The organism is Tessaracoccus coleopterorum (genome assembly GCF_011174705.1).
In the GTDB taxonomy this organism is placed as follows: Bacteria; Actinomycetota; Actinomycetes; order Propionibacteriales; family Propionibacteriaceae; genus Arachnia; species Arachnia coleopterorum.
The window spans coordinates 3,218,356-3,328,610 of sequence record NZ_JAANIJ010000001.1; the positions used below are offsets into that span (position 1 = coordinate 3,218,356).

The 110,255-nt window shown below is 69.1% G+C and carries 108 protein-coding genes, 2 tRNA genes and 54 pseudogenes (2 of these 164 only partly in view); 84 read left to right on the forward strand and 80 right to left on the reverse strand.

What is annotated here, in order from left to right; all coding sequences use genetic code 11:
- The 6 genes and pseudogenes from G7085_RS20615 to G7085_RS31405 form a co-directional block, all read left to right on the forward strand.
- Positions 1 to 614, forward strand: partial view of a YlbL family protein gene (locus tag G7085_RS20615; RefSeq protein WP_197512289.1) — the 3' portion only. Its footprint begins 412 nt before the window's first position; 614 of the gene's 1,026 nt are visible here — the last part of the coding sequence; its start codon lies beyond the left edge, outside the window; it ends in the stop codon at positions 612 to 614.
- A gap of 25 nt (positions 615 to 639) precedes the next feature.
- A pseudogene (locus G7085_RS20620) lies at positions 640 to 1,019 on the forward strand (PPA1309 family protein); the annotation flags it as partial.
- A 103-nt stretch (positions 1,020 to 1,122) separates the two neighbouring features.
- Positions 1,123 to 2,064 (forward strand): UPF0182 family protein, encoded by a 942-nt coding sequence (locus G7085_RS31390; protein ID WP_269451937.1) that lies wholly within the window; start codon positions 1,123 to 1,125, stop codon positions 2,062 to 2,064.
- Between the two features lie 34 nt (positions 2,065 to 2,098).
- Positions 2,099 to 2,520 (forward strand): annotated as a pseudogene (locus G7085_RS33475) (UPF0182 family protein); the annotation flags it as partial.
- 74 nt (positions 2,521 to 2,594) lie between these two features.
- The gene (locus G7085_RS31400) at positions 2,595 to 3,305 is read left to right on the forward strand and encodes a UPF0182 family protein (protein ID WP_331715857.1); all 711 of its coding nucleotides are present in this window, start codon (positions 2,595 to 2,597) and stop codon (positions 3,303 to 3,305) included.
- Positions 3,306 to 3,307: 2 nt separating this feature from the next.
- Complete coding sequence (locus G7085_RS31405; protein ID WP_331716041.1) at positions 3,308 to 3,985, forward strand: UPF0182 family protein; 678 nt, start codon at positions 3,308 to 3,310, stop codon at positions 3,983 to 3,985.
- A 354-nt stretch (positions 3,986 to 4,339) separates the two neighbouring features.
- Here G7085_RS31405 and G7085_RS35790 read toward each other — a convergent pair.
- The 4 pseudogenes from G7085_RS35790 to G7085_RS33485 form a co-directional block, all read right to left on the reverse strand.
- Positions 4,340 to 4,612, reverse strand: a pseudogene (locus tag G7085_RS35790) (insulinase family protein); the annotation flags it as partial.
- 323 nt (positions 4,613 to 4,935) lie between these two features.
- Positions 4,936 to 5,328, reverse strand: a pseudogene (locus G7085_RS35795) (insulinase family protein); the annotation flags it as partial.
- A gap of 272 nt (positions 5,329 to 5,600) precedes the next feature.
- Positions 5,601 to 6,005, reverse strand: a pseudogene (locus G7085_RS33480) (hypothetical protein); the annotation flags it as partial.
- Positions 5,894 to 6,598: pseudogene (locus G7085_RS33485) on the reverse strand (M16 family metallopeptidase); the annotation flags it as partial. The pseudogenes G7085_RS33480 and G7085_RS33485, both read right to left, overlap by 112 nt.
- A gap of 62 nt (positions 6,599 to 6,660) precedes the next feature.
- Here G7085_RS33485 and G7085_RS31410 point away from each other — a divergent pair.
- The 4 genes and pseudogenes from G7085_RS31410 to G7085_RS20650 all read left to right on the forward strand — a co-directional run.
- A pseudogene (locus G7085_RS31410) lies at positions 6,661 to 6,816 on the forward strand (aldo/keto reductase); the annotation flags it as partial.
- Between the two features lie 142 nt (positions 6,817 to 6,958).
- Complete coding sequence (locus G7085_RS20640) at positions 6,959 to 7,660, forward strand: aldo/keto reductase (protein ID WP_269451938.1); 702 nt, start codon at positions 6,959 to 6,961, stop codon at positions 7,658 to 7,660.
- A gap of 71 nt (positions 7,661 to 7,731) precedes the next feature.
- Positions 7,732 to 7,805: transfer RNA gene (locus G7085_RS20645), tRNA-Met, on the forward strand.
- A 377-nt stretch (positions 7,806 to 8,182) separates the two neighbouring features.
- Positions 8,183 to 8,635 carry a sensor histidine kinase gene (locus tag G7085_RS20650; protein WP_197512295.1) on the forward strand — a complete coding sequence of 151 codons (453 nt, stop codon included), beginning with the start codon at positions 8,183 to 8,185 and terminating at the stop codon, positions 8,633 to 8,635.
- 90 nt (positions 8,636 to 8,725) lie between these two features.
- On the opposite strand, the gene G7085_RS20655 is transcribed toward G7085_RS20650, so the two are convergent.
- The 6 genes from G7085_RS20655 to G7085_RS20680 form a co-directional block, all read right to left on the reverse strand.
- Entirely contained in the window at positions 8,726 to 8,887 is a 162-nt protein-coding gene (locus G7085_RS20655) for a helix-turn-helix domain-containing protein (RefSeq protein WP_197512297.1), read from the reverse strand.
- Positions 8,884 to 9,060, reverse strand: a complete 177-nt coding sequence (locus tag G7085_RS20660) for a hypothetical protein (RefSeq protein ID WP_197512298.1) — start codon at positions 9,058 to 9,060, stop codon at positions 8,884 to 8,886. Before G7085_RS20660 ends, G7085_RS20655 begins: the two co-directional genes overlap by 4 nt.
- Positions 9,054 to 9,206, reverse strand: coding sequence for a hypothetical protein (locus G7085_RS20665; RefSeq protein WP_197512300.1), 153 nt, complete (start codon positions 9,204 to 9,206; stop codon positions 9,054 to 9,056). Before G7085_RS20665 ends, G7085_RS20660 begins: the two co-directional genes overlap by 7 nt.
- Positions 9,203 to 11,497, reverse strand: coding sequence for an ATP-binding protein (locus tag G7085_RS20670; protein ID WP_197512302.1), 2,295 nt, complete (start codon positions 11,495 to 11,497; stop codon positions 9,203 to 9,205). Before G7085_RS20670 ends, G7085_RS20665 begins: the two co-directional genes overlap by 4 nt.
- 407 nt (positions 11,498 to 11,904) lie before the next feature.
- Entirely contained in the window at positions 11,905 to 12,168 is a 264-nt protein-coding gene (locus G7085_RS20675) for a VOC family protein (protein WP_231979769.1), read from the reverse strand.
- A gap of 130 nt (positions 12,169 to 12,298) precedes the next feature.
- Entirely contained in the window at positions 12,299 to 12,940 is a 642-nt protein-coding gene (locus tag G7085_RS20680) for a hypothetical protein (RefSeq protein ID WP_197512311.1), read from the reverse strand.
- Positions 12,941 to 13,197: 257 nt separating this feature from the next.
- Between G7085_RS20680 and G7085_RS20685 the strand changes: the two genes are divergently transcribed.
- The gene (locus G7085_RS20685) at positions 13,198 to 13,500 is read left to right on the forward strand and encodes a hypothetical protein (RefSeq protein WP_197512313.1); all 303 of its coding nucleotides are present in this window, start codon (positions 13,198 to 13,200) and stop codon (positions 13,498 to 13,500) included.
- A 798-nt stretch (positions 13,501 to 14,298) separates the two neighbouring features.
- Here the strand turns inward: G7085_RS20685 and G7085_RS35800 are convergent.
- The 9 genes and pseudogenes from G7085_RS35800 to G7085_RS20730 form a co-directional block, all read right to left on the reverse strand.
- A pseudogene (locus tag G7085_RS35800) lies at positions 14,299 to 15,251 on the reverse strand (dihydroxyacetone kinase subunit DhaK).
- A gap of 81 nt (positions 15,252 to 15,332) precedes the next feature.
- A complete protein-coding gene (gene dhaL / locus G7085_RS20695) occupies positions 15,333 to 15,968 on the reverse strand; it encodes a dihydroxyacetone kinase subunit DhaL (RefSeq protein WP_197512315.1) in 636 nt (211 codons plus the stop codon).
- Positions 15,965 to 16,507: an HAD-IA family hydrolase gene (locus G7085_RS20700; RefSeq protein WP_197512317.1), complete on the reverse strand. Its 543-nt coding sequence runs from the start codon at positions 16,505 to 16,507 to the stop codon at positions 15,965 to 15,967. Before G7085_RS20700 ends, dhaL begins: the two co-directional genes overlap by 4 nt.
- A gap of 16 nt (positions 16,508 to 16,523) precedes the next feature.
- Entirely contained in the window at positions 16,524 to 16,736 is a 213-nt protein-coding gene (locus G7085_RS20705; protein ID WP_197512319.1) for an HAD family hydrolase, read from the reverse strand.
- Positions 16,737 to 16,821: 85 nt separating this feature from the next.
- Entirely contained in the window at positions 16,822 to 17,589 is a 768-nt protein-coding gene (locus tag G7085_RS20710) for a class II fructose-bisphosphate aldolase (RefSeq protein WP_197512320.1), read from the reverse strand.
- Positions 17,590 to 17,689: 100 nt separating this feature from the next.
- Positions 17,690 to 18,022: a helix-turn-helix domain-containing protein gene (locus G7085_RS20715; RefSeq protein WP_197512322.1), complete on the reverse strand. Its 333-nt coding sequence runs from the start codon at positions 18,020 to 18,022 to the stop codon at positions 17,690 to 17,692.
- A gap of 68 nt (positions 18,023 to 18,090) precedes the next feature.
- Positions 18,091 to 18,300, reverse strand: coding sequence for a helix-turn-helix domain-containing protein (locus tag G7085_RS20720; RefSeq protein WP_197512324.1), 210 nt, complete (start codon positions 18,298 to 18,300; stop codon positions 18,091 to 18,093).
- On the reverse strand, positions 18,300 to 19,010 hold the full coding sequence (locus G7085_RS20725) for a sensor histidine kinase (RefSeq protein WP_197512325.1): 711 nt from the start codon (positions 19,008 to 19,010) through the stop codon (positions 18,300 to 18,302). The genes G7085_RS20720 and G7085_RS20725 overlap by 1 nt, the downstream gene beginning before the upstream one ends.
- Positions 18,998 to 19,453 (reverse strand): GAF domain-containing protein, encoded by a 456-nt coding sequence (locus tag G7085_RS20730; protein WP_197512327.1) that lies wholly within the window; start codon positions 19,451 to 19,453, stop codon positions 18,998 to 19,000. The genes G7085_RS20725 and G7085_RS20730 overlap by 13 nt, the downstream gene beginning before the upstream one ends.
- 168 nt (positions 19,454 to 19,621) lie before the next feature.
- On the opposite strand from G7085_RS20730, the gene G7085_RS20735 reads away from it, so the two are divergent.
- The 5 genes and pseudogenes from G7085_RS20735 (at position 19,622) to G7085_RS20750 (ending at position 22,108) form a co-directional block, all read left to right on the forward strand.
- On the forward strand, positions 19,622 to 20,092 hold the full coding sequence (locus G7085_RS20735; RefSeq protein WP_197512329.1) for a LacI family DNA-binding transcriptional regulator: 471 nt from the start codon (positions 19,622 to 19,624) through the stop codon (positions 20,090 to 20,092).
- A 9-nt stretch (positions 20,093 to 20,101) separates the two neighbouring features.
- Positions 20,102 to 20,620 (forward strand): substrate-binding domain-containing protein, encoded by a 519-nt coding sequence (locus G7085_RS20740; protein WP_231979772.1) that lies wholly within the window; start codon positions 20,102 to 20,104, stop codon positions 20,618 to 20,620.
- A 126-nt stretch (positions 20,621 to 20,746) separates the two neighbouring features.
- A pseudogene (locus G7085_RS35805) lies at positions 20,747 to 20,992 on the forward strand (hypothetical protein); the annotation flags it as partial.
- A complete protein-coding gene (locus G7085_RS31415; RefSeq protein ID WP_331715858.1) occupies positions 20,892 to 21,542 on the forward strand; it encodes a sigma-70 family RNA polymerase sigma factor in 651 nt (216 codons plus the stop codon). The pseudogene G7085_RS35805 and the gene G7085_RS31415, both read left to right, overlap by 101 nt.
- Before the next feature lie 65 nt (positions 21,543 to 21,607).
- Positions 21,608 to 22,108 (forward strand): YciE/YciF ferroxidase family protein, encoded by a 501-nt coding sequence (locus tag G7085_RS20750; protein WP_197512335.1) that lies wholly within the window; start codon positions 21,608 to 21,610, stop codon positions 22,106 to 22,108.
- Between the two features lie 23 nt (positions 22,109 to 22,131).
- Here the strand turns inward: G7085_RS20750 and G7085_RS35810 are convergent, their stop codons facing one another.
- The 4 genes from G7085_RS35810 to G7085_RS35815 form a co-directional block, all read right to left on the reverse strand.
- Positions 22,132 to 22,566 carry an ANTAR domain-containing protein gene (locus G7085_RS35810; RefSeq protein ID WP_408647148.1) on the reverse strand — a complete coding sequence of 145 codons (435 nt, stop codon included), beginning with the start codon at positions 22,564 to 22,566 and terminating at the stop codon, positions 22,132 to 22,134.
- Positions 22,563 to 23,240, reverse strand: coding sequence for a PAS domain S-box protein (locus G7085_RS20760; protein ID WP_197512339.1), 678 nt, complete (start codon positions 23,238 to 23,240; stop codon positions 22,563 to 22,565). The genes G7085_RS35810 and G7085_RS20760 overlap by 4 nt, the downstream gene beginning before the upstream one ends.
- A 100-nt stretch (positions 23,241 to 23,340) precedes the next feature.
- Positions 23,341 to 24,051 (reverse strand): YihY/virulence factor BrkB family protein, encoded by a 711-nt coding sequence (locus G7085_RS20765; protein ID WP_197512341.1) that lies wholly within the window; start codon positions 24,049 to 24,051, stop codon positions 23,341 to 23,343.
- The gene (locus G7085_RS35815) at positions 23,979 to 24,209 is read right to left on the reverse strand and encodes a hypothetical protein (RefSeq protein ID WP_197512343.1); all 231 of its coding nucleotides are present in this window, start codon (positions 24,207 to 24,209) and stop codon (positions 23,979 to 23,981) included. Before G7085_RS35815 ends, G7085_RS20765 begins: the two co-directional genes overlap by 73 nt.
- Before the next feature lie 463 nt (positions 24,210 to 24,672).
- Here G7085_RS35815 and G7085_RS20775 point away from each other — a divergent pair, with 463 nt between their 5' ends.
- The 4 genes and pseudogenes from G7085_RS20775 (at position 24,673) to G7085_RS20785 (ending at position 25,677) form a co-directional block, all read left to right on the forward strand.
- Positions 24,673 to 24,996 (forward strand): hypothetical protein, encoded by a 324-nt coding sequence (locus G7085_RS20775; RefSeq protein WP_197512345.1) that lies wholly within the window; start codon positions 24,673 to 24,675, stop codon positions 24,994 to 24,996.
- Positions 24,924 to 25,073 (forward strand): annotated as a pseudogene (locus G7085_RS35820) (hypothetical protein); the annotation flags it as partial. The gene G7085_RS20775 and the pseudogene G7085_RS35820, both read left to right, overlap by 73 nt.
- 218 nt (positions 25,074 to 25,291) lie before the next feature.
- A pseudogene (locus G7085_RS35825) lies at positions 25,292 to 25,387 on the forward strand (hypothetical protein); the annotation flags it as partial.
- Positions 25,388 to 25,440: 53 nt separating this feature from the next.
- On the forward strand, positions 25,441 to 25,677 hold the full coding sequence (locus G7085_RS20785) for a hypothetical protein (protein ID WP_197512349.1): 237 nt from the start codon (positions 25,441 to 25,443) through the stop codon (positions 25,675 to 25,677).
- Between the two features lie 51 nt (positions 25,678 to 25,728).
- On the opposite strand, the gene G7085_RS20790 is transcribed toward G7085_RS20785, so the two are convergent.
- The 5 genes from G7085_RS20790 to G7085_RS20805 form a co-directional block, all read right to left on the reverse strand.
- Positions 25,729 to 25,947: a CsbD family protein gene (locus G7085_RS20790; protein WP_197512351.1), complete on the reverse strand. Its 219-nt coding sequence runs from the start codon at positions 25,945 to 25,947 to the stop codon at positions 25,729 to 25,731.
- Positions 25,948 to 26,064: 117 nt separating this feature from the next.
- Positions 26,065 to 26,484 carry an SDR family oxidoreductase gene (locus G7085_RS31420; protein WP_331715859.1) on the reverse strand — a complete coding sequence of 140 codons (420 nt, stop codon included), beginning with the start codon at positions 26,482 to 26,484 and terminating at the stop codon, positions 26,065 to 26,067.
- A 40-nt stretch (positions 26,485 to 26,524) separates the two neighbouring features.
- The gene (locus G7085_RS31425) at positions 26,525 to 26,857 is read right to left on the reverse strand and encodes an SDR family NAD(P)-dependent oxidoreductase (RefSeq protein WP_331715860.1); all 333 of its coding nucleotides are present in this window, start codon (positions 26,855 to 26,857) and stop codon (positions 26,525 to 26,527) included.
- A gap of 233 nt (positions 26,858 to 27,090) precedes the next feature.
- Complete coding sequence (locus G7085_RS20800) at positions 27,091 to 27,243, reverse strand: YHS domain-containing protein (protein WP_197512353.1); 153 nt, start codon at positions 27,241 to 27,243, stop codon at positions 27,091 to 27,093.
- 96 nt (positions 27,244 to 27,339) lie between these two features.
- A complete protein-coding gene (locus tag G7085_RS20805; RefSeq protein WP_197512355.1) occupies positions 27,340 to 27,759 on the reverse strand; it encodes a low affinity iron permease family protein in 420 nt (139 codons plus the stop codon).
- A 573-nt stretch (positions 27,760 to 28,332) separates the two neighbouring features.
- Between G7085_RS20805 and G7085_RS20810 the strand changes: the two genes are divergently transcribed.
- The 9 genes and pseudogenes from G7085_RS20810 (at position 28,333) to serA (ending at position 34,217) form a co-directional block, all read left to right on the forward strand.
- A complete protein-coding gene (locus G7085_RS20810; RefSeq protein ID WP_197512357.1) occupies positions 28,333 to 29,502 on the forward strand; it encodes an ABC transporter substrate-binding protein in 1,170 nt (389 codons plus the stop codon).
- On the forward strand, positions 29,451 to 29,630 hold the full coding sequence (locus G7085_RS20815) for a hypothetical protein (RefSeq protein ID WP_197512359.1): 180 nt from the start codon (positions 29,451 to 29,453) through the stop codon (positions 29,628 to 29,630). The genes G7085_RS20810 and G7085_RS20815 overlap by 52 nt, the downstream gene beginning before the upstream one ends.
- Positions 29,631 to 29,659: 29 nt before the next feature.
- Positions 29,660 to 30,631, forward strand: a pseudogene (locus G7085_RS20820) (ABC transporter permease); the annotation flags it as partial.
- A pseudogene (locus G7085_RS20825) lies at positions 30,615 to 31,407 on the forward strand (ABC transporter permease). The pseudogenes G7085_RS20820 and G7085_RS20825, both read left to right, overlap by 17 nt.
- Positions 31,408 to 31,417: 10 nt before the next feature.
- Positions 31,418 to 32,190 (forward strand): annotated as a pseudogene (locus G7085_RS20830) (ABC transporter ATP-binding protein).
- Positions 32,191 to 32,201: 11 nt separating this feature from the next.
- Positions 32,202 to 32,342 (forward strand): hypothetical protein, encoded by a 141-nt coding sequence (locus G7085_RS20835; protein ID WP_197512361.1) that lies wholly within the window; start codon positions 32,202 to 32,204, stop codon positions 32,340 to 32,342.
- Positions 32,339 to 32,476: a hypothetical protein gene (locus G7085_RS35830; RefSeq protein WP_408647234.1), complete on the forward strand. Its 138-nt coding sequence runs from the start codon at positions 32,339 to 32,341 to the stop codon at positions 32,474 to 32,476. The genes G7085_RS20835 and G7085_RS35830 overlap by 4 nt, the downstream gene beginning before the upstream one ends.
- Complete coding sequence (locus G7085_RS20845; RefSeq protein ID WP_197512363.1) at positions 32,428 to 32,958, forward strand: ABC transporter ATP-binding protein; 531 nt, start codon at positions 32,428 to 32,430, stop codon at positions 32,956 to 32,958. The genes G7085_RS35830 and G7085_RS20845 overlap by 49 nt, the downstream gene beginning before the upstream one ends.
- A gap of 67 nt (positions 32,959 to 33,025) precedes the next feature.
- A pseudogene (serA, locus tag G7085_RS20850) lies at positions 33,026 to 34,217 on the forward strand (phosphoglycerate dehydrogenase).
- 103 nt (positions 34,218 to 34,320) lie between these two features.
- On the opposite strand, the pseudogene G7085_RS20855 reads toward serA, so the two are convergent.
- A pseudogene (locus tag G7085_RS20855) lies at positions 34,321 to 35,108 on the reverse strand (inositol monophosphatase family protein).
- 227 nt (positions 35,109 to 35,335) lie between these two features.
- Entirely contained in the window at positions 35,336 to 35,587 is a 252-nt protein-coding gene (locus G7085_RS20860) for a hypothetical protein (protein ID WP_197512365.1), read from the reverse strand.
- An 83-nt stretch (positions 35,588 to 35,670) separates the two neighbouring features.
- Between G7085_RS20860 and G7085_RS20865 the strand changes: the two genes are divergently transcribed.
- Together G7085_RS20865 and G7085_RS20870 are read left to right on the forward strand one after the other, a co-directional pair.
- Positions 35,671 to 36,024, forward strand: coding sequence for a hypothetical protein (locus G7085_RS20865; RefSeq protein ID WP_197512367.1), 354 nt, complete (start codon positions 35,671 to 35,673; stop codon positions 36,022 to 36,024).
- Entirely contained in the window at positions 36,024 to 36,215 is a 192-nt protein-coding gene (locus G7085_RS20870; protein ID WP_197512369.1) for a hypothetical protein, read from the forward strand. The genes G7085_RS20865 and G7085_RS20870 overlap by 1 nt, the downstream gene beginning before the upstream one ends.
- A 57-nt stretch (positions 36,216 to 36,272) precedes the next feature.
- Here the strand turns inward: G7085_RS20870 and rsgA are convergent.
- From rsgA to G7085_RS28360, 4 pseudogenes are all read right to left on the reverse strand, one after another.
- Positions 36,273 to 37,239 (reverse strand): annotated as a pseudogene (gene rsgA / locus G7085_RS20875) (ribosome small subunit-dependent GTPase A).
- 82 nt (positions 37,240 to 37,321) lie between these two features.
- Positions 37,322 to 38,322, reverse strand: a pseudogene (locus G7085_RS20880) (3-phosphoshikimate 1-carboxyvinyltransferase); the annotation flags it as partial.
- A gap of 1 nt (position 38,323) precedes the next feature.
- Positions 38,324 to 38,932: pseudogene (locus G7085_RS35835) on the reverse strand (hypothetical protein); the annotation flags it as partial.
- Positions 38,829 to 39,098 (reverse strand): annotated as a pseudogene (locus tag G7085_RS28360) (DoxX family membrane protein); the annotation flags it as partial. The pseudogenes G7085_RS28360 and G7085_RS35835, both read right to left, overlap by 104 nt.
- A gap of 25 nt (positions 39,099 to 39,123) precedes the next feature.
- Here G7085_RS28360 and G7085_RS20885 point away from each other — a divergent pair.
- Both G7085_RS20885 and G7085_RS20890 read left to right on the forward strand, forming a co-directional pair.
- Positions 39,124 to 39,816, forward strand: coding sequence for an SOS response-associated peptidase (locus G7085_RS20885; RefSeq protein WP_197512371.1), 693 nt, complete (start codon positions 39,124 to 39,126; stop codon positions 39,814 to 39,816).
- Positions 39,817 to 39,931: 115 nt separating this feature from the next.
- Positions 39,932 to 40,594 (forward strand): annotated as a pseudogene (locus tag G7085_RS20890) (sigma-70 family RNA polymerase sigma factor); the annotation flags it as partial.
- Positions 40,595 to 40,879: 285 nt separating this feature from the next.
- Here G7085_RS20890 and G7085_RS35840 read toward each other — a convergent pair.
- A complete protein-coding gene (locus G7085_RS35840) occupies positions 40,880 to 40,954 on the reverse strand; it encodes a 50S ribosomal protein bL37 (RefSeq protein ID WP_390620223.1) in 75 nt (24 codons plus the stop codon).
- A 111-nt stretch (positions 40,955 to 41,065) separates the two neighbouring features.
- On the opposite strand from G7085_RS35840, the pseudogene G7085_RS20895 reads away from it, so the two are divergent.
- Positions 41,066 to 42,494 (forward strand): annotated as a pseudogene (locus tag G7085_RS20895) (sensor histidine kinase).
- Between the two features lie 6 nt (positions 42,495 to 42,500).
- Here the strand turns inward: G7085_RS20895 and G7085_RS20900 are convergent.
- On the reverse strand, positions 42,501 to 42,752 hold the full coding sequence (locus tag G7085_RS20900) for a WhiB family transcriptional regulator (protein WP_077351911.1): 252 nt from the start codon (positions 42,750 to 42,752) through the stop codon (positions 42,501 to 42,503).
- A 371-nt stretch (positions 42,753 to 43,123) separates the two neighbouring features.
- Between G7085_RS20900 and G7085_RS28365 the strand changes: the two genes are divergently transcribed.
- Positions 43,124 to 43,315 (forward strand): hypothetical protein, encoded by a 192-nt coding sequence (locus G7085_RS28365; protein WP_231980837.1) that lies wholly within the window; start codon positions 43,124 to 43,126, stop codon positions 43,313 to 43,315.
- 126 nt (positions 43,316 to 43,441) lie between these two features.
- On the opposite strand, the pseudogene G7085_RS28370 reads toward G7085_RS28365, so the two are convergent.
- The 11 genes and pseudogenes from G7085_RS28370 to G7085_RS20935 all read right to left on the reverse strand — a co-directional run.
- Positions 43,442 to 43,555, reverse strand: a pseudogene (locus G7085_RS28370) (galactokinase); the annotation flags it as partial.
- 204 nt (positions 43,556 to 43,759) lie between these two features.
- Positions 43,760 to 44,158, reverse strand: a complete 399-nt coding sequence (locus tag G7085_RS28375) for a GHMP family kinase ATP-binding protein (RefSeq protein WP_231979776.1) — start codon at positions 44,156 to 44,158, stop codon at positions 43,760 to 43,762.
- A complete protein-coding gene (locus tag G7085_RS28380; protein ID WP_331716059.1) occupies positions 44,106 to 44,321 on the reverse strand; it encodes a hypothetical protein in 216 nt (71 codons plus the stop codon). Before G7085_RS28380 ends, G7085_RS28375 begins: the two co-directional genes overlap by 53 nt.
- A 12-nt stretch (positions 44,322 to 44,333) precedes the next feature.
- Positions 44,334 to 44,446, reverse strand: a pseudogene (locus G7085_RS35845) (galactokinase family protein); the annotation flags it as partial.
- Positions 44,447 to 44,623 (reverse strand): DUF6104 family protein, encoded by a 177-nt coding sequence (locus tag G7085_RS20910; RefSeq protein WP_197512374.1) that lies wholly within the window; start codon positions 44,621 to 44,623, stop codon positions 44,447 to 44,449.
- 5 nt (positions 44,624 to 44,628) lie between these two features.
- The gene (locus tag G7085_RS35850; protein WP_408647235.1) at positions 44,629 to 45,939 is read right to left on the reverse strand and encodes a 2-oxoglutarate dehydrogenase component E1 family protein; all 1,311 of its coding nucleotides are present in this window, start codon (positions 45,937 to 45,939) and stop codon (positions 44,629 to 44,631) included.
- Positions 45,925 to 48,302 (reverse strand): annotated as a pseudogene (locus G7085_RS35855) (multifunctional oxoglutarate decarboxylase/oxoglutarate dehydrogenase thiamine pyrophosphate-binding subunit/dihydrolipoyllysine-residue succinyltransferase subunit); the annotation flags it as partial. The gene G7085_RS35850 and the pseudogene G7085_RS35855, both read right to left, overlap by 15 nt.
- Before the next feature lie 131 nt (positions 48,303 to 48,433).
- On the reverse strand, positions 48,434 to 48,916 hold the full coding sequence (locus tag G7085_RS20920; protein ID WP_197512375.1) for a hypothetical protein: 483 nt from the start codon (positions 48,914 to 48,916) through the stop codon (positions 48,434 to 48,436).
- A 387-nt stretch (positions 48,917 to 49,303) separates the two neighbouring features.
- Positions 49,304 to 49,522, reverse strand: coding sequence for a hypothetical protein (locus tag G7085_RS20925; protein WP_197512376.1), 219 nt, complete (start codon positions 49,520 to 49,522; stop codon positions 49,304 to 49,306).
- Complete coding sequence (locus G7085_RS20930) at positions 49,519 to 49,656, reverse strand: hypothetical protein (RefSeq protein ID WP_197512378.1); 138 nt, start codon at positions 49,654 to 49,656, stop codon at positions 49,519 to 49,521. The genes G7085_RS20925 and G7085_RS20930 overlap by 4 nt, the downstream gene beginning before the upstream one ends.
- 117 nt (positions 49,657 to 49,773) lie before the next feature.
- Positions 49,774 to 49,844: transfer RNA gene (locus G7085_RS20935), tRNA-Arg, on the reverse strand.
- Between the two features lie 132 nt (positions 49,845 to 49,976).
- Here G7085_RS20935 and lysA point away from each other — a divergent pair.
- From lysA to thrB, 3 pseudogenes are all read left to right on the forward strand, one after another.
- A pseudogene (gene lysA / locus G7085_RS20940) lies at positions 49,977 to 51,375 on the forward strand (diaminopimelate decarboxylase).
- Positions 51,357 to 52,672, forward strand: a pseudogene (locus tag G7085_RS20945) (homoserine dehydrogenase). Before lysA ends, G7085_RS20945 begins: the two co-directional pseudogenes overlap by 19 nt.
- A 1-nt stretch (position 52,673) precedes the next feature.
- A pseudogene (thrB, locus tag G7085_RS35860) lies at positions 52,674 to 53,542 on the forward strand (homoserine kinase); the annotation flags it as partial.
- Between the two features lie 67 nt (positions 53,543 to 53,609).
- Here the strand turns inward: thrB and G7085_RS20965 are convergent.
- Complete coding sequence (locus tag G7085_RS20965; RefSeq protein ID WP_197512384.1) at positions 53,610 to 54,092, reverse strand: type 1 periplasmic-binding domain-containing protein; 483 nt, start codon at positions 54,090 to 54,092, stop codon at positions 53,610 to 53,612.
- 125 nt (positions 54,093 to 54,217) lie between these two features.
- On the opposite strand from G7085_RS20965, the gene G7085_RS20970 reads away from it, so the two are divergent.
- From G7085_RS20970 to G7085_RS21060, 19 genes and pseudogenes are all read left to right on the forward strand, one after another.
- Complete coding sequence (locus tag G7085_RS20970) at positions 54,218 to 54,925, forward strand: Rho termination factor N-terminal domain-containing protein (protein WP_331715861.1); 708 nt, start codon at positions 54,218 to 54,220, stop codon at positions 54,923 to 54,925.
- Positions 54,922 to 56,064 (forward strand): annotated as a pseudogene (rho, locus tag G7085_RS20975) (transcription termination factor Rho). The gene G7085_RS20970 and the pseudogene rho overlap by 4 nt, the downstream one beginning before the upstream one ends.
- Before the next feature lie 115 nt (positions 56,065 to 56,179).
- Entirely contained in the window at positions 56,180 to 56,386 is a 207-nt protein-coding gene (gene rpmE / locus G7085_RS20980; RefSeq protein WP_197512386.1) for a 50S ribosomal protein L31, read from the forward strand.
- 87 nt (positions 56,387 to 56,473) lie between these two features.
- Positions 56,474 to 57,539: pseudogene (gene prfA / locus G7085_RS20985) on the forward strand (peptide chain release factor 1).
- Positions 57,540 to 57,734: pseudogene (locus G7085_RS35865) on the forward strand (peptide chain release factor N(5)-glutamine methyltransferase); the annotation flags it as partial.
- A gap of 82 nt (positions 57,735 to 57,816) precedes the next feature.
- The gene (locus tag G7085_RS20995) at positions 57,817 to 58,362 is read left to right on the forward strand and encodes a methyltransferase (RefSeq protein ID WP_197512387.1); all 546 of its coding nucleotides are present in this window, start codon (positions 57,817 to 57,819) and stop codon (positions 58,360 to 58,362) included.
- Between the two features lie 46 nt (positions 58,363 to 58,408).
- Positions 58,409 to 58,997, forward strand: a pseudogene (locus G7085_RS21000) (L-threonylcarbamoyladenylate synthase); the annotation flags it as partial.
- Positions 58,998 to 59,119: 122 nt separating this feature from the next.
- Positions 59,120 to 60,221: pseudogene (locus G7085_RS21005) on the forward strand (MraY family glycosyltransferase); the annotation flags it as partial.
- Between the two features lie 200 nt (positions 60,222 to 60,421).
- Positions 60,422 to 60,622 (forward strand): hypothetical protein, encoded by a 201-nt coding sequence (locus tag G7085_RS21010; protein WP_197512389.1) that lies wholly within the window; start codon positions 60,422 to 60,424, stop codon positions 60,620 to 60,622.
- 159 nt (positions 60,623 to 60,781) lie between these two features.
- Complete coding sequence (locus G7085_RS21015) at positions 60,782 to 60,949, forward strand: hypothetical protein (protein WP_197513131.1); 168 nt, start codon at positions 60,782 to 60,784, stop codon at positions 60,947 to 60,949.
- A 76-nt stretch (positions 60,950 to 61,025) separates the two neighbouring features.
- Positions 61,026 to 61,807, forward strand: a pseudogene (gene atpB / locus G7085_RS21020) (F0F1 ATP synthase subunit A).
- Positions 61,808 to 61,864: 57 nt separating this feature from the next.
- Positions 61,865 to 62,083: an ATP synthase F0 subunit C gene (gene atpE / locus G7085_RS21025; RefSeq protein ID WP_187721774.1), complete on the forward strand. Its 219-nt coding sequence runs from the start codon at positions 61,865 to 61,867 to the stop codon at positions 62,081 to 62,083.
- Between the two features lie 8 nt (positions 62,084 to 62,091).
- A complete protein-coding gene (locus G7085_RS21030; protein ID WP_197512391.1) occupies positions 62,092 to 62,637 on the forward strand; it encodes a F0F1 ATP synthase subunit B in 546 nt (181 codons plus the stop codon).
- On the forward strand, positions 62,634 to 63,431 hold the full coding sequence (locus tag G7085_RS21035; RefSeq protein ID WP_231979777.1) for a F0F1 ATP synthase subunit delta: 798 nt from the start codon (positions 62,634 to 62,636) through the stop codon (positions 63,429 to 63,431). Before G7085_RS21030 ends, G7085_RS21035 begins: the two co-directional genes overlap by 4 nt.
- Before the next feature lie 20 nt (positions 63,432 to 63,451).
- Positions 63,452 to 65,088, forward strand: a pseudogene (gene atpA, locus G7085_RS21040) (F0F1 ATP synthase subunit alpha).
- 5 nt (positions 65,089 to 65,093) lie between these two features.
- Positions 65,094 to 66,011, forward strand: coding sequence for a F0F1 ATP synthase subunit gamma (locus G7085_RS21045; RefSeq protein WP_197512394.1), 918 nt, complete (start codon positions 65,094 to 65,096; stop codon positions 66,009 to 66,011).
- 8 nt (positions 66,012 to 66,019) lie between these two features.
- Positions 66,020 to 67,469, forward strand: a pseudogene (gene atpD, locus G7085_RS21050) (F0F1 ATP synthase subunit beta).
- A 3-nt stretch (positions 67,470 to 67,472) separates the two neighbouring features.
- A complete protein-coding gene (locus G7085_RS21055) occupies positions 67,473 to 67,883 on the forward strand; it encodes a F0F1 ATP synthase subunit epsilon (RefSeq protein ID WP_197512395.1) in 411 nt (136 codons plus the stop codon).
- A 72-nt stretch (positions 67,884 to 67,955) separates the two neighbouring features.
- Positions 67,956 to 68,294: a DUF2550 family protein gene (locus G7085_RS21060; RefSeq protein WP_197512396.1), complete on the forward strand. Its 339-nt coding sequence runs from the start codon at positions 67,956 to 67,958 to the stop codon at positions 68,292 to 68,294.
- 119 nt (positions 68,295 to 68,413) lie between these two features.
- Here G7085_RS21060 and G7085_RS21070 read toward each other — a convergent pair whose 3' ends face one another.
- Positions 68,414 to 69,013, reverse strand: a complete 600-nt coding sequence (locus G7085_RS21070) for a cob(I)yrinic acid a,c-diamide adenosyltransferase (protein WP_197512397.1) — start codon at positions 69,011 to 69,013, stop codon at positions 68,414 to 68,416.
- Positions 69,014 to 69,194: 181 nt separating this feature from the next.
- On the opposite strand from G7085_RS21070, the gene G7085_RS28385 reads away from it, so the two are divergent.
- Positions 69,195 to 69,758, forward strand: coding sequence for a peptidylprolyl isomerase (locus G7085_RS28385; protein WP_331715862.1), 564 nt, complete (start codon positions 69,195 to 69,197; stop codon positions 69,756 to 69,758).
- Positions 69,759 to 69,793: 35 nt separating this feature from the next.
- On the opposite strand, the gene G7085_RS21080 is transcribed toward G7085_RS28385, so the two are convergent.
- The 7 genes and pseudogenes from G7085_RS21080 to mce all read right to left on the reverse strand — a co-directional run bounded on the left by G7085_RS21080 (position 69,794) and on the right by mce (position 74,386).
- Positions 69,794 to 70,054 (reverse strand): hypothetical protein, encoded by a 261-nt coding sequence (locus G7085_RS21080; RefSeq protein ID WP_197512398.1) that lies wholly within the window; start codon positions 70,052 to 70,054, stop codon positions 69,794 to 69,796.
- Positions 70,055 to 70,077: 23 nt separating this feature from the next.
- Entirely contained in the window at positions 70,078 to 70,515 is a 438-nt protein-coding gene (locus G7085_RS21085; RefSeq protein WP_197512399.1) for an alpha/beta fold hydrolase, read from the reverse strand.
- A gap of 270 nt (positions 70,516 to 70,785) precedes the next feature.
- On the reverse strand, positions 70,786 to 71,481 hold the full coding sequence (gene nucS, locus G7085_RS21090; RefSeq protein ID WP_197512400.1) for an endonuclease NucS: 696 nt from the start codon (positions 71,479 to 71,481) through the stop codon (positions 70,786 to 70,788).
- Between the two features lie 20 nt (positions 71,482 to 71,501).
- A pseudogene (locus tag G7085_RS35870) lies at positions 71,502 to 72,781 on the reverse strand (AI-2E family transporter).
- Positions 72,741 to 73,694 (reverse strand): hypothetical protein, encoded by a 954-nt coding sequence (locus G7085_RS21100; RefSeq protein WP_197512402.1) that lies wholly within the window; start codon positions 73,692 to 73,694, stop codon positions 72,741 to 72,743. Before G7085_RS21100 ends, G7085_RS35870 begins: the two are co-directional and overlap by 41 nt.
- Positions 73,658 to 73,810 carry a hypothetical protein gene (locus G7085_RS21105; protein ID WP_197512404.1) on the reverse strand — a complete coding sequence of 51 codons (153 nt, stop codon included), beginning with the start codon at positions 73,808 to 73,810 and terminating at the stop codon, positions 73,658 to 73,660. The genes G7085_RS21100 and G7085_RS21105 overlap by 37 nt, the downstream gene beginning before the upstream one ends.
- Before the next feature lie 126 nt (positions 73,811 to 73,936).
- Positions 73,937 to 74,386 (reverse strand): methylmalonyl-CoA epimerase, encoded by a 450-nt coding sequence (mce, locus tag G7085_RS21110; protein WP_197512405.1) that lies wholly within the window; start codon positions 74,384 to 74,386, stop codon positions 73,937 to 73,939.
- Between the two features lie 89 nt (positions 74,387 to 74,475).
- Between mce and G7085_RS21115 the strand changes: the two genes are divergently transcribed.
- The 3 genes from G7085_RS21115 to G7085_RS28405 are packed head-to-tail and all read left to right on the forward strand — an operon-like array spanning position 74,476 to position 75,198.
- Positions 74,476 to 74,631: a hypothetical protein gene (locus G7085_RS21115; protein ID WP_197512407.1), complete on the forward strand. Its 156-nt coding sequence runs from the start codon at positions 74,476 to 74,478 to the stop codon at positions 74,629 to 74,631.
- A 16-nt stretch (positions 74,632 to 74,647) separates the two neighbouring features.
- On the forward strand, positions 74,648 to 74,896 hold the full coding sequence (locus G7085_RS28400) for a hypothetical protein (protein ID WP_231979779.1): 249 nt from the start codon (positions 74,648 to 74,650) through the stop codon (positions 74,894 to 74,896).
- A complete protein-coding gene (locus G7085_RS28405; RefSeq protein WP_231979780.1) occupies positions 74,881 to 75,198 on the forward strand; it encodes a PH domain-containing protein in 318 nt (105 codons plus the stop codon). Before G7085_RS28400 ends, G7085_RS28405 begins: the two co-directional genes overlap by 16 nt.
- Here the strand turns inward: G7085_RS28405 and pgm are convergent, their stop codons facing one another.
- Complete coding sequence (gene pgm / locus G7085_RS21125; RefSeq protein WP_197512409.1) at positions 75,199 to 76,824, reverse strand: phosphoglucomutase (alpha-D-glucose-1,6-bisphosphate-dependent); 1,626 nt, start codon at positions 76,822 to 76,824, stop codon at positions 75,199 to 75,201. It abuts the gene before it with no gap.
- Between the two features lie 60 nt (positions 76,825 to 76,884).
- Here pgm and G7085_RS21130 point away from each other — a divergent pair, with 60 nt between their 5' ends.
- Entirely contained in the window at positions 76,885 to 77,421 is a 537-nt protein-coding gene (locus G7085_RS21130; RefSeq protein WP_197512411.1) for a thioredoxin domain-containing protein, read from the forward strand.
- Positions 77,422 to 77,578: 157 nt separating this feature from the next.
- Positions 77,579 to 77,788 carry a tetratricopeptide repeat protein gene (locus tag G7085_RS21135; protein WP_331715863.1) on the forward strand — a complete coding sequence of 70 codons (210 nt, stop codon included), beginning with the start codon at positions 77,579 to 77,581 and terminating at the stop codon, positions 77,786 to 77,788.
- Between the two features lie 14 nt (positions 77,789 to 77,802).
- Here G7085_RS21135 and G7085_RS21140 read toward each other — a convergent pair.
- The 15 genes and pseudogenes from G7085_RS21140 to G7085_RS21205 form a co-directional block, all read right to left on the reverse strand.
- Positions 77,803 to 78,894 (reverse strand): annotated as a pseudogene (locus G7085_RS21140) (sugar kinase).
- Positions 78,891 to 79,265 (reverse strand): beta/alpha barrel domain-containing protein, encoded by a 375-nt coding sequence (locus G7085_RS31430; RefSeq protein WP_269451941.1) that lies wholly within the window; start codon positions 79,263 to 79,265, stop codon positions 78,891 to 78,893. Before G7085_RS31430 ends, G7085_RS21140 begins: the two are co-directional and overlap by 4 nt.
- Positions 79,174 to 80,049, reverse strand: a complete 876-nt coding sequence (locus G7085_RS31435; RefSeq protein ID WP_331715864.1) for a beta-propeller fold lactonase family protein — start codon at positions 80,047 to 80,049, stop codon at positions 79,174 to 79,176. Before G7085_RS31435 ends, G7085_RS31430 begins: the two co-directional genes overlap by 92 nt.
- Positions 80,050 to 80,143: 94 nt before the next feature.
- Positions 80,144 to 80,437 (reverse strand): annotated as a pseudogene (locus G7085_RS35875) (beta-propeller fold lactonase family protein); the annotation flags it as partial.
- The gene (locus tag G7085_RS21155; protein ID WP_197513132.1) at positions 80,341 to 80,565 is read right to left on the reverse strand and encodes a hypothetical protein; all 225 of its coding nucleotides are present in this window, start codon (positions 80,563 to 80,565) and stop codon (positions 80,341 to 80,343) included. The gene G7085_RS21155 and the pseudogene G7085_RS35875, both read right to left, overlap by 97 nt.
- Positions 80,562 to 81,092, reverse strand: coding sequence for a mannonate dehydratase (locus G7085_RS21165; protein ID WP_331715865.1), 531 nt, complete (start codon positions 81,090 to 81,092; stop codon positions 80,562 to 80,564). The genes G7085_RS21155 and G7085_RS21165 overlap by 4 nt, the downstream gene beginning before the upstream one ends.
- A gap of 83 nt (positions 81,093 to 81,175) precedes the next feature.
- Positions 81,176 to 81,595 (reverse strand): annotated as a pseudogene (locus G7085_RS31440) (mannonate dehydratase); the annotation flags it as partial.
- Positions 81,596 to 81,901, reverse strand: a pseudogene (locus tag G7085_RS31445) (SDR family NAD(P)-dependent oxidoreductase); the annotation flags it as partial. It abuts the pseudogene before it with no gap.
- On the reverse strand, positions 81,814 to 83,568 hold the full coding sequence (locus tag G7085_RS21175) for an SDR family NAD(P)-dependent oxidoreductase (RefSeq protein ID WP_197512417.1): 1,755 nt from the start codon (positions 83,566 to 83,568) through the stop codon (positions 81,814 to 81,816). The pseudogene G7085_RS31445 and the gene G7085_RS21175, both read right to left, overlap by 88 nt.
- A 61-nt stretch (positions 83,569 to 83,629) precedes the next feature.
- The gene (locus G7085_RS21180) at positions 83,630 to 84,265 is read right to left on the reverse strand and encodes a polysaccharide deacetylase family protein (RefSeq protein ID WP_197512419.1); all 636 of its coding nucleotides are present in this window, start codon (positions 84,263 to 84,265) and stop codon (positions 83,630 to 83,632) included.
- A 44-nt stretch (positions 84,266 to 84,309) separates the two neighbouring features.
- A complete protein-coding gene (locus G7085_RS21185) occupies positions 84,310 to 84,522 on the reverse strand; it encodes a hypothetical protein (RefSeq protein ID WP_197512421.1) in 213 nt (70 codons plus the stop codon).
- A 116-nt stretch (positions 84,523 to 84,638) separates the two neighbouring features.
- Entirely contained in the window at positions 84,639 to 85,313 is a 675-nt protein-coding gene (locus G7085_RS21190; RefSeq protein ID WP_197512423.1) for an RraA family protein, read from the reverse strand.
- Positions 85,314 to 85,334: 21 nt separating this feature from the next.
- On the reverse strand, positions 85,335 to 86,177 hold the full coding sequence (locus tag G7085_RS21195; protein WP_197512424.1) for a carbohydrate ABC transporter permease: 843 nt from the start codon (positions 86,175 to 86,177) through the stop codon (positions 85,335 to 85,337).
- Complete coding sequence (locus tag G7085_RS21200; protein WP_197512426.1) at positions 86,174 to 87,088, reverse strand: carbohydrate ABC transporter permease; 915 nt, start codon at positions 87,086 to 87,088, stop codon at positions 86,174 to 86,176. Before G7085_RS21200 ends, G7085_RS21195 begins: the two co-directional genes overlap by 4 nt.
- 46 nt (positions 87,089 to 87,134) lie before the next feature.
- Entirely contained in the window at positions 87,135 to 88,358 is a 1,224-nt protein-coding gene (locus G7085_RS21205) for an ABC transporter substrate-binding protein (protein ID WP_197512428.1), read from the reverse strand.
- Positions 88,359 to 88,471: 113 nt separating this feature from the next.
- Between G7085_RS21205 and G7085_RS35880 the strand changes: the two genes are divergently transcribed.
- Genes G7085_RS35880 through G7085_RS35890 form a run of 3 tightly spaced genes read left to right on the forward strand, consistent with a single transcriptional unit; the run spans position 88,472 to position 89,165 of the window.
- Complete coding sequence (locus G7085_RS35880) at positions 88,472 to 88,786, forward strand: GntR family transcriptional regulator (RefSeq protein WP_197512430.1); 315 nt, start codon at positions 88,472 to 88,474, stop codon at positions 88,784 to 88,786.
- Positions 88,783 to 88,989 carry an FCD domain-containing protein gene (locus G7085_RS35885; RefSeq protein WP_197512431.1) on the forward strand — a complete coding sequence of 69 codons (207 nt, stop codon included), beginning with the start codon at positions 88,783 to 88,785 and terminating at the stop codon, positions 88,987 to 88,989. Before G7085_RS35880 ends, G7085_RS35885 begins: the two co-directional genes overlap by 4 nt.
- A complete protein-coding gene (locus G7085_RS35890) occupies positions 88,953 to 89,165 on the forward strand; it encodes a hypothetical protein (protein ID WP_408647149.1) in 213 nt (70 codons plus the stop codon). Before G7085_RS35885 ends, G7085_RS35890 begins: the two co-directional genes overlap by 37 nt.
- A gap of 148 nt (positions 89,166 to 89,313) precedes the next feature.
- Here the strand turns inward: G7085_RS35890 and G7085_RS35895 are convergent.
- The 6 genes and pseudogenes from G7085_RS35895 to glgX form a co-directional block, all read right to left on the reverse strand.
- Positions 89,314 to 89,772: pseudogene (locus G7085_RS35895) on the reverse strand (hypothetical protein); the annotation flags it as partial.
- A gap of 160 nt (positions 89,773 to 89,932) precedes the next feature.
- Positions 89,933 to 91,826 (reverse strand): annotated as a pseudogene (gene glgB / locus G7085_RS21230) (1,4-alpha-glucan branching protein GlgB).
- Positions 91,827 to 91,860: 34 nt separating this feature from the next.
- A complete protein-coding gene (locus G7085_RS21235; protein WP_197512434.1) occupies positions 91,861 to 92,700 on the reverse strand; it encodes a phosphotransferase in 840 nt (279 codons plus the stop codon).
- 83 nt (positions 92,701 to 92,783) lie between these two features.
- Positions 92,784 to 92,999, reverse strand: a pseudogene (locus tag G7085_RS35900) (maltokinase N-terminal cap-like domain-containing protein); the annotation flags it as partial.
- Positions 92,996 to 94,997, reverse strand: a pseudogene (locus tag G7085_RS21245) (alpha-1,4-glucan--maltose-1-phosphate maltosyltransferase). The pseudogenes G7085_RS21245 and G7085_RS35900, both read right to left, overlap by 4 nt.
- Before the next feature lie 51 nt (positions 94,998 to 95,048).
- A pseudogene (gene glgX, locus G7085_RS21250) lies at positions 95,049 to 97,190 on the reverse strand (glycogen debranching protein GlgX).
- Positions 97,191 to 97,289: 99 nt separating this feature from the next.
- On the opposite strand from glgX, the gene G7085_RS21255 reads away from it, so the two are divergent.
- The 8 genes and pseudogenes from G7085_RS21255 to gatB all read left to right on the forward strand — a co-directional run bounded on the left by G7085_RS21255 (position 97,290) and on the right by gatB (position 104,081).
- Positions 97,290 to 98,402 carry a cysteine desulfurase family protein gene (locus G7085_RS21255; protein ID WP_197512435.1) on the forward strand — a complete coding sequence of 371 codons (1,113 nt, stop codon included), beginning with the start codon at positions 97,290 to 97,292 and terminating at the stop codon, positions 98,400 to 98,402.
- Between the two features lie 54 nt (positions 98,403 to 98,456).
- Positions 98,457 to 99,511: pseudogene (gene mnmA / locus G7085_RS21260) on the forward strand (tRNA 2-thiouridine(34) synthase MnmA).
- 124 nt (positions 99,512 to 99,635) lie between these two features.
- Positions 99,636 to 99,944, forward strand: a complete 309-nt coding sequence (locus G7085_RS21265) for a hypothetical protein (RefSeq protein WP_197512436.1) — start codon at positions 99,636 to 99,638, stop codon at positions 99,942 to 99,944.
- Positions 99,945 to 100,210: 266 nt separating this feature from the next.
- Positions 100,211 to 100,459 (forward strand): hypothetical protein, encoded by a 249-nt coding sequence (locus G7085_RS21270; protein ID WP_197512437.1) that lies wholly within the window; start codon positions 100,211 to 100,213, stop codon positions 100,457 to 100,459.
- Positions 100,460 to 100,501: 42 nt separating this feature from the next.
- Positions 100,502 to 100,705: a hypothetical protein gene (locus G7085_RS21275; protein WP_197512438.1), complete on the forward strand. Its 204-nt coding sequence runs from the start codon at positions 100,502 to 100,504 to the stop codon at positions 100,703 to 100,705.
- Positions 100,706 to 100,797: 92 nt separating this feature from the next.
- Positions 100,798 to 101,077 (forward strand): annotated as a pseudogene (gene gatC / locus G7085_RS36520) (Asp-tRNA(Asn)/Glu-tRNA(Gln) amidotransferase subunit GatC).
- A gap of 17 nt (positions 101,078 to 101,094) precedes the next feature.
- Positions 101,095 to 102,600 (forward strand): annotated as a pseudogene (gene gatA / locus G7085_RS21285) (Asp-tRNA(Asn)/Glu-tRNA(Gln) amidotransferase subunit GatA).
- Positions 102,597 to 104,081 (forward strand): annotated as a pseudogene (gene gatB / locus G7085_RS21290) (Asp-tRNA(Asn)/Glu-tRNA(Gln) amidotransferase subunit GatB). Before gatA ends, gatB begins: the two co-directional pseudogenes overlap by 4 nt.
- A gap of 70 nt (positions 104,082 to 104,151) precedes the next feature.
- On the opposite strand, the pseudogene trpB (G7085_RS21295) reads toward gatB, so the two are convergent.
- Together trpB (G7085_RS21295) and G7085_RS21300 are read right to left on the reverse strand one after the other, a co-directional pair.
- Positions 104,152 to 105,350 (reverse strand): annotated as a pseudogene (trpB, locus tag G7085_RS21295) (tryptophan synthase subunit beta).
- A 66-nt stretch (positions 105,351 to 105,416) separates the two neighbouring features.
- On the reverse strand, positions 105,417 to 105,950 hold the full coding sequence (locus G7085_RS21300) for a maleylpyruvate isomerase family mycothiol-dependent enzyme (RefSeq protein ID WP_197512439.1): 534 nt from the start codon (positions 105,948 to 105,950) through the stop codon (positions 105,417 to 105,419).
- A gap of 178 nt (positions 105,951 to 106,128) precedes the next feature.
- On the opposite strand from G7085_RS21300, the pseudogene G7085_RS28425 reads away from it, so the two are divergent.
- From G7085_RS28425 to trpB (G7085_RS21345), 10 genes and pseudogenes are all read left to right on the forward strand, one after another.
- Positions 106,129 to 106,616, forward strand: a pseudogene (locus tag G7085_RS28425) (MOSC domain-containing protein).
- Positions 106,604 to 106,765 (forward strand): hypothetical protein, encoded by a 162-nt coding sequence (locus G7085_RS21315; RefSeq protein WP_197512444.1) that lies wholly within the window; start codon positions 106,604 to 106,606, stop codon positions 106,763 to 106,765. The pseudogene G7085_RS28425 and the gene G7085_RS21315 overlap by 13 nt, the downstream one beginning before the upstream one ends.
- A gap of 34 nt (positions 106,766 to 106,799) precedes the next feature.
- A pseudogene (hisI, locus tag G7085_RS21320) lies at positions 106,800 to 107,124 on the forward strand (phosphoribosyl-AMP cyclohydrolase).
- A gap of 49 nt (positions 107,125 to 107,173) precedes the next feature.
- The gene (locus G7085_RS33495) at positions 107,174 to 107,407 is read left to right on the forward strand and encodes a hypothetical protein (RefSeq protein ID WP_331715866.1); all 234 of its coding nucleotides are present in this window, start codon (positions 107,174 to 107,176) and stop codon (positions 107,405 to 107,407) included.
- Positions 107,408 to 107,409: 2 nt separating this feature from the next.
- Positions 107,410 to 107,997 carry a hypothetical protein gene (locus G7085_RS36525; protein ID WP_456300407.1) on the forward strand — a complete coding sequence of 196 codons (588 nt, stop codon included), beginning with the start codon at positions 107,410 to 107,412 and terminating at the stop codon, positions 107,995 to 107,997.
- Positions 107,963 to 108,607 carry an anthranilate synthase component I family protein gene (locus G7085_RS28435; RefSeq protein ID WP_456300408.1) on the forward strand — a complete coding sequence of 215 codons (645 nt, stop codon included), beginning with the start codon at positions 107,963 to 107,965 and terminating at the stop codon, positions 108,605 to 108,607. Before G7085_RS36525 ends, G7085_RS28435 begins: the two co-directional genes overlap by 35 nt.
- Positions 108,604 to 109,005, forward strand: a complete 402-nt coding sequence (locus G7085_RS21330) for a hypothetical protein (protein ID WP_197512446.1) — start codon at positions 108,604 to 108,606, stop codon at positions 109,003 to 109,005. Before G7085_RS28435 ends, G7085_RS21330 begins: the two co-directional genes overlap by 4 nt.
- 45 nt (positions 109,006 to 109,050) lie before the next feature.
- Positions 109,051 to 109,257 carry an HGxxPAAW family protein gene (locus G7085_RS21335; RefSeq protein WP_197512448.1) on the forward strand — a complete coding sequence of 69 codons (207 nt, stop codon included), beginning with the start codon at positions 109,051 to 109,053 and terminating at the stop codon, positions 109,255 to 109,257.
- Positions 109,254 to 110,048 (forward strand): indole-3-glycerol phosphate synthase TrpC, encoded by a 795-nt coding sequence (gene trpC / locus G7085_RS21340; RefSeq protein ID WP_197512450.1) that lies wholly within the window; start codon positions 109,254 to 109,256, stop codon positions 110,046 to 110,048. Before G7085_RS21335 ends, trpC begins: the two co-directional genes overlap by 4 nt.
- Positions 110,045 to 110,255, forward strand: a pseudogene (trpB, locus tag G7085_RS21345) (tryptophan synthase subunit beta); it runs 1,022 nt beyond the window's last position. Before trpC ends, trpB (G7085_RS21345) begins: the two are co-directional and overlap by 4 nt.

Below are 110,255 nucleotides of genomic sequence, written 5' to 3' on the forward strand. Positions count from 1 at the left end.
AGCTCGTCTCGCTGTCCGGGCCGGCGGCCGACATCCTGCAACCGGGCGACCTCATCGAGTCGCTCGACGGCCAGGCGGTGGCGACGGTCAAGGACATCGACGCGATCCTCGCGCTGCACCTGCCCGGCGACGAGGTGGTCTACGACGTGCTCCGTGACGGGAAGCAGATGAGCGCGGCCATCACGCTGAAAGCCAGCGAGACCGACCCGTCCCGGGTGTCCGACGGCATCGCGATCGGCACCGGCTACCGGTTCACCCCACGCGTGACATTCGGCGTCGATCCCGCCGTGACCGGGCCGAGCGCGGGGCTGATCTTCGCGCTCGGCATCTACGACAAGATCACCGACGGTGACCTGGTCGGAGGCGAGGTCGTCGCGGGCACCGGCACCATCGACCCCAGGGAAGGTGGGCGCCATCGGAGGCGTCCGCGAGAAGATCAAGGGGCCGAACGCGACAAGGCGACGGTCTTCCTCGTGCCGGATCGCAACTGCGCCGACATCGGTGACCTCGACACCTCGGTGAAGCTCGTGAAGGTCGCCACGCTGAAGGACGCCATCTCTGCGCTTCAGCTCATCAATGAAGGAAACACCTCGGAGGTACCCACCTGTGGCTGATCCGTCACGCCTCATCGCCTGCCTGATGGACGTGGAGCGCCACGTCACTTCCGCCGGATGGCATCAGCCGGCCAGGCTCTTCGCGCTCGTCACCACCAGCACCCTGCTCGAGGTGGAGCCGCAACTGCGCGGCAGGGTCCCTGAGGGCTCTCCCGATGCGCTGACCGCCATCGAGCAGGACGAGTTCCACGCCACGGACAACCTGTTCGAACGGCTCGGGTCGATCTTCTGGCCCGAGACGGTGGAGGCTGCGCCATCGCGCTCGAGCGCTCGTTCCTGCCTCCGGAGCACGAGAAGGACCTTCCAACCGACCCGGAAGCCGCCGCGGACTTCGTCGCCAAGCATCCCGACAGGACCGACGTCCGCGTGGTCGTCGGCGTGCTGCGCGAGGGCACCAGGCACGGCCTCGCCAGGCTCGTGAGCAACCCCGACGACCTACTCGGCGCGGAGGACCTCGTCCCGGACTCGCCGAAAAGCTGCTCGAAACCTTCAGGAGTGAGGACTGACCATGAGTGCCGAGGATCTCGACGCGCCACCGAGGCGGTCGCCCCTGCTGTGGACGGTGCTCGTGGTCGGTGGTCTCATCATCGCCACGATCATCGCGTCCCGCGTCGCCACCGATTATCTGTGGTTCCGCAGCATCGACTTCCAGGCCGTGTTCACCACGCGGCTGGCGGCCCAGATCGGGCTGCTCGTCGGGTTCGCGCTGGTGATGTTCGCCATCGTGTTCGTGTCGATGGTCATCGCGTACCGGCTCCGCCCGAAGGTGCGCCGCGCGAACCTGGACTCGGAGTTCCTGGTGCAGATGCGTGACGTCCTCGACGAGAGGTCGCGCTTCCTGATGGCGGTGCCGTCGCTCATCGTGGCCCTGCTCGCAGGCCTGACGGCGCTGGGCCAGGCCGACATGTTCCTCGCCTGGCTGCACCGCACCCCGTTCGGCCAGAGTGACCCCTACTTCGGCGTCGACGCCTCCTTCTACGTCTTCACCCTGCCGTGGCTGCAGTTCGTCACGGGCTTTCTGCTCTTCGCCGTCGTGCTGGGAGGCATCGGCGCCCTCAGCGTCCACTTCCTCACCGGCGCGCTGAACGCCTCTGCGCTGCGCGGCAAGGGCAGCACCTCGGCGAGCGTCCCGGCGCAGCGTCAGCTTTCGATCACGCTCGGCATCGCCATCCTGCTGTTCGGGGTGCGCGTGGTGCTCGACCGGTACGCGTTGAACATCACGCCCAGCACTCTGTTCACCGGCATGGGCTACACGGACTTCCAGACGCGGATGCCGGTGACGGCGATCGTCGCGGCCATCTGCGTGATCTGCGCGCTGGCGTGCTTCTACAACGCGTGGAGGGTGCGCTGGTCGGTGCCCGCCGCCTCGATCGCGCTGCTCGTGGTGTCGATGCTCATCCTGTCGAGCCTCTACCCTGGCTGGTCCAGAGCTTCCGCGTCACCCCGATGAGCAGGACAAGGAACTGCCCTACATCGCGAACAACATCGAGGCGACGCGGTTCGCCTACGGCATCGACGACGTGGAGATCGAGGACTACGAGGCGACCACCACGGCCACCGCGGGCAGCTCCGGGCCGACGCGGAGGCGCTGCCCGCCATCCGACTGATCGACCCGGCCGTCGTCAACCGCACCTTCGAGCAGTTGCAGCAGGTGCGTGGCTACTACGCGTTCCCGGCCACGCTCGACGTGGACCGCTACATCATCGACGGCAAGGCCACCGATGCTGTTGTTGCGGCCCGCGAGCTCGACCTGAACTCCGTGGAGTCCGGCGACACCTGGAACAACCGCCGCACCGTCTACACGCACGGCTACGGCATGGTCGCCGCCTACGGCAACCAGCGTGAGGCCAACGGCGAGCCGGTGTTCTTCTCCGGCGGCATCCCGACCGTCGGCAAGCTCGACGAGCACGAGCCGCGGATCTACTACGGCGAGCGCAGCGACTACTACGTCGTCGTCGGCGCGCCCAAGGACGCGCCCCGGTGGAGCTCGACACCCCGTCTGGTGGCGAGGGTCGCTCCGAGTCGCTCTACACGTACGAGGGTGATGGTGGCGTCCCGATCGGCAACCTGGCCACGCGCGCGGCGTTCGCGATCCGGTTCGGCGACATCAACCTGATGCTGTCCGACCGCGTCAACGAGGAGTCGAGGCTGCTGCACGACCGGGTGCCCACCCAGCGCGTCAAGGAGGCGGCGCCGTGGCTGACGGTGGACGCCGACCCGTACCCGACCGTCGTCGACGGCCGGATCGTGTGGATCATCGACGCCTACACCACGACGAACTCGTACCCGAACTCGCAGAGCGTCGACTGGACCCAGGTGATCTCGGACTCGCGCACCTCGGCCGACCGCACCCTGCTGGGGCAGCAGGTCAACTACGTGCGCAACTCGGTCAAGGCCGTGGTCGATGCGTATGACGGCACCGTCACCCTCTACGAATGGGACGAGAAGGACCCGATCCTGCAGACCTGGTCGAAGGTGTACCCCGGCGCGATCACCCCGAAGTCGGAGATCTCCGACGCGCTGATGGAGCACCTGCGCTACCCGCAGGACCTGTTCAAGGCCCAACGCGAGATCCTCGGCAGGTACCACACGGAAAACGCGAACACCTGGTACCACCAGACCGACATCTGGCAGGTGCCGAACGACCCGGTCAACTCGGGGAGAAGCTCAAGGAGCCCCCGTACTTCCTGACCATCCGCTGGCCCGGGGACGAGACGCCGCACTTCGCCAACACCACGGTGTTCGTGCCGAAGGACCGCGAGAACCTCAGCGTCTACATGGGCGTCAACTCCGATGCGACGAGCAAGGCATACGGGCAGAAGCGGGTGCTGAAGCTCTCCGACTCCAAGCAGATCGCCGGGCCGGGGCAGACGTACAACTTCATCTCCACCAACCCTGAGGTCGCGGAGAAGCTGCTCCCGTTCAACCGGGACGGCTCGAGCGCCTCGGCCATCTACGGCAACCTGCTGACGCTGCCGATGGGCGGGGGTCTCCTCTACGTGCAGCCCATCTACACGCAGACCAAGACGTCCGGCTCGTATCCCGCGCTGCGGTTCGTGGTGGTGCGCTTCGGTGACCAGCTCGGCATTGGCGAGAGCCTGCAGGCCGCGCTCGACCAGGTGTTCCAGGGCGACGCGGGTGCCGACACCGGGGAAGGGACCAGGGAGCGTCCCCCGCCGGAGGACCCGAACGCGCCGCCGTCGGATCAGACCGGCTCGGAGCGGGCCCGAGGGCTGCTCGATGAGGCAGAGGCGTTGTTCAAGGGCGCGGACGAGGCCCTGAAGACGGGCGATCTTGCCGCGTACCAGTCCAGGATGAAGTCGGCGGAGGAGAAGGTCGTCGAGGCCGCGAAGGCCCTCGACGAGGGCTGAGGCTGACGGCGTCCGTGTGTGGGGCTCAGCTCCTGAGGTCGACGACCTCGGGGTGAGCCCCGCCGCCTCCAGCTCCGGCACGAGCGCTGAGGCGTCGCCCGTCACCGAGATGCTCGCCCTGTCCGCGTCGATGAGCGTGCGGTAGGCGGCGGTCGCGCCGTCGGCCGTCACGTCCGCGATCGCCGCGAAGTGACGGTGCAGGTAGTCGGGTTCGATGCCTGCGGCCGCGAGCGAGGAGGCCTGGGCGACGATGTCGGCAGACGTCTCGTTGGCGAGCGGTGCCACCCCGATCAGGTAGCGGCGCGCGTCGTCGACCTCGGCCGGGGTCAGCTCGTCCCGCAGCGCCAGCCCCTCGAGCAGCCGGGCGACGGCGTCGCCCGCCACCTCGGTGCGGACGCTTCCGCCCACCGTGAACTGTCCCTCGCTGATGCCCGGCGCGAAGCCGCCGCTGATGCCGTAGGTGTACCCGAGTCGCTCCCGGAGCTCGAGGTTGAGCCGGCTCGCGAATGCTCCGGCGATCGCATGACCCGCGACCTTCGCCGCGGGCCACCTCGGGTCGTCGCGGGTGACGGTGCGCTGTGCGATGGACACGGTGGCCTGGACGGCTCCGGGCTGGTCGACGACCACGACGCGCCGGGGCTGCGGGGTGCCACCTCTGCGGGCGTGTGCGGCGCCGTCTCGGGTGTCCAGGCGGCGAAGTGTGAGACCACCACGTCGGGCTCGACGGCGCCTGCGATCACCAGGGTCGCGCGGTCGGGCCGAAGTGGGCGGCGTGCCATGCCCGGACGCCCTCGACCGTGATGTTTCCAAGGGTTGCGGGACCGCCGCCTGCGGTCGTCCCTCGCGGTGTTGCGAGCCGAACAGGGCGCGCCGGAGGGCGAGCCGGTTGGAGGCGCCGGGGAGGCCAGCGTCGAGTCGAATCCCGCCTGCTGCGCCTCGATGTGGTGGGCGATGTCGCGCTCCGCATACGCGGGTTCGCGGAGCACCTCGGTGAACAGCGGGAGCACCTCGTCGAGGCGGCGGGAGGGCGCCTGACCGCCGAAGGTCGTGTAGCGGAACCGTGCGGTGCCGTGCAGGGTGCTGCCGTTGGCCTCGAGGAGCTCGCCGATCCTGCCGTCAGGGTGGGTGAGCGTGCCCTCGTCGACCGCGTGCAGCGCCACCGTCCCCACGCCTTCGGTGGCCGGGGGCTCGTGGCTCAGCGGTGCGGGGAGCACCAACTCGAAGGTGGCGATGTGCTGCCCGGGCAGGTGGAAGTGCCAGATGGTCAGACCCGTCGGCAGCCGCAGGATCGTCGGCGTCGGGAACTGCCACGGGGTGGCGAGGGTGACGTCGGGACGGCGCATCAGGAGTTCTCCGCGAGGTAGTGAAGTCGGTGGGCATCGGTGGGCGCGAGCCATCTGGCGGCGGCGGCGCGGATGTCATCGGGGGTCACGGCGAGCACGTCGGCCAGGTGCGTGTTGACCCGCTCCGGGTCGCCGTGCACGAGCCAGGCCTCGTTGACGGCGTCGGCCCGCCCCGACGTCGTGGCCAGATCCCACAGCCAGTCGCGCTCGTACTGTGCCGCGGCGCGGGCGAGTTCCTCCTCCGTGGGGCCCTCCTCGATGAAGCGGGACACCTCGGTGAGGATTGCCTCGTCCAGTCGTTCGATCGACACGCCGTCGGCGGGCCGCCCGAGGATCGCCGAGATCGAGCGCGCCGAGCGGTGGGGCAGCAGCGCGCTGTGCACCTCATTGGCGATGTCGCCGAGGCGCACCAGGGACCGGTGCAGGCGCGATGCGCTGCCGTCCGCCAGCACGGCGAGGGCGAGGTTGAGCGCCGGCTCCTCAGCCGATGATGCCAGCGGCGCCCCCACGACAGGTAGCTGAGGGAGTGGGGCACCGGGCGGCTGACGGTGGTGGTGCCCGGGGTCGCCGCGGTGGGCTCGGGCATCGCGGCCCGCATGGGTTTGGGGACCATCGGCAGGTGGCCGAAGTGCTTCTCGGCCAGGGCGATGCCTTCGTCGGCGCCGACCGGGCCGCACAGCACCAGCCGGAGGTTGCTCGCCGGGTACCAGGCCCCGAAAAACGTGGCGACGTCCTCGAGTGGGGCGTCGTCGAGGTCCTGCATGGAGCCGATCGTGAGGTGGCCGTAGGGATGGTCGGAGGGGAAGTGCTGGCCGGTGAGCAGTTCGAGGAGGTCACCGTAGGGCTGGTTGTCGTAGCGCTGCCGCTTCTCCTCCTTCACCACCTGGCGCTGCGTCTCGAAGTTCTCCCCGGTGATGGCGAGGCTCGAGAACCGGTCGGCCTCCAACCAGAGGGCGAGGTCGAGGGCTCCGTGGGGCACTGTCTCGAAGTAGTTGGTGCGATCGGTCGACGTCGTCGCGTTGACGGTGCCGCCGAGCGCCTCGACGGTGGCCATGTGCTCGCCGGAGGCGACGTTGGCCGAGCCCTGGAACATGAGGTGCTCGAAGAGGTGCGCGAAGCCGGTGCGGCCGGGCGTCTCGTCGGCCGAGCCGACCTCGACCCAGATGTTGACGGCGACACCGGGGGCGTCGGCGTCCGGTGCAACGACCACCTCGAGCCCGTTGTCGAGCCTGTGTCGCGCCATCGGGTAGTGGAGCCTGGCCTGGGTCATGGGACGAGACACTATCGCCTGCGCGCCTGCGGCGGGTTCATGCCGGCGATAGTGTCGGGGACATGTTGTACCGCTATCTCGGCAAGTCCGGACTCAAGATCACCGAAATCACCTACGGCAACTGGCTCACCCACGGCTCGCAGGTGGAAAACGATGCCGCGAAGGCGTGCGTGCGGGCCGCCCTCGACGCGGGGATCACCACCTTCGACACGGCCGACGTGTACGCCAACACCGTCGCGGAGTCGGTGCTGGGGGACGCGCTGGCGGGGAGAGGCGCGAGTCGCTCGAGATCTTCACGAAGGTGTACTTCCCGACCGGACCGAAGGGGCCAACGACACCGGCCTCAGCCGCAAGCACATCATGGAGTCGATCAACGGGTCACTCCGGCGGCTCGGCACCGACTACGTCGACCTGTACCAGGCGCACCGCTACGACGTGTCGACCCCTCTCGAGGAGACGATGACGGCGTTCGCCGACGTCGTCCGCCAGGGCAAGGCGCTCTACATCGGCGTGTCGGAGTGGAACGCCGAGCAGATCCGCGAGGGTGCCCGGCTCGCGGCCGAGCTGAACATCCAGTTGATCTCGAACCAGCCGCAGTACTCCATGTTGTGGCGCGTGATCGAGGACCGGGTCGTCCCGGCGTCGGAGGAGGCCGGTCTGTCGCAGATCGTCTGGTCGCCCGTCGCGCAGGGCGTGCTGACGGGCAAGTACCTGCCCGGTGCGACCGCCCCCGCGGGCTCGCGGGCCACCGACACGAAGGGCGGGCAGCAGATGATCGGCCGCCTGATGCGCGACGACGTCCTCGAGCGGGTGCAGTTGCTGCGACCCGTCGCCGAAGAGCTCGGCCTGACGATGGCGCAGTTGGCGGTGGCCTGGGTGCTCCAGAACCGCAACGTCGCCACCGCGATCATCGGGGCCTCGCGCCCGGAGCAGATCACGGAGAACGTGGCCGCGAGCGGCGTGGAGATCCCGGCCGAGCTGATGGCGCGGATCGACGCGGCCCTGGGTGACATCGTCGAGCGCGACCCGTCGCTCACCCGGGCGCCGGAGCCGCGTCACTAGGGTCCACGGGAGGGTGCGGAGTCCCCGATTTGTGCTTCCGTCGAGGCTTGTCCTATAGTTGGTCAAGCCGACGCGGGGTGGAGCAGCTCGGTAGCTCGCTGGGCTCATAACCCAGAGGTCACAGGTTCAAATCCTGTCCCCGCTACGAACGGAAGATCCCGTCCTGATTCTTCAGGGCGGGATCTCTGCTTCCCCGTGAACACCGAACTCCCGCCAGCCGGCGTTGTGATGGCGCCCGGGGCAGGCGCGTTGACCATGCCAGCAGCATCCTTGACCATCCAGTGAAGCCTTGTCCGGGGTCACCTGAACATGACCTCCTGACCGTCAGGTGAGGCAGTCGGCTGCTCAGGCAACCCGGTGGAGGAGTCCGAAGGCCACCGACGGCGTCCCGAAAGGTCGGGACCTGGTGCCCTCGCGCCCGGGTCATCGGGGGACGGAGAGTTGTGGAAAGGGTCGAACGCTCACCAGGAAGGGCAATCATGACCGACACGCTCCGCTCAGCACCCACCGACAACCGCACAGGTGTCGTGGGCACACGCACTCGTTTCGCCTGGCTCGCCTTCGCGTCCGCGCATCATCGACGGTCTTCGCCCGCCCGCCCTGACCGAGCTCGGGCTGGTCGGCGCCATCGACGAGTTCTGCCGCCTGATGTCCGTGTCACCCTCGCCCACGATCTCCCGTGAAACACCCGAGTCGTTGCCGGACCTGGCACCCGCGGTCGAGGTGGCCGCCTACCGGGTCACGAGCGAGGCCGTCACCAACGCCGTCCGCCACGCCGATGCCGCCAGGATCCTGGTCACGCTGGCCACGACCGCGGAGGGGATCAGCGTCTCAGTGACCGACGACGGCTCCGGCTGGGACGCGAGCCCCGACGTGACCCACGCCGGGCTGTCGACGATGAGGGAACGCACGGAAGAGATCGGCGGCCGGCTGAGCATCCAATCGGGCCGCGCTGGGACGTCGGTGCACGCCTGACACCTTAACGAGGTTGTCGAGGTGGCACCCATCAGGACCACCCCGCTGGCAGTCACACACGCCGACGGAACCTGCCCCCGGCGGCGCACGTCAGACGTCGAACCAGCCGTCGGCCGCGGCCTCCATCGTCGCCTGCGTCGTGTTGGCCACGGAGCGACCGACCGCCGCGTACTTCTCGTAGGCACGGGCCAGGTATGTCTTGACGGAGCCGAGCGAGATGGGCGGGTCGAACTGGCGGCCGATGGCCTTCACCGGCACGCCTTCCCGGCGAGCCGGAGGCAGACCAGTTCCTGCTTCGTCAGCGCGGGGACGTCCTCGCTGTCGGCCAGCACGGCCGCGGCGAGGGCACTCGACTGGGCCCAACCCGTATCGTGGACCTCCTCGATGGCCCGGTGCAGTTCCTCGGGCCGGTCGCCCTTCAGCACGAGCCCCTGCTGCCTGCCTGCATGGCCAGCCGGACGGGCAGGCGCCGCTGGTCGGCCGTCAGCACGATGCTGCGGATCCCGAGGGCAGTGAGGGCCTCGATCGTCTCGTGGCCCGTCACCCGGCCCTCCATCTGCAGGTCGATCACCGCGACGTCCGGTGGCGTCGCAGCGGCGGTCTCGAGGAAGGCCCGGCTGTCCGTGCCGGAGAACACGATCTCGATGCGGGGATGTCCTCGGCGAGCGCCCTCACCGAGTGCAGGATGAACTCGTGGTCATCCAGGATGGCGACGCGGATCAGGCCGGTCATGCGGAAACCTCCTCGCCGACGGGCGGCCGTAGCTGGGTGAAGTCCTCGTCGACGACGTCGACCCATGGGGCGACGCCTTCGAGTTGATCGGGGACAGTGCCGGGGCGGTGACCGTGATGACGGCACCGTCGCCCCGCGGTGAGATGGCCAGCTGCTGTCCGGGTTCCTCCGCGTGGAGAGCTGTCGAAGCACGGTGGCGAGGCCCTTGCGTGACTCGAGGCCGGGTGTCTCGAGGTCGAACCGGCAGCGCCAGCCACGCCCCCGCAGCCTGTCCAGCTCGGCGGCGACGCCCGCCTCGCCCGGCCACAGCCGCAGCTCGTCGCGCAGGCGTGCCTCGAGCCGGAGCGCCTGCGCGGCCGTTGAGGGCGAACCGGTGAGCAGCCGGCCGCTGGCGACGCCGTCCAGGAACCCGCCGGCGAGCGAGTTCGCCCGGGTGAGCCAGTCGCGCCAGATGCCCTCGCGCTCGGCGCTGATGCGCTGCTGCTGGGCGATCCGGGCGCGCTGTTGGAGGTCGCGCCACTCGTAGCGCGCGACCGCCGCGGTGCTGAACACCAGTACCAACGTGATGATGACATCGATGCCGAGCGAGACGATGGCGCCGAAATGGCCGACGAAGGTGGTCTGCCAGCCGAGCGTGACGATGCTCATCAGGACATGCCCGCCGACGAGGACCCCTGCCATCGTCAGCGCCGTACCGATCCGCCTGCCCGGCAGCGCAAGGATCGCCATCGACCCCGCCAGGCTCGGCACCCAGATGGACCACACATCCTCCCCGGCGCTGCCGACGATCAGATAGTTGTAGGCGAGGCCGACGAGGGCGACGGCGCAGAGGATCCAGGCCTCGGCGTCGCTGAGGCCCCGCCTCCGCACCCTGCCACAGGCCAGCAGCACCACGGCCGCCAGCAGCGCCCACGGGACGAAGGTCTGCAAGGTGCTCATGCCGGGATGCGTGATGGTGACGTGGATGAGGCTCGCGAACACCAGCGGGAGCGGTACGAGGGAGAGCATGCGCCGGGCGCGGGGCCCGAGCACGTTCCTGGCCTGCGGCTCGGCGGCCGGCCAACTGAGCGTCACCGTCGTCCCCGTCGGATCGGACACGATGTGTGCCTCCCCACCGACCGCCACCATGCGGGCACCGATCGACTCGCGGATGCCCATCGAGGAGGCGGGGACCGCGGCCGTGTCGAACCCGGGGCCGTGGTCGCGGATCTCCAGTCGCACGGACTGCGGGGTGGAACGCAGCGTGACGACCGCGCCGGGGTCCGGGGTGTGCTTGACGACGTTGCGCACGGCCTCCAGGCCGGCGCCGATCAGCGCGTCTGCGATGTGCAGAGGAACCGACACCCGCTGCAGGTCCCATTCGAGCTTCGCGGGCCCGGCAGCGAGCCGATTCCGGAGGGACTCATCCAGGTGCTCGGAGTGGTCCTCCGCGGCGACCTCGGGGAGCCCGGTCAGCATGCTCCCGGTGGTGCGGCATGAGCTGCGGATCTGCTCCGGCGCCACACCCGACGGGCCACGTGCCACCAGCTGGAGAGAGTGCAGGATCGAGTCGTGTGCATCGCGCCGGATCGTGGACAGCGCCTCGGCACGGGCCCTCGCCAACTCGTGCGCGCGCTCCTCGCGAACGCGGTCCTGCTGCGACCTGAGGTAATCCTCTGCGATCGCGGAGACGAACAGACGGCCCAGCGCGAGAAGCACCAGAGAGCCGATGAGGAACAAGATGGAGAGGAACTGCAGCTCCCAGTCCAGGTCGCGGGCGGTGGCCAACGTCAGGAACCCGACGAGCGCGGACGCGCCCAGCACCGGGAGCTGCCAACCCTTGGGGTAGAGGAGCGCGAGGTAGACGAGTTGGGTTCCCAGCCAGACGTCGGTGCGCCAGACCGCCGGACCCTCCGGCTGCCCCAGCTGTCCGAGCACCAGGACCGCGGTCGCGATGATCGAGAGCGCGACGACCATCCAACTCCGGTTGCGCGGCACGAGACAGTCCACCGCCACCAGCAGTTGTGCCGTGAAGATCACCACGAGCCCCAGCGCCAGGATCGGGTCCCGGGTCTCGAACAGGGCGATCAGCGGGCGCTGCAGGAAGACGATGGCAACGATGGCCAGGGCGAGTTCGATGGGGCGCTGCACCGTCCGCTCGGTGAACTCCGAGGGAAACAGAAGGCGACGGAGCCTGTCTGCGGGCGCGGTCAGCCAGGGACGGCGGACCCAGGCGCCTCGGGTGTGCATTTCGACAGGATAGCTTGGACGACTCGAACCCCGCCGGTATTTTCCCCCAAAGAACACCGGCGGGGCTCGAGTCTGGAAGAACTCTCACGGAAAGTGGACCCTTCTTGGAAGACGAGTCTGGTGCACCCACGCCCCGCGTCACGTCGGCCGAATGGACGACGGTGCCCCGGGACACCTCGTCCACGCCTGGGACGGACGGTGAACAGCCCAGTCAGGCGCCGGTAGAGCCCTCGTAGAGCCCGATCACGTTGCCGTCAGGATCCTCGAATGCCGCCCACCAACTGGTGGCGTCGATGGGGCCTTCTCCATCACGATCCGGGCCCCGTTCGCGGTCGCCCTGCCGAGCACCTCGTCGATGGAGTCCACCTCGACGTAGGAGCGGGCTGGGTGAAGGCCGCATCCCGGGGAGCCAGCCCACCGCCGCTGATCTTGTTGGGGGCCTGCCACATCGGGTAGCCCTCGAAGCCTGGGACCTCCGCGATCTGCCAACCGAACAACTCGCTGTAGAAGGCGGACGCCTTCGCCATGTCGCCGACAGGGATGTCGATGTGGGTGATGTCTCCGTGGGCCATCGCTGGCCTCCTCTCGGTGGGGTTGACGATCCCGAGCCTAGGTCGGTGGGAGCTGCCCGGGAAGCGCTGGCGACAGGCGTCGCGGAGCGCCACGCCGGGCAGGTGCGGGGTCGCTCAGCGGAGGACCTTCTCAGATGTCGAAGCTGTCGTGCGTCGCGACGCAGGCGAACTCGATGACATGGTCGGGAAGCACCCAGTAGTGGATGCGGCGGGCCGAAGGCGAGCTCACCTGGAGGCTGGCGCGCCAGGCTACGGCACCGTCGGGCCTGATGCGGACGGGAGCGCCGCCGCCCGACCCGGTCCGCAGCTGGTGCACCTCGCGCCCGGCCACCTTGGGAGCGACCCCGGTCACGATCTCGACCACCACGGCGGCCACCTTCTCGTCCTTGATCCCCTCCAGGGCGGTAAGGCTCGACAGGAACCGCGGGCCGAGCCGGTACTCGACGAGTGGTCGGTCCTTCTGCTCGGCTGCCGGGAAGCGGGAGGCCCACTGGCTCAGCACCAGGAAGCGGAAACCCTGCTCCGGGTCGGCGAAGCTGGGCGCCGACGGCGCGGTGTTCGGCCGGACCCTGCTGCCTGCCTTCCGGAGCCGGGCCCGCGACTGCCTGACGTCGAACTCCAGCTTGGCGGCGTCCCGCACCCTGAGATCGAGGAGGACCCGCAGCTGTTCGGTCCCGCCCTGGGCCGCGGCCAGTTCGGCCTCGAGCGTCGCGTTGACGCTCGTCAGGCGGGAGACCTCGGCGGACAGAGCGTCGATCTTGCGCAGCAGCAACTTCGTCGACCCCGACGGGGTCGACGGGCCGGCCGGGGGTGGATGGCCGCGGCCGCGGCAGGCGGGCCGGGTTTCGGCGTGGCCGGGTGGCCCGGCTTCGGCGTCGCGGGTGCGGCGGGGTCCGGCTCCTTGAGCGCCGTCGGGCTCGGCGTCGTCTGCGGCGCAGGCCGTTTGCGGTTGCGGTCGAACATCCCCGGTGTAGGGGCCGGCGCGCGCGGCGCCCCGCAATCGGCCCGGGCTTCGGGTTCGGCAGCCGGTTGCGGTTCCGCCGGGGCGAGGTCGTCGGGGCGGGCGGCAGCTCCCGGCCCATCGTCGGCTCCGCATCCCGGTCCTCGACGAGCCAGGCCGGGCCGCCCGGCAGCAGCGGAGGCGCGGTGACGATGGATTCGTCATCGTCGACGTCGAGCAGCGACAGGGCCCATCCCGGCGCGACGGCGGTCACCCGCGCCGGGATGACCTCGTCGACGGTCATCAGCGTGGTCAGGTCGTCGGCGGGGTTGCTGGTGACGTCGGCACGGGTGACCCGGACCACGACGGCGGGCGAGGCCGTCCTGGGATAGAGGACGAGGTCGGCGGCCCCGGCGGCCACCATCTGCACCCTCGTGAGCACCACGTCACCGACGGCGTAGACCATGAGCGCCTCGTCGGCCGGACGCAACGCCCGCGTGACGTCGAGACGGCGGCTCTGCCCGTCGAAGGTGCCTTCCAGCCGCTGGCCGATGGCCACCAGCCTGCCGATGGGGACGTCGGCGGTGGTCAGTTCCTCGGCGATGGTGGCCAGAGTCCCTGCCCCGAGGTCCACGGCCGCCCTGCCCGCAGCCACCCACTTGACGGTTCCGGACACCGCCCTGAGCTGGTCTTTCGGAGGCGCGTTGAGCAGACCGGCCGACATCGCCATCCGCAGGGCGTCGGAGATCATCTCGGTGGTCGCCTCGAGGCCGTCGCGCTCGTTGAAGGCAAAACGGAGGGGGATTCGGACCGGTTCGTGACCCAGCCCAGCCCGATCGGGTAGACGCGACCCGCGCCCCGTACACCTGCGTGCCGTCGGCCATGCGCCGCGAGAACTCCCAGGTGATGGCCCCGGTCGGGAGGAGGAACACGTCCGCGAGGTTTCCCGCCTGGGCGGCGATCTGCCTGGCGTCGATCCACGGGGTGTCCCGTCCGGCGGGGACGGTGACGACCGCCGTCGGCTTGCGTCTCGTGTCGCCGTTGAGGTGCCGGGCGAGGTGGACGGCCTCGTCAGCGGTGTCTACCAGGTGAACCGTTCCCATGATGAGAGGTTAGGGGGTGCGCGTGTCGATCGGTGGGAAGCGTGACAGACCGCCCGGCTCCGGCCGGGCGGTCTGTCGAGGGGACTCTCAGAAGATGCGGGTCACGATGTCCGCAGGCGCCTCCAGGAGGCGCTCGATCTCGTCGTCCAGCTTCACCAGCGTCAGCGATGCGCCTGCCATCTCGAGCGACGTGCAGTAGTTGCCGACGTAGCTGCGCGCCACCGTGATGCCCTGCTCCGCCAGCTTCGCGGCGGCGATGCCGAACAGGATGTAAAGCTCGCTGATGGGCGTACCTCCCAGGCCGTTGACCATGAGCGCGACACGATCGCCGGACGCGTAGGGGAGGTCGGGGACGATCGCGCCGAGGAGCTCGTCGACGATCTCATCCGCCGACACGAGCTCGGCGCGGCGCCGCCCCGGCTCACCGTGGATGCCGACGCCGACCTCCATCTCGGTGTCACCGAGCTCGAACAGGGGCTGCCCTTCGCCGGCGGGGTGCATGCGGTCAGCGCGATGCCCATCGTGCGGGTCACCGAGTTCACCCGCTCGCCGATCGCCTTGACCTCCTCGAGGGACGCGCCCTCCTCGGCGAGGGCGCCGCACGCCTTCATCACGAAGAAGTTGCCCGCCACGCCGCGACGGCCGACCGTGTACAGCGAGTCCTGGACGGCGACGTCGTCGTTGATGAACAGGGTGTCGCAGCGCACGCCGTCGGCCTCGGCCATCTCCTGGGCCATCTCGAATGCCATCCGGTCACCCGTGTAGTTGTTGACCAGCAGCAGCACGCCCTTGTCGGAGGCGACGCGCTTCGCCGTCTCGTAGACGTACTCGGCGGGCGGGGCTGCGAACACGTCGCCGGGGCAGGCGGCGTCGAGCATGCCCTTGCCGACCACCATGACGTGGGCCGGCTCGTGGCCGGAGCCGGAGCCCTGGACGATGCTCACCTTGTCGTGGTTCGGGGCGTCCGAGCGCATGATGAGGTTGTATTCGGGCACGTAGACGATCGTTTCGGGGTTCGCCAGCGCGATGCCCTTGAGCATCTCGGGGACGAAGTTCCTGGGATCGTTGATGAACTTCTTCACGGGTCTCCTTTGACTCTGAGGTGGTGGATGGGCGGGGTGTCAGGTGGTGGGCCAGGTGTCGGCGAGTCGCTCGGCGAGCACGGCCACGGCCATGGCGCCGGCGTCGACCGAGCCGATGCTGCGCTCTCCGGTGTAGGCGGCGCGGCCGCGCATGGCCTGCATCGACTGGGTGGCCTCGGCCGCGGTGCGGGCGGTGGTGGCGAATGCGCGGGCGGCGTCCGCCTGCGTGGCGCCGTCGGCCATCGCCGCCTCGAGCGCGTCGGTGGCCGGCGAGAGCGCGTCGAGGAGCGTCTTGTCCCCGAGATCGGCCTGGCCGCGGGTCTTGATGCCTTCGATGGCGGCCCTCAGCCCCTGCACGACGTCGTCGCTGCCGAAGGAGTCCGAGCCCTTGAGGGCCATGCCCATCCGGAGGAAGGCCGTGCCCCAGATGGGGCCGGAGGTGCCGCCGATGCGACTGGAGATGGCCATCGCCACCTTGGTGACGAACACCCCCGGGTCGCTCCGGTCGTAGTCATCCCAGTGTTCGAGGACGATCTCGAAGCCGCGGGCCAGCGAATAGCCGAAGTCGCCGTCGCCGACGACGGCGTCCAACTCGCCGAAGTACTGCTCGTTCTCGACGATGGTCTCTGCGAGCGTGTGGATGACGCGTTCGACGTCGGTGAGGGTGCCGCTCATCGTGCCTCCTGTCGTGGGATGAGATGGGTGAGGTCGTCCAGGGTGACGAAGCGGCCCGCCAGGTCTCCCAGTGCCGGATCGGCGGGGAGCGGGTTGTCGGGGTCGCCGAGGTGTGGCAGGACGATTGCCGCGCCCGTGAAGTCCTCGTCGCCGGTGTAGCTGCTGGTGGTGATCAGGGTTGTGAGCCCCGCGGCGCAGGCCGCCGCGCAGCCGATGCCGCTGTCCTCGACGACGAGGCAGTCGGCCCGGTCGAGGTCGAGATCCGCGAGGACGAGCAGGTAGATGTCGGGCGCCGGTTTCTTCTGGGCGACGACGTCGCCGGCGTAGACGTGGCAGCGGGACGCCGCCTGCTCGCCGACGGCGTTGGTCAGGACGGCACGCACCGACGGCTCGGCCGAGGTGGACGCGATCGCCACCGTCCAACCCGCATCGAGCGCGCCCGTGATGACCCGTCGGATACCGGGCCGGGCGGGGAGCTCTCCTGCCCGTGCGCGCTGTTGGAACAGCTCCGACTTCCTGCGGTGTAGCGAGGCGATCAACGCGGTGCGCGCCTCCTCACCCGGGTGGCCGTGCGCCGCGCAGAACCCGGGGTGAGGTCGCTGGCCATCCGCTCCTTTCCTCCGCCGATCGCCAGCTTCTCCCCGTACACCTCCTGCGACCAGTTGAGGGGAGCCCGAACTCGGCGAACGCCTCGTTGAACGCTGGCAGGTGGCCGTCGCGTTCGGTGTCGGCCAGCACGCCGTCACAGTCGAAGATGAGCGTCGGCACGGTCAGGCCCTACCCGCGCTGCCGAAGGTGTGGGCGAGGTCGGACGCCAGCTTGCGCATGGCTCCGGCCTGGGCGGCGAACAGGTTCACCGGCTCCCACTTCCGCCCGCCTCGCACTCCTTCAGGTGCGCGAGCCCGGTCTGCATGAAGGTGAGCTTGAGGGCGGTGGAGATGTTGACCTTCGCCGTACCGCGGGCGATCATCTCGCGGAACTGGTCGTCGCTGAGCCCCGATCCGCCGTGCAGCGCGATGGGGACCGGGTGGGCCTCGACGATGGCGCTGACCCGTTCGAAGTCGAGGGTGGGGGTCTTCCGGTAGACGCCGTGTGCATTGCCGAGGGCCGGGGCGAACACGTCGACCCCGGTGGCCTCCAGATAGCGCAGTTGGATCTCGAGCGACTGCCGCTCACCCTCGTGCTCGCTGCCCAGGCCGTCCTCGACCCCGGTGATGGCCTCGATCTCACCCTCCACGTCTGCGCCGTACCTGCGTGCCTCGGCGACCACCTCGACGGTCTGGCGCTGGTTCTCCTCCACGGGCAGTTCGTGGGCGTCGAACAGCACGGAGTTCCAACCCACCTCGAGGCATTCGCTGATCACCGCGCGGTCGGGGCAGTGGTCGAGGTGCAGGGCGACGGGCACGTCGATGTTGCGCGTCAGCTCGCTCCACACCGCGAAGAGCACGGGCGCACCGACCTGCTTGACCGTCTTGACCGAGGTCTGGATGATCATGGGGGAGCGGGCCTCCACCGCGCCCGCAAGGACGCTGGCCATGCTCAGTTCGTTGAAGACGTTGACGGCGGGTACGCCGTACCGCTCCCGGAATGCGGGGGCGAGGATCTCTCTCAGCGGTGTCACGGGCATCGTTGCTCCTGGGGTTGTGTGACCTGGGCCACACGCTAGATCGGTGCGCGGGTGCGCTCAATGGGGAAACCCCACCACGGGATGGGGGAGCGCATCAGGTCAGCGCCAGCAGCTCGGTGCGGCTGCGCACACCGTGCTTGCGGAGCACCGCGCCGACATGCTTCTCGACGGTCTTCGTCGCGATCCGCAGCCTGCTGGCGATCTGCTTGTCCGCAAGCCCCTGCCGCACAAGTTCCAGCACCTCACGTTCCCGCGCCGTCAGCCTGTCGGACAGGTCCCCCAGTGGCGAGGCCCCGAACTCCCGCAGCAGGCCGCTGAACACGAGCACGTCACCCTGCGCGGCGGCCACGACGGCGCGGCCGAGTTCCGTGGCGTCCGCATCGCGCGGCACCACTCCCCGCACACCGGGCAGCGCCCAGCCGCGCATCGCGTGCGAGGGCTCATCCAGGTAGACGAGGATCGGCAGGTCGGGGTCGACCCGGTTGAGCCTCCCGATCAGCCCACCGTCGCCGTCCGGGCGATGCGTGACCCGAGCAGCACGACATCCGGTGCGAGCAGCCCCACGGCGTCCGCCGCGGCGGCCGCCTCGCCGATCTCCGCCACCACCTGGACGCCCGGCTCGCTCGCGTCGAGCAACCGCACCAGCCCCGCCCGCATGGCCGGCTGGTCGTGCAGCACGACGATGCGCTGCCTCGCCGCGCCCATCAGGTCGTCCGGGGCCGTGCGGTAGGGGAGATCGGCCCGCACCCGGGTGCCCCACCCGGGGTCGAGTCGACCTCCACGCGCCCGCCGACCTGGGTGGCCCGCGCGACCAGCCCGGACAGCCCCCTCCCGACGGGTCGGTCCTCGGTGAGATCGAACCCGCAGCCGTCGTCCTCGACGATGACCGCGACGGTGTCGCTCAGGTAGACCAGGCCGAGTCGGACGGTGTCCGCGCCCGCGTGCTGGGCCACGTTGGTGAGGCTCTCCTTTGCGATGCGCAGCAGTTGGGCCGCCACATCGGGCTGCAGGGTGCGCGGGTCGCCGAACGTGCGAAACGACGTCTGACAGCCCGCGATGGCATGTGTCCACTCCAGCTCGAGCCGGAGTGTCTCGGCGAGTGGCCGCGACTCGAGGGCCTCGACCCGCGCCCAGGCCGCCTGCCTGCCCTCAGCCAGGATCGCCTCGGCGGAGCGGCGGAGCCGTTGCAGCGCGACGGTGACGTCGTGGCCGGTCCGGGCCGCCTCCTCGGCCTCGCGGATGAGAAGCAGGATCGTAGCCAACCCGCGTCCGAGGGTGTCGTGGAGGTCGAGCATGGCCCTCTCACGTTCCGCGAGCACAGCCGCGGCGTGCGACTTCGCGTCGGCCTCTGCATGCAGGCGGGCGGTGGTGATGGCGATCGCGGCATGGGTGGCGAAGCGGCTCAGGAGCTCCACGTCTGCGGGGTGAAGGAGCGCACGTCGTCGGCGGCGAACACGACGAGCGAGCCGGTCAACCCGGCCCTGGTGCGGATCGGCACGCCGAGCACTGCGCGCTCGAACAGCTCGCTGGACGGTTCCACGTGGCCGCCCGGAACGTCGGCGTAGTGGGCGAACGCGACCGGGCCTCCGGTGCGGGTCACCGCGCCCGTGACCCCTTCGGTCAGCGGGAACACCCGGCCGGCCTGGCAGCCCGCCTGCATGTCGATCACCTTGCGGTAGGTGTTCGACGGCTGGTCGACAAGGCACAGCGATCCCGATTCGCAGCCGAGCAGCGTGACGGCGCTGCGCAGCACCAGCTCGAGCAGCGGCTCGAGTCGGATGCCCACGGCCAGGTTGTCCGCGACGCGACTCAGGGTGTCGAGCGAGGCGCGGTCGTTGTTGTTGTCGGTGTGCTCCATCGCACGCTCCCCGGATACCCGATCCCCCGGTAGGTGACCCGTCCCCGATAGTAGGGCCGAAGATCGCGGCCAGGTCACAATCGGTCGGAAACGGCGCGTGACGGTTGACAGCCGTGCCCGGGGTGGATGATGGTGCAGCAACATTTGAACGATCCATCGGAGGGTCAGGTGAACCAGCCGACGCTCGCATCGCTGGCGGCAGAGCTCAAGGTCTCGCGGCAGACGGTCTCGAACGTGCTCAACTTCCCCGACCGCGTGCGCCCCGAGACGAGGGCCCGCGTGCTGGAGGCGATCGAGCGCTCCGGGTACCGCCCGTCGGCCGCGGCCAGGGCCCTGCGCAACCAGCGGGCCATGGCGCTCGGCCTGCGTCTGAGTCAGCGACGCAACGGAATCTCGGGCACCATCGTCGACGGTTTCATGCACGCGCTGGTGGGTCTGGCCGACCGGCGGGCTACCGCATCGTGGTGTTCCCGGCGGCGAGCAACGACGAGGAGGTTGCCAAGCTCGTCGACCTGCGCCGCAGCCTCGCGATCGACGCGTGCATCCTCACCGACACCTGGTTCGGGGACGTCCGCCCGGCCGGGCTCGCCGCCGAGGGGTGCCGTTCGCGTCCTTCGGCAGGCCGTGGGACGGCCCTGACCACGGCCGTTGGGTCGACGTCGACGGCCGGTCGGGGCCGTCAAGGCGGCCACCCACCTGCGCGGCCTCGGGCACGAGCGGGTGGGATTCATCGGATGGGACGACGGGTCGCCCGTCGGGCTCGACCGACGCGACGGCTGGAGCCGGGCGCTCGGGCTGGACGGCGACGAGGAGCGCAGACTGACCGCCGCGGGCGACGACACCATCCTCGCCGGGGCCGAGGGTATGGCGCGGCTGTTGGAGCAGGGCGCGGACGCGGCGGTCTGCGCGAGCGACACCCTCTCGATCGGCGCCTTCACCGAGGTGCGGCGGCGTTCCCGTGATGACGTCGACCTCGTGGGCTTCGACGACACCCCCGTGTCCCGCACCCTGGGCCTTGCCAGCATCCGGCAGCCCGTCGAGGCGGTGGCGGCCGCGGTTCTCGACATGGTCCTGGCCCAGCTCGCCGACCCCGACGTGACGCACTCGGGCCTGCTGATCGAGCCCACCCTCGTGACGCACGAGCGCCCCGACTTCCTCTTGTCCTAGTCGCGAGGATCGGAAAACCAATCCGGTCACATTGCTGTACATGGCCCGGTAGCGTGGCAAGCTGTCGATGAGTCAGAGCGGTCAAACCACGTGCCGACTTTGGCCCCTTCTTGAAGGGAAACTGCCATGGCACGTGGGCCTGTTTCTTTCCCCATCGTCACGGAGCGCGAAGAGCGCACACACGTCCTCTTCGCCCGACTGGAAGCCTGCACCGATGCCCCTTCCCGTCATCAGATCGTTTCCGCCATAGCCGAGCTCAATCTTGCGTTGAGTGACGCACTTGCGAGGCGCTACACACGTCGAGGCCCGGACAACGACGACCTGTTGCAGGTGGCGCGCACGGGTCTGGTTCTCGCGATCCACCGATACCGACCCGGGAAGATACGTCGTTCGTGCGGTTCGCCGTCCCGACAATCACCGGCGAAATCAAGCGGTACTTCCGGGACCACTGCTGGACGGTGCGGCCTCCTCGAGCGATCCAGGAGCTGCGGCCCAGGTCGAGGGTGCCCGGGAGGAACTCACCCAGGAGATGGGGCGGGAACCGCGCGATGTCGACGTGGCCCGCAGGATCGGTACCGACGCGACGTCTGTGCGCAGCTGCACCGAGGCGGTTCGCGGGTTCCGGGCCGATTCGCTCGACGCGCCGGGTTTCAACGGCGGCCCGTGCCTGGGTGATGTGCTTGCCTCAACCTTCGGCGATCCTGAGAACTGTCTTGATCGGGTGGTGCTGCGCAGGGCGATGGCGACTCTGACCAGCCGCGAGAGGCGTGTCCTCAGTTGGCGCTTCTGTGATGACCTCACCCAGGCTGAGATCGGAGAACTGCTGGGCGTCTCCCAGATGCAGGTCTCACGCATCCTCCGCGCCGCGCTCGCGCGGCTGCGGAGCATGCTGATCCCTGACGAAGAGCCGGAAGCCGCATGAGGGCGGCGTTTACCCTTCCCGGGACGCGGGTAGGGATCCATACACCCGAAGCAAGGAGCTTGAAAATGCAAGAAAAGAACCTCGACTCGCTGTTCTACGACACCCTGCGTGACATGTACTACGCCGAGCGGCACATCCTGAAGACGCTTCCCAAGCTGCAGGAGGCGGCCGTTTCGGACGAGTTGAAGAGCGCGTTCAAGACGCATCTGGCGGAGACGAATGGTCACGTGGAGCGGCTGGAACAGGTCTTCGCCATGCTCGACCGCAAGCCTGTGAGCAAGCGCTGTCTGGCGATGGACGGCATCCTGAAGGAGGGCGACGAGCATCTGGAGGAGTTCAAGGGCACACATGCCAACGACGCAGCTCTGATCGCTTCTGCGCAGGCCGTTGAGCACTACGAGATCACCCGGTACGGCACCTTGCGGCGCTGGGCCGGAATGCTCGGTTTCAGTGACGGTGCCGATCTTCTGGATGCGACGTTGGACGAGGAGATCCGTACCGACGAACTGCTGTCCAGGATCGCCGACACCGAGGCCAACGCACGGGCCAAGAGCGGCCGCAGGTAGGCCCGTGCCTGCTCGGAGAGGACTCAGTCGTCGTCCGGGTCCTCTCCTGACTCCACCACCATGGCGGCGACCTCACGCAGCCTGACGTTACGTCGCTGGCTGGCTCTGCGTAGGCGCTCGAAGGCGGCCCAGGAAGGAGTCTGTGTCTCTCGACCAGGATGCCTGTGGCCTGGCCGATCAAGCGGTGGCTCTCCACCGCGGTCTGCAGGTTGCTGATGCGTTCTGAGGCCTCCTGTTGTGCGCCCAGGCGCACCAGGGCCGCGGCGAAGGCGGATGCCAGGAGGTCTGCGGCCACCATTTCGTCGACTGAGATACGGCGGGGCCGGGGAAACTGGACCCAGGCTCTGGCGCTGACTCCCGGAGTACGGGAACAAGCAGGATCCCAGGCCGTAGTGAGACCGAGTCGGGGTTGGGTGAGCCCTCCAACCCCGCCTGAACCTCCGGAGGGATCGTGTCACTGGCCCCAGCCGGGCGGCATTGAACCAGTTGGGCCTTCAGCCCCGCCGAGTCGGATGGTGCACTCCCCGTCGAAGAGGAGCGCGAAGCCGTGCTCGGCAATTCCGATCAGGTCCTCCAGATCGTCCACGACCGCGAAACCGTGACTGACGTCCACGGCTGCCGCGCGTCGACGTTGGGCCTCGCGCTGCCTCGTGATGTCTCGAACTATGCGTAGGTGGGTCGTGCCGAGCGAGCCGTGGTGGATTGCGGTTCCCGTCGTGTGCACCCAGATCCGGGCCCGGTCGCGGGTCAGGAAGGGGAAGTCGCGTTCCGGCGCCACACCCTGGCAGATCTCCTCGAAGAAGCACTCGAGGTCGTGGAGCGTGTCGCCGTCCTCCTCTTCCGTGGGCCACCACGGGTAAGGCGGATGGTACGGGCCTTCCTCCAGCGGGTACCCGAAGAGATCGACGAAGGCCTGGTTCATGTCGAGCACGAGGCCTGTGGGATCCAGGAGGAGCAGACCGTCGCTGATGGATTCCATCACCGCCCGACGCCACTGTGCGTCGAGCGCGTAGGACTTGATGTCCTGGTCGGGATTGATGTCCTGGTCGGGAGAACTGTCGGGGTCTGGGAATGTCGACTCGCTGGTAGCCGAGGTCAGGTCCATGGTGGGGATCTCCTTCCGCGATTCCACGGGGGTCCCGCGCATCGCACGCCTACACCCAGTATGACCACAAGCCAAGGGCTTCGATGGGCCCGGATGATGCGGCAGTCGACGCTGCAACCTGACGGGGTCAGTCTGCGGCGTGGGTGCGTTCCGCTGCCTCACCACGCAGTCGTCGCCCAGCTTCGACAAGGGCGATCTGGCGTGCGGCCAACTTGTCGGCGGCACCGGTGTCACGCGGAGGCAACAGGATCGTCTCCTCGGCGGCGAGACCGCCCTGCAGTTCACGAACGCGTTCGATCTCCGCGTCGATCTCTGCACCGAACAGGAGCACATTGTTGATGATCCACAGCCCGAGCAGTAGAACGATCACCGACCCGATCGCTCCGTAGGTGGCGTTGTACGAGGCGAAGTTCGACACGTAGAAGGAGAAGCCCAGGACGGCCAGCGCCGAGACGACCAGCGCGACCATGGCACCCAGGCTGATCCAGCGGAATCTCGGCTGCTTCACATTGGGGGTGAAATAGTAGAGGACGGCCACGGCCAGAATCGCAAGCGCCACCACCACCGGCCACTTGACGATGTTCCACAACAACACGGTGGAATCACCCAGCCCGATGAGGTCGCCGACGCCGCGGGCCACCGGGCCGGTCAGGACCAGCGCTGCCAGGATCAGGGCCAGGATCACCACCAGCAGGGCCGTCAGAAGCAGCATCTGGGGCTTGTGCTTCCAGAACGGACGACCTTCCTCGACCTCGTAGATCCGGTTCATCGCGTGGGAAAACGCCCCGACATAGCCTGACGCAGCCCACAGGGCGCCTGCCAGTCCCGATACCAGCACCCAACCCGCCCGGCATGGTTGGCCAGGCCCGTCAGGGTGTCACGCAGGAGCCGGGCGAGATCTGCGGGTGCATACGCCTCCACCCAGTTGTTGAGAGTCCTCGCTGTCTGTTCACCCTGACCGAACACGCCCAGAAGTGAGACCAGTGCGAGCAACATCGGAAACAGGGACAACACGGCGAAGTACGTGAGCCCGCCGCAAGGTCGGTGCCCGATCCCTGGAGAACTCGGCAACGGCCCGCCTGATCGCGTACCACCAGGCGGATCCCGGGATGTCTGTCGGGGAGTCCGGCTTCCTCGGGTCCTCAGGTGGGGGCGCGGACGCCGCCTTCTGCCTGGTCTGCCTCACACTCTCGGGCTCCGAGGCCCGTTCCCGATCTCCTCCTGTGCCCTCCACTGCCGAACTCCTCTCCTCCGTCTGTCGGTCATGTCTTGAGATTTGTACCCACCAGGTGCTCCGGCAAACCTGTGCGGCCGTCCGGGAGTTTGGCCGCGGCGCCTAACGGGTACTCCTTTTGCAGGACCTGCATAAGGGATGGTCAACGGTGATCGTGTGGAGGGTGAGCATGACGAAGACCCGGCACCATGCCTCCGGTGGACCCCGCTGATGGCGGGTCCACGGGTGAGGCAGGTGATCACGCGCGAGTTGGAGGGCGACGTCGTGATCTACCGGCTGCATGGTCGGCGGATCCGGCGCAAGGCCGAGCTCGATCGGATCGCCGCACTCGCGGTGCCACCTGCATGGACAGAGGTGGAGATCGCGGTGTCTCCGTCGGCGAAGGTGCTTGCGCGGGTCAGGACGCCGAGGGACGCACTCAACGGATCTACAACCCGGCCTTCCGACGGAGGCGCGAACGGCGAAAGTTCGAGCGGATGCCCCGGTTCGGTCAGCAGTTGGCGCAACTCCGCGGTCGGGTCGACCGCGACCTGTCAGGTCGGCGCCTGAACCGCCGGAGGGTGACCGCCTGCGCCGTACAACTCATCGACGCACAGTTGCTGCGGGTGGGCAATCGGCGCTCCGCTGAGCGGCGCGGAAGTTACGGTGTGACGACGCTCCGCAAGGAGCATGTCACCTTGTCATCCCGGGGGTCAAGCTCGACTTCATCGGCAAGAGCGGCCGGCGTCAGCGGTGCAGAGTCCAGGACCTCGGATCGCGCGGCTGCTCGCTCGCCTTGTGGAGGGCCAGACGATGGACTCTTCTGGTTCAGGGACGATGACGGGGGCGACACCGGCTCCGGAGCACTGACATCAACCGCTACCTCGCCCGCCATCTTGGCCCGGAGTTCACCGCAAAGGACTTTCGGACCTGGGGTGGGACGGTCACCGTGACCGCGGTACTTCTGATGGCTCCTGAGGAGGACATGGACTCCCCAAGGCCAGGGCGACCACCATGCGCGCGGCCGTGCGTGCCGCGGCCGCGCGTCTCGGCAACACACCCGCAGTCACCCGCACGTCCTACGTCGACCCCAGGGTCCTCGCCTCCATCGACCATCCCGCTGTGCTGGATGAGGTCCGGAAGGCAAGGGCACGGATGCGACCCAGACGCTATCTGGGAGTCGATGAGCAGGCGACGCTCGCGTTGCTCGAGGCCATGGACGGCCGACGTACCCGAAAGCGCCGGACATGAATGGCCGGTCGCCGCGTGGGCGACGACCGGCCATCGGGGAGGGGGAGCGGATCAGCGCTGCACGGGGCCGTCCGTGCCTCGACCGAGGGTTTCGTTCAGCTCGGCCTGCTGCTCCTGCCGGGCACCTTCAGCCTCAAGGCGCTCATCATCCGTGAGGTCACCCCACTTCTTCTTCGCCTTGCCTGCGACCTTGTCTGCGGCGTCGCGGACCTTGTCACCCAGGTCGCGGTCGTCGTGGCGGAGGTCGTCGTCACGAGGGTCTGTTGTCATGGTCGCTCCTTATGCTGTCGGCGGGTTCCGATATCGGTTCGGTACCCGGTCTCGTCCGGTCCAAACGTGGCATCGTCAGCCGACGCATGGCTCACCGAATGTCTGGACACGGAGCCGCTAGAAGACGGGTCGCCCACCGGTGACGCCGATGACCGCTCCCGAGACGTACGAAGCCTCAAGTGGTGAAGCCAGGAACACGAATGCACCAGCGAGTTCGGCGGGTTGTCCCGGTCGTCCGAGTGGCGTGTTCTCGCCGAAGGAAGGCATCTCCCCGCCGTCGCGGGTCGCGGGTTGCAGAGGGGTCCAGATGGGTCCGGGCGCCACAGCGTTGACCCGGATCCCTCGTGGACCGAGCTCCCCCGCAAGATTCGCGGTGAAGTTGTTGATCGCGGCCTTGGTGGATGCGTAGTCGATCAGCACCGCCGACGGATCCTCGGCCTGGATGGAGCTGACATTGATGATGCTGGCGCCGCTGTGCATATGTTTCAGCGCCTGTTGGGTGATCCAGATCAGCGCATACAGATTGGTCTTGAACACCCTGTCCATCTGCTCGGTGGTGACATCCTCCAGACCGTGCTCACGACGCCCCACTGGAAACCGGCGTTGTTGACCAGCACATCGAGACCCCCAACCGGCTGGCTGCATCGTCGACCAGCTTCCGGCAGGTCGCCTCGTTGCGGATGTCCCCCGGCAGAAGGACGCACAGCGAACCTTCCTTCTCCACCCACCGGGCGACCTCCTCGGCGTCGGCCTGTTCCTCGGGGAGGTAGCCGATCGCCACATCGGCGCCCTCGCGGGCGAAAGCGATCGCGACCGCGCGCCCGATACCGGAGTCGCCGCCCGTGATCAGGGCCCCCAGGCCGGCCAGGCGCCCTCGGCCCACCCAGGTCTCCTCGCCGTGGTCCGGCACGGGGTCATCTCCCTGGTCAGTCCCGGTGCCTGCTGCTCCTGGGGTGGGATTCCGCCGTCGCGGGTTGCGAGGTCCTCGGCAACTTCGGTGACGTTTGCATCTTCAGTGGTCTGTCCATTCATCTCACTCATGCCATTGCCCTACCCGGATGGCGGACCGTCCACACGTCAGGGGTTCGCCTGACAGCATCGAGGGCGGCGGATGAGATATCCACCGCCCTCGTGCCGGTTGTGTCAGGATCCGATGTAGCTCGCGGGATCCTGCAGGAACTTCTCGCGGCAGCCGTCCGAGCAGAAGTTGTACTGCTTTCCCCGGTAGTTCTCGGACGGGGAGCTCTGCGGGTCGACGTCCATGTGGCAGACGGGACACTGGGTGGCGTCTTGCATGTCCTTCTCCTTCTCCTGGTGGTTGATCGGACATGTTCGCTGTACCCGCGGGACGTGGCACAAACCTGCAAACCGATATGCGGCGCAGTCGAGGGATCAGGCTTCCGACGCGGCGGGAGCGGAAGGCCCGTCAGGATCGCCCTCGCTGAGCTGTCGTGCCGAGCCGAGGCCGGAGGCCTCACGCGCCTCCCGGGCAAGGCGTTCGTACGGCTCACGGATCCGGGTGATGTCCTCCTCATCGAGTTCCTCGAGATCCAGCAGAGCCTTGTGTGCATTTGCCGTCACCCTGATCAGCTCGTCGAGCTTTGTCTGCAGCGCCGCCGTGTCCCGGTTCTGCGTGTTCTGGATCAGGAACACCATGAGAAAGGTCACGATCGTGGTCGACGTGTTGATCACCAACTGCCACGTGTCACTGAAGCCGAAGATCGGCCCGAGCGCCGCCCACAGGACCACCAATGCGACTGCCGCGACGAACGTCGTCGCCTTCCCCGCGAACCTCGAGAGACCATTGGCCACCCTCAGAAACCAACTCCGGTTCTTCATGTCCGTTTCCTCTCCCGGTCTGCCGTCCAGCCTCCGGCCGGAGACGCGATGCCTGGCTGCCACCGTGATCCACCGGCCATCGCAGATGAGCGCAATCCCTTTACCCCCTGAAGAGACGCCCAAACGTTGCGGACAGGTGGTCAGGTCACGGTTCGAAGAGATGTTGGGCCTGGGTGCACCGTGTTCGTGCCCTTTCGCGCACCCGGACCGATACCCCGATGGGCGGGCAGAGCCGGTGTAGTGGGGAGCGTCGCGGTTGAGATTGCGCTGAAGGCTCATAACCCGGGCGTGGACGCGGTCCACGCGGGAGATGTGTCCCTGCGGCTAGAATGACCCTCGCCGTACACCCCTCGGAAGGGACACCGAAGACCATGCGCCGTAGCCGTGCCCTACTCGGCTTACTCCTTGCGTTCGCCATGGCAGTCACGCTGAGCGCGTGTGTGCGGCCTGAGACGCCGGACGACTCGGGCCGTGAGTTGAACATCGGGGCCACCGCGGAGCCGGCCGGCCTCGACATGATCACCGTCCCCGGGCGGGTACCCCTTCGTGCTGCTCTACAACGTCTACGAGACGTTGCTGAAGCTCGACAACGAGGGCAGCATCAAGCCGTTGCTGGCGACCGAGTGGTCGGTGACCCCGACATGCTCACCTACATCTTCAGCCTCGAACCGAAGGCGAAATTCGCCTCGGGGCCCGGTGGATGCGGACGCCGTGGTCGCGAGCTTCGAGCGGGCCCGCAGTGACAAGGCCACCGAGACCGTCCGTGGCAAGTGGGCGGTCGTCGACACCATCGTCGCGACCGACAGGGACACAGTCACCGTGACCCTGACGCGGCCGTCCAACCAGTGGCTCTACGATCTCACCGGCCCGTCAGGCATCGTCACCGACCCGACGGCGACGGCCGATCTCAACACGACGCCCGCAGGTTCGGGCCCCTACAAGTTCGTCCGCTGGGACCAGGGCTCGCTCGTCCAGCTCGACGCGAACCAGGACTACTGGGGCACCCCGGCACGGTTCAGCCCGGTCAACTTCCGGTACTTCGCCGACCCCAACGCCATGAACACCTCCATGCTGTCGGGGCAGCTCGACATCATCTCCAACCTGACGGTGCCGCAGTCGCTGGGCCAGTTCAGCGACACATCCAAGTACACGGTGCATGAGGGCACCACCGAGGGCGAGGTCGTCCTCGGGTTCAACCACGCCAGCGAGGCGCTGAAGGACCTGCGGGTCCGGAGGGCCATCAACCACGCCATCGACCGGCAGGCCCTGATGGACTCCGTGTGGGGCGGGAAGGGCATGCTCATCGGCTCGATGGTGCCGCCCACCGATCCCTGGTTCGAGGATCTGTCGAACACCTACCCCTACGACCCGGCCAAGGCCAAGGAACTGCTCGCGGAGGCCGGATACGCCTCGGGGCTCACGCTCCGGCTGCGGGTTCCGAACCTGCCCTACGGGCCCACATCGGGTCGCTTCATCGCGGCCCAGCTGCAGGCCGTCGGGATCAAGGTGGAGTTGGAGGAACTCGAGTGGGCGAGGTGGCTCGACCAGGTCTACGGCAAACACGACTACGACATGACCGTCGTGGCGCACGTCGAACCCGCGACATGGGGGCCTTCGCGGCCGAGGGCAACTACTGGAACTACGACAATCCCGCGTTCGACCAGTTGCTGGTCGAGGCGGATGAGGGAACAGAGGCGGTCCAGATCGCCAAGCTGAAGGAGGCTGCGCGGCTGCTCGCCGACGACGCCGCCGCCGACTGGCTGTTCCTGCTGCCGAACCTCATCATCTCCACCCCGAGATCTCCGGTATCCAGGCCAACCAGATCAGCCTGTCCTTCGACCTGACCACGCTGGCGGCCCGGAGCTAGTGCCCCATGACCGTCCTACGTCGCGTGGGGCTGCGGGTTGCCTGGCTGGCCGGTAGCCTCGCCCTTGCGTCGTTCCTGATCTTCCTCGTCACCAACGCACTTCCGGGCAACATCGCCCATGTCATCCTCGGCACCAATGCCAGCCCGGGGAGGTGGAGGCGCTCGAGCAGCGGCTCGGCCTGCACCGCCCCTTCCTGACCCGGTACGCCGAGTGGATCTCCGGCGTGCTGCGGTTCGACTTCGGCATCTCCTACTACACAGGAGAGCCGGTCAACCCCCTGATCGCGGCGCGGCTCGAGGTCTCGGGCTCGCTCATCGTGCTGGGCATGCTGCTCGCCATCCTCATCGCCATTCCGGTGGGCGCGTACTCGGCGGTGCGGCGTCGCCATCTGGACGGGGTGGCGGTCTCGGCGCTGTCGCAGATCGGGCTCGCGATCCCCGCCTTCTGGGCCGGCATCTGGCTTGTGATCGTGTTCGCCGTCCAGTTGCGCTGGCTGCCCGCGGGCGGGTACGTGTCGTTCTGGAAGGACCCCGCCCAGTGGGCGGTGCACCTGGTCCTGCCTGTGACGTCGCTTGCGGTGGTGCAGGCCTCCGTCATCTCACGCTATGTCCGTAGCTCTGTCATCGACGTGCTGCACGAGGACTGGTTCCGCACCGCGCGCGCCGTCGGCTGGTCGCGGATGGGGCGCTGTGGCGGCACGGGATGCGCAACATATCCATCTCTCTGCTCACGGTGATCGGGCTCCAACTCGCGACGCTGCTCGTCGGTGCCATCATCATCGAGCAGGTTTTCGCCCTGCCGGGCTCGGGTCGACTCTCCTGATGGCGGTGTCGCGTCGGGATCTGGGCATCGTGCAGGCGATCGTGCTGCTGCTGGTGTGGTCGGTGCTGCTGATCAACTTCCTGGTCGACATCACCTACCAGGTCGTCGACCCGCGGCTGAGGCGGAGGGGGAGGTCGAATGAAGCGCGGCACGCTCGTGCTCAGCCTCGTGCTGATCGGCATCGTGGTGGCTCTGGCCGTCGTCGGGATCTTCTGGACACCGTTCGACCCCTCGGAGATCTCCGGGCCGCGGCTGGAGCCTCCGGGTGGCCGCACGTGCTGGGCACCGACGGGATCGGGGCGGATGTCGCGTCGCGGATCATGAGCGGCGCGAAGATCTGCCTGCTCGTGGGTATCGTCTCGGTGGCGGGCGCCGCGCTGGTGGGCGTGCCGGTCGGCATCTTCTCGGGCATGACGAGGGGCTGGATCAGCGAGATCCCGGCCAGGCTCTCCGACATCCTCTACGGCTTCCCGCGCTGCTGCTCGCGATCCTGCTGGCCGCGGCGGTCGGCGGTTCGACGTGGACGGCGATGGTCGCGATCTCGATCGCGACGGTGCCGGCGTTCGTCCGGCTGTCCCGTGCCGCGACCTACCAGGTGATGAGCCTCGGCTACGTCGAGGCGGCCCGGGTGTCGGGTACCCCGCGACTGGCGATCGCCTGGCGGCACGTGCTGCCCAACATCGCCCCGGTACTCGGGGTTCAGGCCTCCGTCAGCTTCGGCATCGCGATCCTGGCGGAGGCGGGCCTCAGCTACCTGGGGCTCGGCTCGGGCCCGGACGCCCCGACGTGGGGTCGGATGCTGCGCGAGGCACAGGACAACCTGTTCAACGCCCCCGCGCTCGCTCTCTGGCCAGGGCTGGCCATCGCCATCGCGACGATGGGCTTCAACCTGCTGGGTGACGGCCTGCGTGACCTGCTCGACCCCGCCTGAGGGAGGTGTCATGACCCTGCTCGAGGTGACGGATCTGACGGTCCGGTTCGGGAAGAACCGGCCGGCCGTCGACGGGATCAGCTTTTCGCTCGGCAACCACGACCGCCTCGGCATCATCGGCCAGTCCGGCTCGGGCAAGTCGGTCACGTCGCTCGCGATTCTCGGCCTGCTGCCGGAGCATGCGCAGGTGACCGGGTCGATCCGGTTCATGGGACGCGAGCTGGTAGGCCTCCCGAAAGGGAGTACCGCAGCCTGCGCGGCAACGAGATCTCGATGGTGTTCCAGGAACCGATGACCGCGCTCGACCCCACGATGCGGGTGGGCAGGCAGTTGGGCGAGGTGGTCGCACTCCACCACGGCGACCGGCGCGGGTCGATCCATGACGGTGTCCTCGCGTGGCTGGCCCGGGTGGGGATCGTGGAGCCGGCCCGGATCGCCGACTCCTATCCGCACGAGCTGTCCGGTGGGCAGCGGCAGCGGGCCCTGATCGCGATGGCGCTGGCCAACGAGCCTGCACTGGTGCTGTGTGACGAGCCGACGACCGCTCTCGATGTGCTCGTCCAGCGGCAGATTCTCCAACTTCTCGCGGAGCAGTTGAGGCAGCGGGCGGCGGTGTTCGTCTCGCACGATCTGGCGGTCGTGCGGGAGGTCTGCCCCCGGGTCGCCGTCATGCTGGACGGCCGGATCGTCGAGGAGGGCGCCGTTGAACAGATCATCTCCGAGCCGCGGCATCCCTACACGCGCAACCTGATCGCGGCCGCGCGGATGGGGGTGCAGCGGTGAGCCTCGTGGAGATGTACGGCGCCAGCGCCACCTACCGCCGCTCCGGGACGGAGTTCGTCGCGCTGAGCGGGGTCGACCTCACGGTGGAGCCGGGGAGAAGGTCGGCATCGTCGGAGGCTCCGGGTCGGGGAAGACGACGCTTGCCCGGCTGATGCTCGGCCTCCTGAGGCCGTCGGCCGGCGACGTGCGGTTCCAGGGCCGCTCGATCATCGGGTTGCCGGAGCGGAGGCGGGCTGGTTGCGGGCCTCGGCGTCGATGGTGTTCCAGGACCCGAACTCGTCGCTGAACCCGCGGATGCGGCTCCGCGACATCATCGGCGAGCCGCTGCGCTCACCTGTGCTGCGGAACCGTCCCGACGTGCCTGAGCTCAACGAGGAGGCATTGCGGGCGGCGATGCAGGGCGTCGGGCTCGGGCTCGATCTCCTTGACCGCTATCCGCACCAACTCTCGGGTGGACAGCGGCAGCGCACCGCGATCGCGCGGGCCCTGATCAACGATCCGGCGCTTCTGGTTGCCGACGAGCCGGTCTCGGCGTTGGATGTGATGGTGCGAGCCCAGGTGTTGAACCTGCTCTCCGAGGAGGTGGCCCACCGCAACCTCGCCCTCGTGCTCGTGTCGCACGATCTGGGCGTCGTCTCGCGGCTGTGTGACAGCGTCGTGGTGGTGGAGCGGGGCCACGTGGTTGAGCGTGGCCCGGTGGGCAGCGTACTCACTGCGCCGTCGCACAGGTACACCAGCGAACTGATCGAGGCGACGTTGTCGCTGTGAGGGGTTCGCCGAGGGCGGAGTGGGACGCGCGTCGGCCCGGGTCGCCGGAGAAGTAGAATCCCTCTCCGTGAAGGCACTGCTACTCGAGAACATCCACGCCGAGGCCGAGAAGACGCTGCGCAACCGCGGCTTCGAGGTCGAGACCCGTCCCGGCGCCCTCAGTGAGGACGACCTGATCGCCGCCCTCGAGGGCGTCGAGTACCTGGGGATCCGGTCCCGCACCTATGTGACGCGCAAGGTCATCGAGTCGTCCCCGACCCTGGAGGCGATCGGCGCGTTCTGCATCGGCACCAACCAGGTCGACCTCGAGGCGTCCGCGGAGGCCGGGGTCGCCGTGTTCAACGCGCCCTACTCCAACACCCGTTCCGTTGTCGAGTTGGCGATCGCCGAGATCATCTCGATGGCGCGTCGCCTCACCGACCGGAACCGTGACATGCACGAGGGCCGCTGGGACAAGTCGGCGGTCGGTTCCCACGAGGTGCGTGGCCGCACGCTCGGCATCGTCGGCTACGGCAACATCGGTTCGCAGCTGTCGGTGGTGGCCGAGTCGCTCGGCATGAGCGTGATCTTCTACGACGTCGTCGACCGGCTCGCGCTGGGCAACGCCCGCCGCGTGGACTCGCTGGATGAGCTCCTGGCGCAGGCCGAGACGATCTCGCTGCATGTCGACGGTCGCGCCTCCAACAAGAACCTGTTCGGTTCCCGGGAGTTCGCCAGGATGCGGCCCCGGTCGCTGTTCCTGAACCTGTGCCGCGGCCCCGTGGTCGACCTGGACGCGCTGTACGAGAACCTCGTCAGCGGGCACATCGCCGGGCGGCGATCGACGTCTACCCGACCGAGCCGAGGTCGAAGGACGAGCCGTTCGTCTCGAACCTCCAGAACGTGCCCAACGTCATCCTGACGCCCCACATCGGTGGCTCGACGCTCGAGGCGCAGGTCGACATCGGCCGCTACGTGGCGGGCAAGCTGGCCGACTACCACGAGTTGGGCGGCACCTCGATGTGCGTCAACATCCCGAGGTGGCCGCGGGCCCGAAGAACTCCGACGCCCGCATCGCGCACCTGCACCGCAACGTGCCCGGTGTGATGGGTCGCCTCAACTCGCTGCTGGCGGAGTTCAACATGAACATCGCGTCGCAGACGCTGGCCACGAAGGGCCACCAGGGTTACGCGATCACCGACGTCAGCGGGGTGGGCTACGAGGGCCTGCAGGCCCGCCTCGAGGCGTTGGACGAGACGATCGAGGTCCGCGTCATCTGACGCGGGGAAAGATCCTCAGAGGGGCGCCGGCGGGAAGCCGGCGCCCTCCTTCCACGTCTGGGCGACGTGACCTGGGAAGGGTGGGGCGACGGCGCGGGCGGCGTCAGCCCAGATAGCGCAGGGCGGCGTCGTGCAGGTGGCCGTTGGTGGCGAGGGCCCCGGGCCCATGGACCCCGTCGACCCCGGCCAGGTTCGTGAACCTGCCGCCCGCCTCGCGCACGATGATGTCCAGTGCGGCCATGTCGTAGAGCGCCAGATCCGGTTCGCAGGCGATGTCCACGCAGCCCTCGGCCACCATCATGTAGCTCCAGAAGTCCCCGTAGGCCGGCTCCTCCAGCACTCCCGCATCAGGTCGATGAAGCCCTGCCCTCCGCCTGCCTCCACCCACTCGGAGATCTCGGAGTACGACAGCGACGCGTCGGCGACCTGCTCGACCTTGCTGACCCTGAGCTCTGTCGCGTTCAGGATGGAGCGACCCGTGAAGGCTCCGCCGCCCTCGCTGGCCCACCACCTGCGCCCGAGCGCGGGCGCTGACACGACCGATGCGACGATCCGCCCCTCGACCTCGAGCGCGATGAGGGTGGCCCAGACGGGCACGCCCCTGAGGTAGTTCTTGGTCCCGTCGATGGGGTCGATGATCCACCGCCTGGGTGCGTCACCGGTGTCGGCGAACTCCTCGCCGTGTACCGCGTCCCGCGGCCTGGTGCGGGCCAGCGTGCGTCGGATGGACTCCTCGACGGCTGTGTCGGCCTCGGTGACCGGGGTGTTGTCGGGCTTGGAGGAGAACCGCAGATCAAGGGCCTTGAACCGGTTCATGGAGAGCGAGTCGGCGTCGTCGGCCATCAGGTGCGCGAGGCGCACGTCGTCGGTGAGGTCCTTGGTTTGAGCCATGGCACCAACTTAGCGAAGCGTGGCCACGGTCGTGGTGAGGCGCTCCGTGTGGTTCAGTTGCCCCGTGGGCAACAGGACAGGGCGTCGCATGGGCTGTGGCTCGCGCTCGCCTTCTTCGTGGTGTCGCGCCTGGCCGTCCTGGCGGGGGTGTGGCTGAGGGGCGGGGATCCGACGACGTTGCTGGTCAGTTTCGATGCGGCCTGGTATCTGCGGGTGATCGAGGACGGCTACATCGTCGTTCCGGGTGAGCGTTCCGGACTGGCGTTCTTCCCGTTGGTGCCGGTGGCGGCCCGCGCGCTGGTCGCGGCCGGGATGCCGGCGGAGTTCGCGCTCGTCGGACTGGCGGTGCTGGGTTCGCTGCTCGCGGTGGTGGCGGTGTGGCTGGTCGGCCGTGAGGTGGCCGATCCCGGGGTCGCGACGTGGCTTGCCCTGCTGTGGTTGATCGCACCGCGGTCCCACGTGCTGATGATGGGGTACACGGAGGGGCGTTCACCGCCGCGGCGATGTTCGCGTTGCTGGGGGTGCTGCGGCGTCGCTGGGCTCTGGTGGCCGTGGCGGGCTTGTGGCCGGGCTGGTCCGGCCGACGGCGGCGCCCCTGATCGCGACGCTGGGGCTCGTGTGGCTGGTGGATGTCGCGGTGACGTGGCGCAGGGAGGGCAGGCTGCGTCCCTTCACGCCGCAGTTCTGGGCACTGGCGGTGGCCTCGTCCGGGTTCGCGGCCTACCTGGCGTACGTGGCCTGGAGGATGGGTTCGCTCACGGGCTACCTCGAGGTGCAGGCGGCCTGGAACCAGCGGCTCGGTACCCCGCTGGACACGCTGCGCTGGTACGCGGCCCTGGAGCCGGGGCAGCCGGGGTTCGCGCTGTATGCGAGCGTCGGTGTCGTCGTGCTCTGCTACCTCGTGGGTGGGGGCTGATGTTCGTCACCCGGGAGCGGTGGGAGCTGATCCTCTATGCGGGCCTGAGCATCCTGCTGGTCCTGTTGCAGCAGAACTACTTCTACTCCTCGGCCCGGTTCCTGCTTCCGACGGTGCTGCCGTTGCTTCCGGTGGCGCGGTTCGCCGGGCGCGGGCGCGGGCGCTGTGGGTGCCGCTGTTCGCGGTGCTGACCGTCGCCTGGATGCTGTGGTCGGTGTCGGTGATGCTGGCGGACCACTCGCCGTAGCTCAGCTGAAGGCGCGCTCCATGCGGCGGAACGACGCGAGTCGCTCTGCGGTGAGACGCCCGTCGGTGACGGCGTCATCGAGGGCGCATTCAGGGGCGCCCGTCCCATGTCGGCAGCCCCGGGGACAGCCCTCGGCATAGTCGGACAGGTCCTGGAAGGCGCCGAGGATCGACTCGGTGCGGACGTGGCTGATCCCGAACGACCGGACGCCGGGGGTGTCGATGATCCAGCCGCCGTCCGGCAGCTCCATCGCCACGGCGGACGTCGACGTGTGGCGTCCCTTCCCGGTGAGCTCGCTGACCTCCGCCGTGGCGCGGTTGGCGTCGGGGATCAGGCGGTTGACGAGGGTCGACTTGCCGACGCCCGAGTGCCCGACGAACACGGTCACGTGGTCGGTGAGGGTGTCGACGACGTCGGTGAGGTCTGAGCCCGGCTCGGTGACGACGATGCCGACGCCGAGCGGCTCGTAGGCCTCGCGCAGCGCGTCGGGGCTTGCGAGATCGGACTTGGTGAGGCAAAGCGTGGGGAGATGCCCGCGTCGAAGGCGGCGACCAGGATGCGGTCGATCATGCCGACGCGCGGTGGCGGGTCGGCGAGTGCGGTGACGATGAACAACTGGTCGGCGTTGGCGACGATCGGCCGTTCGAAGGTGTCGGCGTCATCGGCGCTGCGGCGCAGCACCGTGGTGCGCCCGAGCACGTCGACGACCCGGGAAAGGGTGCCCTCGTCGCCCGAGGTGTCGCCGTCGAGGCGGACCCGGTCGCCGACGATGATGCCCTTTCGGGAGATGAGCCGGCCGCGCACCGCCGTGACGAGGGTGTCGTCGATCAGGCAGCGGTAGCGGCCACGGTCGACCGAGACGACGCGGGCCACGGGGAGCGCCGTGTAGTCGGGGCGCTCCTTGGTGCGGGGCCGTGACTTCCTGCGGGGCGGTCGAATCCGGTGTGGTCGTCCTCGTGGATGCTCATCCGATGAGACCGGCCCAGTCACCGGGAAGCGGGGCATCGTCTTGGAGACGCAGTCGATGTCGTCGATCCGCACGCCCGGCACCCGCAGTGCGAGGAGGGCGGCGAAGTGGACCATCCGGTGATCGGCGTATGCGTGCAGCACGGCGGGGCGCAACTCGCCGCCGCCGATGATGCGCAGGCCGTCGGCGGTCTCGGACGCGTTGACGCCCAGGCGCCGCAGTTCCGTCTCGAGGGCTGCGAGCCGGTCGGTCTCGTGGCCGCGGATATGGGCGACGCCCGAGATGATGGTGGTGCCGTCGGCGAGGGCACCGAGGGCGGCGACGACGGGGTGAGCTCGGAGGCGGCCGAAAGGTCGACGTCGATTCCGCGGAGGGTACCCGTGCCGTGGAGCGTGACGCTGCCCGCGTCGCGTTCGATGCGCGCGCCCATCCGCTCGGCGATGGCGAGGAACAGGGCGCCGGGCTGGATGCTGCGCTCGGGCCACCCTGGCACCGTCACCGAGCCGCCCGCGACGGCGGCCGCCGCAAGGAACACCGAGGCGTTGGTCAGGTCGGGCTCGATGGTGGTGTCGGCTGCAGCGATGCGCCCGGGAGCAACCCGCCAGGATGTGGCATCCGGCTGGGACACGGCCACGCCGCGTTCCCGCAGCATCTGGATGGTCATCTCGATGTGTGGGCGTGACGGCAGATCGTCGCCCGTGTGCCGCAGGGTGAGGCCCTCCGGCAGCCGGGCGCCGACCAGCAGCAGCCCGGAGATGAACTGGCTCGAGCCGGACGCATCGATGTTGGCGGTGGCGTGGTGCTCGGCGGGTGGCGTGATCCGGAACGGCAACCGGTCGGAACTGACGATGCAGCCGAGCTGCCGCAGTCCGTCGAGGATCGGGCCCATGGGGCGTTCGCTCGCGTGGGGTCGCCGAAGAAGCCGGACGGGCCGTCGGCCAGCATCGCGACGGGCGGGACGAAACGCATGACGGTGCCCGCGAGGCCGCAGTCGATCTGGCCCGCGCCCGTGAAGCGTGCGGGGGAGAGACACGGAGCCGGTCACCGTGGGGTTCGATCGCGACACCGAGCGCGCGGAGCGCATCGATCATGAGGCTCGAGTCGCGTGATTCGAGCGCGCCGGTCAGCAGCGACGGGCCGTCGGCGAGGGCGGCGAGCACGAGGGCCCGGTTGGTCTCCGACTTCGATCCGGGGACGCTGACCCGTCCGACGACGTGGGCACGGGCATGGGGAAGGGCTGCCTCTGTCACGAGGTTGCGGCGTCGATCTTCTTGGTGATCCGGCGGGCCTGACGCTTGGCCCTGCGGGCGAGTTTCTTCGCCTTCTTCTCGGTCCTGGCGACGCTCGCCCTGGCCGATTTCGAGATGTCCTGGCCGAGTTCCTCGGCCTTCTTCCCCGTGAGCTTCGCGGCGTTCTCCGCGCGCCAGGTGAAGCTCGGCTGCCCTGGGTGTCCAGGATGCCGAGGACGGACGCGCCCAGGAGGGACACGTTGAGCAGCACGCCGGGGCGGGCCGCCTCCCTGGCCTCCACGGTGGCGTTGCGGCCGGGCAGCGCCATCGCGACGTTGAGGACGCTCGCCTTCGCGAGGAGCAGCGCGCCGATCCTGCGCCCGAAGCCGGTGGCGAACATGGCGCCGCCCGCGATCTGGGCGACCCCTGCGATCCGGACCCACGTCTCGGCCTTCTCGGGCACATAGGACGACATGTCCGCGGGCACCACACGCTGGATCAGCGGCGTGACCTTCGACGCGAAGGCCTCAGCATCCGGAGCGCTCTCGGCGGGCCTGGTGACCGCCTTGACGCCATCGAGGATGAAGTGACCGGCGAACATGGTTCGGGCAACGAATCGCAGGAGGCTCATGCGCCCACCCTACTAGGCTGGCACCATGTGCGGACGGTATGCGGCCACTGCCAATCCGGATGAGCTCGTCGAGGAGTTCGAGATCTCCTTCGTGGACGACGGGATGGATGAGGTGTGCGCCCCGCGGTACAACATCGCACCCACGGACACGGTGCCGGCCGTGGTCGAACGGGCGAAGGACGACGCCGTCACCCGCAAGCTCGTCGGGCTCCGGTGGGGCCTCGTGCCGGGCTGGGCGAAGGCGCCGACCGCGACCATGATCAACGCGCGGGTGGAGACGCTCACCGTCAAGCCGTCGTTCCGGAAGGCCGCATCGGCGAGGCGCTGCCTGCTCCCGGCGAGCGGCTACTACGAGTGGCGTCCCGAGACCCCTGCAGGCGGGCGACGGCCGGTCAAGCAGCCCTACTTCCTGCACCCGCCGTCCGGCCCGATGGTGATGGCCGGGATCTACGAGTTCTGGAAGGGGCCGGACGGGTGGATCGCCTCGACGGCGATCATCACGACCGACGCCACCGACGAGCTCGGCTGGGTGCACGACCGGATGCCGATGGTGGTGCCGGCCGACTCACGCGACGACTGGCTCGACCCCGGCCTCACCGATGCGGCCGCCGCTGTGGCGCTGCTGGCGACGCCGTCCAACCTGGCGCACCGCAAGGTCTCCCGGGCGGTCAGCACCGTCGGCAACGACGGGCCGGAGTTGATCCTTCCGCTGGCCTGAGCGCGGAATACCGCGGCGCGATCCGTGGTTGTCCAATGGCATGAAGCTCGCGCAGGAACAGTCGGTGGTGGTCGAGGCCGAGACCCTGGTGCGCACGGCGCTATTGTTTCTCCTGATGGAAGAGCAGGATCTGGCCACCGTGCCAACGACATCCGACCTCGACGACGCCGAAGCTGCGGCCGCGTTCGAGGAGGAGGCGCTGAGCCATCTCGACAAGCTGTACGCGGCTGCGCTCCGGATGACCCGCAACCCGGCCGATGCCGAGGATGTCGTCCAGGACACGTACGCGAAGGCATTCGGGTCGCGTCACACCTTCACCCGGGCACCAACCTGCGCGCGTGGCTGTACCGGATCCTGACGAACACCTACATCAACGCCTACCGCAAGGCCCAGCGGAGTCCGCAGACCAGCGGCGACGAGAACGTCACCGACTGGCAGCTCGCCAAGGCCGCCTCGCACGACTCGGCCGGGCTGCGCAGCGCGGAGATGGAGGCGCTCGACCAGACGCCCGACGCGATGGTCGCCGAGGCGATGGCGCAGCTTCCGGAGAACTTCCGCACGGCCGTCCTGCTCAGCGATGTCGACGGTTTCTCCTACAAGGAGATCGCGGAGATCATGGGCACACCGATCGGCACCGTGATGAGTCGCCTGAACCGCGGACGTGCCCAACTACGCGAACTGCTCGCGGACTATGCACAGGAACGGGGAATCGGTCGCAAGGAAGGAGGTCGACGATGAGCACCATGGGTATGTCCCAGGAGCACGACGAGATGGACGAGTGTGTCCAGGCTCTCGCGCGCGTCCACGCCTTCCTGCACCACGAGCTCGTCGAGGCCGACGCCGACCTGATCCGTGTACACCTGCACGCATGCGAGCGATGTATGGAGAACTTCGAGATCGAATCCACGATCACCGAGATGATCGTGCGTAGCCAGCCCGTGGAGAAGGCCCCACATCGCTGGCCGCGAGGGTCCAGACGATGCGCATCTCGCGTCACTGATCCAACCGAAGACAAAGCCCCGCTGAGACAGCGGGGCTTCAGTGCCTCTGGGAGGCGGACGGCTCAGGCGTTGGGACGCTTACCGTGGTTGGCCTTGTTCTTACGACGCGCGCGGCGCTTGCGACCGGTCTTACCCATGATGGGACTCCTCGAGAGTGGTGTGCTGACCTGCACATTCTGCCAGAACCGGCACTGCAGGAAAAAGCGCGACGTGGCAGAGTGTGCTCCGTGGGACGTGCAGTGGAACGGATGACAGACGACGAGTGGCTCGACACCTTCGTCACGCAGTGGCAACTCCTTGCCGATCTGAGCTTCTCGGATCTCGTGCTGTGGCGGGCCTTGACGCCCGAGGGGACGTGTTCGAGTGCACCGCGCAGATCCGGCCGGTCACCGGGCCCACGGCGCTCGAGGACGACATCGTGGGGAGCGGATCGAGTACGACCCGGAGCACCAGGTCACCGTCTCCTACATGACCCATGAGATCTGCGAGACGAGCAACAACGCGCTGAGCGCGGGCATCCCCGTCGACGTCTGGGCCATCCCCGTGCTGCGCAACGGGCAGCCGATCGCCGTGATCGAACGGCACACCAACCAGATGGGGATGCGGGCCACCGGTGCGCTGGAGGAGAACTTCGTCGAGGCGGCCGAGATTCTCACCCAGATGCTGATGCGGGGCGAGTTCCCGTTGGTGCCGCCGTCGGACAACGCGCTGGCACCCAGACCTGCGGACGGCGTGCTGCGGGTGCAACCTGACGGGATCATCAGCTACGCGAGCCCCAACGCCATCACCGGGTACCGCAGGCTGGGCGCCCTGGGTGACATCGAGGGTGAGCACTTCCGGGAGCTCACGCGGCGCCTCAGGGAGGGTGTCGAGTCGATCGGGCAGACGGTCAACGCCGACATCGACGGGCGCCTGACGCTCGAGTTCGACGTCGAGACCAGGAGCGCGTCGATGCGCTTCGTGGTGCTGCCGCTGTGGTTCGAGTACACCTCGGCGGGCATGCTCGTGCTGTGCCGCGATACGACCGATCTGCGGCGCCGTGACCGGATGCTGCTGACCAAGGATGCGACGATCCGGGAGATCCACCACCGGGTGAAGAACAACCTCCAGACGGTCGCCGCGCTGCTGCGGATGCAGTCGAGGCGGCTCGAGTCGCCCGAGGGCAAGGACGCGCTGCGCGACGCCATGCGGAGGGTGTCGTCGATCGCCATGGTCCACGAGACGCTGTCATACTCGCTGGTCGAGGAGGTGGCCTTCGACGAGGTGTGTGACAAGATCCTCGACATGGTCGGCGACCTCGCCGCGTCGCACGGAACTGTGCGGGCGGTGCGTCGCGGCTCGTTCGGGGTCGTTCCCGCCGACATGGCCACGTCGCTGTCGATGATCATCACCGAGCTCTGCCAGAACGCGATCGAGCACGGCCTCAGCAGTTCATCCGGCCTCGTCGAGGTCGTCCCGGCGCGTGAGGGCGCACGGCTCGAGGTGCAGATCCTGGACGAGGGCCACGGCCTGCCGGATGGGTTCAAGCTCGGCAACCAGAAGTCGCTCGGTCTTTCCATCATCTCGACGCTGATCCACGACCTGCACGGCACGCTCACGATCGCGAACCGGGAGGATTCCCCGGGCACCATGGCGCGCATCGAACTCCCGTACCGAGGGGCTAGGGGAGCGACCTGACGACGATCAGGAGTTGCGCAGGCGGGAGCGTGCTGCGCGGCGCTTGATGGCGCGGCGCTCGTCCTCGCTCAGGCCACCCCACACACCGTGGTCCTGGCCGGCCTCGAGGGCCCAGGCGAGGCACTGTTCACGGACCACACAGCGCGCGCAGATCTTCTTGGCTTCTTCGATCTGCTGCAGAGCCGGGCCCGTATTTCCGACGGGGAAGAACAACTCCGGATCCTCAGTGAGGCAGGCAGCCTTGTGGCGCCAATCCATAGTTGTGCTCCTTCTTTTGGTGGGTGTTCATGGGCCGCGGAACCTCCGCAAGCTCAAGCAGGCTACCCCGGGAACAAGGATAGGCAATAGGACGGCTGGAATGTGACCGGTTGGCGAGATCCGGGTGGAACGGCTGACTTGATCGTGCAGGCCGAGCCTGAAAGGCTCGACCCGTGAACCTACCAGCACTGCGCCGCCCCTGCCAGCCGTTGCCGCCGTCCTCACGTTCGTGACGGGCGTGGCGTTCGTCGGCGTCGGCATCGCCTCGGTGGCGGCCAACTCGAAGACGTTCGGGTGGGGGTCGCCGTCATGCTGATCGGGTACGGCCTCGTGCTCTGCCTGATCGCATGGGTCGTGGCCAGCGGACGCAGGTGGGCCTGGGGCTGATCGTGGCCTCCTCGCTGCTGCACGCCAGCGCGATCGGCAGTTTCCTGACGAGCCAGGACCGGACGCAGTTCGTCCTCATGCTGACCATCGCGCCGTTCGTCCTGGCCACGCTCCTGGCGTCGGTGATCGCCTTCGGCCGCGGGGAACTCACGGCCGAAGACGGACGTTCCGACTAGGACAGCCGGCCAGCTCCGGGGCGGGCACGACGGTGAACCAGGTGGGGCCCCGAACCCGGCGCCCGCAAAGGCCTCCGCGATCTCGCCGCCGATCCGGTCGCCCTCACCCGCACGCACCAGCGCGATGATGCAGCCGCCGAAGCCGCCGCCGGTCATCCGCGCGCCGAGTGCGCCCGAGCGACGGGCCTGATCGACCGCGAGGTCGACGGTGGGCACCGTGATCTCGTAGTCGTCGCGCATCGACTCGTGCGAGGCGTCGAGCAGGGGGCGAGGGACGCGAGCTCGCCCGTGCGGGCCACCTCGAAGGCCTGCAGCACCCGCTCGTTCTCGGTGACGACGTGGCGGACGCGCCGCCTCATCGTCTCGTCCCCGAGCGCGGCCAGCGCCGCGTCGAGGTCGGTGACGTCGCGCAGCGCCGGGACACCGAGGATGGCGGCGGCCTCCTCACAGGAGGCGCGCCGGGCGCCGTACTCGCCGTCCACATGGCTGTGCGGGGTGTGGGTGTCGAGGACGAGGACCTCGAGCCCCTGCTCGGCGAGGGGAGGGGCACCTGCTGCGCCTCGAGCGAGCGGCAGTCGAGGAAGAGGCCCGCGTCCTTCTCGCACAGGGTGCTGGCCGCCTGGTCGAGCAGCCCGGTGGGGCCCCGACGTAGGCGTTCTCCGCGACACGGGCGAGCTTCGCCCGGTCCATCGGTGCGATGTCGAGCCCGTACAGACCCGACAGCGCCGCGACGGTGGCGCACTCGATCGCGGCGGAACTGGAGAGACCCGCCCGAGGGGCACGTCGGATGTCAGCACCAGCGTCGCACCGCCGACCCGGTGGCCGGCCTCGCGCAGCGCCCATGCGACGCCCGCCAGGTAGGCCGACCAGCCCTGCTGCCCGGGGCGAGCCCGGAGAGCGGAAGCTCCACGTCCTCGTCCAGCTCGAGGGAGACGACCCGCAGAGTGTCGTCGTCCCGGCGGCCCGCGGCGATGACCGCCTTGCGGTCGAGCGCGAAGGGCAGCACGAAGCCGTCGTTGTAGTCGGTGTGTTCCCGATCAGGTTCACGCGTCCGGGCGCGAACCAGAGACCCTCGGGCGCCTCACCCGCCACCGACTCGTAGCGGCTGCGCAGCGCGTCAAGGTCGATCATTCAGTCCTCCTCGTCGTCGAGGCGGGCGAGCCAGGAGGCCAGCCGCTCGACAGGCGTCTCAAATTCCGGGAACAGGTCAACAAAGGTGCGCAACTGGTCGGCTAGCCACTCGAAGGTGATCTCCTCGTGGCCGCGCCGATCCGCGAGCTCCTCGAGCCCGCGATCCGTGAAGTACATGGAAGTCAGCCTAGCGCCGCGTCCATGAGGTCGTCCTCCTGCGCCTTGTGCACCTTGAGCGACCCGACCGAGGGCGCCGACGACCATTCGCGGGTCACGGGAACCATGTCCAGACGGAACTCCGGGAAGTGCGTTGCGACGGCGTCGGGAAGGTGGGCCGCCATGAAGGGCCAGCCGCCCTGGTTGGCGGGCTCATCCTGCACGTATCGCACGTCGGTGACGTGGGCGTAGCGACGGAGGACCTCGGCCAGCTCCGCACCGGGCAGCGGGTAGAGCCGCTCGAGCGCCACGATGGCGATGGATCCGTCATGGCCCTTCGCCTCCCGGGCCGCCACCAGATCCCAGCGCACCTTGCCCGAGCACAGCAGCACACGGGTGACCTTCGAGGGGTCGGTGATGCTCGGATCATCGAGCACCGGATGCCACGCGCCTGAGGTGAAGTCGCTCGGCCGCGAGGTCGCCAGCTTGTTGCGCAGCATCGACTTGGGCGTCGCGATCACCACGGGGCGGTGGTAGTTGACGTAGGCGTGCTGGCGCAGCAGGTGGAAGTAGCTGGCGGGCGTCGACGGCTGGCACACGGCGAGCGCGTTCTCGGCGCACAGCTGGAGCCACCGCTCGATGCGGGCGGAGCTGTGGTCGGGACCCTGCCCCTCGTAGCCGTGTGGCAGGAGCAGCACGACGCCGGACTTCTGACCCCACTTGGCGTTGCCTGCCGCGACAAACTCATCGGAGATCGTCTGGGCGCCGTTGACGAAGTCGCCGAACTGGGCCTCCCACATGACCAGCGCGTCGGGGCGCGCCACGGAGTAGCCGTACTCGAAGCCGAGGGCGGCGTACTCGCTGAGCAGCGAGTCGAACACGTCGAAGGAGGCCTGGTCGTCCGCCAGGTGCTTCAGCGGCACCCACGCCTCGTTGGTCACCCGGTCGACGATCGCGGCGAAGCGCTGCGAGAACGTGCCACGCCGCGAATCCTGGCCGGCGAGGCGCACGGGACGGTGCTCCATCAACAGGGAACCGATGGCGATCATCTCGGCGGTCGCCCAGTCGATGGGACCCTCCATGATCGCCTTGGCGCGGCGCTCCAACTGCGGCTTCACCTTCGGGTGCACCATGAACCCCTCAGGGAACTGGGTGTGCACGTCGGCGATGGTCTGCAGCATCTCCGAGGTGATCTCGGTGAGGCGTGCGTCGGGCTTGGTCGGGTAGTACGGCACGCGCGTGTAGTCGTCGTCGGAACCGGACTTGTCGCGCACCTCACGGAACACGTTCTCGAGCCGGCTGCGGAACCGGTTCATGACGTCCTCAGCGTCGGCCATCGAGATGTCACCGCGACCGATCAGCGACTCGGTGTAGAGGCGCCGCGTCGAGCGCTTCTGCTCGATGAGGTCGTACATGTTGGGCTGCGTGAAGCTCGGGTCGTCGCCCTCGTTGTGGCCTCGGCGGCGGTAGCAGACGAGGTCGATGACCACGTCGCGGTGGAACTTCTGCCGGTAGTCGAATGCGATCCGGGCGGCCCTGATGCAGGAGTCCGGATCGTCGCCGTTGACGTGCAGCACGGGCGCGGAGATCGCCTTGGCCACGTCGGTGGAGTAGATCGAGCTGCGCGACTCGGTGGGGCGGTGGTGAAGCCGACCTGGTTGTTGACCACGACGTGGATGGTGCCGCCGGTCTTGTAGCCGCGGAGTTGGCTCATCTGCAGGGTCTCGAACACGACGCCCTGGCCGGAGAACGACGCGTCACCGTGCAGCGTGAGCGCGAGCACCGGGTAGTCGTCGGCGGCGATGGTGTCCTGCTTGGCGCGGGTGATGCCCTGGAGGACCGGGTTGACGGCCTCGAGATGCGACGGGTTCGCCGCCACGGACGCCTTGATGGTGGCCCCGTTCGAGGACACGAAGGTGCCCTCGGCGCCGAGGTGGTACTTCACGTCACCGGTGCCGGTCACATCGAGGACACCGTCGAACTCGCGGAAGATCTGGGCGTACTTCTTGCCGACGATGTTGGCGAGCACGTTCAGGCGGCCGCGGTGCGGCATGCCGATGCAGACCTCGTCGAGCGAGTCGTTGGCGGCGAGCTGCGCGATCTCATCCAGCAGCACGATCATCGACTCGCCGCCCTCGAGGGAGAAGCGCTTCTGACCGACGAACTTCGTCTGCAGGAACGTCTCGAAGACCTCGGCCTCGTTCAGCTTGTCGAGGGCGTGCATGTGCTCCTCGTGCGTGAGGGGACGGTGCGGCACCTCCATGCGCTGCTGGAACCACTCGCGCTGGCGCGGGTCGGCGATGTGCATGTACTCCACGCCGACGGTGCGGGTGTAGGAATCCTGCAGGATCGAGATGATCTCGCGCAGCGTCAGGTAGACGCGGTCGGTGCCGCTGAGCGTCCCGACGGCGAACTCGCGGTCGAGGTCCCAGATGCTGAGCCCGTGGCTCTCGAGGCGCAGATCCTCCTGGGTGCGCTGGCGGTACTCGAGCGGATCGGTGTCGGCCACCATGTGACCGAACGTGCGGTACGCGTTGGCGAGTTCGAGGACCCGGGCCGTCTTCGAGACCTGCTGGTCGCGGTGCGCCGAGATGTCGGACGACCAGCGCAGCGGCTCGTAGGGGATGCGCAGCGCGGTGAAGATCTTGTCGTAGAAGCCGTCCTCGCCGAGCAGCAGAGCGTGCATCTTCTTCAGGAACTCGCCGGAGGTGGCGCCCTGGATGACGCGATGGTCGTAGGTGCTGGTCAGCGTCGTGACCTTGCTGACACCCAGTTCGGTGATCCGCGACGGGCTCATGCCCTGGAACTCTGCCGGGTAGTCGATGTTGCCGACGCCGAGGATGAGGCCCTGACCGGTCATCAGACGCGGCACCGAGTGGTTCGTGCCGATGCCGCCGGGGTTGGTGAGCGACGCGGTGGTGCCAGCGAAGTCGCTCACCTGCAGCTCGCCGGCCCTCGCCTTCGCGATGACCTGCTCGTAGGCCGACCAGAACTGGGAGAAGTCGAGGTTCTCGCAGCCCTTGATGTTCGGCACCAGAAGCTGACGGGTCTCGCCCTTCTTCAGGTCGATCGCGATGCCGAGGTTGATGGCCGGGTTGTCCACCATGTTCGGCTTGCCGTCGATGACGGTGTAGGCGTTGTTCATGTCGGGCAGCGCCTTCAGCGCCTGCACCATGGCATAGCCGATGATGTGGGTGAAGGAGACCTTGCCACCCTTGGAGGTGCGCAGGAAGTTGTTGATCGTGGTGCGTTGGTCGATCACGAGCTTCATGGGGACCGACCGGACCGACGTTGCCGTCGGGACCGTCAGCGACGCATCCATGTTCTTCGCCGTACGCATCGGCGCGCCCCGCAGCACCGTGTACTTCGGCTCGGCCGCGGTGGGTTGGGGGCGAAGTGACGGGTTCGGGGCGTTGGCCGACAGGCCGGCCCCGCTTCCGGGGTTGTTGGGTGCTCCCGCGCCGCGGCGGACCGGCTCGACCTGTGGCTTGGAGGCGGCGGGCTTCGGCTCGGGCTGGGCCGCCGGCTGCTGGGTGGGCGGCTGGGCCGTCACCGTCGGTTCGGCCGGTGCGGGTGCGGCGACCGCTGCAGGTGCGGGCGCTGAGGGCGCTGGGTGCGCCGCGGTGGGCTGCTCGGCCGCGAAATAATCCCGCCAGGTCTGGTCGACGGACTGGGGGTCGGCCTCGTAGGCCTCCCGCATTTCGTCGATCAGCCAGGAGTTGGCCCGAATGCGTCGATGGAGTCAGGTGCTGACATATGCCTAGTGGCGCTGGCCACGATCCCCTCTGTCTGGATTCCGGCCGCAGGCGCCTGCGGCTGCTGAACGGAAGCTTACCCAATCTCCCGGGACAACGTGTCACGAAGTCTGGTGCTGGACTTCACAGTCAGCCACAGCGCGTATCCCGTGAGCACCACCAGGCCGGTGTTGCGCAGAATGAGCACCGCCGTCTCAGGGCCGGAGCCCAGCGGAACGGCCATGATCCCGAAGGCCGCCCACGGGTAGGTCACCTGCGTGAGGGCGCCCAGCAGGATGAGTGACGCGGCGAGCACGTTGAGATGCCTCCGCAGCCATCCGCTGACGCGGTGCAGATAGAGGGCCGCCACCGGGCCGCCGAGCCACACGATGTACTGCGGCGAAAGGGTCTTGTTGGCGATGACCGTGGCGAGCACGATGGTCAGCACGGCCAGCGCCATGGCCTCCGGGAGCCGTGAGTCGCCGGTGCCGAGGTTGCGGATCAGCCGGTAGCTCAGATAGGCGGTGAGCAGGATCGCCGCCACCGTGAGCACCGACGACACCGTCAGGAGCAGGGCCACCCGGGCTGCCCCGACAGGATCTCCAGCGCATTGAACTCGGTGAGATCGATGTTCCAGGACGCGTTGTCCGTGAACGTGCGCAGGAGCATCAGGGGGTGGCGGGGACCGACTCGATCTGCAGGCCCGGTCGCCCTGCCAGGTGATGGGTGAGGCTGAACGATCCCAACCGCTGGTGAGCAGTGACGCTGCGGCGAGCCCGAACCCGACGACCAAGAACCCGATCACCCTGCGGCGCGCCACGGTGTCCCTGAACGGATGTGGGGCCAGCAGGGGCCGATCAGCAGCGCGGGCCACAGCTTGACAGCGGCGCCCAGCCCGATCAGCCCGCCCGCGATCCGCGGTGGGTCATCAACAGAAGGCAGGCCCAGGCGACGAGCGCGGCGGGGATCAGGTCGAAACGCGACCACAGCACGGCGCCCTGGACGCCGGTGAACAGGATCCAGAAGAGTGACGCCGCGGGTTGCGCCTGCGGTAGAAGGAGATGGCAACGGCGGCGTCGAGCACGACGAAGGCGACCATGAACGGGACGGTCCACTCGTAGAATCCGCCGAACGCCTTGTACAGCGCGCCCAGGATCCACACCGCGGGCACCGGGTACTCGGTCATCGTGTCGGGGCGCCCTGCTCGAACATGGCCCACAGGTTGGCGCCGTAGTAGGAGATGTCGTTGATGACGAACTGGACGGAGCCGATGCGCAGTGTCAGCGCAGTGAAGATCCGGGTGACCAGGAAGGCGACCATCAGGCCTGCGACGGTGAGGGCATCGCGCGAGGAGAACCCGTCCGATCGGGAGTCCGTGCGATGTGCGACAACTCGACCTCCTCAACCGGCCGATGTGCAAAGGCCAGGCGCCGGTCGGCGCCCCGCGAGGATTCGAACCTCGGCTCCCGCCTCCGGAGGGCGGTGCTCTATCCCTGAGCTACGGGGCCGACGCACCGTCAGGCGCGACGTCGGAAAGGTTAGCACCACGGACGCCACCCTGTCGCACCGGCGCCCGCGCGGCGCCCGAGCAGTGGGACGACCATGGCGTGGCTCCGCGGCACTCTGGCAGGCTTGCGCGCATGACGCACATGCACATCGCCGGGTCGATCCATGCCGACGCGGCCCAGGGGGACCCACGTGGCTGCGCGTGCCCGATGACCTGAACGAGCTCGACCTGAAGCTGTGGCCGCGGGCACCGAGCGCGATGAGCAGGGCCGGATCGTGGTGGCGGGGCGGCCCTGACAGACGTCGTGGCCGAACACGGGACGCCGACCTATCTGATCGACGAGGACGACTTCCGCTCCCGGGCCCGCGACTTCCGGGACGCATTCCCCGGCTGGGAGATCTACTACGCGGGCAAGGCGCTCCTCACCCGGCGGGTCGCCCGCTGGGCGGCCGAGGAGGGGCTGAACCTCGACGTCACCACCATGGGGAGATGCGCATCGCGCTCGCAGGCGGCATGCCCGCGGCCCGCCTCGGACTCCACGGCAACAACAAGTCGGATGAGGAGATCGCGTTCGCGCTGGAGCAGGGGTCGGGCGCATCATCGTCGACTCGTTCGACGAGATCGAGCGGCTCGAGGCCGCCTGCAGGGCCGGCGGGCACCGGGCGAGCGTGCTGGTGCGCGTCACCACAGGCGTCGAGGCGCACACCCACGAGTACATCGCCACCGCCCACGAGGATCAGAAGTTCGGGCTCAGCATCATGGGAGGCATGGCGCTGACGGCGCTGGTGCGCTGCCACTCGTCCGAGTTCCTGGAACTGCGCGGCATCCACAGCCACATCGGCTCCCAGATCTTCGAGACCCTGGGGTTCGAGGTCGCGATCCGTCGCACCATGAAGCTCGCCAGCCAGTTCCGCACCGCCACCGGCGTCGAACTGCCCGAACTGGACCTCGGCGGCGGGTTCGGCATCGCCTACACGGCGGGCGACACCCCGCAGACGACCACTGACCTCGCCGCGGCGTTCGAGGAGATGGTCGAGCACGAGTGCCGGGCCCTCGGGCTCGGCCGCCCCGCACTCTCGATCGAACCCGGCCGTGCGATCTGCGGACCCTCCGGGGTCGCGATCTACCGCGTCGGGACGGTCAAGACCGTCGAGCTCGAGGGTGGTCGCTCCCGCGTCTACATCAGCGTCGACGGCGGCATGAGCGACAACATCCGACCCGCGCTGTACGCGGCGGAGTACTCGGCAGCCATCGCCGAGCGCACCTCCGACGCCGAGGCGGTGCTCTGCCGCGTGGTGGGCAAGCACTGCGAGGGCGGCGACATCCTGATCCGCGACGTGTTCCTCCCCTCGGATGTCGCCATCGGTGACCTGATCGCCGTGCCGGGTTCGGGCGCCTACGCCAGGAGCATGGCGAGTAACTACAATCAGATCCCGAAGCCGCCGGTGGTCAGCGTGAAGGACGGCGTCACATCCGTGATGCTGCGCCGCGAGACGCTCGACGACCTCATGAGATTGGACGTGGGACAGTGACAAGGCCACTCAAGGTCGCCCTTCTCGGAGCCGGCGTCGTCGGCTCCCAGGTGGCACGCATCATCGTCGAACAGGGCGACACGCTCGAGTCCCGGATCGGGCGCAGGCTCGAGCTCGTGGGCGTGGGGGTGCGCAATCTCGACATCCCCCGCCCGGCATCGACCCGGCCCTGCTCACCGACGACCTCGAGGGCTCGTCACGCGCGGTGACCTCGACGTCGTCATCGAGCTGATCGGCGGAATCGAACCCGCCCGCGGCCTCGTGTTGAAGGCCATCGGGCATGGTGCATCCATCGTCACCGCGAACAAGGCGATGCTCGCCGACGACCTCGGGTCGCTCTCGCGCGCCGCCGAACGTCAGGGCGTCGACCTGTTCTACGAGGCCGCCGTCGCGGGCGCCATCCCGATCATCCGGCCGCTGCGCGAGTCGCTCGTCGGTGACGAGATCACCGAGGTGATGGGCATCGTCAACGGCACCACCAACTTCATCCTCGACAAGATGTCCACGGAGGGCGTCGACTTCGGCGAGGCGCTGGCGGAGGCGCAGGCCCTGGGCTACGCGGAGGCCGACCCGACGGCCGACATCGAGGGCCACGATGCAGCGGCGAAGGCCGCGATCCTCGCAGGCCTCGCGTTCCACACCGAGGTCAACCGCGCCGAGGTGTTCTGCGAGGGGATCTCGCATGTGACGTCGGCCGACATCGCCGCAGCCGACCAGATGGGCTGCACCGTCAAGCTCCTCGCCATCGCCAAGCTGACCGACGACGACCGGATCATCGTCAAGGTCCACCCGGCCATGGTCGCGGACAAGCATCCGCTGGCATCGGTCTCCGGCGCCTACAACGCCATCTTCGTCAACTCCCGCGAGGCGGGCGAACTGATGTTCCTGGGCCAGGGCGCCGGCGGCAACCCGACCGCCTCGGCTGTGATGGGCGACGTGGTGACGGTGGCCCGCAACCGGGCCCGCGGCACCGCGGCCCACTTCAGCCCGCCTACACCCGTCGCCCGGTGGCGCCGATCTCCGAGTCCCTCGCCCAGTTCTACGTGAACTTCGACGTGGTGGACCGGCCCGGCATCCTGGCCAAATGCGCCGCCGTTTTCGGTAGGCACGGGGTGTCGCTGCGGATCGTCCAGCAGTCGCTGCAGGACGACGCCTCGCCGACCGACGGGTTCCCGCGCGGCTGGGCATCATGACGCACCAGACCCTCGAGGCGAACCTCACAAAGGTGCTCGAGGAACTCCACGAGGCCGACTTCGTGGGCTCGAACGTGCGCGTGATGCGGGTCGAGGGCTTCTGAGGTGGGGCGCCGCCTCACCGTCCGGGTCCCTGCGACAACGGCGAACGTCGGCTCCGGCTTCGACTGCCTCGGTATGGCCTTCGACCTGTTCGACGAGCTCGAACTCGAGGTGACCGACCGGCCGGGGGAGCTCAGCGTCGTCGTCGACGGCGCCGGCGCGGGTAACGTCCCGCTCGATGAGCGCCACCTCGTCGTGCGCTCGCTGCTCGAGGGCTGTCAGAGTGGGGCGCTGAGCGGCCGGGGCTACGCCTGATCTGCCACAACCGCATTCCCCACTCCCGGGGCCTCGGGTCGTCCGCCGCGGCCATCGTCGCGGGACTGGCCTTCGCGTGGGCCATCGCCCGGCCCGGCCGGGAACTCGACCGCGCCGAGCTGACCCGCGTCTCCAGCCGCCTCGAGGGCACCCCGACAATGCGGGGGCCGCTGCCTGGGGCGGGGCGATCCTCGCCTGGTTCGACGGCGACGACGTGCGCCTCGTGAATCTCGAGGTGCACGCGTCGCTCGGGATCCGGGTGTGGGTGCCCGACTTCGAGGTCGCGACAGCCGGGGCCCGCTCGGTGCTTCCCGAGTCTGTGCCCCGGACGGACGCCGTCGCCCAGGCCGTCGCGGCGGCCGCGTTGCCGCTCGCGCTGGAGCGCAGGCCCGACCTGCTGCTCGCCGCCACCGAGGACCGGCTGCATCAGGGATACCGGGCGGCCATGATGCCGCAGTCCTGGGAACTGCTGACGAGGCTGCGGGCCTCGGGCGTGCCGCGGCCATCTCGGGGCGGGTCCCGCCGTGCTCGCCGTCGGCTCCGATGCTGAGCTGGCCGCCGCCGACGCCGTCGCGCACGACGGCTTCCGTCGCCTCGAGCTGGCGATCGGCCCCGGGTCGAGCTCCGCGAGCCTGCCTGACGACACAGGTCCGGCCCCATCGGCAGCAGGCCGATGGGGCCGGTTCATGGAGCGGCGATGGTCGCGTTGTCGGAGGTGGCGAAGAACCCGGCGAGGTCCGGATGGGCCTGCAGGATGCCCTGAGCCTTGTTCAGGGAGATGGTGCGGTCGGCCTGACCGTCCTGGACGTCGACCACGGTGATACCGGGCGCGACCGCCTGCAGGTGCTCGAGGAACGCGTCACGGCGAAGCGCGGCGTCGCCGACCAATCCGTTGGTGATGGCGGCCTGCAGCTGAATCAGCTGCTTCTCGCCCTCATTCTCGGTGTCGGGTCCATTGAAGGTCACCTCGACCCCGCAGGTGGGCGAGGCGGTTGGACGACGACTCCTCGACAGGCTCGGCGGCGACAGGGGTGAGCCGACCCGCACGATCATCGCTCCGGAACTGGTGGTGAGGTCGTCGAGCGGCCGGACCGTGCCGCCGACGGCCTGACCCGGCCGGCTTCGGCTTTGCCTCTGGGCGGGCGGTGCTAACCTTGCGATGTTCACTGATCGATGGCGCCCAGCTGCGACTTGGAATCCCCGCCTGTGCAGCGCCGGAGTGATCCTCATTTTCTTGAGCCGAGAGGCCGCAATCCTGTCCTCGCCTTTCGGTGTTTTGTGGAAGGAAGTCCGTGACCGAAAACGGTTCCCACCTGGACAGCATGAAGCTGCCCGAACTGAAGTCCGTCGCCTCCGGCCTCGGGATCAAAGGCATCTCCGCGATGCGTAAGGGCGACCTGATCGCCGCGATCCAGTCCGCCGGTTCCGGCCAGCCGCAGCAGCGCCGCAGGGCGAGTCGCCCCGCAGGCGAGGCCGCGCCCGCCGCAAAGGCGGAGCCGCAGGCGGTCGAGACCGCGGCGCAGCAACCGAAGGGCGAGCAGGGCGGGCCCCGCCAGCGCCGTGACGAACAGCGCGGCGACGAGCAGAAGCACGAGCGTGCCGCGGAGAACCAGCCTGAACTGGTGGCCCGGGACGGCGGCCGCCCCGAGACCCAACGCCATGACGCTCCGCAGGGTGAGGGAGGCTCCGAGGGCGGCTCCCGCAACCGTCGCCGCCGCGCCCGTGACCGGACCCCGTCCGGCACCCAGGGCGTCCAGCAGGACACCATCAACGTCGTCGGTGAACTGCTCGACGCCGCGATGGGCCAGCCCGCCACCGCCACCGTCGCCGTCCCGCCACCCGCCCCGCCGCGCAGATCGACTCGTACGACGACGAGCCCGGCGGTTCGCGCCGCAGCCGCCGCCGCCGCAACCGCGAGCGTCCCGGAAACAGCAGCAACAACCGTCGCTCCGGCCGTGGTGGACAGGGTCTCGACCGGATGGAGACCGAGCCCACCGTGAACGAGGACGATGTGCTCGCCAACGTTTCCGGCATCGTCGACATCCTCGACAACTACGCGTTCGTCCGCACCACCGGTTACCTGCCCGGATCGGCGGACGGCTACCTGCCGATGTCGACCGTGCGCCGCTACGGGCTGCGCCGCGGAGACGTGATCACCGGCGCCATCCGCGCCCCGCGTGAGGGGGAGCGCAAGGAGAAGTTCAGCCCCATCGTCCGGCTCGACACCGTCAACGGTGACGACCCGGAGAAGGCGAAGGGACGCGCCGAGTTCGCGAAGTTGACCCCGCTGTACCCCAGGAGCGGCTGCGCCTCGAGACGGTGCAGAACAACCTGACCGGGCGCATCATCGACCTCGTGTCGCCGATCGGCAAGGGCCAGCGCGGCCTGATCGTCTCGCCCCGAAGGCGGGCAAGACCATGGTCATGCAGGCCATCGCCAACGCGATCGCCGCGAACCATCCCGAGGTGCACCTCATGGTCGTCCTCGTCGATGAGCGCCCGAGGAGGTCACCGACTTCCAGCGGACCGTCTCGGGCGAGGTCATCGCGTCGACGTTCGACCGTCCCGCCGAGGACCACACGATGGTCTCCGAGCTCGCCATCGAGCGCGCCAAGCGCCTCGTCGAGCTGGGCCACGACGTGGTCGTGCTGCTCGACGGCATCACGCGCCTCGGCCGCGCCTACAACCTGGCCGCGCCCGCGTCGGGCCGCATCCTGTCAGGTGGTGTCGACTCCGCGGCGCTGTACCCGCCGAAGAAGTTCTTCGGCGCTGCCCGCAACATCGAGCACGGAGGATCACTCACCATCCTCGCCACGGCCCTCATCGAGACCGGCTCGAAGATGGACGAGGTCATCTTCGAGGAGTTCAAGGGCACCGGCAACATGGAACTGCGCCTGCGCCGTGAGCTTGCGGACAAGCGCATCTTCCCCGCCATCGACGTCGATGCGTCGAGCACCCGCCGCGAGGACCTGCTGCTCGGCCGCGACGAGCTGAACATCATCTGGAAGCTCCGCCGGGCACTGTCCGGGCTGGACGACCAGTCGGCTCTGGAGATGCTCAAGTCACGCATGACGAAGACGGCCACCAACCACGACTTCCTGCTGAGCGTCCTGAAGACGACGCCCGCGCAGGAAGGGTGACGCGCCGACTTGGATTTCGCCCCGCGAGGGCAGAATTGACCGTCGTGCCGGTTCACGCACTTGTCCCGTCCCGCCAGGGAGGGAGCGACCCGGCCACCCTAGAAGGAGAACCACCATGAAGCAGGGCATCCACCCTGAATACGTGGACACCCAGGTGACCTGCACCTGCGGCAACACGTTCACCACCCGTAGCACGCTGACCAAGGGCAGCATGAGCGCCGATGTGTGCGCCGAGTGCCACCCGTTCTACACCGGCAAGCAGAAGATCCTCGACACCGGCGGCCGCGTCGCCCGCTTCGAGAAGCGCTACGCCAAGAAGTAGCTTCCACGGACGAACGCCTCGTCGGGTCATGGGCCCGGCAGGCGTTCGTTTCATTTTGTCCCCAAGCCAGCACCATCGAGGATCTCCATGTTCGACAACGCGCAGCCCTCATCGACGAGTTCCACGACCTGGAGGCGCAGCTGGCCGACCCGGAGCTGCACGCCGACGTGACCCGCTCCCGCAGGGTGGGAAGGCGCTATGCGGCGCTCCGCCCCATCGTGGAGGGCATCGAGGAGTTCCGCCGCCTGACCGACGACCGTGAGGCGGCGGCCGAACTGGCCCTGGACGACGCGTCGTTCGCAGACGAGGTGGCCGAGCTCGACGCCGCGTTGGAGGCGTCGACCGCGAAGCTGACCAGGCTGTTGGCCCCGCGCGATCCCAACGACGACGCCGACGCACTGCTGGAGATCAAGTCGGGGAGGGCGGCGAGGAGTCGGCGCTGTTCGCCGGAGACCTCCTGAAGATGTACACCCGCTACGCCGAGCAGGTGGGGTGGAAGGTCGAGGTGCTCGATGCGCAGGACACCGACCTCGGCGGCTACAAGTCCGTCACCGTCGCGGTGAAGGCCACCGGCCACCAGGAGGGCGGCCCCTACGGCAGACTGAAGTTCGAGGGAGGCGTACACCGCGTGCAGCGCGTCCCCGTCACCGAATCACAGGGACGCATCCACACGTCGGCCGCCGGTGTCCTCGTGATGCCCGATGTGGAGGCCGACGAGGTCGAGCTCAACGACGACGACCTGCGCATCGACGTCTACCGCTCATCTGGCCCCGGCGGCCAGGGGGTCAACACCACCGACTCGGCCGTGCGCATCACGCACCTGCCCACCGGTGTCGTGGTGAGCTGCCAGAACGAGCGCTCGCAGCTGCAGAACCGCGAATCGGCGATGCGGATGCTGCGGGCCCGGCTGACCCAGCTCGCGGAGGCGCAGGCGGCCGCGGCCGCCTCCGACGCCCGCAAGTCCCAGGTGCGCACCGTCGACCGCTCGGAACGCATCCGCACCTACAACTTCCCCGAGAACCGCATCACGGACCACCGGATCGGCTACAAGGCCCACAACCTCGACCAGGTGCTCGAGGGCGCCATCGGCCCGGTGCTGGACGCGCTCGCCGAGCAGGACCTCGCCGAACGGCTCGCGGAGGTCGGCGGGTGAGTGAGGCCGCCTTCCGGCTCGCGGACACCCTGGCACGCACCGGTTCCCGAGCCCCGGCCCGAGGCGCGCACGATCGTGGCGCACGTGCTCGGGGTTCACCCGGCGCGCCTCATCCTCATCGACGGCGTCACCCCCGCCCAGCAGGAGCGGATCGACGAGCTCGCCGCGCGCAGGGCGGCCGGTGAACCCGTGCAACACCTGACGGGGTCGCCCACTTCCGGCACGAGACGCTGGCCGTCGGGCCCGGCGTGTTCATCCCCGCCCCGAGACCGAGGTCATGGTGGGCTGGGCCCTCGACCGGCTCGCGGCCCGGGACGGCCGCCGCGTGGTCGAGCTGTGCGCCGGCTCCGGCGCCATCACGGCCGCGCTCACCGGCGAGATCGGCGGCATCGAGGCGCACGCCGTCGAGGTCGATCCCTCCGCGTTCACCTACCTGCAGCGCAACCTCCACGGCCGCGCCGTCGACCTTCGCCACGGCGACATGGCCGATGCCTTCCACGACCTCGACGGCACCGTCGACCTCGTGATTGTCAACCCGCCCTACGTGCCGGAGGGGCTACGGCCGTTCCTGCCGAGCGATGTCGTCGACCACGACCCGGAGCTCGCCCTCTTCTCCGGCGCCGACGGGCTCGATGCGATCCGGGTGGTCGCCGACGTGGCCATGCGGCTCCTGGCCCCGGCGGCCTGCTCGCCACCGAGCACGACGACTCGCACGGCGACGCCGTTCTCGAGGTGCTCGGTTCGGCCGGCCTCGCCGATGTCGCCGGGCATCCGGATCTCACGGGTCGGCCCGATTCGCCACCGCCTGCAAGCCCTAGGATGAAGCCGTGACTGAACCCGCGCGTGTCTACAACCTGTCGATCGACCCGGACACCGGTCTGGCCGAGGCGGTCGCTGCGGTGCGGTCCGGTGCGTGCATCGTGTTGCCGACCGACACCGTCTACGGGATCGGGGCCGACGCCTTCGACGGCGCAGCGGTGCAGGGGCTGCTCGACGCGAAGGAACGCGGCAGGGACATGCCCCACCCGTGCTGATCGCGGAACCCTCCATGCTGCGCGCCGTCGCAGACGCAGTGCCCGAGGCGGCCACTGCGCTCGCCAAGGCACTGTGGCCCGGTGCGCTGACGCTCGTGCTGAAGGCCCAGTCGCGCAGCACCATGGACCTCGGGGAGACGAACGGCACCATCGCGGTGCGGGTGCCCGACCACGACGGGGCCCGGGAACTGCTCCGCCGCACCGGCCCGCTCGCCGTCAGCTCGGCCAACGTGTCGGGCCAGCCGGCGGGCCTCACCTGTGAGGAGACGCTCGCGCAGCTCGGAGACCGGGTCGCGGTCTATCTCGACGGTGGACCCGTCAGCGGGGAGTGGCCTCCACCATCGTCGACTTCGCCTCGACCGAGATGGGCCAGGTGCTCCGTCAGGGTGCCATCGGGCTCGAGACACTGCGGGAGTTCGCCCCGACGTCCGGCCGCTCGAGGAGCCCACCCCGGCCGAGGAAACCACCCCGGTCGATGAGCCCGGGAGGAAGGAGCGGCCGAGGCGGCCGTCCCGCCCGAGCAGGCCGGGCCAGAGAAGGCCTGACTTGCGCGAATACCTTCTGGTGCTGCTGATCGCGGCCGGCGCCACCTACCTCTTCTCAGGCGTGTGCCGGGGTCTCGCCGTGCGCCTGGGCGTGATGGCGAAGGTCCGCAGCCGTGACGTGCACACCCACCCGATCCCGTACCTGGGCGGGGTGGCGATGTTCGGCGGGCTCGTGGTGGCGTTCCTGATCGCGCTGCAGATGCCGTTCCTCGGCAAGTACGCGCTGGTCGCGCACGACGCCTCCGCGGTGCTGTGGGCGGGGCTGATCATCACCGTGGTCGGTGTGATCGACGACCGTTACGACCTGAACCCCTCATCAAGCTCTCCGGCCAGGTGCTCGCCGCCGGCGTCGCCGTGCTGCAGGGCGTCCGGTTGTACTGGATCCCGCTCCCGAACCGGCTCATCGGGCTCGACGACACCTCGAGCATCATCATCACGGTCATCGTCATCGCGGTGTGCGTCAACGCGGTCAACTTCGTCGACGGGCTCGACGGCCTCGCGGCAGGCGTCGTCGCGATCGGATCGGGCGCCTTCTTCAGCTACACCTACGTGCTCGCCTACGTGCAGGGGCTCGAGCGCGCGACCACAGCCAGCCTCGTCACCGTCGCGACCTGCGGTATCGCGGTGGGCTTCCTTTTCCACAACTGGCACCCGGCGAAGATGTTCATGGGTGACTCCGGAGCGATGCTGCTGGGCCTGCTGATGGCCATGAGCGCCATCTCCTACACCGGCCAGCTCGACTCGTCCGCGCTGCCCGGTACCGGCACCGACTTCGTGCCGGCACTGCTGCCGATCCTGCTGCCGGTCGCCGCGCTGGCCCTTCCGCTGGTCGACCTCATCACCGCGTGGGTGCGCAGGGCGTGGCGCGGGCAGCACCCGTTCTCGGCGGACAAGCAGCACCTCCACCACCGCCTGATCGCCCGTGGCCACTCGCACTGGGGCGCGGTGCTCCTGATGTACGGCTGGACGGCCGCCGTGTCCGTCGGGCTGGTCGCCGTCGCTCTCGTGCCCGTCACGGCCACCGTCTGGATCGTCATCGGCTCGCTCGGGGTGCTCGGCGTGCTGACGCTGTGGCCCGTTCGCACCGCCCCGGCCGAACTCGGCGGCGCGGAGGCCGACATCGTCGACAAGGTCGATCCGTCGTGAGCGGTCGTCGGGTGACGGCCGCCACCCGGCGCGCCAGGCAGATGATGCTCGGCGGTGTCGTGCTCGGCCACGTCGTCGGCATCACCATCATCGGGCTCGGCCTGGCGATCGGGGGCCGGACGCGGCCCTGACCGCGGCGCTCGGCTTCGCCGCAGTCGTGATCTTCTACAGCATCGGACAGGCCCTCGAGGTGGTCGCATCCGAACTCGAGCCCATGCAGGGCCTCGGCCTGGTGCTGGTCAGCTACGCCGTCCGGGTGATCGGCATCGCTGCCGGTCTGTGGGCCCTGCTGAGCCTGCCCGCGCTGGCGCCCGGATCCTTGACGGGTGGCTGGTGCTCAGCATTGCGGGAACCGTGATCGGCTGGGTGACCGGCGTGGTCATTGTCGCCTCGAGGCAACGCGTACCCGTCTACGACACCGATTACGAACCCCCGCAGACAGCTGATCCGACGGGTGGTATGGGACGACGCGCCCCCAAGATGAAACAGTGGCGAGTTTCCGCTAGGCTCAACCCCGATGGGCACCACACCAACGCCACCCGGGGACAACGACAAGGGTCCTTCGGGCAATGAGGACGGCATGGTCGTTCTCAGCTACATCCTCGCGGGAATCATCTTCTACGGGGGCTGGGTTGGGCCGGTGACTATTTCTTCAACACCTCGTGGCTGTTGCCGGTGGGCCTGATTCTGGGACTCATCTTCAGCCTGTACTTGATCATCAAACGATACGGGAGCGGTACGTGACACTGGGGCTACTTCCGATGGAGACCGGCGGAGGCTACACACCGCCCGGCGTCGACGACTTCAAGTGGGATTCCTGGTTCCCCGACCTGGCGTGGCTGAGCTGGCTGAACAAGCCCTCGGCCCAGGCGATCATCGGTGCCGCCCTCGTCATCGCGCTGTGGCTCATCGCGTCGCGCAGGCTGAAGATCCAGCCCTCCAAGGGCCAGTTCCTCGCCGAGTACGTCTACGAGTTCGTGCGTAACGGCATCGCCCGCGACATCCTGCACGCCGACTTCCGCAGATTCCTGCCCTACCTCCTCGGCCTGTTCTCCTTCCTGCTGGTGAACAACTGGTTCGGCGAGTTCTTCCTGTTCATGTACCCGACCTTCTCCAACGTCGGCTACGCCTACGGTCTGGCGATCCTTTCGTGGCTGATCTACGTGGGCGCCGGCTTCAGGAAGTGGGGCTTCGGAGGCTTCCTCAAGAAGGCACTCATTCCCGAGGGCGTGCCCGGCTACCTGCTGCCGATCGTCATCCCGCTCGAGTTCCTCGCGACCTTCATCACCCGCCCATCACGCTCGCGCTGCGTCTGTTCGCCAACCTGTTCGCCGGACACCTCGTCGTGCTGGTGTTCGTGGTCGGAGGCGGATTCCTGATCACCTACGCCAACAACACGTTCTACAACGTAGCCGGTGGCGTGTCGATGGCCTTCAGCCTGGTGATCCTCCTGCTGGAGCTGTTCATCGGCGCCCTGCAGGCCTACATCTTCACGGTTCTCACCGCCCAGTACGTGTCGACCTCCATCGCCGAGGCGCACTAAACCCAAACCGACTTCCCGGCCGCCATGGGTCGGGTAAGCCATCCGAAAGGAAAACGCATGTCCCTCCTCGAAATCGACGGCTCGCTGAACATGATCGGCTACGCGATCGCCACGATCGCCCCGGCCCTGGGTGTCGCCTGGATCTTCGCCTCCGTCATCAACGGCACCGCCCGTCAGCCTGAGGCCCGTGGCGCAATGATGAGCACCGCCTTCATCGGCTTCGCCGTGGTTGAGGCCCTCGCCATCATCGCCATCGCTCTCGCCTTCGTTCTCTGAGCCGCGTCATGGTCCCCACTACCGGGGTGCTCCAGGAGCTCGATCTCGGGCCGCTGTTGCCCCACCACCTCTCGGAGGTGATCGTCGGCATCATTCTGATGCTGATCATCTTCGTGATCATGTGGAAGGTTGTCGTTCCCGCCTTCGAGAAGATGTACGAGGAGCGTTCGGACAAGATTGAAGGCGGCATGCAGCGCGCAGCCGCGGCCGAGGCCAAGGCGGAGGCGGCGCTCGCCGACTACACCGACCAGCTCGATGCCGCCCGTGAGGAGGCGGCCCGGATCCGGGAGGACGCCAAGAACCAGTCCGCCACGATCCTGGCCGAGGCCCGCGACAAGGCGCAGAAGGATGCCTCGCGCATCCTCGAGTCCGGTCGGGTGCAGTTGGAGGCCGAGCGTGCGCAACTCGTGCACGAACTCCGTGGCCAGGTCGGCGGCATGGCCACCGACCTCGCGGGCAAGATCGTCGGCGAGTCGCTCTCGGACGATGAGCTGGCCAAGCGCACGGTTGACCGCTTCCTCGCTGAGCTCGAGTCTGCAGGTCAGGCACGATGAGCGCCCGCGACGCAGCAACCGCTGCCCTCGACACGGCCGTGGCAGGCATCGATACCGATGCGACCACGGCGGCCGAGGTGTTCGCCGTCGTCGATCTGCTCGACGGTCAGCCCATGCTGCGTCGATCGCTGTCGGATCCCTCCGCCACGCCGGAGAACCGTGCCGCGCTCGCCGGGCGACTGTTCGACGGTAGGGTCTCCGCCTCCACCGTCGCCGTCATCGCCGAGGCCGTGAAGGCGGCCTGGCCGGGCGCAAACGCACTCGTGTCGGGCCTTGAGCGGCTCGGTGTGCGCATCGCGCTCCGGGCCTCGAAGGCAGCGGGCTCGCTGGCCCGCGTCGAGACGGAGCTGTTCTCGTTCTCCCGCACTGTGGACGACAACGCGGAGCTCGCGGCGGCACTGCGCAGCCTCGCCTACCCCCTCGAGGGGAAGCGTGAGCTGGTCGGCAGGCTGCTGACCGGCCGGGTCGATCCCGTGACGGCACAGCTCGCCTCGCGCGCGGTGAGGGCACGGCGGCGGACCCTTCCGCTCACGATCGGTTCCTACCTCAAGATGGCCGCGGACATGGCGGGGCAGAAGATCGCCCGCGTCACCGTCGCGCGCCATCTGGACGAGACGCAGACGGCCCGCCTCAAGGCAGGTCTCGAGGCGCAGGTCGGTGCCGAGGTCACGCTCCAGATCCACGTGGACCCTGATGTCCTCGGCGGTATCAGCGTCTCCATCGACGACGACGTGTACGAATCAACCGTTGCTGCCCGGCTCGAAGACGCCCGCAGGCAACTCATCAACTTGTGAGAATCAGAAAGTAGGACGCAATGGCTGAACTCACCATCAGTCCGGACGAGATCCGCAGCGCCCTGGACGAGTTCGTCCAGGCCTTCGAGCCCCAGGGCGCCGAGCGCACCGAGGTCGGCACCGTCATCAGCTCGGGCGATGGCATCGCCCGCGTCGAGGGTCTGCCCTCGGCGATGGCAAACGAGCTGCTCAGCTTCGAGAATGGCACTCTCGGTATCGCCCTGAACCTGGACGAGCGTGAGATCGGCGTCGTCGTCCTCGGCGATTCCCAGGGCATCGACGAGGGCTCGATCGTGCACGGCACGGGCGACGTCCTCTCCGTGCCCGTCGGCGACGGCTACCTCGGTCGCGTCGTCGATGCGATGGGCAACCCGATCGACGGCCTCGGCGAGATCACCGGCATCGAGGGACGCCGCGCGCTCGAGCTGCAGGCCGCCGGCGTCATGGACCGCCAGGAGGTCCGCGAGCCGCTGCAGACCGGCCTCAAGGCCATCGACGCCATGATCCCGATCGGCCGTGGCCAGCGTCAGCTGATCATCGGCGACCGCAAGACCGGCAAGACGGCCATCGCGATCGACACGATCATCAACCAGAAGGCCAACTGGGCCTCTGGCGACCCGAAGAAGCAGGTCCGCTGCATCTACGTCGCCGTCGGCCAGAAGGGCTCGACGATCGCAGAGGTGCGCTCGACCCTCGAGGACGCAGGCGCGCTCGAGTACACGACCATCGTGCACGCCCCCGCCTCCGATCCCGCGGGCTTCAAGTACATCGCGCCCTACTCCGGCTCGGCCATCGGCCAGCACTGGATGTACCAGGGCAAGCACGTCCTCATCGTGTTCGACGACCTGACCAAGCAGGCCGAGGCCTACCGCGCCATGTCGCTCCTGCTGCGTCGTCCCCCGGGCCGTGAGGCGTACCCGGCGACGTGTTCTACCTCCACTCCCGCCTGCTCGAGCGTTGCGCCAAGCTGTCCGACGAGCTCGGCGGCGGTTCGATGACCGGTCTGCCGATCATCGAGACGAAGGCCAACGACGTGTCGGCCTACATCCCGACCAACGTGATCTCGATCACGGACGGCCAGATCTTCCTGCAGTCCGACCTGTTCAACGCGAACCAGCGTCCCGCGGTCGACGTGGGCGTGTCGGTGTCGCGAGTCGGTGGTGCCGCGCAGGTCAAGGCCATGAAGCAGGTCGCAGGCTCGCTGAAGCTGAACCTGGCCCAGTACCGCGACATGCAGGCCTTCGCCATGTTCGCCTCCGACCTCGACGCGGCGACCCGCCGTCAGCTCGAGCGCGGCGCGCGCCTCACCGAACTGCTGCGCCAGGGCCAGTACGCCCCGTACGCGGTGGAGGACCAGGTCGTCAGCGTGTGGGCAGGCATCGAAGGTCTCTTCGACGACGTCCCGGTCGACGACGTGCTGCGCTTCGAGCAGGAGTTCATCGACTACCTGCGTCACAACTCCGACGTGCTCCAGGGCATCGCCGGTGACTTCCTCTTCGGCGACGACCGCAAGGCCGCCACCGAGAACGCGATCGGCGATTTCAAGAAGATCTTCCGCACCTCCGAGGGCAAGCTCCTCGTCGGTCGCGAGGAGCACACGCCGCTCAGCAACGAGGAAGTCGGCCAGGAGACGATCGTCCGCCAGAAGCGGGGTTAATCCAGATGGCAAGCAGTCTGCGTGAGCTTCGTCAGCGTCGCAAGTCCGTTACGACGACCAAGAAGATCACCCGCGCCATGGAGCTCATCGCGGCCTCGCGGATCGTGAAGGCCCAGCAGGCCGTCCGCTCCGCGCTGCCCTACACCCGTGAGCTCACCAAGGCGGTCTCCGCGCTGGCGACCATCCACGACGTCGAGCACCCGCTGCTCGACGACGTGGAGCAGCCGAAGCGCGCGGCGATCCTCCTTGTCACCTCCGACCGGGGCCTCGCAGGTGCCTACTCGACCAACGTCATCAAGGCGGGCGAGCAGCTCAACGCGAAGCTCACGGGCGAGGGCCAGGAGGTCCTGCACTTCATCACGGGCCAGAAGGGCGTCGCGTACTTCGACTTCCGGAACCGTGGGATCGAGCAGTCGTGGACCGGTTTCTCCGACCGCCCCTCCTACGCCGACGCCCGGGAGATCGCGGACGTGCTGCTCCAGCGCTTCCTGCGGCCCACCGAGGAGGGCGGCGTCGACGAGATCCACCTGGTCTACACCCGCTTCAAGTCGATGCTCACGCAGACGGCCGTGGCGATCCGCCTCCTCCCTCTGGTCGTCACTGACGCGCCGGGCAACGGGAACGGTAACGGGAACGGGGAGGTTCTTCCGTTCTACGACTTCGAGCCGGATGCGGCCACGGTGCTGGACGCGCTGCTGCCGCTTTATGTCGCCAACCGGATCCACACGGCGCTCCTCCAGGCGAGCGCCTCGGAGCTGGCGAGCCGCCAGCGCGCGATGAAGTCGGCCACCGACAACGCCGAGTCGCTGATCCAGCAGCTCACCCGCGAGGCCAACCAGGCCCGTCAGGCGGAGATCACCCAAGAAATCACTGAAATCGTCGGTGGCGCCTCGGCGCTGGCCGAAACTGCCGGAAACGAATGAGGTAACAAATGACTGCAACTCTGAGCGAGACGCAGCCGGCCACCACCGGTGGTGTCGGTCGCGTTTCCCGCGTCATCGGCCCGGTTGTGGACGTCGAGTTCGCGGCCGACCAACTCCCGGGATCAGCAATGCGCTGACCGTCGAGACCGAGCTGATGGGCGAGAAGAAGACCATCACCCTCGAGGTCGCCCTGCAGATCGGCGACAACATGGTGCGCGCCATCTCCCTGAAGCCGACCGACGGCATGCGCCGCGGCGCGGAGGTCACCGACACCGGCGCCCCCATCACGGTGCCCGTCGGCAACGTGACCAAGGGCCACGTCTGGAACGTGACCGGAGACGTGCTCAACGTCGACCCCTCGACCATCGAGGTCACCGAGCGCTGGCCGATCCACCGTCCCGCCCCGAAGTTCGACGCGCTCGAGCCGCGCACCGAGATGCTGGAGACCGGCATCAAGGTGCTCGACCTCCTGACCCCTACGTGAAGGGCGGCAAGATCGGCCTCTTCGGAGGCGCGGGCGTCGGCAAGACGGTCCTCATCCAGGAGATGATCTACCGCATCGCCCACAACTTCGGTGGCACCTCGGTGTTCGCCGGCGTGGGTGAGCGCACCCGTGAGGGCAACGACCTCATCAACGAGATGGAGGAGGCCGGGGTCCTCAAGGACACCGCGCTCGTGTTCGGGCAGATGGACGAGCCCCCGGGCACCCGTCTGCGCGTGGCGCTCTCGGCGCTCACGATGGCGGAGTACTTCCGCGACGTGGAGAACCAGGACGTGCTGCTGTTCATCGACAACATCTTCCGCTTCACGCAGGCGGGCTCCGAGGTGTCGACGCTGCTCGGCCGCATGCCGTCCGCGGTGGGTTACCAGCCGAACCTCGCCGACGAGATGGGCCAGCTCCAGGAGCGGATCACCTCGACGAAGGGGCACGCCATCACGTCGATGCAGGCCATCTACGTGCCTGCCGACGACTACACCGACCCCGCACCGGCCACGACGTTCGCGCACCTCGACGCGACCACCGAGCTGTCGCGTGAGATCGCCTCGCGTGGCCTGTACCCGGCCGTGGATCCGCTGACCTCGTCCAGCCGCATCCTCGACCCGCAGTACATCGGCCAGGAGCACTACGACACCGCGGTGCGCGTCAAGCAGATCCTGCAGCGCAACAAGGAACTCCAGGACATCATCGCCATCCTGGGTATCGATGAGCTGTCCGAGGAGGACAAGATCATCGTGAACCGGGCGCGCCGCATCCAGCAGTTCCTGTCGCAGAACACCTACACCGCCGAGAAGTTCACCAACGTGCCCGGCTCGACGGTGGCGCTCGCCGACACCATCGAGGGCTTCCAGATGATCTGCCGCGGCGACGTGGACCACATCGCGGAGCAGGCGTTCTTCAACGTCGGTGGCATGGACGACGTCATGGCCGCGTGGGACAAGATCCAGAAGGAACTCTGACCCATGGATCGTGCACCGCTCGAAGTTGAGGTCGTCTCGGCCGACCGGGTTGTCTGGTCGGGTGAGGTCGTCAACGTCATCGCGCGCACCGTCGAGGGCGACATCGGCATCCTGCCGGGTCACGAGCCGTTGCTTGCGCTGCTCGTGCCCGGGGTCGTCGAGGTCGTGACGGCAGACGGTCGCAGTGAGTCGATCGCGATCGACGGTGGCTTCATCTCGGTCGCCGACGGTCACGTGTCGATCCTCAGCCAGATGGCCCAACTCGGCCACGAGGTCGGCATGGAGGAGGCCCTCAACAAGGCCTCCACCCTGGAGGCCAAGGCGCTGAAGGGCGAGGCCAACGACGACGAACTGCATCACCTGCGGATCCTGCAGGCCCAGATCAGGGCCGGCAAGTCGGCAAGACCCAACTGATGAACATATCGCTCAGGGCGGCCTCTCCGGGGGCTGCCCTGAGCGCATGATAGGGTAGGGGAGGTACTTCACATGCCGTGGCAGGTGGTGCTCGTGGCGATCATCGTCGTCGCCGTCGTGATGCTGCCCTTCGTCATGCTCTACCTCCGCCGCCGCTGGCTCACCGGCCAGGGCGGCCTCTTTGACTGCGCCTATCAGCTGCCGGACGTGCCGGGGCCCGGCTGGATGCTCGGCGTGGCCCGCTACCGGCGCGACCAACTGGAGTGGTTCCGGGCGTTCTCGATGAGCCTGCGGCCGCGGTACTCGTTCCCGCGGGCCACCACCACTTACATCCACCAGCGCACCCCCAGGGCCTTGAGGCCATCGCGCTGTTCGAGGGATCGGTCGTCGTCACGGTGCAGGACCGCCTGACCGGCGCCACCAGTGCGCTGTCCATGGCGAGCGACGAGGCGTTGGCGCTGATGAGCTGGCTGGAGTCGGCTCCCCCGGCAGCCACTACCTGTCGACGTCGCCCGACTCCCCGTAGCCCCTCACGCCTTCGCGGGTCGCTCCCGATCGGTGCCCTGGACCCACAGCACCTCGGCCTCGGTGCCGTTGGCGACCCGGCTCATGATGAACAGCAGGTCGGACAACCGGTTCAGGTAGGTGATCGCCAGCGGGTTGATCCCTCCGATGTCGGTGCCGAACTCCTCGCGGCAGCGCCATGCCGCCCGCTCCGCCCTGCGGGTGATGGTGCGCGCCACGTGGAGCTGCGCCCCCGCCGGGGTGCCGCCTGGGAGGATGAAGCTGCGCAGCACCGGCAGCTGCTCCTGCAGCTCGTCGCACCAGGCCTCCAACCGGTCGATGGAACGCTGTTCGATGCGCAGCGGCGGCCACTTCGGTTCCGGATCGAGCGGCGTGGACAGGTCCGCGCCGACGTCGAAGATCTCGTTTCGGATCAGCGCGAGCATCTCGACCACGCGGTCGGGGAGGCCGCCGAACGCGACGGCGAGGCCGATGGCGGAGTTGGCCTCGTCGGTGTGCCCGTAGGCCTCGACCCGGAGGTCGGTCTTGGCCACCTCCGAGTTGTCGGAGAGCCGGGTCGTGCCGCCGTCGCCGGTGCGGGTGTAGATCTTCGAGAGGGTCACCATGCGCCCAAATCTACCGGGTCGGGGCCCGTCCCGGTTCGGTCCCGCGGCGGGTGGTGTGTCATGGTTGTGGTGTGCAGAAACGAGTCATCCCCCTCCTTGTCGCGTCGCTGTCGCTAGCGGGCCTGACCGCGTGCGCCGACGCGAACACGTCCAACGCGGGCGGCGAGATCCCGCCAACTCCGTGCAGTGCTCCTACCCGGCCGACGGTTCGCCCGCCAAGCCGGTCGATCCGCCGTCGGAGTGGGCACCCGCGGCGGGCGAGGTCACGGTGACGCTGCGGCTCACCGCCGGTGACGTGCCGATCACGATGGACAGGGCGAAGGCGCCGTGCACCGTCAACTCGGTCGTCTCGCTCGCCGAGCAGGGCTACTTCGACGACACCCAGTGCCACCGCCTCACCGACTACGGCATCTTCGTGCTGCAGTGCGGCGACCCGAGCGCAACCGGCACCGGTGGCCCCGGCTACACCTTCGCCGATGAGGTCGATCCCTCGCTCACGTACGGGGCAGGCACCGTCGCGATGGCCAATCGTGGGAGGGACACCAACGGCTCCCAGTTCTTCCTGGTCTACGCCGACACGCAGCTGAGCCCCGACTACACCGTCTTCGGGACCATGGACCAGGCCGGCATCGATGTCGTCGGGGCATCGCCGCGCAGGGCGTCGACGCCGTGGACGGCACGTCGCCGATCGCTGAGGCGAAGATCACCGAGGCCGTCCTCGGCTGATCTCAGTCGGAGCCGGTGAGGAAGCGGCGGCACACCACGAGGAAGGCCTCCGGGTCATCCGAGTGGACCCAGTGCCCCGCCCTCTTCAGGGTGATCTGGAACATCCGCGGAAAGTACGCGCGCATCGGCGGCACATGCTCCGGCTGGACGTACGGGAGCGTCCCCCGTGACCCAGAACACCGGCCCCTCGAAGCTGGCGTCGATCTCGGCCCAGCCGCCCACCTGGTGCAGCGAGTCGCCGAGCAGGTCGAGGTTGGCTGCCCACGACCAGTGCTGGCCCTTGTGGCGGAGGTTCTGCAGCAGGAAGCGGCGCACGACGTCGTCGGGGATCTCATCGGTCAGGTCACGGTCGGCCTGGGTCCGGCTCGTGACCCGGTCGATGTCAAGGTGGCGCAGCGCCGCGACGAGGGCGTCGAACGACTGCGCCGCCTCGTTCCGGGCGGGGAGATGTCGACCACCATCAACCGGTCGATGAGCTCTGGGCGTCGCAGCGCGAGCCGCATCCCGATCTTGCCTCCGAGTGAATGGCCGATGAGCGCGACCGGTCCGTCGAAGGTCTCCGTAATCCAGTCGGCGACAGCGTCGGCCTGGCCGTCGAGGTCGAACTCCTCGGTCCATGGTGAGCGGCCGTGGTTGGGCAGGTCCACGAGGTGGCAGGTCGCCACGTCGCCCAGCGCCGTCGCTACGGAACTGAAGTTCTTGCCCTGCCCGAACAGCCCGTGCAGGAACACCACCTGGCGGGGTCCGGAGCCGATGACGGTGTCGTACAGATTCACGTGGCTATGCTCCAACAGTGGGTGTGCCAGTGCCGGCGCACCTCGAGGCCCGATTCGTTGCCGACGGGTGGGGTTGCGGGCCACACGACGACGTGGGCCGTTCCGGGGGCCACGCGTCGTGCGCAGCCAGGGCAGGTGTATTCCTTCTCGGCGCGGCCCGCGGGGACGTCGCGCACGATGTAGTCTCCCCTCCACGGGTCATGCGGCGCTGTGCTCCGCCGGCCAGCAGCGGCCGCGGTTGACGCAGGTGTTTGGAGGGGCGTCTGGCCATCAGAAGAGCCGCTCGTCGGCGTTGTCCATGCCGCGCAGGGCGTCGTAGTCGATGAGGCGCCACTCGATGCCGCGGTCGGCGGCCAGCGTGCGGGCCTGGGGCTTGATCTGCTGCCCGGCGAAGATGCCGCGCACCGGCGCGAGCTGCGGGTCGCGGTTCATCAGCTCGAGGTAGCGGGTCAGCTGCTCGACGCCGTCGATCTCTCCGCGTCGCTTCACCTCGACCGCGACGTAGCGGCCGTCACCGTCGCGCAGCAGCAGGTCCACCGGGCCGATGGGGGTCAGGTACTCGCGCTGCACCAGCGCCAGGTCGTCGCCCAGCGTCGCCGGGTGTTCGGCCAGCAGCACCTGCAGGTGGGCCTCCACGCCGTCCTTCTGCAGCCCGGGGTCGATGCCGAGCTCGTGGGCGCTGTCGTGCAGCACATCGGCCAGCGAGATGCGCAGCGTGTCGCCGTCCTTCGACCTGACCTGCCACACCTCGGAAACACCGAGCGCCTCGACAGCCTCTGCGTCGGGCTCCGTGACGGTGAGGGTGCAGGGAGGGCTCATCCAGTTGAGGGGCTTGTAGGCGCGGTCGTCGGCGTGCACCGAGACGGATCCGTCGGCCTTCACGAGGATGAGGCGGGTGGCCATGGGCAGATGGGCGGTCAGTCGACCTACGTAGTCGACCTGACACCGGGCAATCACCAAACGCACCGCAACAACCTACCCCGCCTTCACGAAGCGTCCAAAGCGGGCCGCACGATCTCGCGGTAGAGCAGGAGCACTCCGGCGGTCGTGGGGATGGCGATCACGGCCCCGATCACGCCGAACAGCATGCCGCCGATGATGGCCGACAGCACGACGAGCGCTCCCGGCACCTTCACCGTGCGCTTCATCACGGTGGGATAGATCACGTAGGCGTCGAACTGCTGGTAGATCAGGAAGTAGATGATCGTGGCGATGCCGATGCTCGGGTTGACGGCGAAGCCGACGATGGCCACCGACACCATGGCCAGCGACGAGCCGACCAGCGGGATGAAGCAGAACATCGCCACCACGAACGCCAGCGCGAGCGAGTAGGCGCTGAGGCCCGCGAAGTTCATGAAGACGAAGGAGCACACCGAGGCCACCGTGACAATGACGAACATGCCGGTGATGTAGCCGGAGACGCCGCGGAAGATCTCGTCGGCCAGGTACCTGGCGCGGGCCCTCCTGCTGCCGGGGCCAGCGCGTAGATGGTCTCCTTGATCGTCGGCAGGGAGGCCAGGAAGTAGATCGTGAGCACCAGCGTGACAATCACCGAGAACACGAGGTTCGCGACCAACTTGCCCGCGCCCATCACGCCGCCGAAGAGGCTGTTGATGAGGCTTCCCGACGCGATGAACGCCTGGATCTTCTCGACCACCTGGTACTGCTCCTCGAACTCGCGCAGCTGCGGGTGCTCGGCAAGGTTCTGCAGGAGGACCGGAAGCCGCCTGCTCAGGGCGGTGGCCTGCTCGGTGAGGATCGGCACCAGCGCGGTCACGCCCAGCGCGATCACGCCCAGCGTGGCCAGCGCCACGATCGTGACCGCGAAACCGCGGGGGACCCGGCGGCGGGTGAAGAACTCGACGGCCGGATTGAGGCCGAGCGCCAGGAACATCGCGAGGACCACCAGGATCAGGACGCTCTGCACCGTGAGCATCGCCTGGCCCAGCGCGATGGCGACCAGGACGCCCGCGGCGCCCAGGAATCCGACGATGAAGGGGGAGCGCTGCTTGCGTTCCAGATGCGTCGGTTCCGCGGGTGGAACCGGGATCAGCTCGGGAACCGGCGGGGAGCGATGAACGCCTTTGCGCCGCGGCCGGCCGCCCGGATGACGCGGGACGCGCCGCGTCGCAGCCATGAGCGCTTCTTCGCGCCGGTGGCCGGTTCGGGGGCCTGCAGCGAGGTGTCGTTGTCGTCGACTCCCTCGGAGGGTTGTGCCCTGTCTGTCACGACTCGGCTTCGCGGGCAATGACGGCGGTGACCTCATCGGAGAACTGGGCGCCGGACTCCTCCGCGAGGGCCCGCAGGTTGTTCAGCTGGCCGAGCGCGTTGGAACGCCTGGCTTCGAGGGAGGCGATCTCGCGGGTCAGCTGCTCCCTGCGCCAGGCGATCCGCTCCTCGAGGTCGGTCTCCTGCTGCCGGGCCCGCTCGCGCATGGTGCTGAGGGTGGCCTCCGACTCGCGGGTGGCGGCGAGCCGGATCTCCTCAGACTGCCGCAGGGCCTCCTGACGGATGCGGTCGGCCTCCAGACGGGCTTCCGCGGCACGGGCCGCCGCCGCGTCGGCGTCCCTGTCGGCCTGTGCCAGGCGTGCGGTGACGGTGTCCTCGGCGGCCCTGGCGGTGGCGGTGGTCTTCGCGAGGGAGTCCTCCGCGGCCTTGTGGGCGGTGGCGATGATCTCGGAGGCCTTGCGCTCGGCCTCCTGCTCGCGCCGCAGCGCCTCCACGCGGGACGTCTCCGCGAGGGCATCACACTTCTGGGTGGTGGACTCCACCATCGTCTGCGCCCGCTGCCGCGCATCCGCGAGGTGCAGATCGGCGTCCCTCCTGGCCGTCTCGAGGGCAGCGGCGCCCGCCTCGGCCTGCTCCTGACGCAGCTGCCGCAGGCCGGAGAGCCCCGTGAGGCGCACATCGTCGGCCTCCTGCTGGGCGGCCTCCCGTAGCGCGGCGGCGGTGCGACGGGCCTCCGTCTTGATGCGTTCCGCCTCGTGCACGGCCCGGTCGACAATGTCACCGGCCTGCGCCTCGGCCGCCTTCAGCAGCCCGGTCGCGTGCGCGCCGAGCCGGGTGAAGTCCGTGGCCCCGACCTCCGAGCGCACGAAGGCCACCTCGCGGGACCTCTCGCGCAGCTGCATCTTGAGCTGGGTCACCTTCGACTCCACCTCGCGGACGTAGCTGTCCACCGAGTGCTTGTCGTAGCCGAGCATCGAGTGGGGAAGTTCCCCGCGGCGCTCGCGCTGTCCTCGAACAGGTTGAGGCCGGTCTCTTCGGTGTCGAAGTCACGGGTGGGTTCGGTCACGGTGGTCCTTTCGGTCTCCTGATGGTGAGCCTAGTCGCTCGGCGCTCCGGAACGCCGGTGGAAACACGCGCGGGGCGGGACGGTTCAACAACCGTCCCGCCCCGCAAAAGGCGAGCCCTGTCCGGCTCAGTGCTCCGTGGGCTCCTTGGGCAGTTCAACGAGCTCGAGGAGGACCCCGCGGGCATCCTTCGGGTGCACGAAGTTGATGCGGGAGCCGCCGGTGCCGCGCTTGGCCTCGGGGAACAGGAGACGCATGCCGCGCTCCTTGAGGACGGCGCTGACGTGGTCCAGATCGGCGACGCGGTAGGCGAGCTGCTGCATGCCGGGGCCGTTGCGGTCGAGGAACTTCGCGATGGTGGAGTTCTCGTTCAGCGGGGCGAGCAGCTGGATCTTGGCGTTCTCCTCACCCTGCTCCCCGGTGCCGATCATGGCCTCGGCCACGCCCTGCTCCTCGTTGATCTCGCGGTGGAGCTCGCGCCAGCCGAAGACCTCGCTGTGGAACTTGACGGCCTCATCCAGGTCAGGAACGGCGAGACCGACGTGATCGATGCAGATGAACAGATCAGAATTATCCATGGCCCCAGTTTTCCATACGGCGAGTCGCGGATGCCGTCGGGGTCCCCGTCGGGCACACTAGGAAGCCGGGACGAGCGGAGGAGGAACTCGTGGGTACCTGGATCAAGAAGATCCTGCTGATTCTCATCGTGGCCTTCGTGCTGTTCTACCTGTTCACGCGGCCGGAGGCGGCCGCGGAGGCCGTGCGCACGTTCTTCGGTGCGTTCGAGTCGATCGGGACGTTCTTCACCACCCTGGCGAGCTAGCCCGCAGATGGCCGTCGTGGGGCGGTTCCTCGCGCCGGACATCTCGGCGCATCTGCTCACCGTCGAGGGTGAGGTCGTCATAGACGAGGTCCGCAAGCACTGGGCGGCCACGTTCGGTTGGCACTGCCTGATGGCGCTGAGCATCCCGCTGTTCGTCTTGATGGTCCCGCGGGGGCGCTGTTCTGGATCCCGCTGCTCGCCGGGTTCGCGGTCCTCGGCCTCGGAGCGTGGAAGGTGCACGTCGCCTACATGGACCGCTTCGTGATCACCAACATGCGCGTGTTCCGCGTCCATGGCGTCTTCAACACCCACCTGGCGACGATGCCGATGAGCCGCATCCTCGACATTTCGATGGCACGACCCCTGGCCGGGCAGTTGTGCGGGTACGGCCACTTCGTGTTCGAGTCGGCAGCGCAGGACCAGGGGCTGCGCGACATCCGTTACGTGGGCCGCCCCGAGGAGCGTGACCTCACGATCCAGCGCGTCATCCAACTCTCCGGCCTGCGCCAGACCATGCAACTGGAGCGGTGGACGACCGGAGAGCCGGACGACGAGGACGGAACCTGATCAGGCGAGGGCCGCGTCGACGAGCGTGCGGGCCGCGGCCTGCACCTCGGTGAGGTGGTCGGCGCCCTTGAGGGACTCCGCATAGATCTTGTACTTGTCCTCGGTGCCGGAGGGCCGAGCCGCGAACCAGGCGCTGTCCGTGGTCACCTTGATGCCGCCGATCGCGGCGCCGTTGCCCGGAGCATGCGAAAGGACGGCGGTGATCGGCTCACCCGCCAGCTCGGTCACGGTCACGTCGTCGGAACTCAGCTTCGCAAGGCGCGCCTTCTGGGCGCGGTCGGCGTCGGCGTCGACCCGGGCGTAGTACGAGCGCCCGAACTCGGCCTCCAGCTCTGCGTAGTGCTGGCTCGGGGTCTTCCCGGTCACGGCGAGGATCTCGGAGGCAAGCAGGGCGAGCAGGATGCCGTCCTTGTCGGTGGTCCAGGTGCGGCCGGCCAACGTCAGGAACGACGCGCCCGCCGACTCCTCGCCGCCGAAGCCGATGGAACCGTCGGTGAGCCCGGGAACGAACCACTTGAACCCTACGGGCACCTCGACGAGGCGGCGCCCGAGCTTCGCTGCGACCTTGTCGATCAGCGACGATGACACGAGCGTCTTGCCGACGCCGGCGTCCGCGGCCCAACCGGGCCGGTTGGCGAACAGGTAGTTGATGGCGACCGCGAGGTACGCGTTCGGGTTCATCAGGCCCGCGTCGGGCGTGACGATGCCGTGCCGGTCGGAGTCGGCGTCGTTCCCGGTCGCGATCGAGTAGCCGGAGCGCTGCTGCACCAGCGAGGCCATCGCGTTGGGCGAGGAGCAGTCCATCCGGATCTTGCCGTCTGTGTCGAGGGTCATGAAGCGCCAGGTCGGGTCGACCGTCGGGTTCACGACGTCGATGGGGAGGCCCTGCTCGGCGAGGAACTGCCAGTACTGCACCGAGGCTCCACCCATCGGGTCGGCGCCGTGCCGGAGGCCCGAGCCGCGGATGGCATCGAGGTTCAGCACGAGCGAGAGCTCGTTGCAGTACGGGGTCCGGTAGTCGTAGCGGCCCACCTCACCGGCGATCTGCCCGTACGGGCGTCGGACGATGGACCGGTAGCCTCCGAGCAGTTCGTTGGCCCGCGCCGCGATCACCGAGGTGGCGTCCGTGTCGGCCGGGCCGCCGTTGGGCGGGTTGTACTTGAAGCCGCCGTCGCGCGGCGGGTTGTGCGAAGGGGTGACGACGATGCCGTCGGCGAGCGCGTCGGCGCGGCCGTCGTTGTAGCGGATGATCGCGCGGGACACGGCCGGGGTCGGCGTGAACTCGTCCTCGCGCTCCGCGAGGACCTCGACACCGTTGGCGTGGAGCACCTCGATGGCCGTCTTCCAGGCGGGAAGCGACAGGGCGTGGGTGTCCTTGCCGATGAACAGCGGGCCGGTGGTGCCCTGCGCGGCCCGGTACTCGACGATCGCCTGCGTGGTGGCCGCGATGTGCGCCTCGTTGAACGCGGTGTCGAGGCTGGAGCCGCGGTGCCCGGACGTACCGAAGACGACCTGCTGGTCGGGGTTGGAGGGATCGGGAACCAGGTCGTAGTAGGCGGCGGTTACCGCGTCCACGTCGATCAGATCGGAATCCTGTGCCGGTAGGCCGGCGCGCTCATGTGCCATGGGCCCCATCCTATGGCCGTCCGGTTGAAGCCACGCGGACACCCGGCCAAGATAGAGCCCATGACCGATGCGAACTTCAGCCGCCCAGGCGCCGTCGACCTCTCCTCCCTCGGCGGGAGTGCGGCAGCCGCACCCTCCAACGGTGGGTATGTCACCACCCTCACCGAGGCCGACTTCCAGGCCGTGGCCAGCAGGTCGCTCCAGCACCCCGTCATCGTGGAGTTCCACTCGCCACGCGACCCGGCGGGGCAGGCCGTCTCCGATGCGCTCGCCGACCTCGTCAACGCCGCAGGTGGCCGGTTCCTGCTTGCCCGCGTGGATGTCGACGCCGAGCCGCGCCTCGCGCAGGCACTGGGCGTGCAGGCCGTGCCGACGGTGGTGGCGCTGATCGGCGGCCAGATGGCCCCGCTGTTCCAGGGCACGCAGTCGCGCGAGGAGATCTCCGCTGTGCTCGACCAGGTGGCCCAGCTCGCCGTCGCCAACGGCATGACGGGCCGGGCGGAGCCGGTCGCGGGGCCCCCGCGGTGGGCGACGAGTCCGCCGTCCCCGCAGCCAACCCCGCTTCGAGAAGGCCGACGCCGCGCTCGAGGCCGGTGACTTCGCGCGCGCCGTCGAGGAGTTCGATGCCCTCCTGAAGGAGACCCCGAGCGACCCGGAGGTCATCGCGGGGCGCGCCCAGGCGGCGCTGCTCGACCGGAGCAGGTCGTTCGACGCCCCCGCGATCGTGCGGGCCGCTGCCGAGCGTCCTGACGACGTGGCCGCGCAGTTCGACGCCGCTGACCTCGAGATCATCAACGGCCGCTACGAGGAGGCCCTCGACCGCCTCCTCGGGCTTGCCGCCGAGCTGCCCGCGGACGAGCGCGACCCCGTCCGGCTCCGCCTCCTCGAACTGTTCGAGGTGATCGGGCGCACGGACAAGGTCGTGCTCAAGGCGCGCCGGAGGCTCGCCACCGTCCTGTTCTGAGCCGCCTACCCGCGTCAGCGGTCGACCCGGGCCGCACCGCCGCCCGCCACCTTGAGCACCTCGGCCAGGGTGGCCATGGAGGTGTCGCCGGGGTCGTCATGGCCAGCGCCCCGTGTGCCGCCCCGTACCCGACGGCGACCTCGAGGGCTGCCCGGTGATGAGGCCGTAGATCAGGCCGCTGGCGAAGGAATCCCCGCCGCCGACCCGGTCGAAGATCTCCAGGTCCCGCTGCGGGGCCTGGACGAGCCCCTCCGTCCTCGACCAGGCGAGCGCCGACCAGCCGTTGCGCGAGGCGCTCTCGACGGTGCGGAGCGTGGTGCCGACGACCTGGATGCCGGGGAAGTCCGCGGCGACCCGCTCGATCATCCGCGCGTAGCTGTCGGTGGGAGGCTGCTGAGGTTCTCGTCGACTCCCTCGACCTCGAACCCGAGGGCGGCGGTGAAGTCCTCCTCGTTGCCGATCATCACATCGACGAGCTCAGCGAGGCCGCGGTTGACGCGCTGGGCCTCCGCCTGGCCACCCAGCGTCCGCCACAGGGAGGGGCGGTAGTTCAGGTCGTATGAGATGACGGTGCCGTGTTCGCGGGCCTTGTCCATCACGGCGCGGGCGGTGACGGCGGCCTGTTCCGAGAGTGCCGCGTAGATGCCGCCGGTGTGCAGCCAGCGCACCCCGAGCGTGCCGAAAAGGTGGTCGAGGTCCAGGTCGGAGGGCAGCATCTGCGAGATCGCCGTGTGCCCCTGTCCGAGGTGCCGACCGCGCCGCGCACCCGTAACCCCGTTCCGTGAAGTTGAGCCCGTTGCGGGCGTCGCGGCCGATGCCGTCGAATGCGCGCCAGTGCATGTGCGACAGGTCGACGCCACCGGCCATCATGAGCTCGGCGATCAGTGCCCCGACCTCGTTGTCCACCAGCGAGGTGAGGACCGCCGAGCGCAGCCCGAAGACCTTCCGCAGCCCACGCACGACGTTGTACTCACCGCCGCCCTCCCAGGCATGGAAGGTGCGGGCGGTCCGCGTCCGGGCGTCGCCGGGATCGAGGCGCAGCATCACCTCCCGAGGCTGACGGCGTCGTAGGCGCATTCGGAGGCGGGGCGCAGGGCGAGTGTCATGATGCTCCGTCGTGGTTGAGGGTGGAGAGGGAGGAGACGGGGGCCACGGCCTCCGCGCACAGCGACGCGATCCGCTCGGTGTCGCCGGCGTCGATGGCGGCCGAGGGCACCATCCAGGAGCCGCCGACTGCTGCGACCTGCGGGAGCGCCAGGTATTGACCCACGTTGGCCGGGCCGATGCCGCCGGTGGGGATGAAGCTGAGCCCGCCGAAGACCGAGCCGAGAGCCTTCAGCGCGGCAGCGCCCCGACGATGGAGGCGGGGAAGAACTTCACGTGGGTCAGCCCGAGCGACAGGGCCCGCATGATCTCGGTCGCGGTGACCGCCCCGGCACCACGGGCACCCCCTGCGCGTCCGCGAACCGGACGACATCCTCGTCGAGGCCGGGGGAGACCAGGAACCGGGCGCCCGCGGCGAGCGCGTCGCGCGCCTGTGCCGCGTTGAACACCGAGCCCGCACCGACGAGGAGGTCCTCGCGGCCGGCGATGGCGGCGATGGCGTCGAGGGCAGCGGGGGTGCGCAGCGTGACCTCCGCGACCGGCAGCCCACCGGCCACGAGCGCCTCGGCGAGGCCGGCGGCGCGTTGCGCATCGTTGATCACGACGACGGGATGAGGCGGTACCTGGTGAGGTCGGCCATGGTGATGCTCATGCGGACTCCTGGGTTGAGGCGAGGACGGAGGACGGGGAGGGAACGGCCGCCCGGCCGACGACCTCCCCGGTGGGGCGAGGGCCACGACAGCGTGGCCCTCCTGGAGCGCGACGACGAGCCAGCCGTCGACGAGCGCGTGGTGCCGTGGGCAGCCGCCCGGCAGGTCGAAGGTGTGCCCGGGGGTGAGCGTGAGGCCGACCATGAGGTGTTCCCTGATGCGGGAGCAGCCACGGCACCCGACGAGGATGCTGTCGCCGTGGCAGGTGACGTGCGCCAGCGCAGGTGTGGCGCAGTCACACGCCGGGAACGAGCCGACGGGGACGGCGGTGGCCGTGGCGGCGTCCCACCGTGCGACGTGCAACCGGCCGTCCAGTTCGCCCGCGATCACGAGCGCGGCGCCGTCGTCGGTGAACACGGCGTGGCGCGGGCCGCTGCCCGGAGGAAGCGTCGCCGCCACCCCCGCGGGATGAGCCGTCCGGTCTCCGGGTCGGGCCGCATGCGCCACACGGTGTCACTGCCGAGGTCGTTGACGAGCAGGACCTCCCCACCGGGGCGGGGTAGGCCTGGTGCGCGTGCGGTCCCTCCTGGCGCGCTGCGAGAGGACCGTGCCCGGAGAACCTGTGGAGTTCACCTTCTGTCAGGGGGCCCGCCGGCAGGACCGCGACGGAGCCTCCGGTGTAGTTGCTGGCCACCACCGCGCCCAGCGTCGGCAGGTAGACGACGTGGCACGGATGCCTGCCGCCGGAGCCCGCGGCGGCCACGGGGACGAGGCCGCCGTCGGCGACAGCCCAGGCTGTCACCTGGCCGTCGGAGCCCTCCTCCTCGTTGGCCGCGAACAGCCGGGTCGGGGTCTGCCCCTCGCACAGGAACGACGGCGCGGGCGTGACGACCACCAGCTCCGCGTCGCCCAGCACGCCGGTGCGGGATCGAGGCTGATCCGCCAGATGCCCTCACCGAGGCCCGTCGGGGTGCCCTGCCCGGCCGCCGGGTAGGTCCCCACCCAGAGGGTCCTACCGGTCATGGCGTCGGCTCCGCGGCAGGGTGCCCGTAGACGGAGTGCAGGATGCCCCGGATGTAGCCGAGCGCGAACACCCTCCCGAGCACGCTGTACCCGGGCCGGTCGTTGTCCTCACCGAACATGGTGGGGACGTGGTCCGGGCGGAGCGGACCGGAGAACCCGATCTCCCGGTATGCCTCCATGCACGCGACCATGTCGGTCTGGCCGTCGTCGTGGAACGTCTCGACGAAGGATTCGGCGGTGCCGCGCACATCCCGGTAGTGGATGAACGCGATGCGGTCCCCGAACTCCCGGATGGTGCCGGGCAGGTCGTCGGTCATCAGCGCGAAGTTCCCCTGGCAGAACGTCACCGCGTTGGAGCGCGAGTCGGACATGTCCAGCAGCCTGCGGTACCCGTCGATCGAGCTCGCGATGCGGGGCAGCGACCGGACGGTTGCGATGGGCGGATCGTCGGGATGGAGCGCCAGCCGCACGCCCGCCTCCTCCGCCTCGGGCAGCACCGCGTCGAGGAAGTACCGCAGCGCCCCCACAGCGACTCGTGCGTGACCTCGCCCTTCTCGACGAGCGGGCCGAGATCCTCGGCGGCCTGCAGCGAGAACCCGGTCACGAGGGCGCCGCCCCGGGTAGGGATGGCGATGTCGGTGCGGGCCCAGCTGGAAAGGGCCATCCAGTTGTAGCAGAGGACCGGGATCGACAGCTCGCCCATCGCCCGGATCTGGGTGATCACACGCTCGATCTCCTGGTCGCGACCCTCGAGCCCGAGCCTGGTCCGGTCCATCGGTGCCGTGTCCTCGATGGCGGCGAGCCGGAAGCCGTGCTCCGCGAAGACCGCCTGATCGTGCCGGATCGCCTCGAGGCCCCACGGTTCCGCGTGGGCGTCGACGGCGACGCTGCCCAGCCCGAGGGACTTGAACATGCGGTCCTCCTGCTCGGCACCCCTCAGGAACGACACCACGTCGTTGACGCCCGACTGCTTCAGGAGCGCCCACCAGGGCTGCGGCCGCGGGCTGAGAATCTCTGCGAGGTTGATCATCTAGTTCTCCTCTGGGGTGTCGGGAAGTGGCATGCGGTACCGCACGACGTGGTGGGAGTACCCACCGTCGACGGTGAGGGTGGCACCGGTGATGTAGCGTGCCTCGTCGGAGGCGAGGAAGACGACCGGACCCGCGACATCCTCGACGCCACCGACGTGACCGAGCGGGATCCATTCCGCGAACCTGTCGCGCCCGATCGTGTCGAGCACGTCCCGGTTCATCTCGGTCTCGATGGCGCCGGGTGCCACGACATTGGCCCGGATCCCGAAGGGGCCGAGCTCGACGGCGAGGGTCCGGGTGAACTGCTCGAGGCCCGCCTTCGCCGCGCCGTAGACCGAGTTCGCCCATGCGGGGACCGCCCGTGGATCGACGAGATGTTGATCACCGACGGGGACACGCCTTTCCTCAGCGCGGGCACCAGCCGGTTGGTCAGCAGGATGGGGGCCTCGAGATCGACCTTCAACTGGGTGGCCACGGCCGCCGGGTCGAGGTTGCCGACCGTGGTCAGGATCTCCATGCCCGCGTTGTTGACCAGGATGTCGAGCGCGGGGAAGCGCCCGAGCACCGCGGAGGCGAACGCGTCGATGCCGCGGAGATCGGCGAGGTCGGCCGCCAGGAAGGTGAAGCCGTGCTCATCGGCGAACCGCCTGCCGGATGCGTCCCCGCGCCCGTGCACGATCACCTCCGCTCCCTCGTGGGAGAGTGCGACCGCGATGGCCGCACCGATCCGCGGGTACCGCCCGTCACGAGCGCCCGACGCCCGGCCAGCCGTTGCGTCATGCGGACGCCCCGTCAGGGGCCGAGAGCGTGATGCGGAAGCGGAACTGCATGTCTCCGCCGTACCACTGGGGAAATGCCGTTCCCCACAGGTTGTTGTAGAGCGCGAAGTGCATGCCTCCCTCCAGCGGGAGGCGGTCCCTGTGGAACTGGAGCAGGCCTCGGGTGCCGGGCGCGACGAGGTGGGCGTCGAGGGAGTCGATCGCCACCCCGCCCGCACCGTCGGTGTACGTGATGCCGCGCCCGATGCCGTGCAGGTGCCTTCCGCCGTCTTCGACGACGTCGTCGGGATGGATGGATTGGCCGACCTTGTCCATGGCCCAGCCGTCCCTCCGGGTGCCTGCGAGCGGGAACGAGAGCCAGAGGGCCTCGGGCGACGGTTGGGCGTCTTGTCGCTGATCCAGACGCGCACGTCCACCGCGGCCTCACCCGGCACCGGAAGGTAGGAGACGGCGACCCGACCCGGCCAGGCGGTGAGGGGGTCGTCGGCGCCCTCGGGTGCCGAGAGCTCGGCGAAGACACCGTCCTGCCACCGGCGTGCGGCCGCGGCTGGGGCGACCCTGTCGACGTGCCGCGCGCCGTACCGGTCGAGGCCGGGCTTGCCGAAGTCGTTGGCGGCGAAGGCCGAGTGGTTGTACGTGGCCGAGTAGCGCGCGTAGTCGTCGACGTCATATCCGACATAGCTGAAGACGGAGGTGCCGTCGGGGGAGGCCCACTGCCTTCCGGTGCGCAGATCGACCAGGGAGGAGAGTGCCCCGGTGGCAGGGTCGATGCGCAGCGACACGAGGTCGTTGGCGGCCTCGAGGGACTCCTCGGCATCCTCCACGTCGGGGAACGGGGCGTGCATCGCGTCGAGCACCGCGGCCGCCTGAGAGGCGAGGGGCCCAGGGAGGACGGCGACCGCCTCCCGCGGGCGTCGCCGCTTCGTGGCCCACTCGGTGTCGACCGCCCGGTAGGGGTCCCGGTCGGTGCGGGCGGTGGCGAGTTCCGCCGGGGCGTAGGTGTCCCAGGAGCGCAGGTAGGCAGACGTGCTGAGTCCCCAGTTGTGCTCGGGGGCGGGGATGAGTTCCTCCAGCAGGGCGAGGTCCTCGGTGGAGCCGAGCTCGAGGCTGCCGTCCTCCAGCCAGCCCGAGCGCAGCCGCAGCACCTCCCGCAGGTCGGCGCTCTTGCGGGGATCGGACCCGGTCCCGTACATCCAGGTGTCGCCGATCTCCCGGGTCTCGACGGGCAGCGTGGCGGTCGACGCGGCGATCGCGTCACCGATCTCGGAGAGGTTCGTGGCGCGGACCTCCGCATTGGGGAACTTGCGCCGCAGGCTCGCGTAGGCGTGCCGGATCGACTCGGGGAGTGCGGGCCGGTGTTGTCGCCGTGGACGCGCATCGACACGGCGAGGGGGCCCCGGGGATGCGCACGGTGCTGCCGTAGGCGGCGAGGTCATGGTAGAGAACGGTGAGCTCGCGGCCCTGCTGGTCGCGCCACCGGAACAGGTTGCTGGTGGGTGCATTGAGGCCCTCGGTGGCGAGCCGGGAGAGTTCGGCTTCGGGGTGCCCTGATCCTGGTGGACCGGCTCGCCCGCGTTCCAGCGCACCGAGTCCGGATCGGGCACGTCGGCGGTCGAGGCCGGAAGGCCCCTCCGGGGCGTGTGGGACCTGCGGGGACCTGCATCCGGGGTTCACGCCGATGTCGAGGAAGGTGACGCCGGCGTCGGCGAGCGGTCCGATCAGCCCTCGGGTGTGTCCGGGCACGTCGGTGAGGCGCGCGGCGGTGGTCACCTTGCCGAAGCGCTCGTCGAGCCACCGGCTGAAACCGAGGGAACCCGCGATGCTCGACTCATCGAGGAGCTCCGTGTACCAGGTGAAGGGCAGGGCGTGCCAGGCGAGATCGCCTGCCACGATGGCCTCCTCGGCGCGGCGGCGGGCCGAGACATCGGGTTGGTTCAGGTGTCGGTAGAGCAGCCAGGCCGGTACGGTCCAGACGAACCGGTCCTCACCTTCGGCGCGGAGTCGGGCCGCCGTCTCGATGGCCCGGGGAGATGCGTCAGGTGGTAGTCGCGCATGACGTTGGCCTCCGTGTCGGTGTAGCCGACATCCAGGTGGCACTTGAACATCATGAGGACCTGCTCGACGGACTCGTCGGATACTTCCTTCATCGGACTCTGCTCTCTCGTGGGAGGGTGTTGGGGATATGACCCGGTGACCTCGGTGTCGGACCGGGAGTGGAGGGTCCGGGGTGGCGTCGGTGCCACCCCGGACGGTTCGGGGAGTGTCAGAGGACGCCGAAGGTGGTGAAGGCCTCGGTGGCCCCCATCCCCTCTGCGACCGCGGCCCGGAACTCCTTCTCGGCGGCCCGCTTTTCTGCGGCCTCCCGGACGATGTCGGCCGCGATCTCCGAGGGCACGATGACCACGCCGTCGTCGTCGGCGACGATCAGGTCGCCCGGGCGGATCGTCACCCCGTCGATCTCGATCTCGACCTGCTGGGCCACGATCTCGTGGCGTCCGAGGCTGTCGTAGGGGACGGTGCCGGTGGAGGCGACGGGGAAGTTCAGCCGACGCACTGCGGGGGTGTCGCGGATCTTGCCGTCGGTCAGGGCGCCGGCCGCCCCGCGCTGCTTGCAGGCCGTGGAGACGAGCTCGCCCCACACCGCCATGTCGACCGCGCGCCGGGTCGGGGTGACGAACACCTCGTCCCTGCCGATCGAGTCGAGTGCGGACAGCAGCCCGAGGAAGGGCGTCTCCGGCACTCCGGGGACCCGCTGCGATTCGACCGTGAACGCGTAGCCGACGACCGAGGTGCCCGGGACGAGCGGGTTGATCCCCGATGCGAGGCACTGGTTGCGCAGGCCCCGCTCATCCAGGCAGTCGGACAGGATGGCCGCGCTGAGCTCGGCCCTGATGAAATCGAGATCCAGGTTGCGCACCTGGCTGTCAACGTTGAACATTGTTCTCCTTGATGTGCGTGGTCAGCTCTTGACCGCTCCGCCAGTGAGTCCGGCGACGAATTGACGCTGCAGCGCGAAGAAGAGGAGCAGCGGAATCAGGGTGGTGATGGTGGCCGAGGCCATCAGCGGGCCGATGTTCGGGTCATGCTCGCCGATCAACGAGGCCAGCGTCACCGTGGATGTCGTCGAGTTCGAGCTGAGGAACACCAGCGCGAAGAGGAACTCGCTCCAGCTGACGATCAGGGTGTAGGCGCCCACCGAGATGAGCGCGGGCCAGGCCATCGGGAGGATCACGGTGAAGAGGATCCGCACGCGCGAGGCCCCATCGACGAGGGCGGCCTCGGTGAGTTCGTAAGGGAGGCTGCGGAAGAACCCGATCAGCATCCAGACCCCGACGGGCATGAACATCAGGCAGTAGACGATCGTGAGGCCGCCCAGCGAACCGGTGAGGCCCAGCGTGTTCCACAGCAGGAAGATCGGCACGAGCGTCGCCGTCTGCGGCAGCAGCTGGGTGAAGAGCGTGAGCCCGAGGACTCCGCCGACGCCGGGGAACTTCCACTGGGTGACCGCGTACGCCGCCGCGGACCCGAAGACGAGCACGACCAGGGTGGTCAGGATCGCGATGAGGCCCGAGTTTGCGACGGAGGCCAGGAGCTTGCCGTCGGCGGTCGCCTTGGCGAACTGGTCGAAGGTGAACTCCGTGGGGAACAGGGTCGGGCTGAGCCGTCCGAGTTCGGCATCGGTCTTGAAGGCCGAGATGACCATCCAGTAGATGGGGATGAGGGCGCCGATCAGCGCCGGGATGACGATGAACCAGCGGCCCAGGCCGGTGAGCCGGGACCGTCCTCGTGAGGTGCGTGTCATGACTGCTTCCTCCTGGCCGCGAGCACGTAGACGACGATCGCGACGCTCATCAGCAGGAAGGAGATGACCGACAGCGCCGAGCCCTGATCGAAGCGGTTGAAGACGAACGAGGTCTTGTAGATGTCGAAGGCCAGCGTGGTGGTGGAGGTGCCGGGGCCACCCTGCGTCATCGCGTAGGACAGGTCGAAGTAGTTGAACGTCCAGATGAAGGCCAGCAGGCCGGTGAGGATGAACACGTTCTTCAGGGCGGGCAGCACGATGTGGCGGACCCGCTTGAGGTAGCCGGCGCCGTCCAGCGCCGCGGCCTCGTACAGCTCGGTCGGGATCGCCTTGAGACCGGCCGAGAGCATCAGCATCCAGAAGGGGACGGCCTTCCACACGTTGGTGAACACCAGCGCGCCGAGGGCCGTGTTGGGGTCGCCGAGCCAGTCGTGGCCCGGGAGGCCGAACCAGGAGAGCACCTCGTTGGCGAGGCCGCCGATCGGGTTGTAGATCGTCAGCCACACGGCGCTGACCACGACGCCGGGCATCACCCACGGCGCGATCAGGAGGGTGCGGATGAAGCCGATCCCGCGCCCGGGCCGGTCGAGCGCGAGCGCGAGGATGAGGCCGAGCACCGCCTGGAAGGCCAGACCGGACACGGTCCACACGAGGGTCACCCAGATGGTGCCGCCGAGGTTGCCGAACTCGAAGAGCTGGCGGTAGATCTGCAGGCCCACGAACTCGCCGTCGTTGGTGCTGAGCCGGTTGACGTGCAGCGACGTCCAGAGGTTGTAGGCGACCGGGTAGATGACGAGCCAGGCTGCGACCAGCGCCGGGACGGCCGCCATCGTCCAGCCTCCCCAGTGGCGCCTGTCTGGGCGGAAGCCCCGGGCGGTTGTGCCCGGGGCCTCCGTGGTGCTGACGGTCACAGCAGGACCTGTTCGTTGACCTTCTTGTCGAACAGGGTCAGCTGCTCTACGACGTCCTTACCCTCGTTGACCGCGGCGCGGGCAGCGATCTCGAACTCGGCCGACACCTGGGCCATCTGGGGACGGGGCGGATCGGGAGGCCGCTGTGGGGCAGGATCTCCTTGAACGCGTCGTAGAAGGGGTCGCTGGCGAACGGTTCACCCTCCATGCCGTCGATGAGCGGCGGGAACGAGGTGCTGGACGCGAGCGTGGTGAGGTTCTCCGCCTTCTCGAAGTAGGCCAGGAACCGACCCGCGGCCTCCTGCTGCTTCGACTTGGCGTTCATGCCGATCTGCCAGCCGCCGGAGGTGGAGGCCGAGGGGTCACCGGCCTTCGGCACGGGGATGGGGGCGAGGGCGTAGTCCTCGCCGAGCTTGAGGTCGGGGCTGACCTTCAGCAGGGCGTCGCGGGCCCAGGGCCGGCGGTCATCATGGCGACCTGGCCCTCGGCGAACAGGGAGTAGCTGGTCTGCTCGCTCATGTTCGACTCGCCGGGGGAACGGCGCCGGTGGCCGCGATGCGCTGCAGCAGCGTGACGGCGGCGACGGCACCCTCGTTCTCGGCGGCGATGGCCTTGGGCGTGCCGTCGGGGTGAGAAGGGCTCCGTCGGCGGTCTTCATGTACGGGCCGACCGCCTCGTAGGCCATGGCGTAGTCGGAGTCGGTGCGGTACACGTAGCCGAACTTCCCGGAGTCCTTGAACTTCGCCACGGCGTCGACGAGCTCATCCCAGGTCTCCGGTGCCTTCGCGTTGCCCTCGGCGTCGACGATGCCGGCCTCCTTGAGCATCTTCGGGTTGTACCAGAAGGCGCGGGCGTCGGTGTCGATGGGCAGCGTGTACTGCTTCCCGTCGAGGGCGCCGACCTCGAGGAGGCCGGGGATGAACTTGTCCTTGGCCACGTCGTTGGCGGTGATGGCCTCGTCGAGCGGCGCGAGGTAGCCCGCCTGCTGCCAGGCCTGGACGTTCGGGTGGTTCACGCGGAACACGTCCGGGCCCTGACCCGCGCGGAGCGAGGTGTTGAGTTTCGTGTCGTAGTCGGCGAAGTTGATGGCGTCGACGTTGACCTTCACGTCAGGGTTGTCCGCCATGAACGCGTCGACGATCTTCTGCTCGGCGGCGAGCGTCCCCGGTGAGTTGGTGGTGGCCCACGTGATGGTGACCTGCGCCCCACCCGTCGGGGCCTCGGTCGAGCCCGAACCGCCGGTGTTGCCTGCGGTGGAGCAGCCGGTCATGGTGAGGGCGAGGGCGGATGCCAGAGCGACAGCCCAACGACTGTGTTGGTTCATGGAAACTCCTATCGATTGTCGCTTATCGGTGAAATGTAGGTTGCCCTATGATGTGTCGCATGTCAAGGGAGGCAAATGTGTCGACGTCCGAGCGCTTCGTGCTGAGCAAGGCCCTGTTGTCCGATCAGATCTACGACCTGTTGCGCCGCGAGTTGCTCGCCAACGAGAGGCCGCCGGGCAGCAGGTTGGTCGAGTCCGAGATCGCCCGCCAGCTCTCGGTCAGCCAGGCGCCCGTGCGGGAGGCCCTGCGACGCCTCACCCACGAGGGCATGGTCATGCAGATCCCACGGCGGGGAGCTTCGTGGCCGAGATTTCGGTCGACGGGGCGCGCGACGCATACGAGTTGCGCGCGACGTTGGAGCCGCTGGCCGTGACCGGGGCGATCCGGGAGGCCAACCCGGAGCTGGTCGCGACCCTGCGGGAGGCCCTCGGATACATGCTCACGGCGGCCGAGGAGGACGACCTCCCGGGCTTCATCGATGGCGATGTCACGTTCCACCGGGCCGTGTGGGCCGCCTCGGGCAACGAGCTGCTCCCAAGGTGTGGCAGCAGATCGAGCCCGCCATGCGCAACCTGACGTCGATCTCGAACCGCATGTTCTTCCGGGATCTGCGGCAGATCGCCCGCACCCATGAGCCGCTGCTGCGGGCCATCGCCAAGCGCGACCCGGGCGCCCCGGAGCTGTTCCGGGTGCACGTGACGGATGTCTGGCAGCGCCTCCTCGCCCAACCGGGCGGTGGGCGGACCGGCTAGGGGTCGGGTGGCCTGCCTCCGTGTAGCCCCGGCCACCGGCGAGCATGAACGCGATCCTGCGCGCGGACAGCTCGGTGACATGGGAGGCCACGTCACCCTGCTCGACCCAGTGCACGGCCCGGATCTCCCGGTCCGAGGGCACCAGCGTCGCGACCGTCGCGGCGTCGAGCACCCCGCCGTCGAAGATGAACTCGACGGCGTCGTCCCAGCCCAGGTAGGGCGGCATCCAGTCCGTGATGAGCGGCTGGCCGAGGCGGACGTCCAGCCCGATCTCCTCAACCAGTTCGCGCTCGGCGGCGACCCGTGGGGCTCGCCCACCTCGGCAACGCCGCCGGGCAGTTCCCAGTCGTCCTTGTAGGTCGTCTCGAGCAGCAGCACCCGCCCCGCCCCGTCCAGGAACAGGGCGTGTGCGATGACGCGCTTGGTGGGGAGGATGGAGTTGAGCACGCCGGAGTGCCCGTGCGGGCCGTAGACGGGGTCGACGTTGAGGCGCGAGTAGATCAGCACGTCGCGGAAGACGCCCGGCTCGGGCTCGATGGCCGAACGCAGCCTGCCCTCGAGTCGGAAGCCCGCGCGGTGCACCGCGGTGCGCGCCGCGTGGTCCCAATCGGGCAGCTCAACCTGCAGGCGGCGCAGATCGTGCCCGATCAGCACCTCGTCGGCGGCCTGCGAGACGGCCCGTGACAGGGTCTCCTGATCGACCCGCTGCTCACCCCAGCGCAGGCTGCCCACGCCGCCGTTGACGTCGACATGGACCTTGAACTCGCTCACGAGCCGACGTTGCGGCGCAGCCAGATCGATCCGAGCGGCGGGACGGTGACGCGGGCCCGCGCCGGGAAGTGGCCCACGGCTCTCCGGTGGCGTGCACCTCGCCCAGGTTGCCGAACTCGCCGGAGCCGTCGTAGATGGGGCATCGGTGTTGAGGATCTCCTCCCACGCACCGTCCTCCGGCAGGCCGATCTCGTAGTCGCGCAGCGGCTCGGGGAGAAGTTCGTGACGCACGCGACATGGTTGCCGCGGGAGTCGTTGCGCACCCAGGCCAGCGTGTCGCGCGAGGCGTCGTCGGCGTTGATCCAGGTGAAGCCCGTCGGGTCGTTGTCCAGCTCGTAGAGGGCGCTGTTGTCGCGGTACACGTGGTTGAGATCGCGGAAGAGGCGCTGCAGGCCGCCGTGGCCCCAGAGCTCCGAGACCCACCACTCGAGGCTGACGGACTCGTCGAACTCGGGCCGCTGGCCGAACTCGCAGCCCATGAACACCAACTGCTTACCGGGGAAGCTCCACATGAACGAGTAGAACGCGCGCAGCGTCGCGAACTTGCGCCAGTCGTCCTGCGGCACCTTGTTGATCATCGAGCCCTTGCCGTGCACCACCTCGTCGTGGCTGATCGGCAGCACGAAGTTCTCCGAGTACTGGTAGACCATCGCGAAGGTGAGCAGGTTGTGCTCGTACTGGCGGTAGATGGGGTCGAGCTGCAGGTAGCGCAGCGTGTCGTTCATCCAGCCCATGTTCCACTTGAAGCCGAACCCCAGGCCGCCCTCGTGCACCGGCTTGGTGACCCCGCGAAGCTGGTGGACTCCTCCGCCACCATCACGACGCCGGGCTCACGCTCGTACAGGTGCCGGTTGACATAGCGCAGGAAGTCGATCGCCTCGAGGTTCTCCCGGCCGCCGAACTCGTTGGGCACCCACTGACCCTCCTCGCGGGAGTAGTCGAGGTAGATCATGGACGCGACCGCGTCGACGCGGAGACCGTCGACGTGGAACTCCTTGATCCAGTACAGCGCGTTGCTGACCAGGAAGCTCTTCACCTCGTTGCGGCCGTAGTTGAAGATGTAGGTGCCCCAGTCCATGTGCTCGCCCTGGCGGGGATCGGAGTGCTCGTACAGGGCGGTGCCGTCGAAGCGGCCCAGCGCCCACTCGTCCTTCGGGAAGTGACCGGGGACCCAGTCCATGATCACGCCGATTCCAGCCTGGTGGAGCCGGTCGATCAGGTGACGGAGATCGTCGGGCCTGCCGAAGCGTGACGTGGGGGAGAAGTAGCCGGTGACCTGGTAACCCCAGCTCGGCTCGAACGGGTGCTCGGCAAGCGGCATGAACTCGACGTGCGTGTAGCCCTGCCACTTGACGTAGCTGACCAGTTCCTCGGCCAGGTCGAGGTAGCTCTTACCCCGGCGCCAGCCACCGAGGTGCACCTCGTAGACGCTCATCGGCTCCGCGTGGGCGCGGGAGGCCTTCCTGCGCTCCATCCAGTCGTCGTCGGACCAGGCGTACTTCGACTCGTAGACGATGGACGCGTTGTCCGGCGCCTGCTCGCTGAACCTGGCCATGGGATCGACCTTCTCGACCCAGTGGCCGTCACCGGTCTCGATGCGGTACTTGTACAGGGTCCCTCATCGAGGCCCTCGATGAAGACCGCCCAGACGCCGCTGCCGGGGACGAGCTCCATCGCGTCGCCGGTCCACCAGTTGAAGTCGCCGATCACCTGGACGGAGCGCGCGTTGGGTGCCCACACCGCGAACCGCACGCCCGTGACGTCACCCCGCTCCGCGTCGTGCAGCGTCACGACATGCGAGCCCAGCCTCCGCCAGAGTTCGGTGTCACCGCCGTTGTGGAACCCCTCCAGGTCCCAGCCGGTGAGTCCTCCGAACCGGTCGTGCGCCATGGTCATGCTCCTTCGGGAAGTGTTGAAAGGAAATCTAGCGGTACTCGGATGAGCTGGGGCGGTACCGGGCCTCATACGCAACCTCGTATCCGGCCTTGTCCGTCTCGTAGCCCGCGAGCAGCGGGTCGGGCGTGGCCGGATCGAGCCCGTAACCGGTCAGGAACGCGGCCCGGCAGGCTTCGAGCCATCCCGCGTCCGCGTCGCCCGCGGCGGCTGCGTAGCCGAACGAGCGGAGCATCCCCGCGACGTCCCGCAGCGGTGAGTCGGGGCGGCGGCGCTCGTCCAGGGACTTCAACGGCTCGCCCTCGAAGTCGACGTAGATCCAGCGGCCGCCCGTCAGGAGCACCTGGCCCAGGTGGCAGTCGCCGTGCACCCGCTGAACGGGAACCGGTGTGTTGGCCACCTCATCGAAGACCCGCTCCGCCCTTGCACGGTACGCGGCGGCCTCGGCGAACTCGTCGGCCACGCCCCCGAACCGGACCCGGAAGCCGGCAGCCACCTCGGAACCCCCCAGGGTGCCCGTGCCGAGCTTCTCCGCGAGGATCCGGTGCACGGTGGCGAGGGCCTCCCCGAGCGAGCGCGCGTGGTCGGAGAAGTCGCGTGCGGCGGCGGCGTGCTCGCAGGCCAGCACGTATCCGTCGGTCGGGTCAGGCAGCGCCTCGAGGAACACGGCGAGGTCGGTTCCGTCGACGCTCCAGGAGCCGTACAGCTCGGCGACCACCCCGCTGCCGCGGAGCACCCGGTGCAGCTCGACGTCGATGTTGCTGCCCGGCTCGATGCGCCGGAACACCTTGGCCAGGAGTTCGTCACCGTAGAAGATGCTCGTGTTGGACTGCTCGCCGGTGAACCGGCGGGCGGTGAGCCCGGTCGGCACCGGCCGCAGCGACTCGAAGCCCGGTGCACCCTCGCGCAGCAGGTCGAGCAGGATGCCCGCATCGTCGCACGCGTCGATGGGGCGGCGCCGTCGCTGTAGAGCAGCGGGATCAGGTAGCGCTCCCGGTGACCGTCGTCGAACTCGACGACGAGGATGGCGGGTCGGAGCCCCGGGCCGGGATCCGGGGTCGAGGCCCAGTCACCGAGCTCGACGCCCACCGGACGGCCGGCGCGGCCCGAGAACCAGCGCTGGCCCTGTGCAAGCGACCAGAGTGTGCCGGTGAGCTCGGTGTCGTTCATGACACCGTCACGTGCAGCACGTGGCCGGGGCGGCCCGGGTACAGCCGGACGTAGGCTTCGCGGCCCACAGGTACGTCTCGCCGCTGAGCTCGTCGTGCACCGACACCTGTGAGGCGGCGGGGAAGCCGAGGGCTGCGAGATCGAGGTAGACCTGCGACTCGACGGTGTTGTCCGGATCGAGCGAACACACCACGAGCACGGTGTCGTCGCCGTCGCGCTTGGAGAACGCGAGCACGGAGTCGTGGGGGCGTGGTGGAAGGCGACGTCTCGCAGCTGCTGCAGCGCGGGGTGCACCTCGCGGATCTCGTTGAGCCGGCCGAGCAGGACATTCAGGTTGGGCTGCGCGTCGTAGTCGCGGGGGCGGAACTGGAACTTCTCGGAGTCCAGGTACTCCTCCTTCCCCGGGCGAGGGCCTCATGCTCGAACAGCTCGAAGCCCGAGTAGACCCCCAGGACGGCGACATCGTCGCCGCGAGGATCGCGCGGATGGCGAACGCCGCCGGGTTGCCCGACTGCAGGTGGAACGGGTTGATGTCGGGCGTGTTGACGAAGAAGTTGGGCCGGTAGTACGACGCCATCTCGGTGGAGAGCTCGGTGAGGTACTCCGTCAGCTCCCACTTCGCGGTGCGCCAGGTGAAGTACGTGTACGACTGCTGGAAGCCGACCTTGCCGAGCGCGGCCATCATCTGCGGCTTGGTGAACGCCTCCGCCAGGAAGATCACCTCCGGGTGACGGTCGTTGACCCGCCCGATCAGCCAGTCCCAGAATTCGACCGGCTTGGTGTGCGGATTGTCGATGCGGAACACGGTGACGCCGTGGTCGATCCAGAACTCGATGATCCGCAGCACCTCGTGGTAGATGCCCACCGGGTCGTTGTCGAAGTTGATGGGGTAGATGTCCTGGTACTTCTTCGGCGGGTTCTCCGCGTACGCGATCGTGCCGTCGAGCCGCCTGGTGAACCACTCGGGATGGGCCTCCACCCAGGGATGGTCGGGGGAGGCCTGCAGGGCGATGTCGAGTGCGATCTCGACATCGAGCGAGCGCGCCTTGGCCACGAAGGCATCGAAGTCGTCGATCGTGCCCAGGTCGGGGTGGACGGCATCGTGGCCGCCGTCGGCCGACCCGATCGCCCACGGCGAGCCGGGATCTTCCGGCCCGGGGTGAGCGTGTTGTTCGGGCCCTTCCGGAACGAGCGTCCGATGGGATGGATCGGCGGCAGGTAGATGACGTTGAAGCCCATCGCGGCGGCCGCCTCGAGCCTCCCGTGCGAGGAGGCGAAGGTGCCGGAGTGCCAGTGCCCGTCGTCGTCGCGCCAGGCTCCCTGGGAACGCGGGAAGAACTCGTACCAGGACGAGTAGAGCGCGCGGCGGCGCTCCACGCGCACCGGGTGGTCCGGGGTGGGGGAGACGAACTCGCGGGGGCCGAACCGGGCCATCGCCCGCGTGATCGGCGCGGAGGCGATCAACTCGAGGACCTCCTCGAGGTCGGTTCCGCGCGTCAGGGTCTGCGCCGCGCCACGCAGGAGCGCAGCGGCGCCTGGCGTCCGCTGCGCCTCGGCCTGGAGGGCGGCCCGCTCCAGCAGGTCCCTTCCCTCCATGTGGACGAGGTCGACGTCGACGTCGGCCGGCAGCTTCTTCTCGGCGGCGTGCGTCCAGGTGCCCCAGGGATCCGACCAGCCCTCGATGCGGAATGTCCAGTCTCCGGGCTCGGCCATCCGGATGTTGGCCTGCCAGATGTCGAGGCCCATGGGCTCGACCTGCGTCATGTCGATCCGGCGCTGCGTGCCCTGCGGCGACGTGAGGATCACGGAGGCGTTGACGGCGTCGTGGCCTTCGCGGAACACATTGGCCTGGACGAGGAGCCGCTCATGGGTCACGGCCTTGACCGGGTAGGCGCCGCCCTCGAGGACCGGGCTCACCCCGGTGACCGGGATGCGGCCGAAGCCCCCATCGGTGCGGATGATTCGCCTGCCGGCTCGGGCCGGGATCTGCTCGCTCACGGGTTCAGCCTAGCCGGGATGGGGCCGCACGTGTCCCAGGGCGGCGTGTGGTCAGCCTCTCGGGGAACGCCCGGCCGAGCGCTCCTTGTGTTTCAGCTCCATCAGCTCCTCGACGGTGGTGTGCACGTCGACGCGCATCATCACCACCGCCCGGGGAGGCATCAGGAACGGGGCCGCGGCGGGCATCCGCACCCCGGTGACCACCTCGTAGTCGGTCGCCGTGTGCCACACCACCTCAAAGCCGTATCCCCACGGGAGCCCGGGGAGCTTGACGACGGCCGGATCGGGGGAACTGCTGAACCAGGTGAGGAACGCCTCCGTCTCGTTGGAGACGTACATGCCGAGCAGGCGGCGGGAACCGTCGTGCCACGCGTCGTGACCCATCTGGCCGCCGACGCCGTCCATCCAGGTGAGGTCGACGCGCTGAAGGTTGCCGCCGTTGGGGCCGAGCACCTCGGTGTGGTACGCGAACTCCTCGGGCCGCAGCACCACATGGTCGCGCCGGAGCGCGAGCAGGTCGCGGATCTTCTGCTGCACGTCCCGCCACTCCGGTTCGATCGACCAGTCCACCCAGGAGAGCCTCGAATCCTGGCAGTAGGCGTTGTTGTTGCCGCGCTGGGTGCGTCCGAACTCGTCGCCCGCGGTCAGCATGGGGGTGCCGAGCGCCAGCACCTGCGTCGCCATCATGTTGAGCACCTGCCTGCGGCGCAGTGACCGGATCTCTGGATCGGCCGTCTCGCCCTCCCAGCCATGGTTCCAGGAGTGGTTGTTGTCGGATCCGTCGCGGTTCGACTCGCCGTTGGCGAGGTTGTGCTTGACGTCGTAACTGACCAGGTCGCGCAGGGTGAACCCGTCGTGCGCCGTGACGAAGTTGATGCTCGCCTGGGGAGTCCTGCCCGGGCTGTCGAACAGATCGGGCGAGCCGGCGAGCCGGGTGGCCAGCTCCTGCACGCCGTGCACCGAGCCGCGCCAGTAGTCGCGCACGTGGTCGCGGAACCGGTCGTTCCACTCGCTCCAACCGGGGCCCCACGCCCCGACCTGGTAGCCGTACGGGCCCACGTCCCACGGCTCGGCGATCATCTTGATCCCGTCGAAGACCGGGTCGGCCGCGATGGCCTCCTTGAACCCGTGGGAGTGGTCGACGTGGTGCTGCGCGTCGCGGATCAGCGTCGTCGCCAGATCGAATCGGAAGCCGTCGACCCCCATCTCGGTGACCCAGTAGCGCAGCGAGTCGAGCACCAGCTGCAGCACCATCGGGTTCGACGTGTCGACCGAGTTGCCGCATCCGGTGACGTCGTAGTCGTCACGGAGGTCGTTGGTCAGCCGGTAGTAGGCGATGCTGTCGATACCGCGCATCGACAGTGTGGGCCCCTCGATCCCGGCCTCCCCGGTGTGGTTGTAGACCACGTCGAGGATGACCTCGATCCCGGCCCTGTGCAGGGCGGAGACCATCTGCTTGAAGTCGTCGACCTGGCTGCCGACGGTGCCGCGGGGCGCGTAGGCGGCCTGCGGCGCGAAGAAGCCGATCGTGTTGTAGCCCAGTAGTTGCGCATCCCCTTCTCCGCGATGAAAGGTTCGCTCACGAAATGCTGCAGGGGAGGAACTCGACGGCCGTGATGCCGAGCTCGACAAGGTGTTCGATCACGGCGGGTTCGGCGAATCCGAGGTAGGAGCCGCGCAGGTGCTCGGGGACATCGGGATGCAGCTTCGTGAAACCACGCAGGTGGGCCTCGTAGATCACGGTCTCTGCCATGGGTCGCCGTCGCGCGACGGGCACGGGTGGCGCGGAGTCCGCCACCACGACGCCGACGGGGACCGCCCCGACTGAGTCCTCCGTCGACATCGACTCGACGTTGCCCGGCGTGTGGTCGAGGATGGGGCCGTGGAAGTCGATGCCGCCCACCACGGCGCGCGCGTAGGGGTCGAGGAGCAGGCGGTTCGGGTTGAAGCGGAGGCCCTCGTGCGGGGCCCATGGGCCCGCCACCCTGAAGCCGTAGTGCTGGCCCTCGCCGATGCCCGCCACATCGACCGACCAGATGCCGTCGAGGTCACGCGTCATCGGGTGGCGCGACTGATTGTTGAGCGAGTCGATCAGGACCAGGTCGACCCCCTCGGCGCGGGGGCCCACAGCGCGAAGGCCACCCCGTCCGGGGTGACGTGGGCGCCGAGGCGGTCGGTATCGGGAACATGCATGGTGCGGATCAGGGCCTTAGGGTCTTCCGGCGTAACTCGCCAATTCTGTCAGCTTTCCGGCCAGGAGGCACGATCGGCCGGATCGGTAGAGTTGCGGACATGTCGGTCTATCTCGATCACGCGGCCACCACGCCCATGCGGGCCGAGGCCGTGGAGGCGTTCGTGGCGGCCTCGGGGATCGTCGGCAACCCCGCCTCGCTGCACCGACCCGGCCAACGGGCCAGGGCCGCGCTCGAGGAGGCCCGCGAGGAGCTCGCCGGGGCGGTGGGTGCGCACCCGAGCGAGGTGATCTTCACCTCCGGGGGCTCGGAGGCCGACTCCATCGCCGTCCTGGGCGGCGCGGCGGCCCGCCTCACGGAGGGCCGCGACCGGATCCTCGTCTCGGCCGTCGAACATCCCGCGGTGCTCGGCGCGGTGCGGCGCGGGGCGCTCACGCTGCCCGTCACACCCGAAGGCCTCGTCGACCTCGAAGCGGCCGCGGCCCTGATCGACCCGCGCGTCGCGGTGGTGTCGGTGATGACGGTCAACAACGAGACCGGCGTCGTGCAGCCCGTCGAGGAGATCCGCAGGCTCGCAGTGCGGGCAGGGGCGTGGATGCACAGCGATGCTGTGCAGGCCCTCGGCCACCTCGAGGTGGATTTCGCGGCAGGGGCGCTCGAACTGATGAGCCTCTCGGCGCACAAGATCGGCGGCCCCGTCGGCATCGGGGCGCTGCTCGCCCGCAGGGCCGTCGTCCCCTCTCCCATCGGACTGGGCGGGGGCCAGGAGCGCGGGGTGCGCTCGGGAACCAACGCCGTCGCGCTGGCGGCCGCGTTCGCGCGGGCCGCGACGCTGGCCGCCCTCGGGCGGGAGGCGGAGGCGGAGCGGCTCACCGCGCTGCGCGACCGCGTGGCGGCCGCGGCCCTGGCCGCGGGGGGCAGGCTCAACAGCCGGCCTGACGGCGCCCCGCACATAGTCAACGCCACCTTCGACGGGATCCGCGCCGACGCGCTCCTGTTCCTGCTGGATCAGCGCGGCGTCCACGCCTCCGTCGGTTCCGCCTGCCGGGCGGGCGTGCACCAACCCAGTGACGTGCTGCTCGCCATGGGGCGCAGCGCCGACGAGGCGGCCCAGTCGCTGCGCTTCTCGTTGGGACGCACCACGACCCCGTCCGACATCGACCGGCTCGTGGAGGTCCTTCCGCTCGCGGTCGATCAGGCGCGCGGCGCGTAGACTGGCCCGGCTCACTGACTTCAGAAGAGGAGATTCGTGCGGGTACTTGTCGCCATGTCGGGTGGGGTCGACTCCGCCGTCGCCGCTGCGCGCCTCGTCGCGCAGGGCCACGACGTCACCGGCGTGCACCTGGCGCTGTCGCGGAACCCCGCCTCGTACCGCTCCGGCGCACGCGGCTGCTGCTCGCTGGAGGACTCACACGACGCACGGCGCGTCGCGGACAAGCTCGACATCCCCTTCTACGTGTGGGACTTCGCCGAGGAGTTCCACGAGGCCGTCGTCGAGGACTTCGTCGCCGAGTACCGGGCAGGCCGCACGCCCAACCCGTGCCTGCGCTGCAACGAGAAGATCAAGTTCGCCGCCGTCCTCGACCGCGGCATCGCGCTAGGGTTCGACGCGGTCGCCACCGGGCACTACGCCGACCTGCGACGCCACGACGACGGCAGCGTCACGCTGCACCGCGCCGCAGACGGCGCCAAGGACCAGTCCTACGTGCTCGGCATGCTGAACCGCGACCAACTCTCCCGCTGCCTCTTCCCGCTGTTCGACGTCGAGAAGCCCTCGTGCGGCAGGAGGCCCGCGCCCTCGGGTTCGGGGTGGCGAAGAAGCCGGACTCGCACGACATCTGCTTCATCGCCGACGGCGACACCCAGGGCTTCCTCGCGCGCCACATCGACGACGCGCCCGGCGACATCATCGACTCCTCCGGCGCGGTGCTCGGCACCCACCGCGGCACGCACCGCTACACCGTCGGCCAGCGCAAGGGCCTCGACCTGCGCGTGCCGGCGCCGGGCGGCGAACCCCGCTACGTGCTGAGCATCGAGCCCGTCTCCCGCACGGTCGTGGTGGGGGCCCGTGACGACCTCGCCGTCACCCGGCTCACCTGCATCCGGCCCACCTGGACCGGCGACCCCGTCGAGGGCGCGTTCCGCGGCTCGGCGCAGTACCGGGCCCACGGCCTCGCCCAGGCCGCAACGGTCGAGGCGACCGACGGCGGCCTCACGGTCGCGCTCGACGAGCCCGCCTCGGGAGTCGCGCCCGGCCAGACGGTGGTCGTCTACGAGGCCGACCGCGTCGTCGGCAGCGCCGTCATCGCCGGGGCGCTCTGATGCGGATCACCGCCTCCGGGTCGCTCCCGGGCACGGACCTGCGCGGCGCGCTGGCCGCGATGTCCGAGCTGCTTGCCGACCTGCTGCCGCTGCCGGAACTGCCCGCCCGCGGGTAGCCTCCGCGATGACGGGCCGCGCGCTCGGGCTGATCGACGGGCTCGGGTTCGACCTGCAGCCCGCCGGCTGGCGGCTCACCCCACACGCCAGCGCCGAGCACCGGCGCGCCCGCGCCCAGTGGCGCCACGACCTCGATGACGCCGAGGAGCTCCTGCAGGACTTCACCGGCGTGCTCAAGGTCGGCGTCGCGGGCCGTGGACGCTCGCCGCGACCGTCGAGCGACCCGCCGGCGACCGGCTGCTGGCCGACCACGGCGCCCGCCGCGAACTGGCCGAGGCGCTCCGGGAGGGCATCGCCGGGCTTGTCGCCGACCTGACCCGCCGGCTCCCGGCCGCCCGCCCGCTCATCCAGATCGACGAGCCCGCGCTGCTCGCCGTCGCCGGGGAGCGGTGCCAACGGCGTCCGGCTTCTCGAAGCACCGCAGGGTCGATCCGCCGGAGCTCGTGGGGCACTGACTCCGTTCGGGCAGGGCGCCTGGCTGCACTGCTGCGCGCCCGGCCGCTGGCTCGACGTGGCCCGCCGCGCAGGGTTCGCCGGCGTCGCCGTCGACTCCCGCCTTGTCGACCCCGACGAGCTGGCCCGGTGGTCCGACGAGGGACGAGAGGTCGCGCTCGGTGTCGTCGACACGGCCTCGGCCACCCCACAGGGGTCGACCGGCTGGTCGACGAGGCGCTGCGGGTGTTGCGGCAGATCCAGGTCGCGCCCTGGCCGGGGCTCGTGCTCGGCACCGCCTGCGGCCTTGCCGGCTGGCGCAGGGACGACGTCGCACCGCAGCTGCGCGCGCTGGAACGGGCCGCCTTCCTGGTCGAGGAGGCCGCGGAGCGCGGCTGAACCGGTGTCCCACCGCCCGGTTGAGCGCCTAGACTTGCCGCCATGCGCGTGTTCTCCGACCTGAACCTCAACGGCAGTGGACCCACCCGGGCTCAGGCCGGCAGGGGCAGCTGGGGACCGTCCGGGGTGCCGACTACGCGGTGGAAGAAGATCCAGCGCATCATCGTGCCCGTCGTCGTGGTGGGCATCGCCGTGGCGCTGTTCTTTCTCGGCCGCATGTTCTACCTGCTGCTCACGGGCGCCTGACCACACCCGGGACGCCGGGCGGCCGATCGGGCCGGGGGCCCTAAGATGGGCGACGCCGCCATCGCGGCGAGAAGCCAACCTAGGAGCACGAAGTGGGTCTCACCGCCGACGACGTGGCTCGCCTGGCAGCACTGGCGCGCATCCAGCTCACCGAGCAGGAGTGCACGGAGCTCGCCCCGAGCTGGACGTCATCTTGGAATCCGTAGCGAGCGTCTCTGAGGTGGCGGGCCGGACGTGCCGCTCGCGACCCACGCGATGCCGATGAGCAACGTGTTCCGCGCAGACGTCGTCACGGCCTCCCTCAGCCAGGAGCAGGCCCTCTCCGGGGCACCCGACGCCGAGGACGGCCGGTTCCGCGTCCCCAGATCCTGAGCGAGGACTGACCCGACATGAGCATCCTCACCCGTTCCGCCGCCGACCTCGGCCGCGCCATGGCCGCCGGCGAGCTCACCTCCGAGCAGCTCACCCGCGCCTGCCTCGAGCAGATCGAGGCCCTCAATCCCACCCTCAACGTGTTCCTCAGCGTCGACGCCGACTCGGCCATCGCACAGGCCCGCGCCATCGACGCCCGCCGCGCCGCGGGCGAGGAGCTCGGCCCGCTGGCCGGCGTCCCGATCGGCATCAAGGACAACTTCTGCACGGTCGACTTCCCGACGACATGCGGCTCGAAGATGCTCGAGGGATGGATCCCGCCCTACGACTCGACCGTCGTGGCCCGGCTCCGTGGGGCGGGGCTGGTCATCGTCGGAAAGACCAACATGGACGAGTTCGCCATGGGCTCGTCGACGGAGACCTCCTACTTCGGCCCGACCCGTAACCCGTGGGACACCGACCGCATCCCCGGCGGCTCCGGCGGCGGCTCCTCCGCGGCCGTCGCGTCGTTCATGGTGCCCATCGCCGTGGGGTCCGACACCGGCGGTTCGATCCGTCAGCCGGGGCCGTGACCGGCACCGTCGGCGTGAAGCCGACCTACGGCGGCGTCTCCCGCTACGGGGTGGTCGCCATGGCCTCGAGCCTCGACCAGCCCGGCCCGGTGACCCGCACCACCGAGGATGCCGCGCTCCTGCAGGAGATCATCGGCGGCTACGACCCGCACGACTCCGCCTCCATCAACCAGCCGGTGCCCGACCTCGTCGCGGCCGCCGCCTCGACCGACCTGACCGGCGTGCGCGTCGGCGTCGTCACCGAGTTCCGCGGCGACGGCTACGAGCCCGGTGTGCTGGAGCGCTTCGACGAGGCGATCGAGGTGCTCCGTGGGGCGGGTGCCGAGATCGTCGAGGTGTCGTGCCCCGCGTTCACCTACGCGCTGCCCGCCTACTACCTGATCCAGCCCGCGGAGCTCAGCTCGAACCTCGCCCGCTTCGACGGCATGCGCTACGGCCTGCGGGTCGGCGACGACGGCACCAACTCCGCCGAGCAGGTGATGAACCTGAGCCGCGAGGACGGCTTCGGTCGCGAGGCGAAGCGCCGCATCATCATCGGCACCTACGCGCTGTCGGCCGGCTACTACGACGCCTACTACGGATCCGCCCAGAAGGTCCGCTCCCTGATCCAGCAGGACTTCGACAGGGCGTTCGGACAGGTTGACGTGCTGGTCTCGCCGACCACACCCACCGTCGCGTTCCGGATCGGTGAACGCACCGCCGACCCATGAGCATGTACCTGGCCGACCTGTGCACCATCCCGAGCAACATGGCGGGCAACGCGTCCGCGTCGTTCCCTGCGGGGCTCAGCGACGCTCTGCCCGTCGGCCTGCAGGTGATGGCGCCCCGATGGAGGACGCGCGCCTCTACCGCATCGGCGGCGTGCTGGAACGGGCCCTGGAGGCGAGGTGGGGCGGGCCACTGCTCGCCCGGATGACACAGATCGACGGATCGAAGGCGGTCACGGCATGAGTGCAACTGTCGACTACGACGTTCTGCTGACGCGCTACGAGCCCGCGCTGGGCCTCGAGGTGCACGTCGAGCTGAACACGAAGACCAAGATGTTCTGCGGCTGCGCCAACGAGTTCGGCGGCGAGCCGAACACCCACGTCTGCCCCGTGTGCCTGGGCCTGCCCGGGTCGCTGCCTGTGATCAACGGCAAGGCGGTCGAGTCCGCCATCCGCATCGGACTGGCGCTGAACTGCTCGATCGCGCAGTGGTGCCGGATGGCCAGGAAGAACTACTTCTACCCGGACATGACGAAGAACTTCCAGACCTCGCAGTACGACGAGCCGATCGCGTTCGACGGCTACGTCGACCTCGACGTCGACGGTGAGACCTACCGCGTCGAGATCGAGCGTGCCCACATGGAGGAGGACGCGGGCAAGGCGACCCACGTCGGTGGCTCGGGCCGCATCGTCGGCGCCGACCATTCGCTGATCGACTACAACCGGGCGGGTGTGCCGCTGATCGAGATCGTCACCAAGCCGCTGCGCGGGGCGGGGAGAAGGCCCCCGAGGTGGCCAAGGCCTACGTCGCGCACCTCCGGGAACTGATGAAGGCACTGGGCGTGTCCGACGTGAAGATGGAGCAGGGCTCGCTCCGCTGTGACGCCAACGTGTCGCTCGCCCCATCGGGTCGGAGACGCTCGGCACCCGCACCGAGACGAAGAACGTCAACTCGCTGCGCTCGGTCGAGCGCGCCATCCGCTACGAGATGACCCGCCAGGCGGCCATCCTCGACGACGGCGGGACGGTGAAGCAGGAGACGCGTCACTTCCACGAGGCCGACGGCACCACGTCGTCGGGTCGTTCGAAGGAGGAGGCGGAGGACTACCGCTACTTCGCCGAGCCCGACCTGATGCCGATCGCCCCGAGCCGTCAGTGGGTCGAGGAGCTGCGGGCCACGCTGCCCGAGCCGCCCGCCGAGCGTCGCGCCCGCCTGCAGGGTGACTGGGGCTTCAGCGACATCGACTTCGCCGCAGTCGTCAACTCCGGTGCGCTGACGCTCGTCGAGGAGACCGTCGCGGCCGGGGCCACCCGGCGGCGGCCCGGAAGTGGTGGGTGACCGAGCTGGCACGCCGCGCCAACGAGGACGGAGTCGAGCTCGAAGGGCTCGCCATCACCCCGACGCAGGTCGCAGGCGTGCAGGCGCTCATCGACTCGGGCACCGTCAACGACAAGCTCGCCCGTCAGGTGATCGACGGCGTGCTCGCGGGTGAGGGTGAGCCGGCCGAGGTCGTGGAGAAGCGTGGCCTGGTGGTCGTCTCAGACGAGGGAGCCCTCGGCGCCGCGGTCGACGAGGTCATCGCGGCCAACCCGGACGTGGCGGACAAGATCCGCGCAGGCAAGGTGCAGGCGGCCGGCGCCCTGATCGGGCAGGTCATGAAGGCGATGCGCGGCCAGGCCGACGCGGGCAAGGTACGCGAACTGGTGCTGGCCAAGCTCACCTGAGCCCGGCCGGGAGGAGGTGACGGGCGCCCACGACGGCATCGCGGTGCCGATCGTGGGCGCCCGCTACCGCTCACTCCATCCCGAGGCGCTCCGCGACGAAGTCGATGTCCTTGTCGCCGCGGCCCGACAGGTTGACCACGATCACGTCGTCGACCGACAACGTCGGAGCCATCGCGATGGCGTGGGCCACCGCGTGGCTCGACTCGATGGCGGGATGATGCCCTCGGTGCGGCACAGCGCCCGGAACGCGTCCATGGTCGCGTCGTCGGAGGCGGTGACGTAGGAGACGCGGCCGAGGTCGCGCAGGTGCGCGTGCTGCGGGCCGACTCCCGGGTAGTCGAGGCCCGAGGCGATCGAGTGCACCGGCCACGGGTCGCCCGCCTCGTCCTGCAGAACGAGGGTCTTCATCCCGTGGATCACGCCGGGGGTGCCGAGCGTCATGGTCGCGGCGTGCTCGCCCGGGGTGTCGAGGGAGCGACCGGCCGGCTCCACACCGTAGATGGCGACCTCGGGGTCCTCGAGGAACGCGCTGAACAGTCCCATCGCGTTGGACCCGCCGCCGACCGCGGCCACCAGCGCGGTGGGCAGCCTGCCCTCCTTCCCGAGGATCTGCGCGCGGGCCTCGCGGCCGACGATCGACTGGAAGTCGCGCACCATGCTCGGGAACGGGTCGGGTCCGACGACCGAGCCGATGGCGTACATCGTCTCGCTGAAGTCCTCGGCCCAGACGCCGAACGCCGAGTCGACGGCCTCCTTCAGGGAGCGACCCCCCATGTCGACCGGGATCACCTTGGCGCCGAGCAGGCGCATGCGCACCACGTTGGGGTGCTGCTTGGCGATGTCGATGGCACCCATGTGGATCTCGCACTCGAGGCCGAGCAGGGCGGCCGCGGTGGCGAGCGCGACACCGTGCTGGCCCGCGCCGGTCTCCGCGATCACCTTCTTCTTGCCCATCCGCTTCGCGAGGAGCACCTCGCCGAGCGTGTGGTTGATCTTGTGGGCGCCCGTGTGGTTCAGGTCCTCGCGCTTGAGGTAGATCTTCGCGCCGCCGAGCTCGGCGGTGAGCCGCCTGGCGAGGAAGAGCGGGGACGGGCGTCCGACGTAGTCGGCCAGGAGCGACTCGTACTCGGCGATGAACTCAGGGTCGTCCTTGGCCTCGGCGTAGGCCGTGGCGACCTCGGCGATGGGTGCCTCGAGGTGCGGGGGAAGGAAACGTCCGCCGTGGGCGCCGAAGAAACCGGCTTCATTGGCTTGGGTCAGCGATGTCATGGGCGGATGTTACCGCCCGCGCCGAACCGGTGGGTGCCCGGCCCATCGGGTGGATGGCCGCGGAGGTCACAGAGTGAGCAGCGAGCGCAGCCACTCGTCGAGCACCGGGGGGTCGGCGATCATCTCGACGTCGGAGTCGCGGCCGGTCAGGTGCAGCAGCAGCTCCGACGGAAGGCCCCGCAGGTGCAGGATCCGCGACCCCGTGCCGATCTGCGTCTCGTCGCCGGTGTCGGAGCGGCCGATCCGCACCTGGACGCCTGCCTTCGCCTGGACCCGGCGGGCCATCACCGTGACCATCGGCCACAGCTTCGCCTGCTCCTTCGGCGTGAGCTTCTGCGAACGGTCGTTGGCGCGCAGCACGTCCTCGTGGTGGATGAACATCTCGGAGGTGTTGACCAGGTCGTCCAGCGGGCGCATGATCCAGCCGGGCCGCCTGATCTCGCGAACGAGGTCCGGGTAGTCCATGGAGTGCAGCGCCTCCTGCTGGATGGCCGCGGTGCGTTCGGCGAACCGCTCGAACCCGATGCCCGGCAGCGCACCCAGCTTGCGCTCCCGGACGTACAGGTGGGCGGCCAGATCCTGCGTGCGCCACCCTCGCACCGTGTGGGGGCGAAGGGGCCGAGCTCATCGAGGAGATCGGCGAGGGCGGCGCGTTGGCGCGAGGCGAAACTCATGGACCAAGCCTAGTGCCGATGCGGTCCCGCCCTAGGCTGTCGGGCGTGGAGACCAGGCTCGGGACCGTGTCCGCCGTGCGTACCGGCAAGGTGGTGACGCAGCCGTGGGGTCCGCGCGGCGTGCCGAGCGCCGCGATCAAGGAGAGAGTCGTCGGCGGTGTCGCGGTGGGGGCCTCGGCCTGGCGGGCGACGAACATGGAGACACCGTCAACCACGGCGGGCCGGACAAGGCACTGCTGGTCTTCGCGCGACACCGCTACGACGACTGGCGCTCGGTCGGGCTCGACCTGCCCGACGGCGGCTTCCTCGAGAACCTCACCCTCGACGTGCCCGGCACCGACGACGACTCCGTGGTGCTGGGGAGACGTGGCGGATCGGCGACGTCGTGGTCCGGGTGACCCAGCCGCGCAGCCCCTGCTACAAGCTCGCGAAAAGGTGGGGGATCGACGACCTCGTGCTGCGGGCCCAGGCCACGGGCTGGGTCGGCTGGTACCTGCGCGTGCTTGAGCCCGGGACCGTCACCGCAGGTGCCGAGGTGGTGCTGCTCGACCGGCCCGGCGGCGCGCCACCATCGGCGAGGTGTTCCGCGTGATGGAGCGCGACCGGGGCGACCTCGACGCTGCCCGTGCCCTGATCGACACCCCGGGGATGCCCGCCCGGTGGGTGGCCAGGCTCGTCCGCCGGCTGGAGGGGCACCCGTCCGACGACACGGCCCGTGTGGAGGGCCCGCCGGACGCCTGAGCGGGCACCTGCCACCAGTTGGCACAATGGGCCCATGCAGGACATCGCGTACAACGCCGACGGGCTCGTGCCCGCCATCGCCCAGGACGAGGAGACCCGGGAGGTGCTCATGCTCGCCTGGATGGACGAGGAGGCGCTGCGCCGCACCCTCGCCACCGGCCGGGCGACCTACTGGTCGAGGTCGCGGCAGGAGTACTGGGTCAAGGGGAGACCTCGGGCACCACCAGAGCGTCGTGTCCGTCGCGCTGGACTGCGACGGCGACACGATCCTCCTGACGGTGCGTCAGACCGGGGCCGCCTGCCACACGGGCAACCGGACCTGCTTCTTCACGGAACTGACCGCGGAGGACGTCGCGTGATCGTCGAGCCCGGCCTCCCGAGTTCGCGGCCCTGGCACGCGACCGCCGGGTGATCAGCGTCTACGCGCGCCTGCTCGCCGACGACCTCACCCCCGTCAGCGTCTACCAGGCGCTGTGCGGCGCCCGCGAGTCGACCTTCCTGTTCGAGTCGGCCGACGCCGGGGTCTGGTCGCGCTGGTCCTTCATCGGCGTGCGGACCGCGGCGACGCTCACCGAGCGCGACGGCCGCGCCGCCTGGCTCGGCCGCGAACTCGTCGGCATCCCGGAGCACGGCGACCCCTGACCGTGCTGGCGGAGACGCTGCAGGAACTGGCGAGCGAACCCGTGCCCGGGCTGCCGCCCTTCCACTCCGGCCTGGTCGGCTACCTGGGCTACGACGTGGTGCGGCGCCTCGAGAAGCTGCCCGACGGCGTGGAGGATGACCTGCACCTTCCCGAGCTCACGATGATGCTGGCCAGCGAGTTGGCCGTCTTCGACCATCACCGCGGGGAGCTGTGGCTGATCGCGAACGCCATCAACTTCGACGGAACGGACGAGGGCGTGGAGCGGGCCTACTTCAACGCGGTTGCCGCCGTCGAGGCCATGGCCCAGCAGTTGAGGCAGCCCCGCGTCTCGCTGGCCTGCCAGGAGGGCGAGCCCACCACCCGGTCATCGCAAGGCAGCGGACCGCCGAGGAGTACATGGCGCTGGTCGAGGCCGCGAAGGAGGAGATCCGGGCGGGTGAGGCCTTCCAGATCGTGGTCTCGCAGCGCTTCGACATCCGCACCGACGCCGACGCGCTCGAGGTGTACCGCGCTCTGCGGCTCACGAACCCCAGCCCTACCTCTACCTGTTGAGGATGCCGGGCTTCGCCATCATCGGCTCCAGCCCTGAGGCGCTCGTCACGATCTCGGACGGCGTCGCCACCACCAGGCCCATCGCCGGCTCGCGGCCCAGGGGAGCGACGCCGGAGGAGGACCGCCGCCTCGCCGAGGAGCTGGTGGCCGACCCCAAGGAGCAGGCGGAGCACCTGATGCTCGTCGACCTCGGCCGCAACGATCTCGGCCGCATCTCGACGCCCGGCACCGTCACCGTCCACGAGTACGCGAAGGTGCACCGCTACTCCCACATCATGCATCTGGAGGCCGAGGTCTCCGGCCGCATCGCCGCAGGCAGGAACGCCCTCGACGCCGTGCTGTCCTGCTTCCCTGCGGGCACCCTCTCCGGAGCGCCCAAGGTGCGTGCGATGGAGATCATCGACGACCTCGAGGCAACCCGGCGCGCCCTGTACGGCGGTGTCGTCGGCTACTTCGACCTCGCGGGCAACGCTGACGTCGCCATCGCCATCCGCACCGCGGTGCTGAAGGACGGCGTCGCCCACGTGCAGGCCGGTGCCGGCATCGTCGCCGACTCCGACCCGGCCACCGAGGACCAGGAATGCCAGCACAAGGCGCGCGCCGTCGTCACGGCCATCGCACGGGCCGAAGCGATGGCGCGGGCGTGACCGGGCGCTGGCCGGTGACGCTGCTGGCCGTGGCCGGCGCGCTCATCGCGGGGGTGGCGGCGCAGACCGCCGGTTCGTCGCTCGCCTCGCTGGCCTGGGCGCTCGCCGCCGGGGTCGGGCTCTCGCTGATGCTCCGCGGCTTCGGGCTGCGGATCGTCGGGATCCTGCTGGCCGGGCTCGCGGTAGCGGGCATCGGCTGGGCCGCGCAGTCGGGGCAGTGGACCCCGCTCGTCGGCTTCGTGGCCACCCTGATCGCCTCCCTCGGCTTCGTGGTCTGGGGGCCCGCCTGGCGGCATCGCAGGAGTACAGGGCGTGAGGCCCCGGCCGACCTGTGGAAGGCCATGGACGAGGGGTACGACCCGACGGGTGAACAAGGCTCGCCCGACGCCGCCGATTGAGGGTAGGCTCGGCAACCACACGATCCCTCCCGGAAGGCTGGACTCATGGCGCAGACCCCGAAGTACTACCACCACGGCAGAAGCCCTGCCGCGTGGGCGGGCTCCGTCACCGCCGCGGTCGGCTTCGTCCTCGCGGCGATCGGATCCGCGGTCGGCCCCACCTGGGCGTTGGTCATCGCGGGCGGGGCGATCGTCGTGCTCGGGGCGCTCGTCACCATGGTCATGAAGGCCATGGGCTACGGCCAGCCGTGAGCGTCCTCGACGCCATCATCGACGGAGTACGACTCGACCTTGAGGCCCGCAGGGCGACCCGCAGCCTCGAATCCCTGATCGGGGACCTCGACGCCGTCGCGCCCGCGCTCGACCCGATGCCCAGGTTCCGGGCCCCGGAGCTGGCCGTCATTTCGGAGGTCAAGCGGAGGTCGCCTTCCAAGGGTCACCTCGCCGACATCGTCGACCCCGCCGCGCTCGCGTCCGAGTACGCCGAGGGCGGTGCGGCCGCCATCTCGGTCCTGACCGAGCAGCGCCGCTTCAACGGCACGCTGGGCGACCTCGACGCCGTCCGCGCGAGGGTCGACGTGCCCGTGCTGCGCAAGGACTTCATGGTCGACGAGTACCAGTTCTACGAGGCCCGCGCCCACGGGGCCGACCTCGTGCTGCTGATCGTGGCCGCCCTCGACGACGCCGACCTCACGCGCTTCCTGGCCCTGACGGCCGACCTCGGCATGACGGCGCTGGTCGAGACCCACACCGCCGAGGAGGTCGACCGGGCCCTCGCCGTCGGAGCGGGCCTGATCGGTGTCAACAACCGCAACCTGTTGAACCTCGACGTCGACCTCGGCACCTTCGGAACCCTCGCCGAACGCATCGGCGACGCGGCGGTCAAGGTCGCGGAGTCCGGAATCCTCGGCACCGGCGACGTCGCACGCGTGGCGGCCGAGGGCGCGGACGTCATCCTGGTGGGCGAGGCGCTCGTCAGGCACGGAGATCCACGCGCCGCCATCGGAGACTTCATGGCGGCCGCAGAAGGGGCCACGGCATGAGCCAGCCAGATTCCACCGGACACTTCGGACGCTACGGGGGCCGCTTCGTCCCCGAGGCGCTGCAGGCGGCGCTCGACGAGCTGACCGTCGCCTTCGACGAGGCGATGTCCGACCCGTCGTACCACGCGGAGCTGGAGAGGCTGCAACACGACTACGCCGGCCGACCCACCCCCATCACCGAGGCGCTGAACTTCTCGAGCCAGTGCG

Coding starts and splice junctions, on each gene's coding strand:
- G7085_RS31390 (WP_269451937.1), top strand. CDS start 1,123: ATGAGTGCCGAGGATCTCGACGCGCCACCGAGGCGGTCGCCCCTGCTG.
- G7085_RS20640 (WP_269451938.1), top strand. CDS start 6,959: ATGGAGTCGATCAACGGGTCACTCCGGCGGCTCGGCACCGACTACGTC.
- G7085_RS20675 (WP_231979769.1), bottom strand. CDS start 12,168: ATGGCCCACGGAGACATCACCCACATCGACATCCCTGTCGGCGACATG.
- dhaL (WP_197512315.1), bottom strand. CDS start 15,968: ATGAGCGGCACCCTCACCGACGTCGAACGCGTCATCCACACGCTCGCA.
- G7085_RS20715 (WP_197512322.1), bottom strand. CDS start 18,022: ATGCGCGGCTGGGCGCTGCCCGGTGTGCGGGGAGTGGTGCCGCGCGAT.
- G7085_RS20720 (WP_197512324.1), bottom strand. CDS start 18,300: ATGGGCGCGGCGAGGCAGCGCATCGTCGTGCTGCACGACCAGCCGGCC.
- G7085_RS20730 (WP_197512327.1), bottom strand. CDS start 19,453: ATGGAGCACACCGACAACAACAACGACCGCGCCTCGCTCGACACCCTG.
- G7085_RS20750 (WP_197512335.1), top strand. CDS start 21,608: ATGCAAGAAAAGAACCTCGACTCGCTGTTCTACGACACCCTGCGTGAC.
- G7085_RS35815 (WP_197512343.1), bottom strand. CDS start 24,209: ATGTTGCTCGCACTGGTCTCACTTCTGGGCGTGTTCGGTCAGGGTGAA.
- G7085_RS20785 (WP_197512349.1), top strand. CDS start 25,441: ATGCGCGCGGCCGTGCGTGCCGCGGCCGCGCGTCTCGGCAACACACCC.
- G7085_RS20790 (WP_197512351.1), bottom strand. CDS start 25,947: ATGACAACAGACCCTCGTGACGACGACCTCCGCCACGACGACCGCGAC.
- G7085_RS20800 (WP_197512353.1), bottom strand. CDS start 27,243: ATGCAAGACGCCACCCAGTGTCCCGTCTGCCACATGGACGTCGACCCG.
- G7085_RS20835 (WP_197512361.1), top strand. CDS start 32,202: ATGTACGGCGCCAGCGCCACCTACCGCCGCTCCGGGACGGAGTTCGTC.
- G7085_RS20870 (WP_197512369.1), top strand. CDS start 36,024: ATGTTCGTCACCCGGGAGCGGTGGGAGCTGATCCTCTATGCGGGCCTG.
- G7085_RS20885 (WP_197512371.1), top strand. CDS start 39,124: ATGTGCGGACGGTATGCGGCCACTGCCAATCCGGATGAGCTCGTCGAG.
- G7085_RS20900 (WP_077351911.1), bottom strand. CDS start 42,752: ATGGATTGGCGCCACAAGGCTGCCTGCCTCACTGAGGATCCGGAGTTG.
- G7085_RS28375 (WP_231979776.1), bottom strand. CDS start 44,158: ATGGGCGCTGCGCGAGGCCGGCCACCGGGTCGGCGGTGCGACGCTGGT.
- G7085_RS20910 (WP_197512374.1), bottom strand. CDS start 44,623: ATGTACTTCACGGATCGCGGGCTCGAGGAGCTCGCGGATCGGCGCGGC.
- G7085_RS35850 (WP_408647235.1), bottom strand. CDS start 45,939: ATGGCCGACGCTGAGGACGTCATGAACCGGTTCCGCAGCCGGCTCGAG.
- G7085_RS20925 (WP_197512376.1), bottom strand. CDS start 49,522: ATGACCGAGTACCCGGTGCCCGCGGTGTGGATCCTGGGCGCGCTGTAC.
- G7085_RS20930 (WP_197512378.1), bottom strand. CDS start 49,656: ATGGTCGCCTTCCTGGTCACCCGGATCTTCACTGCGCTGACACTGCGC.
- rpmE (WP_197512386.1), top strand. CDS start 56,180: ATGAAGCAGGGCATCCACCCTGAATACGTGGACACCCAGGTGACCTGC.
- G7085_RS20995 (WP_197512387.1), top strand. CDS start 57,817: ATGGTGGGCTGGGCCCTCGACCGGCTCGCGGCCCGGGACGGCCGCCGC.
- G7085_RS21015 (WP_197513131.1), top strand. CDS start 60,782: ATGGGCACCACACCAACGCCACCCGGGGACAACGACAAGGGTCCTTCG.
- atpE (WP_187721774.1), top strand. CDS start 61,865: ATGTCCCTCCTCGAAATCGACGGCTCGCTGAACATGATCGGCTACGCG.
- G7085_RS21030 (WP_197512391.1), top strand. CDS start 62,092: ATGGTCCCCACTACCGGGGTGCTCCAGGAGCTCGATCTCGGGCCGCTG.
- G7085_RS21035 (WP_231979777.1), top strand. CDS start 62,634: ATGAGCGCCCGCGACGCAGCAACCGCTGCCCTCGACACGGCCGTGGCA.
- G7085_RS21045 (WP_197512394.1), top strand. CDS start 65,094: ATGGCAAGCAGTCTGCGTGAGCTTCGTCAGCGTCGCAAGTCCGTTACG.
- G7085_RS21055 (WP_197512395.1), top strand. CDS start 67,473: ATGGATCGTGCACCGCTCGAAGTTGAGGTCGTCTCGGCCGACCGGGTT.
- G7085_RS21060 (WP_197512396.1), top strand. CDS start 67,956: ATGCCGTGGCAGGTGGTGCTCGTGGCGATCATCGTCGTCGCCGTCGTG.
- G7085_RS21070 (WP_197512397.1), bottom strand. CDS start 69,013: ATGGTGACCCTCTCGAAGATCTACACCCGCACCGGCGACGGCGGCACG.
- mce (WP_197512405.1), bottom strand. CDS start 74,386: ATGGATAATTCTGATCTGTTCATCTGCATCGATCACGTCGGTCTCGCC.
- G7085_RS28405 (WP_231979780.1), top strand. CDS start 74,881: ATGGACCGCTTCGTGATCACCAACATGCGCGTGTTCCGCGTCCATGGC.
- pgm (WP_197512409.1), bottom strand. CDS start 76,824: ATGGCACATGAGCGCGCCGGCCTACCGGCACAGGATTCCGATCTGATC.
- G7085_RS21130 (WP_197512411.1), top strand. CDS start 76,885: ATGACCGATGCGAACTTCAGCCGCCCAGGCGCCGTCGACCTCTCCTCC.
- G7085_RS31430 (WP_269451941.1), bottom strand. CDS start 79,265: ATGTCGTCCGGTTCGCGGACGCGCAGGGGGTGCCCGTGGTGCCGGGGC.
- G7085_RS21155 (WP_197513132.1), bottom strand. CDS start 80,565: ATGACCGGTAGGACCCTCTGGGTGGGGACCTACCCGGCGGCCGGGCAG.
- G7085_RS21175 (WP_197512417.1), bottom strand. CDS start 83,568: ATGTACGGGACCGGGTCCGATCCCCGCAAGAGCGCCGACCTGCGGGAG.
- G7085_RS21185 (WP_197512421.1), bottom strand. CDS start 84,522: ATGAAGGAAGTATCCGACGAGTCCGTCGAGCAGGTCCTCATGATGTTC.
- G7085_RS21190 (WP_197512423.1), bottom strand. CDS start 85,313: ATGTTCAACGTTGACAGCCAGGTGCGCAACCTGGATCTCGATTTCATC.
- G7085_RS21195 (WP_197512424.1), bottom strand. CDS start 86,177: ATGACACGCACCTCACGAGGACGGTCCCGGCTCACCGGCCTGGGCCGC.
- G7085_RS21205 (WP_197512428.1), bottom strand. CDS start 88,358: ATGACCGGCTGCTCCACCGCAGGCAACACCGGCGGTTCGGGCTCGACC.
- G7085_RS35880 (WP_197512430.1), top strand. CDS start 88,472: ATGTCAAGGGAGGCAAATGTGTCGACGTCCGAGCGCTTCGTGCTGAGC.
- G7085_RS21255 (WP_197512435.1), top strand. CDS start 97,290: ATGTCGGTCTATCTCGATCACGCGGCCACCACGCCCATGCGGGCCGAG.
- G7085_RS21265 (WP_197512436.1), top strand. CDS start 99,636: ATGACGGGCCGCGCGCTCGGGCTGATCGACGGGCTCGGGTTCGACCTG.
- G7085_RS21275 (WP_197512438.1), top strand. CDS start 100,502: ATGCGCGTGTTCTCCGACCTGAACCTCAACGGCAGTGGACCCACCCGG.
- G7085_RS28435 (WP_456300408.1), top strand. CDS start 107,963: ATGCCGGGCTTCGCCATCATCGGCTCCAGCCCTGAGGCGCTCGTCACG.
- G7085_RS21335 (WP_197512448.1), top strand. CDS start 109,051: ATGGCGCAGACCCCGAAGTACTACCACCACGGCAGAAGCCCTGCCGCG.